Origin of the sequence: Streptomyces sp. NPDC004266, from assembly GCF_042874095.1 — a bacterium.
Lineage (GTDB): Bacteria > Actinomycetota > Actinomycetes > Streptomycetales > Streptomycetaceae > Streptomyces.
This window is the reverse complement of the sequence record NZ_JBIAMM010000017.1, coordinates 12,923-126,932: the sequence shown is the minus strand read 5'-3', so window position 1 is coordinate 126,932 and position 114,010 is coordinate 12,923. Positions and strand designations below refer to the sequence as shown.

At 71.3% G+C, this 114,010-nt stretch carries 98 protein-coding genes and 8 pseudogenes (1 of these 106 only partly in view); 67 read left to right on the top strand and 39 right to left on the bottom strand.

The window, feature by feature from the left end; genetic code table 11:
• From ACFYUZ_RS32735 to ACFYUZ_RS32715, 5 genes are all read left to right on the top strand, one after another.
• Window positions 1-141: the 3' portion of an antitoxin gene (locus ACFYUZ_RS32735; RefSeq protein ID WP_389315393.1), read on the top strand. It extends 54 nt beyond the left edge of the window; only the last 141 of its 195 coding nucleotides appear in the window; the start codon falls outside the window, past its left edge; its stop codon occupies window positions 139-141.
• Between the two features lie 69 nt (window positions 142-210).
• Window positions 211-438 (top strand): hypothetical protein, encoded by a 228-nt coding sequence (locus tag ACFYUZ_RS32730; RefSeq protein ID WP_389315391.1) that lies wholly within the window; start codon window positions 211-213, stop codon window positions 436-438.
• Between the two features lie 15 nt (window positions 439-453).
• The gene (locus tag ACFYUZ_RS32725; RefSeq protein ID WP_389315389.1) at window positions 454-822 is read left to right on the top strand and encodes a fic family toxin-antitoxin system, toxin component; all 369 of its coding nucleotides are present in this window, start codon (window positions 454-456) and stop codon (window positions 820-822) included.
• 300 nt (window positions 823-1,122) lie between these two features.
• On the top strand, window positions 1,123-1,308 hold the full coding sequence (locus ACFYUZ_RS32720; RefSeq protein ID WP_389315387.1) for a hypothetical protein: 186 nt from the start codon (window positions 1,123-1,125) through the stop codon (window positions 1,306-1,308).
• A 69-nt stretch (window positions 1,309-1,377) separates the two neighbouring features.
• On the top strand, window positions 1,378-1,503 hold the full coding sequence (locus ACFYUZ_RS32715; protein ID WP_389315385.1) for a hypothetical protein: 126 nt from the start codon (window positions 1,378-1,380) through the stop codon (window positions 1,501-1,503).
• A 14-nt stretch (window positions 1,504-1,517) separates the two neighbouring features.
• Here the strand turns inward: ACFYUZ_RS32715 and ACFYUZ_RS32710 are convergent, their stop codons facing one another.
• Both ACFYUZ_RS32710 and ACFYUZ_RS32705 read right to left on the bottom strand, forming a co-directional pair.
• Window positions 1,518-2,141, bottom strand: coding sequence for an HAD family hydrolase (locus tag ACFYUZ_RS32710; protein WP_389315383.1), 624 nt, complete (start codon window positions 2,139-2,141; stop codon window positions 1,518-1,520).
• Window positions 2,142-2,221: 80 nt separating this feature from the next.
• A complete protein-coding gene (locus ACFYUZ_RS32705) occupies window positions 2,222-3,448 on the bottom strand; it encodes an MFS transporter (protein ID WP_389315381.1) in 1,227 nt (408 codons plus the stop codon).
• 70 nt (window positions 3,449-3,518) lie between these two features.
• Here ACFYUZ_RS32705 and ACFYUZ_RS32700 point away from each other — a divergent pair, with 70 nt between their 5' ends.
• Window positions 3,519-4,280 carry a DeoR/GlpR family DNA-binding transcription regulator gene (locus ACFYUZ_RS32700; RefSeq protein ID WP_389315380.1) on the top strand — a complete coding sequence of 254 codons (762 nt, stop codon included), beginning with the start codon at window positions 3,519-3,521 and terminating at the stop codon, window positions 4,278-4,280.
• A gap of 170 nt (window positions 4,281-4,450) precedes the next feature.
• Window positions 4,451-5,266, top strand: a complete 816-nt coding sequence (locus ACFYUZ_RS32695; protein WP_389315378.1) for a hypothetical protein — start codon at window positions 4,451-4,453, stop codon at window positions 5,264-5,266.
• A gap of 71 nt (window positions 5,267-5,337) precedes the next feature.
• On the opposite strand, the pseudogene ACFYUZ_RS32690 reads toward ACFYUZ_RS32695, so the two are convergent.
• Window positions 5,338-5,523 (bottom strand): annotated as a pseudogene (locus ACFYUZ_RS32690) (transposase); the annotation flags it as partial.
• A gap of 97 nt (window positions 5,524-5,620) precedes the next feature.
• Window positions 5,621-6,214, bottom strand: coding sequence for a TetR family transcriptional regulator (locus tag ACFYUZ_RS32685; protein ID WP_389315376.1), 594 nt, complete (start codon window positions 6,212-6,214; stop codon window positions 5,621-5,623).
• Between the two features lie 72 nt (window positions 6,215-6,286).
• On the opposite strand from ACFYUZ_RS32685, the gene ACFYUZ_RS32680 reads away from it, so the two are divergent.
• Window positions 6,287-6,856, top strand: coding sequence for a GNAT family N-acetyltransferase (locus ACFYUZ_RS32680; RefSeq protein WP_389315374.1), 570 nt, complete (start codon window positions 6,287-6,289; stop codon window positions 6,854-6,856).
• A 73-nt stretch (window positions 6,857-6,929) separates the two neighbouring features.
• On the opposite strand, the gene ACFYUZ_RS32675 is transcribed toward ACFYUZ_RS32680, so the two are convergent.
• The 5 genes and pseudogenes from ACFYUZ_RS32675 to ACFYUZ_RS32655 form a co-directional block, all read right to left on the bottom strand.
• On the bottom strand, window positions 6,930-7,451 hold the full coding sequence (locus tag ACFYUZ_RS32675; protein ID WP_389315372.1) for a hypothetical protein: 522 nt from the start codon (window positions 7,449-7,451) through the stop codon (window positions 6,930-6,932).
• 286 nt (window positions 7,452-7,737) lie between these two features.
• Entirely contained in the window at window positions 7,738-8,085 is a 348-nt protein-coding gene (locus ACFYUZ_RS32670; RefSeq protein ID WP_389315370.1) for a VOC family protein, read from the bottom strand.
• A 236-nt stretch (window positions 8,086-8,321) separates the two neighbouring features.
• Window positions 8,322-9,407, bottom strand: a complete 1,086-nt coding sequence (locus tag ACFYUZ_RS32665) for a tyrosine-protein phosphatase (RefSeq protein ID WP_389315368.1) — start codon at window positions 9,405-9,407, stop codon at window positions 8,322-8,324.
• Window positions 9,408-9,537: 130 nt separating this feature from the next.
• Window positions 9,538-10,041: pseudogene (locus tag ACFYUZ_RS32660) on the bottom strand (transposase); the annotation flags it as partial.
• Window positions 10,042-10,436: 395 nt separating this feature from the next.
• Window positions 10,437-11,162 (bottom strand): SDR family NAD(P)-dependent oxidoreductase, encoded by a 726-nt coding sequence (locus tag ACFYUZ_RS32655; protein ID WP_389315366.1) that lies wholly within the window; start codon window positions 11,160-11,162, stop codon window positions 10,437-10,439.
• A 105-nt stretch (window positions 11,163-11,267) separates the two neighbouring features.
• Here ACFYUZ_RS32655 and ACFYUZ_RS32650 point away from each other — a divergent pair, with 105 nt between their 5' ends.
• The 8 genes from ACFYUZ_RS32650 to ACFYUZ_RS32615 all read left to right on the top strand — a co-directional run bounded on the left by ACFYUZ_RS32650 (window position 11,268) and on the right by ACFYUZ_RS32615 (window position 19,235).
• On the top strand, window positions 11,268-12,107 hold the full coding sequence (locus ACFYUZ_RS32650) for a LysR family transcriptional regulator (RefSeq protein WP_389315364.1): 840 nt from the start codon (window positions 11,268-11,270) through the stop codon (window positions 12,105-12,107).
• A gap of 970 nt (window positions 12,108-13,077) precedes the next feature.
• Window positions 13,078-13,416, top strand: coding sequence for a hypothetical protein (locus ACFYUZ_RS32645; protein ID WP_389315362.1), 339 nt, complete (start codon window positions 13,078-13,080; stop codon window positions 13,414-13,416).
• A gap of 596 nt (window positions 13,417-14,012) precedes the next feature.
• Window positions 14,013-15,179, top strand: a complete 1,167-nt coding sequence (locus ACFYUZ_RS32640; RefSeq protein WP_389315360.1) for an ATP-binding protein — start codon at window positions 14,013-14,015, stop codon at window positions 15,177-15,179.
• Window positions 15,176-15,577: a roadblock/LC7 domain-containing protein gene (locus tag ACFYUZ_RS32635; protein ID WP_033207336.1), complete on the top strand. Its 402-nt coding sequence runs from the start codon at window positions 15,176-15,178 to the stop codon at window positions 15,575-15,577. The genes ACFYUZ_RS32640 and ACFYUZ_RS32635 overlap by 4 nt, the downstream gene beginning before the upstream one ends.
• Window positions 15,574-15,951 carry a DUF742 domain-containing protein gene (locus ACFYUZ_RS32630; protein WP_389315357.1) on the top strand — a complete coding sequence of 126 codons (378 nt, stop codon included), beginning with the start codon at window positions 15,574-15,576 and terminating at the stop codon, window positions 15,949-15,951. Before ACFYUZ_RS32635 ends, ACFYUZ_RS32630 begins: the two co-directional genes overlap by 4 nt.
• A complete protein-coding gene (locus tag ACFYUZ_RS32625) occupies window positions 15,926-16,528 on the top strand; it encodes an ATP/GTP-binding protein (RefSeq protein WP_369142203.1) in 603 nt (200 codons plus the stop codon). The genes ACFYUZ_RS32630 and ACFYUZ_RS32625 overlap by 26 nt, the downstream gene beginning before the upstream one ends.
• Before the next feature lie 5 nt (window positions 16,529-16,533).
• A complete protein-coding gene (locus tag ACFYUZ_RS32620) occupies window positions 16,534-17,895 on the top strand; it encodes a cytochrome P450 (RefSeq protein WP_389315355.1) in 1,362 nt (453 codons plus the stop codon).
• 224 nt (window positions 17,896-18,119) lie between these two features.
• A complete protein-coding gene (locus ACFYUZ_RS32615) occupies window positions 18,120-19,235 on the top strand; it encodes a tryptophan dimethylallyltransferase family protein (RefSeq protein WP_389315353.1) in 1,116 nt (371 codons plus the stop codon).
• 81 nt (window positions 19,236-19,316) lie between these two features.
• On the opposite strand, the gene ACFYUZ_RS32610 is transcribed toward ACFYUZ_RS32615, so the two are convergent.
• The 4 genes from ACFYUZ_RS32610 to ACFYUZ_RS32595 form a co-directional block, all read right to left on the bottom strand.
• A complete protein-coding gene (locus ACFYUZ_RS32610; protein WP_389315351.1) occupies window positions 19,317-20,621 on the bottom strand; it encodes a flavin-containing monooxygenase in 1,305 nt (434 codons plus the stop codon).
• 693 nt (window positions 20,622-21,314) lie between these two features.
• Window positions 21,315-22,565 carry a PP2C family protein-serine/threonine phosphatase gene (locus tag ACFYUZ_RS32605; protein ID WP_389315349.1) on the bottom strand — a complete coding sequence of 417 codons (1,251 nt, stop codon included), beginning with the start codon at window positions 22,563-22,565 and terminating at the stop codon, window positions 21,315-21,317.
• A 662-nt stretch (window positions 22,566-23,227) separates the two neighbouring features.
• Complete coding sequence (locus ACFYUZ_RS32600; protein ID WP_389315347.1) at window positions 23,228-25,312, bottom strand: HAD-IIB family hydrolase; 2,085 nt, start codon at window positions 25,310-25,312, stop codon at window positions 23,228-23,230.
• 107 nt (window positions 25,313-25,419) lie between these two features.
• Window positions 25,420-25,731 carry a hypothetical protein gene (locus ACFYUZ_RS32595; protein ID WP_389315345.1) on the bottom strand — a complete coding sequence of 104 codons (312 nt, stop codon included), beginning with the start codon at window positions 25,729-25,731 and terminating at the stop codon, window positions 25,420-25,422.
• A 949-nt stretch (window positions 25,732-26,680) separates the two neighbouring features.
• On the opposite strand from ACFYUZ_RS32595, the pseudogene ACFYUZ_RS32590 reads away from it, so the two are divergent.
• Window positions 26,681-27,198, top strand: a pseudogene (locus ACFYUZ_RS32590) (transposase); the annotation flags it as partial.
• Here the strand turns inward: ACFYUZ_RS32590 and ACFYUZ_RS32585 are convergent.
• From ACFYUZ_RS32585 to ACFYUZ_RS32575, 3 genes and pseudogenes are all read right to left on the bottom strand, one after another.
• Window positions 27,161-27,573: pseudogene (locus ACFYUZ_RS32585) on the bottom strand (transposase family protein). The pseudogenes ACFYUZ_RS32590 and ACFYUZ_RS32585 sit on opposite strands and share 38 nt — an antisense overlap.
• A gap of 501 nt (window positions 27,574-28,074) precedes the next feature.
• The gene (locus tag ACFYUZ_RS32580) at window positions 28,075-29,361 is read right to left on the bottom strand and encodes a phytase (RefSeq protein ID WP_389315343.1); all 1,287 of its coding nucleotides are present in this window, start codon (window positions 29,359-29,361) and stop codon (window positions 28,075-28,077) included.
• 171 nt (window positions 29,362-29,532) lie between these two features.
• A complete protein-coding gene (locus ACFYUZ_RS32575) occupies window positions 29,533-31,704 on the bottom strand; it encodes a M4 family metallopeptidase (RefSeq protein WP_389315341.1) in 2,172 nt (723 codons plus the stop codon).
• 179 nt (window positions 31,705-31,883) lie between these two features.
• Here ACFYUZ_RS32575 and ACFYUZ_RS32570 point away from each other — a divergent pair, with 179 nt between their 5' ends.
• Complete coding sequence (locus ACFYUZ_RS32570) at window positions 31,884-34,619, top strand: LuxR C-terminal-related transcriptional regulator (protein WP_389315339.1); 2,736 nt, start codon at window positions 31,884-31,886, stop codon at window positions 34,617-34,619.
• Window positions 34,620-35,182: 563 nt separating this feature from the next.
• On the opposite strand, the gene ACFYUZ_RS32565 is transcribed toward ACFYUZ_RS32570, so the two are convergent.
• The 4 genes from ACFYUZ_RS32565 to ACFYUZ_RS32550 form a co-directional block, all read right to left on the bottom strand.
• Window positions 35,183-35,629, bottom strand: coding sequence for an Lrp/AsnC family transcriptional regulator (locus tag ACFYUZ_RS32565; protein ID WP_389315337.1), 447 nt, complete (start codon window positions 35,627-35,629; stop codon window positions 35,183-35,185).
• A 709-nt stretch (window positions 35,630-36,338) separates the two neighbouring features.
• Entirely contained in the window at window positions 36,339-36,674 is a 336-nt protein-coding gene (locus ACFYUZ_RS32560; RefSeq protein ID WP_389315336.1) for an SCO4225 family membrane protein, read from the bottom strand.
• Between the two features lie 90 nt (window positions 36,675-36,764).
• On the bottom strand, window positions 36,765-37,076 hold the full coding sequence (locus ACFYUZ_RS32555; protein WP_389315335.1) for a hypothetical protein: 312 nt from the start codon (window positions 37,074-37,076) through the stop codon (window positions 36,765-36,767).
• A 286-nt stretch (window positions 37,077-37,362) separates the two neighbouring features.
• Window positions 37,363-37,752 (bottom strand): hypothetical protein, encoded by a 390-nt coding sequence (locus ACFYUZ_RS32550; protein WP_389315334.1) that lies wholly within the window; start codon window positions 37,750-37,752, stop codon window positions 37,363-37,365.
• 73 nt (window positions 37,753-37,825) lie between these two features.
• Between ACFYUZ_RS32550 and ACFYUZ_RS32545 the strand changes: the two genes are divergently transcribed.
• Window positions 37,826-38,137, top strand: coding sequence for a hypothetical protein (locus tag ACFYUZ_RS32545; protein ID WP_389315332.1), 312 nt, complete (start codon window positions 37,826-37,828; stop codon window positions 38,135-38,137).
• A gap of 690 nt (window positions 38,138-38,827) precedes the next feature.
• Here ACFYUZ_RS32545 and ACFYUZ_RS32540 read toward each other — a convergent pair.
• On the bottom strand, window positions 38,828-39,193 hold the full coding sequence (locus ACFYUZ_RS32540; RefSeq protein ID WP_389315330.1) for a hypothetical protein: 366 nt from the start codon (window positions 39,191-39,193) through the stop codon (window positions 38,828-38,830).
• A gap of 172 nt (window positions 39,194-39,365) precedes the next feature.
• Between ACFYUZ_RS32540 and ACFYUZ_RS32535 the strand changes: the two genes are divergently transcribed.
• From ACFYUZ_RS32535 to ACFYUZ_RS32510, 6 genes are all read left to right on the top strand, one after another.
• The gene (locus ACFYUZ_RS32535) at window positions 39,366-39,647 is read left to right on the top strand and encodes a hypothetical protein (protein ID WP_389315328.1); all 282 of its coding nucleotides are present in this window, start codon (window positions 39,366-39,368) and stop codon (window positions 39,645-39,647) included.
• A gap of 173 nt (window positions 39,648-39,820) precedes the next feature.
• Window positions 39,821-40,330: an FG-GAP repeat domain-containing protein gene (locus tag ACFYUZ_RS32530; protein WP_389315326.1), complete on the top strand. Its 510-nt coding sequence runs from the start codon at window positions 39,821-39,823 to the stop codon at window positions 40,328-40,330.
• A 431-nt stretch (window positions 40,331-40,761) separates the two neighbouring features.
• A complete protein-coding gene (locus tag ACFYUZ_RS32525; protein ID WP_389315324.1) occupies window positions 40,762-40,938 on the top strand; it encodes a hypothetical protein in 177 nt (58 codons plus the stop codon).
• 108 nt (window positions 40,939-41,046) lie between these two features.
• Window positions 41,047-41,520, top strand: coding sequence for an ATP-binding protein (locus ACFYUZ_RS32520; RefSeq protein ID WP_389315322.1), 474 nt, complete (start codon window positions 41,047-41,049; stop codon window positions 41,518-41,520).
• 525 nt (window positions 41,521-42,045) lie between these two features.
• Window positions 42,046-42,768: a hypothetical protein gene (locus tag ACFYUZ_RS32515; RefSeq protein ID WP_389315320.1), complete on the top strand. Its 723-nt coding sequence runs from the start codon at window positions 42,046-42,048 to the stop codon at window positions 42,766-42,768.
• Window positions 42,758-43,393: a Fic family protein gene (locus ACFYUZ_RS32510; RefSeq protein WP_389315318.1), complete on the top strand. Its 636-nt coding sequence runs from the start codon at window positions 42,758-42,760 to the stop codon at window positions 43,391-43,393. Before ACFYUZ_RS32515 ends, ACFYUZ_RS32510 begins: the two co-directional genes overlap by 11 nt.
• Window positions 43,394-43,876: 483 nt before the next feature.
• Here the strand turns inward: ACFYUZ_RS32510 and ACFYUZ_RS32505 are convergent, their stop codons facing one another.
• Window positions 43,877-44,209: a helix-turn-helix transcriptional regulator gene (locus ACFYUZ_RS32505; protein ID WP_389315317.1), complete on the bottom strand. Its 333-nt coding sequence runs from the start codon at window positions 44,207-44,209 to the stop codon at window positions 43,877-43,879.
• 113 nt (window positions 44,210-44,322) lie between these two features.
• On the opposite strand from ACFYUZ_RS32505, the gene ACFYUZ_RS32500 reads away from it, so the two are divergent.
• Together ACFYUZ_RS32500 and ACFYUZ_RS32495 are read left to right on the top strand one after the other, a co-directional pair.
• Window positions 44,323-44,733 (top strand): STAS domain-containing protein, encoded by a 411-nt coding sequence (locus ACFYUZ_RS32500; RefSeq protein ID WP_389315315.1) that lies wholly within the window; start codon window positions 44,323-44,325, stop codon window positions 44,731-44,733.
• Window positions 44,734-44,956: 223 nt separating this feature from the next.
• Window positions 44,957-45,127, top strand: a complete 171-nt coding sequence (locus ACFYUZ_RS32495) for a hypothetical protein (RefSeq protein WP_389315314.1) — start codon at window positions 44,957-44,959, stop codon at window positions 45,125-45,127.
• Window positions 45,128-45,332: 205 nt separating this feature from the next.
• Here the strand turns inward: ACFYUZ_RS32495 and ACFYUZ_RS32490 are convergent, their stop codons facing one another.
• Window positions 45,333-45,947, bottom strand: a complete 615-nt coding sequence (locus ACFYUZ_RS32490) for a TIGR03086 family metal-binding protein (protein WP_389315312.1) — start codon at window positions 45,945-45,947, stop codon at window positions 45,333-45,335.
• Window positions 45,948-46,009: 62 nt separating this feature from the next.
• Here ACFYUZ_RS32490 and ACFYUZ_RS32485 point away from each other — a divergent pair, with 62 nt between their 5' ends.
• Entirely contained in the window at window positions 46,010-46,966 is a 957-nt protein-coding gene (locus ACFYUZ_RS32485) for a helix-turn-helix transcriptional regulator (protein ID WP_389315310.1), read from the top strand.
• 77 nt (window positions 46,967-47,043) lie between these two features.
• Here ACFYUZ_RS32485 and ACFYUZ_RS32480 read toward each other — a convergent pair whose 3' ends face one another.
• Window positions 47,044-49,119, bottom strand: coding sequence for a M4 family metallopeptidase (locus ACFYUZ_RS32480; RefSeq protein WP_389315308.1), 2,076 nt, complete (start codon window positions 49,117-49,119; stop codon window positions 47,044-47,046).
• A 282-nt stretch (window positions 49,120-49,401) separates the two neighbouring features.
• On the opposite strand from ACFYUZ_RS32480, the gene ACFYUZ_RS32475 reads away from it, so the two are divergent.
• The 16 genes from ACFYUZ_RS32475 to ACFYUZ_RS32400 all read left to right on the top strand — a co-directional run bounded on the left by ACFYUZ_RS32475 (window position 49,402) and on the right by ACFYUZ_RS32400 (window position 69,470).
• Entirely contained in the window at window positions 49,402-50,403 is a 1,002-nt protein-coding gene (locus tag ACFYUZ_RS32475; RefSeq protein WP_389315306.1) for a hypothetical protein, read from the top strand.
• 455 nt (window positions 50,404-50,858) lie between these two features.
• Window positions 50,859-52,040: an ROK family protein gene (locus ACFYUZ_RS32470; protein ID WP_389315304.1), complete on the top strand. Its 1,182-nt coding sequence runs from the start codon at window positions 50,859-50,861 to the stop codon at window positions 52,038-52,040.
• A gap of 333 nt (window positions 52,041-52,373) precedes the next feature.
• A complete protein-coding gene (locus tag ACFYUZ_RS32465; protein ID WP_389315302.1) occupies window positions 52,374-53,900 on the top strand; it encodes a sugar ABC transporter ATP-binding protein in 1,527 nt (508 codons plus the stop codon).
• Window positions 53,897-54,931 carry an ABC transporter permease gene (locus ACFYUZ_RS32460; protein WP_389315300.1) on the top strand — a complete coding sequence of 345 codons (1,035 nt, stop codon included), beginning with the start codon at window positions 53,897-53,899 and terminating at the stop codon, window positions 54,929-54,931. Before ACFYUZ_RS32465 ends, ACFYUZ_RS32460 begins: the two co-directional genes overlap by 4 nt.
• Window positions 54,932-55,014: 83 nt before the next feature.
• On the top strand, window positions 55,015-56,058 hold the full coding sequence (locus ACFYUZ_RS32455; protein WP_389315298.1) for a substrate-binding domain-containing protein: 1,044 nt from the start codon (window positions 55,015-55,017) through the stop codon (window positions 56,056-56,058).
• Between the two features lie 77 nt (window positions 56,059-56,135).
• On the top strand, window positions 56,136-57,368 hold the full coding sequence (locus ACFYUZ_RS32450; protein WP_389315296.1) for a Gfo/Idh/MocA family protein: 1,233 nt from the start codon (window positions 56,136-56,138) through the stop codon (window positions 57,366-57,368).
• A 30-nt stretch (window positions 57,369-57,398) separates the two neighbouring features.
• Complete coding sequence (locus tag ACFYUZ_RS32445) at window positions 57,399-58,406, top strand: sugar phosphate isomerase/epimerase family protein (protein WP_389315294.1); 1,008 nt, start codon at window positions 57,399-57,401, stop codon at window positions 58,404-58,406.
• Between the two features lie 400 nt (window positions 58,407-58,806).
• Window positions 58,807-59,925, top strand: a complete 1,119-nt coding sequence (locus ACFYUZ_RS32440) for an inositol-3-phosphate synthase (RefSeq protein WP_389315292.1) — start codon at window positions 58,807-58,809, stop codon at window positions 59,923-59,925.
• 77 nt (window positions 59,926-60,002) lie between these two features.
• Window positions 60,003-61,070: an SCO3242 family prenyltransferase gene (locus ACFYUZ_RS32435; RefSeq protein WP_389315290.1), complete on the top strand. Its 1,068-nt coding sequence runs from the start codon at window positions 60,003-60,005 to the stop codon at window positions 61,068-61,070.
• Window positions 61,067-61,945, top strand: coding sequence for a sugar phosphate isomerase/epimerase family protein (locus ACFYUZ_RS32430; RefSeq protein ID WP_389315288.1), 879 nt, complete (start codon window positions 61,067-61,069; stop codon window positions 61,943-61,945). The genes ACFYUZ_RS32435 and ACFYUZ_RS32430 overlap by 4 nt, the downstream gene beginning before the upstream one ends.
• Window positions 61,939-62,583: an EboA domain-containing protein gene (locus tag ACFYUZ_RS32425; protein ID WP_389315286.1), complete on the top strand. Its 645-nt coding sequence runs from the start codon at window positions 61,939-61,941 to the stop codon at window positions 62,581-62,583. The genes ACFYUZ_RS32430 and ACFYUZ_RS32425 overlap by 7 nt, the downstream gene beginning before the upstream one ends.
• Window positions 62,583-63,431, top strand: a complete 849-nt coding sequence (locus ACFYUZ_RS32420) for a TatD family hydrolase (RefSeq protein ID WP_389315284.1) — start codon at window positions 62,583-62,585, stop codon at window positions 63,429-63,431. The genes ACFYUZ_RS32425 and ACFYUZ_RS32420 overlap by 1 nt, the downstream gene beginning before the upstream one ends.
• Before the next feature lie 10 nt (window positions 63,432-63,441).
• Window positions 63,442-64,611, top strand: coding sequence for a metabolite traffic protein EboE (gene eboE, locus ACFYUZ_RS32415; RefSeq protein WP_389315282.1), 1,170 nt, complete (start codon window positions 63,442-63,444; stop codon window positions 64,609-64,611).
• Entirely contained in the window at window positions 64,608-66,011 is a 1,404-nt protein-coding gene (locus ACFYUZ_RS32410) for an alkaline phosphatase family protein (protein ID WP_389315280.1), read from the top strand. The genes eboE and ACFYUZ_RS32410 overlap by 4 nt, the downstream gene beginning before the upstream one ends.
• A 124-nt stretch (window positions 66,012-66,135) precedes the next feature.
• Window positions 66,136-67,296, top strand: coding sequence for a sugar phosphate isomerase/epimerase family protein (locus tag ACFYUZ_RS32405; protein ID WP_389315278.1), 1,161 nt, complete (start codon window positions 66,136-66,138; stop codon window positions 67,294-67,296).
• A gap of 41 nt (window positions 67,297-67,337) precedes the next feature.
• Window positions 67,338-69,470, top strand: coding sequence for a PQQ-dependent sugar dehydrogenase (locus ACFYUZ_RS32400; protein WP_389315276.1), 2,133 nt, complete (start codon window positions 67,338-67,340; stop codon window positions 69,468-69,470).
• A gap of 242 nt (window positions 69,471-69,712) precedes the next feature.
• On the opposite strand, the gene ACFYUZ_RS32395 is transcribed toward ACFYUZ_RS32400, so the two are convergent.
• The gene (locus tag ACFYUZ_RS32395; RefSeq protein ID WP_389315274.1) at window positions 69,713-70,144 is read right to left on the bottom strand and encodes a protein-tyrosine phosphatase family protein; all 432 of its coding nucleotides are present in this window, start codon (window positions 70,142-70,144) and stop codon (window positions 69,713-69,715) included.
• A 247-nt stretch (window positions 70,145-70,391) separates the two neighbouring features.
• On the opposite strand from ACFYUZ_RS32395, the gene ACFYUZ_RS32390 reads away from it, so the two are divergent.
• The 7 genes from ACFYUZ_RS32390 (at window position 70,392) to ACFYUZ_RS32360 (ending at window position 84,654) form a co-directional block, all read left to right on the top strand.
• A complete protein-coding gene (locus tag ACFYUZ_RS32390; RefSeq protein WP_376583660.1) occupies window positions 70,392-71,399 on the top strand; it encodes a LacI family DNA-binding transcriptional regulator in 1,008 nt (335 codons plus the stop codon).
• Window positions 71,400-71,603: 204 nt separating this feature from the next.
• Complete coding sequence (locus ACFYUZ_RS32385; RefSeq protein ID WP_389315505.1) at window positions 71,604-74,942, top strand: CARDB domain-containing protein; 3,339 nt, start codon at window positions 71,604-71,606, stop codon at window positions 74,940-74,942.
• 201 nt (window positions 74,943-75,143) lie between these two features.
• Window positions 75,144-79,430 carry a discoidin domain-containing protein gene (locus ACFYUZ_RS32380; RefSeq protein WP_389315272.1) on the top strand — a complete coding sequence of 1,429 codons (4,287 nt, stop codon included), beginning with the start codon at window positions 75,144-75,146 and terminating at the stop codon, window positions 79,428-79,430.
• 209 nt (window positions 79,431-79,639) lie between these two features.
• Window positions 79,640-81,058, top strand: a complete 1,419-nt coding sequence (locus ACFYUZ_RS32375) for an ABC transporter substrate-binding protein (protein ID WP_389315270.1) — start codon at window positions 79,640-79,642, stop codon at window positions 81,056-81,058.
• Between the two features lie 83 nt (window positions 81,059-81,141).
• The gene (locus tag ACFYUZ_RS32370) at window positions 81,142-82,104 is read left to right on the top strand and encodes a carbohydrate ABC transporter permease (protein ID WP_389315268.1); all 963 of its coding nucleotides are present in this window, start codon (window positions 81,142-81,144) and stop codon (window positions 82,102-82,104) included.
• A 16-nt stretch (window positions 82,105-82,120) separates the two neighbouring features.
• Window positions 82,121-82,996 (top strand): carbohydrate ABC transporter permease, encoded by an 876-nt coding sequence (locus ACFYUZ_RS32365; RefSeq protein ID WP_389315266.1) that lies wholly within the window; start codon window positions 82,121-82,123, stop codon window positions 82,994-82,996.
• A 53-nt stretch (window positions 82,997-83,049) separates the two neighbouring features.
• Entirely contained in the window at window positions 83,050-84,654 is a 1,605-nt protein-coding gene (locus ACFYUZ_RS32360; protein ID WP_389315264.1) for a glycoside hydrolase family 13 protein, read from the top strand.
• Window positions 84,655-84,912: 258 nt separating this feature from the next.
• Here ACFYUZ_RS32360 and ACFYUZ_RS32355 read toward each other — a convergent pair whose 3' ends face one another.
• Both ACFYUZ_RS32355 and ACFYUZ_RS32350 read right to left on the bottom strand, forming a co-directional pair.
• Entirely contained in the window at window positions 84,913-87,327 is a 2,415-nt protein-coding gene (locus ACFYUZ_RS32355; RefSeq protein WP_389315263.1) for an ABC transporter substrate-binding protein, read from the bottom strand.
• A gap of 351 nt (window positions 87,328-87,678) precedes the next feature.
• Entirely contained in the window at window positions 87,679-88,314 is a 636-nt protein-coding gene (locus tag ACFYUZ_RS32350; RefSeq protein ID WP_389315261.1) for a TetR/AcrR family transcriptional regulator, read from the bottom strand.
• A 71-nt stretch (window positions 88,315-88,385) separates the two neighbouring features.
• Here ACFYUZ_RS32350 and ACFYUZ_RS32345 point away from each other — a divergent pair, with 71 nt between their 5' ends.
• The 3 genes and pseudogenes from ACFYUZ_RS32345 to ACFYUZ_RS32335 all read left to right on the top strand — a co-directional run.
• On the top strand, window positions 88,386-89,990 hold the full coding sequence (locus tag ACFYUZ_RS32345) for an FAD-binding oxidoreductase (RefSeq protein WP_389315260.1): 1,605 nt from the start codon (window positions 88,386-88,388) through the stop codon (window positions 89,988-89,990).
• 239 nt (window positions 89,991-90,229) lie between these two features.
• The gene (locus tag ACFYUZ_RS32340) at window positions 90,230-91,171 is read left to right on the top strand and encodes an SMP-30/gluconolactonase/LRE family protein (protein WP_389315258.1); all 942 of its coding nucleotides are present in this window, start codon (window positions 90,230-90,232) and stop codon (window positions 91,169-91,171) included.
• Between the two features lie 67 nt (window positions 91,172-91,238).
• Window positions 91,239-91,501: pseudogene (locus ACFYUZ_RS32335) on the top strand (IS5/IS1182 family transposase); the annotation flags it as partial.
• 174 nt (window positions 91,502-91,675) lie between these two features.
• On the opposite strand, the gene ACFYUZ_RS32330 reads toward ACFYUZ_RS32335, so the two are convergent.
• Complete coding sequence (locus ACFYUZ_RS32330) at window positions 91,676-92,794, bottom strand: protein kinase (protein WP_389315256.1); 1,119 nt, start codon at window positions 92,792-92,794, stop codon at window positions 91,676-91,678.
• 293 nt (window positions 92,795-93,087) lie between these two features.
• Between ACFYUZ_RS32330 and ACFYUZ_RS32325 the strand changes: the two genes are divergently transcribed.
• From ACFYUZ_RS32325 to ACFYUZ_RS32315, 3 genes are all read left to right on the top strand, one after another.
• Entirely contained in the window at window positions 93,088-93,309 is a 222-nt protein-coding gene (locus ACFYUZ_RS32325) for a DUF6458 family protein (RefSeq protein WP_389315254.1), read from the top strand.
• 115 nt (window positions 93,310-93,424) lie between these two features.
• Entirely contained in the window at window positions 93,425-93,799 is a 375-nt protein-coding gene (locus ACFYUZ_RS32320; protein ID WP_389315252.1) for a PRC-barrel domain containing protein, read from the top strand.
• 199 nt (window positions 93,800-93,998) lie between these two features.
• A complete protein-coding gene (locus ACFYUZ_RS32315) occupies window positions 93,999-94,451 on the top strand; it encodes an SRPBCC family protein (protein ID WP_389315250.1) in 453 nt (150 codons plus the stop codon).
• A gap of 285 nt (window positions 94,452-94,736) precedes the next feature.
• Here the strand turns inward: ACFYUZ_RS32315 and ACFYUZ_RS32310 are convergent, their stop codons facing one another.
• Window positions 94,737-95,021: a cupin domain-containing protein gene (locus ACFYUZ_RS32310; RefSeq protein ID WP_389315248.1), complete on the bottom strand. Its 285-nt coding sequence runs from the start codon at window positions 95,019-95,021 to the stop codon at window positions 94,737-94,739.
• 477 nt (window positions 95,022-95,498) lie between these two features.
• Between ACFYUZ_RS32310 and ACFYUZ_RS32305 the strand changes: the two genes are divergently transcribed.
• Complete coding sequence (locus tag ACFYUZ_RS32305; protein WP_389315246.1) at window positions 95,499-96,056, top strand: DUF6328 family protein; 558 nt, start codon at window positions 95,499-95,501, stop codon at window positions 96,054-96,056.
• Between the two features lie 499 nt (window positions 96,057-96,555).
• Here the strand turns inward: ACFYUZ_RS32305 and ACFYUZ_RS32300 are convergent, their stop codons facing one another.
• Entirely contained in the window at window positions 96,556-97,236 is a 681-nt protein-coding gene (locus tag ACFYUZ_RS32300) for a DUF4230 domain-containing protein (protein WP_389315244.1), read from the bottom strand.
• A gap of 308 nt (window positions 97,237-97,544) precedes the next feature.
• On the opposite strand from ACFYUZ_RS32300, the gene ACFYUZ_RS32295 reads away from it, so the two are divergent.
• Window positions 97,545-98,093 (top strand): VanZ family protein, encoded by a 549-nt coding sequence (locus ACFYUZ_RS32295; protein ID WP_389315242.1) that lies wholly within the window; start codon window positions 97,545-97,547, stop codon window positions 98,091-98,093.
• A gap of 101 nt (window positions 98,094-98,194) precedes the next feature.
• A complete protein-coding gene (locus ACFYUZ_RS32290) occupies window positions 98,195-98,470 on the top strand; it encodes a hypothetical protein (RefSeq protein ID WP_389315240.1) in 276 nt (91 codons plus the stop codon).
• A 474-nt stretch (window positions 98,471-98,944) separates the two neighbouring features.
• Here ACFYUZ_RS32290 and ACFYUZ_RS32285 read toward each other — a convergent pair whose 3' ends face one another.
• Complete coding sequence (locus tag ACFYUZ_RS32285; RefSeq protein WP_389315238.1) at window positions 98,945-100,171, bottom strand: serine hydrolase domain-containing protein; 1,227 nt, start codon at window positions 100,169-100,171, stop codon at window positions 98,945-98,947.
• Window positions 100,172-100,343: 172 nt separating this feature from the next.
• Here ACFYUZ_RS32285 and ACFYUZ_RS32280 point away from each other — a divergent pair, with 172 nt between their 5' ends.
• Window positions 100,344-101,129, top strand: a complete 786-nt coding sequence (locus ACFYUZ_RS32280) for a MerR family transcriptional regulator (protein WP_389315236.1) — start codon at window positions 100,344-100,346, stop codon at window positions 101,127-101,129.
• Between the two features lie 79 nt (window positions 101,130-101,208).
• Here ACFYUZ_RS32280 and ACFYUZ_RS32275 read toward each other — a convergent pair whose 3' ends face one another.
• Complete coding sequence (locus ACFYUZ_RS32275; protein WP_389315234.1) at window positions 101,209-102,090, bottom strand: PhzF family phenazine biosynthesis isomerase; 882 nt, start codon at window positions 102,088-102,090, stop codon at window positions 101,209-101,211.
• Between the two features lie 95 nt (window positions 102,091-102,185).
• On the opposite strand from ACFYUZ_RS32275, the gene ACFYUZ_RS32270 reads away from it, so the two are divergent.
• The gene (locus ACFYUZ_RS32270; protein ID WP_389315232.1) at window positions 102,186-103,094 is read left to right on the top strand and encodes a LysR family transcriptional regulator; all 909 of its coding nucleotides are present in this window, start codon (window positions 102,186-102,188) and stop codon (window positions 103,092-103,094) included.
• Window positions 103,095-103,284: 190 nt separating this feature from the next.
• On the opposite strand, the gene ACFYUZ_RS32265 is transcribed toward ACFYUZ_RS32270, so the two are convergent.
• Window positions 103,285-103,509: a helicase associated domain-containing protein gene (locus tag ACFYUZ_RS32265; RefSeq protein WP_389315230.1), complete on the bottom strand. Its 225-nt coding sequence runs from the start codon at window positions 103,507-103,509 to the stop codon at window positions 103,285-103,287.
• A 469-nt stretch (window positions 103,510-103,978) separates the two neighbouring features.
• Window positions 103,979-104,242 (bottom strand): helicase associated domain-containing protein, encoded by a 264-nt coding sequence (locus ACFYUZ_RS32260; RefSeq protein ID WP_389315228.1) that lies wholly within the window; start codon window positions 104,240-104,242, stop codon window positions 103,979-103,981.
• 1,078 nt (window positions 104,243-105,320) lie between these two features.
• On the opposite strand from ACFYUZ_RS32260, the pseudogene dnaB reads away from it, so the two are divergent.
• The 3 genes and pseudogenes from dnaB to ACFYUZ_RS32245 all read left to right on the top strand — a co-directional run.
• A pseudogene (gene dnaB / locus ACFYUZ_RS32255) lies at window positions 105,321-106,628 on the top strand (replicative DNA helicase); the annotation flags it as partial.
• 320 nt (window positions 106,629-106,948) lie between these two features.
• Window positions 106,949-107,425 (top strand): hypothetical protein, encoded by a 477-nt coding sequence (locus tag ACFYUZ_RS32250; RefSeq protein ID WP_389315226.1) that lies wholly within the window; start codon window positions 106,949-106,951, stop codon window positions 107,423-107,425.
• A gap of 515 nt (window positions 107,426-107,940) precedes the next feature.
• A complete protein-coding gene (locus ACFYUZ_RS32245; protein WP_389315224.1) occupies window positions 107,941-108,744 on the top strand; it encodes a CPBP family intramembrane glutamic endopeptidase in 804 nt (267 codons plus the stop codon).
• A 10-nt stretch (window positions 108,745-108,754) separates the two neighbouring features.
• Here the strand turns inward: ACFYUZ_RS32245 and ACFYUZ_RS32240 are convergent.
• Window positions 108,755-108,991 (bottom strand): annotated as a pseudogene (locus tag ACFYUZ_RS32240) (IS5/IS1182 family transposase); the annotation flags it as partial.
• An 83-nt stretch (window positions 108,992-109,074) separates the two neighbouring features.
• On the opposite strand from ACFYUZ_RS32240, the gene ACFYUZ_RS32235 reads away from it, so the two are divergent.
• Entirely contained in the window at window positions 109,075-109,353 is a 279-nt protein-coding gene (locus tag ACFYUZ_RS32235; RefSeq protein ID WP_389315513.1) for a hypothetical protein, read from the top strand.
• Window positions 109,354-109,471: 118 nt separating this feature from the next.
• Here ACFYUZ_RS32235 and ACFYUZ_RS32230 read toward each other — a convergent pair.
• Window positions 109,472-109,785 (bottom strand): annotated as a pseudogene (locus ACFYUZ_RS32230) (glutaminase); the annotation flags it as partial.
• Between the two features lie 659 nt (window positions 109,786-110,444).
• On the opposite strand from ACFYUZ_RS32230, the gene ACFYUZ_RS32225 reads away from it, so the two are divergent.
• Window positions 110,445-110,657: a hypothetical protein gene (locus ACFYUZ_RS32225; protein WP_389315222.1), complete on the top strand. Its 213-nt coding sequence runs from the start codon at window positions 110,445-110,447 to the stop codon at window positions 110,655-110,657.
• A 377-nt stretch (window positions 110,658-111,034) separates the two neighbouring features.
• On the opposite strand, the gene ACFYUZ_RS32220 is transcribed toward ACFYUZ_RS32225, so the two are convergent.
• The 3 genes from ACFYUZ_RS32220 to ACFYUZ_RS32210 form a co-directional block, all read right to left on the bottom strand.
• Window positions 111,035-111,364, bottom strand: coding sequence for a hypothetical protein (locus ACFYUZ_RS32220; RefSeq protein WP_389315220.1), 330 nt, complete (start codon window positions 111,362-111,364; stop codon window positions 111,035-111,037).
• A 91-nt stretch (window positions 111,365-111,455) separates the two neighbouring features.
• Window positions 111,456-111,764 (bottom strand): hypothetical protein, encoded by a 309-nt coding sequence (locus ACFYUZ_RS32215; RefSeq protein WP_389315219.1) that lies wholly within the window; start codon window positions 111,762-111,764, stop codon window positions 111,456-111,458.
• 88 nt (window positions 111,765-111,852) lie between these two features.
• On the bottom strand, window positions 111,853-113,541 hold the full coding sequence (locus ACFYUZ_RS32210) for a serine/threonine-protein kinase (RefSeq protein WP_389315217.1): 1,689 nt from the start codon (window positions 113,539-113,541) through the stop codon (window positions 111,853-111,855).
• Window positions 113,542-114,010 lie beyond the last annotated feature (469 nt).

The following is a 114,010-nucleotide window of genomic DNA, read 5'->3' as shown; positions in this document are numbered from 1 at the left end:
CGGCAGGGAGTCGAAAAGGCCGGCGACGCCTTCGACCAGAAGACGCAGAACAAGTACCAGAGCCAGGTCGACACGGCCCAGCAGAAGCTCAACGAGCAGCTGGGGTCCGACAGGCCCCAGGACAACCCCCCGCAGGGCTGAGGGCCTGCGCCCTGCGGGAAAATCCGCGAGGGCTGCCCCGCAGGACCGAAGCCCGCTACCGTGGTCGGCATGGCACGGGAACTCCGCATCGAGATCAGCGACGAGGCGTACGAGGCGCTCCAGCAAGCCGCCGCCGCCAAGCACGTGGCCGCCGAGGACTACGCCGGCCAGGTCCTGCACGCCGACCTCGCCCGGGCCCGATTCCTCGACGGCGCCCGCCTGGCCGTCGCCGAGCACGGTGACGCCTTCGCCGCCCGCTACGGCCGCCCCGGCGCCGGCAGCACCGAAGCAGCCTGACCTGGAGACCGCCACGTGATCCTTCAGGTCGACCTGGCCTGGCTTCTCGACATCGCCCAGAACGAGATTCCCGGCGACCCGGAGATCACGGACTGGGGCTCACTCGAAGCCGCCCGCGCCCGCCATGCCTTCCGCGTCATGGACACCCCCGTCTACGAGCGGCCCCACCATCGCGCCGCGGCCCTTCTCCACCAGCTCCTCCGCGTCCCCGCCCTGGAACACTCCAACGAGCTGTTCGCCCTGGCCGTCGCCGCCGGCTACCTCCACGCCTCCGGACACTCGCTCAGCCTCACCAGCCAGGACGCCATCGCCCTCGTCGAGCAGGTCCGCGCCGGCACCATCGACGTACGGCAGATCGCCGCCGCGCTGAAGACGTACTCCTGACCCCGACGCACGCCCCGAGGTTCTGCTCACCGCTTCCACGGGCCAAGACGGTACGCACTGCCTCCTGATCACCTGCACGACCGCCGGGCTCGACGTCCGGGCGGCGGGCACCGCCGAGGAACCGCATGCCGGCCTCGGTGCGGACGGGGTGCTGATCAGCCAGGACGTCGGCGGGGGCTACCTCTGCCGTACGCAGGACGGCGTCGTCGACGTCGTCATCGAGGCCGGCGAGACTCTCCCCGAAGGGTGGGTGCTCGTCGGCTATCCCCGGGATTCGTCGACGAGAAGCGGATTCTGGTCGTGGCGGCCGAGGAACGTGTGGGCGTCAAGCAGGAGGGCACGCACCTCCTGCTTGACGCCCACACGTTCGGGCTCCTCGCGGAACTCGACTACCGGGAGACACCGGGGGTCTCCGCCGTACCGCTCGGCGACGGCACGTGGCTCACCCACGACGGAGAGACGGTACTGCGCGGGGCCACCGTCTGATCCGGTGACGGTCGGCTCGGGTGGTGTCCGGGGCATCGCCGGCGGCCTTTCCCACCGGCACGCGTGCCCATGGCTCGTGTCGAGGGTCTCAACGAGGGGTGGTACGACGCCGAGGGCCAGGACCAGTGGTCGCGGGGGAGCGACCCGGAGGCCACCGAGGCCGTCCCGGCTCTGCTCACCGGTTTCGACAGCTGAGGGAGCGATGGCGGTCACGCGGCGCGCGGCGGCAGCCAGGTGTCGACGGCCGTTGTCAGTTCATGGAGTTGGGTGAAGAGGTGTGCCTTCATGCCGATGGCCTGGGCTGCGTGCACGTTCTCCTCGCGGTCGTCGATGAACAGGAAGTCGGCCGGTGCGGCCCGCAGGGCGGTGACGCAGTGGTGGAACGCCGCTGGGTCCGGCTTCGCGGTCTCGATCTTTCCGGAGAAGGCGACGTGGTCGAGGTTCCGCAGCCAGGGCTGCGCGGCGAGGAAGGCGTCCGCGTGGTCGGACGGGATGTTGGACAGCAGGGCGACCTCGGCACGGTCCCGCAGGCCCTGTGCGTAGGCGACCATGCGCTTGTCGACCCGGGACCAGCTGTCGATGTCGGCGAGCCGCAGTTCTTCGATCGTGTCGGTGTCGACGGGACGTGCCAGCCGTCGCAGGACGGTGGTCCAGTACGAGGCCGCCGTCTGCTGGGCGGCGTCGTAGGGCGGGCGGCAGGCCCAGTAGGCGTCGGTGAAGGCGTCGGCGGGTGCGCCGCAGAGGGTGGCCATCTGCTCCAGGGCGCCGGGGCGCTGGTGGCAGGCGATGACTCCGAAGAGGTCGAACAGGACGATGCGTCGGTCGGTGGACATGGCGGTGGCGCTTCCTGATCGGGGCGGTTTCGAGGGCGGGGCCTGCGCGGCGCGGTGTCAGGGTCGTGCCGCGCAGGCGGTCAGTGGCGGCTGGACGCCGGCTCGGGTTCCGGCTCGGGCGTGGCGCCGGAGCCGGGGCGCAGGACGCCGGCGGCCAGGGCGGTGGTCGCGGAGAGCAGGGTCAGCAGCAGGAAGGTGTGGTTCAGTGCGGTGAGGTGGGTCAGCCAGCCGATGACGGCGGGTCCGGCGAGCATGCCGAGGTAGCCGAGCCCGGCGACCCGGGAGACGTTCGCGCCCGCCGCGGCGGGGTCGGCGTGTCCGGCCGCGCTGAACAGCTGGGGGATGCAGCCCGACAGGCCCAGGCCGAACAGGGCCCAGCCCACGAACGCGGCCCATGGGGACGGGGCGAACGCGGCGATCGTGATCCCGACGGCTGCCGTGGCCGAGCCGTAGCGCAGGACGGCCATCGACCCGAACCGCCCGGCGACCCGGTCCGCGAGCAAGCGGCCGGTGGTCATCGCCGCGGCGAACGTGCCGTATCCGAAGGCGGCGGTGCTTGCCGGAGCGCCGAGGACGTCCTTGAGGTGCAGGGTGCTCCAATCGTTGGCGGCTCCCTCGCACAGCATCGTCGTCAACGCCAGCGCGGCCAGGATCCAGATCCGCCCGGCGGTACGGCGCCGCTCGGCGGCCGGAGCCCGCTCGGCAGGTGTGGCGGTGGCAGTGACCGGCGTGCCGGGCAGCAGGCTGCGGGCCGAGGCCAGTGCGATCACGATGCCAAGCGCGGCGGAGGCGCCGAGCGTGGCGGCCGGGCTCATGCCGGCGCCGGCGGCGCCCGCCGCGGCGAGGGCGGCGATGACGCCGCCGACGGAGAAGGTGGCGTGGAAGGCCGACATGACGGGCCGGCCGTAGGCCTTCTCCACGTGAACGGCGTGGGCGTTCATGCTCACGTCCAGGCAGCCGTTGCAGAAGCCGAAGAGCAGCAGGGCCCCCGCCAACGTCCATGGATCTCGGGCCAGGCCGGGCAGCAACAGGGTGGCGCTGGCCAGGACACCGGTGGCGGGGACCACGAGGCGCGGTCCGAGGCGGTCGGTCAGGGGGCCGGCCACCTGCATGCCCGCGAAGGCCCCGAGCCCGAGCAGCACCAGCAGGCTCCCGAGGGTGGCGTGGCTGATGCCGACCCGTGCCTCGACGGCGGGGATGTGCACGACCCAGGTGCCTATCAGGGTCCCGGCCAGGACGAAGTAGAGGAAGGTCGCCGCGCGGGCGGCTCGAAGGGGAGGCTTCACGCCCTCCACCGTAACGAACATTTATGATGTTTGAAAGTAGACTGTTCGAACATGGTTAATGTTCATTCCGAGGTGGTGTTCAATCGCAGGTATGAGCAATGCAGACCGTCACTCCGTGATCGCCCAGGCCGTCAGGGAGGCGGGCCACGTCACCGTCCAGGACCTCGCCGCGCTGACCGGCGCATCGGAGATGACCATCCGGCGTGATCTCGACGTCCTCGCCGGTCAGGGCGTCCTCGAACGCGTCCGCGGCGGCGCGCGGACCCTGCTGCTGCGGGGCGAGGAGCCGCCGTTCGCGCTGCGCGCCCGCGAGGCCGTCGACGCCAAGCGCCGGATCGCCGCCGAGGTCTCCTCGCTCATCGCCGACGGCGAGAGCGTCCTGCTGGACAGCGGCACCACCTGCCTGGAGGTCGCCCGCCTTCTGCGCGAGCGGCCCGTCACCGTCATGCCCCTGTCCCTCCAGGCCGTCCACGTCCTCAGCGACCCCCCGGGCCGAGCCGCGCTGATGGTGCCCGGCGGCCGCCCCCGCGCCGCCGAAGGGGCCCTGACCGGCCCCCTCACCCTCGCCTCCCTGGCCGCGCTGCGCTTCGACACCGCGGTCATCGGCTGCTGCGGCCTGAGCGCCGCCGAGGGCCTGACCGCGTACGACCTCGACGACGCCGCGGTGAAGAAGGCGGGCATCGCCTCAGCCCGCCGCGTCGTCGTCGCCGCGGACGGCGGCAAACTCGGCCGCACCGCCTACGCTCACGTCGGCCCCGCCACGCTCCTGCACACCCTCGTCACCGACACCACCGCGCCCGCCGACGAGGTCGCCGCACTCGAAGGTTCCGGAACCGTCGTCAAAGCCGTCTGACGAAACCGCCGACTCGCCCAGGCCGCCGCCGTGCGGGCCGTACTCGGCCCGACACCACAGCCTGCTCTTCAAGGCCGGGCCGGGCCAGGGGCGACATGTGGCAGCGGGTCACCCACCGCCCCGAGCGAATCCGATGGATCCGACAGCCTTCTGGCGACAAGACTGCACCGGTGAACACCCTGCCACCGCCGCCCGACCCGCTCCTCCTGCCGGTACGGGACCCGCGCGCCCGCGACCTCGTTCTCGACTACGCGGACATGCACGCCCTGGTCGCCGACCTGGTTCTGCCAGGCGACGCGTCGATGTACGCCATGAGCGCCATGGAAACCTCCCGCGAGCTCATCCGGCACTCCTTCTACCGGTACGAGTTCGCCACCGTCGCCGTCACGCATTCCCTGTTCGCCCTGGAGCACGTCCTTGCCGAGCGTCTGGCCACGGACGAACCGCTCCACGTCCTCATCCAGCGGGCCGCCGACGCAGGGCTCATCACAGCCGGACTCGCCGCCGAACTCGACCGCGGCCGACTGCTACGCGACAAGCTCACGCAGGGCGTCGAGTCAAGTGCGGCCCTCCGCCCGCTCCGTGCCGTCGCAATGGTGCGTGCCGTCTTCGATGCCGTCTCCCTGCTCCTTCGCCCACCGCCCGCGACAGAGGCGACAGCCGCCGACGCGGGCGGACCACAGCCCGAAGGCGGACTCGCCCGACTGTGGGAGGAGCACCTGGGCGCACTGTTCCCCGACGGCTTCCGCGGCGTGGACTTCGACGGCGTGGACCTGGTCCTCCTGGACGCCGACGTCGCCGGCCTCGTGCAGAGGGAGCTGAACGGCGGACTCGACGACGATGGCATCGCCTGCCTCTGGAACTGCATCGCCGACCTCGACAAGATCGTGCCCCTGATCAACGAGGAGTACTGCGCCTCCTACTTCACGAAGCTTCGGGCCATGGCCCAGGTCGCAGCAGCGCCCCACCTCCCCGCCGCGACCTGACCACCGGGGTTTGAAACAGACTCGGTGTCTCCCGCGACCTCGTCAGGCTCAGGCTCGGTCCCGTTCGACGTACGGCCCGGACATGACAGGTGAACGCGGAGGTTCCGAAACCCCCGCCGGACTCGGGCCGGAGTGAGCCGGCCGGGCTCCGTCGGTCGCTCGCAGGGCCGACGGAGGTCCTGGGCAAGAGGACGGGCCAGGCGAAGCCGGGTAGGGGCGACGACGACCGGCCACGTCCAGCGGTCTGCGGACTCGGGAGCGGCCCTGTCGCGGCGGAGGGCCTGATCGAGATGCTCGGCCCCGGCGGGGAGACGCGCGTCCGTGGGGTGAGACCGGAGGGGAGTGAGCCGGGCGTCAATCGAGTCCGTTGTCGTCCTGCAGCAGGGCGAGCTGGTGCACGACGGCCTCGGTGAGCCGCTTCTCGTCGTTCGTGGCGAGGAGGTCGAGCAGGGCGCCTCGCAGTACGGCCAGGGCCAGGGTGCGGCGGGTGGCGCCGTCCTCGCTGTCGCGTTCGGCCGGCGGCTGGAAGCCGGCCAGGACGCCGAGCCAGTCCTCCACCGTCGCACGGGCGAATCCGGCCCAGGCCCCGTCGGGCTGGACGAGGGAGCGCGTGTACGCCTCGGCCCACAGGCGCAGCAAGGGCCTGTGCTCCTTCGCGGCGAGCCACGCCCAGACCCGTTCGACGGCCGGCGCGAGTCCGGCGGGGCCGTCGGTCTGCCCGGCCTGATCCAGGAGGGCCAGCTCGTCGGCGCGGGCGCGCGCCAGCAGGGCCCGCAGCAGGCCGTCCTTGCTCTCGAAAAGGAAGAGCAGGACCCGCGGGCTGGAGCCGATGGCCTCGGCCAGGGGGCGCAGGGACAGGTCGGTCAGACCGTGGGCGAGTGCGTACCGGTAGGCCGCTTCCAGCAGCTCGTTCTGGCGGGCGGAGGGGGTTGGCGCTTCCTGGGGCATGCGGCTAGCCTAACTGAAACGACTGTTTCAGTGATGTGGACGGAACGATCACGGGGGCCAGGAGAGCAGCTCATGCCGCAGCAAGACCGGAAGCAAGCCGTCATACGCCGCGCCGACCGCCCCGGCGACCTGGGATGGGTGGTGATGGCCCACGGCGAGGCGTACGCCCGGCAGTTCGGCTGGAACACCGACTTCGAGGTCCTGGTCGCCAAGATCGTGGCCGACTACGGAGCCGCACACGACCCGGCCCGTGAAGCGGGCTGGATCGCCGAGGCCGACGGCCGGCGCGTGGGGTGCGTCTTTCTCGTCGCGGGCGACCAGCCCAAGGTGGCCAGGCTGCGGATCCTGCTCGTCACCCCGGAGGGCAGGGGCCTTCGGCTGGGGACGCGCCTGGTCGAGGAGTGCCTCGCCTTCGCCCGCGAGGCGGGCTACGAGCAGGTGACGCTGTGGACCAACGACGTGCTGACGGCAGCGCGCAGGATCTACCAGGGCTTCGGCTTCACCCTCACCGATGAGGAGCGTCACCGCAGCTTCGGACACGACCTCGTCGGCCAGAACTGGACTCTCGACCTCCACGCCACCGCGGCCAACCCTGCCCACGCCGCAGAGGTCGCCCCGACGGCGCCCTCGGCGGACGCCTGAACCGACACCTGAACCGACACCTGAGCTGGTACCCCCGCTGCTGCCGTCAAAGGGTGGCTGTGACCCTCGGCCGTCACGCGGTGGGATCCACGTTCCACGCCGCGGGCAGATCACTGCCGCAGAAGACGCAGACGAAGTCGCCCTCACGCACGATGTTGTGCTCCTGGCAGTCGGTACACCTCCGGAACACCACCTCGTGCGTGAAGCCGGAGGGCCGCCGGAGTCCCACAGCGTCCAGGGCCCGGGCGACCTCCGCCCAGGAGGCGACGTCCGGACAGTACCCGGTGGACTGGTTGCTGACCTCGCTCACGGTCCACCGGCCCGCCTCACGCATGAAGCTGATCTCACCGGCTCCCAGAACCATGTCTCCGCCGGCACAGGCCACGCGCTCGCTTCGTCGCGGCGCCAGCCGAAGCGCAGCATCCATACCGACCACGAAGGTGAACGGTTCGGCCGGTTCCGCCGCCGATTGCTCCGCGATCCAGCCACTGAAGTCAGCAGCCGAGCCGATCCGGCGCCCGCCGCCACCCGGCCGGACCGCAGCCTTCAGCTCGACCGGTCCGACATACCGGTAACCCTGCCCCCGCCCACTCACGTCGACGAACCTAGAGCACTTCCGGCATGCGTCCCAGCCGTCGAGCGGCGGCAAAAGCCCATGTCGACAGAGATCGCCGCGGGGCGGCGAGGGGACTCCCCGCAGTGCGAGGTCGTCCTGGGCAGTGGTCGAACACGGCATCGATCGCCTCAAAAGACGCCGCGCTGTGGCCACACGCTACGACGAACTCGCGGTCCGGTACGAGGCAACCGTCCTCGTGGCGGCACTCGACGCGTAGCTGTGACCAGCACGTTCACCCACGTTCACCAGGGACGCGGGAGGGCGGTCAGCGGTGACCCAGCACGTTGACCACCCGTCCGCTGGGGTCACGGACGAAGAACCGCCGCACGCCCCACTCCTCGTCCTGCAAGGGGTGAATGATCTCCACCCCTCTCGCCCGCATGACCGCGTAAGCCGCATCCACGTCGTCCACCTCGACACTCATGTCGGGGGCGACGGGCGCGGTCTTGTCGCTGCTCATGACGCTGATCTGCGCTGCCGGGCTGGACGGGGACGCGAGCGTCATGATCCAGCCGTGGTTCATGACCTCCTCGAAGCCCAGCAGGCCGTAGAACTCCCGGCTCTCCTGCGCGGCCTCCGACTGGATGTTGGGCACGACACGGCGAACGGCCATCGACGACTCCAAACGAGAACGAAGGTGTCCCTGTCTTCCTCAGAAGTTACGACACGTCCACCGCCGCAGGCACTTTCGATGCGCGTCGCGTCCTACCGTGTACGAGCTCGTCAGGGAGCCCCATCAGCCCAGCTGGTGACTGCCCTTCGGGGGCCGTGGCGGGTGTTCTTGTCGTGCCTGCCGAGCGAGTGGGCTCGACCGCACAGGGGCGATGGACGGCTCGGGACCCTTGCCGTTCAGCCTATGAGGAGGTCCTTCTTGAGGCGCTTCAGTTCGTGGCGGCCGATGCCGAGGCCGTCGATCAGGTAGCGGTCGAAGGTGCCGTACTTCGCCTCGACCTCGTCGTAGCCGGAGTTGAGGTATTCGGGGCGGACGTCGAGCAGCGGTTTGTAGACGGCGGCCTGCTGCGGCGGGAGGTGGCCGAGGACGGCGTCGTTGCCGGCCTTGCGGTAGGTGTTGCTGGCCAGGTAGTCGGCCATGACGGTGTCCCGAGGCACGCCGAGCGCGGTGAGCAGGGCGGCGTTGGACCAGCCGGTGCGGTCCTTGCCGGCCGTGCAGTGGAAGAGCACGGCGCGTGCGTCGTCCTCGCGGATGCCGTCGAAGACCTGGGTGTAGGCCTTCTTGCCGCCGTCGCCACTGACCATCGCCTTCTCGGCATCGATCATCATCTGTTCGGCCTCGGCCGGGGTCCTGGGCATGGTCTGGAAGGCGCCGGAGCCCGCGAAGACATCCGCGACGACGTAGTCGGCGCCGGCCGGGACGTTGTCGGGGGCCTTGGCGCGTTCGTCCTGCATGCGCAGGTCGAAGACGGTTCTGATGCGCAGCCGCTGGAGCTTGGCCTGGTCCCCGGGGGTGAGCTTGTCGAGGGCGTCCGAGCGGTAGACCTCGCCCATCCTGACCCACTGGCCGTCGGAAGTGCGGTAACCGCCCGCGTCACGGAGGTTGACGGTTCCGGAGAGCTGGACGAGGCGGTCGGCGAGGCGCAGGCCCTGGCCGCGGTCGGCCTCGAACCAGAACCACTGGCGGTCGGCGGCGGGCAGACCGGTGACCACGGCACGGCCGCTGGCACCGCCTCTGGCGACGACCCTGCCGTGGGCACGGATCTCGACTCGCCGGACGTGCTCCGCCTTCCAGGCGAGGGCGAAGGAACCGTCGGCCTCGGCCGTAACGGTCGCCTCGGTGAAGGGAACGGCCTGGCCGGAGTGGCGCTGTCCGGGGTTCCGCGGCTGGTCCCACCCGACGGCGGTGGCGGCCGGCGCGAGGGGCACGCCGAGGACGAGAGCGGAGGCGACGACGGTCGCGGACAGAGTTGCCTTGTTCATGGCCGTGAGACTGGGCGGCCCGGGCGAACGTCGCATGAACGCGGTATGGCTGGATGACGCCCCACAGAGGGCAGATGGCAAAACATGCCACCTATGCACAACATGCAGAGAGGAGGCTGGACGCACCCAGCTAGACCGTGTCCTCTGCGGTGAGGCGGACGAGCCGTTCGTAGCGGCAGATGGCTGCGGCGAGGCCGAGGAGGGGCAGGTAGTTGCGGGGGGTGGCGCTCATAGCGGTGGTTGAGCCGGCGGGAGCCGGTGAGCCAGGACATGGTCCGCTCGCTCACCCACAGGCGACGTCCGAGTCGTTCGGGCGACTTGATGCCCTTGCGGGCGATGCGGAGGCCGATGCGTTTCCCGCGGAGGCATTTCCGCAGTTCGGCCAGGTCATAAGCCTTGTCGGCATACAAACGCTGGGACTTGAAGCGACGGCCGCGGTAGGGGTGTGTCTCGTGGGGAGGCCCGTGATCATGGGTGTTGGTGTCCGGCTGTCGTGGGTGCGGGCGGCCGAGAGGCCGACGAGGAGGGCAGTCCGTTCGCGGCCGACAGGAGGCGCATCCTGGAGCCCGCTCTGCCCCGGTCCACGGGGCTCGGGGCTCGGGCCGGTGTGCTCGCCCCCTTTTTTCGCCCGGATGCTCGGCGACCGCGTCCCGCACGTCGTCCCGGACCCCATCGTGATCCCACGCGCCTTGTGACAGGAACGACCGCATCGCCGCCGGGAAGGCGTCCTCGGCCTGCTCGGCGATCGTCCAGCAATTCTGACGCGGCAGTTCGGCAAACAGCCCGCGCACCATCCGCTCGGCGGTACGACGGGGCTCGATCCGGCCGCCCCGGCCGGCCGCCCGCTCCATCGCCTCCCTGAACAACTTCTCGGCCCCGTCAGGGTCTGAAGTGTGGCCGACAGCCACCGCAGAACTCTTCGCCGACGTCATGAACCGCGATGAACAACGGTGGCCGTCCCGTCCCGCCAGCCCCTCCCACCACACCAGCAACGAACATCAGCTGGACCACTGGGGGCCGGTGAGCCTGTCACCAGGGCACTGTTCCACCGTCGTCGAAGAATCCGCCGGTCGGTCCGTCGTCGGGCAGGGTCGCGAGGCGAATCGCGATCGCCGCACCCTGGTGGGGAGTGCGGACGCCCTGGAAGCCGTTGAGGTCGGTGGCGGTGAAGCCGGGACAGCCGGAGTTGACCAGGATGTCGGTGTCGCTCAGTTCCTTGGCATATTGGACGGTGACGGCGTTGAGGAAGGTCTTGGACGCCAAGTACGCAACGGGAATCGGGCCCATGTCGATGCCGGGCGTGGTCTGCAGGACGAGCGAGCCGACACTGCTGGACATGTTCACGATCCGCGGCGATGCCGAGCCGCGCAGCATGGGCAGCATCGCGTTGGTGACGCGGATGACCCCGATCACGTTGGTTTCCACGACGGCTCGTACGGTCGCGGGATCGACCGTGGTGGGCGTCTGCGGCATACCGCCGGTGATCGCGGCGTTGTTGACCAGGACGTCGAGCCCTCCGGCGCGGTCTGCGATCAGCTCGGCCGCGGCGGCCACACTCGCGTCGTCCGCCACGTCGAGCGGAACGCCGAACGCGTCGGTCCCGGCTGCGCGCAGCTTCTCCACCGCGGTGTCGCGGCGCTGTTGATCCCGTGCGCCCACGCCGATTCGCCAGCCGAGGGAGCCCAGGCCCGCCGCGATCTCGTATCCGATTCCTTTGTTCGCACCGGTCACCAGCGCGATCGTCTGTTCACTCATGTCATCAAGCGTGGTGCGGACTCCAGTGGGACGTCCAAGACCGACTGGGTGGGCGGCGATACCGCACGGATATCGGCCGTGGTGAGCGCCGGATACGATGACGCGGTGGAGACGCGGGAGCTGCGCTATTTCGTCGCCGTCGCGGAGGAGTTGCACTTCGGGCGGGCGGCGCAGCGGCTCGCCATGGCACAACCACCGCTGTCGCGGGCGATCCAGCAGCTCGAGAGGCGGCTCGGAGTGGTTCTGCTGCACCGCACCGCTCGCGCGGTCGCCTTGACCGAGGCGGGGTCGGTACTTCTGCGGGAGGCGCGGGCCGCACTCGACGCGGTCGAAGCCGCCGAGCGCCGCACCCGCCGCGCAGCTGTCGGAACGCCCGGCGTGGTGCTGGCCACGAAAGCCGGAGCGTCCAGCGAACTGTTGTCGAAGCTGCTGGACGCCTACGCCGCCGAGCCCGGCGCGGTCGCCGTCGAGGTGATGCTGTGCGGGCCCGGCGAGCAGGAAAGACTGCTGCGCGACGGGCGTGCCGACGTTGCTCTGCTCCAGCGGCCCTTCGACACGACGGCCGGACTCGACACCGAGGACCTGCACACCGAACAGCAGGTCGTGGTCCTGCCCGCGGGGCACACCTTGGCCGACCGACCCCATGTGTCGATGGCCGAGGTGACCACCCTGGCGGACCTGCCCCTGCCACGCTGGCCTCGACGGGACGGGGGCTATCCGGACGGACCTGGCCCGCAGGTGCGCGACCACACCCAGCTGTTCCAGCTGATCGCGCTCGGACGGGCCTGCGCGGTCGTGCCCGAGTCCCTCCGAGCCCATCTGCGCGAGGATCACGCGACGGTGCCGGTGCCGGACGCGCCGGCTGTCACGACCGTCATCGCCTGGCCACCACACAGCAGATCCCAAGCCGTCGCCGACCTCGTCCGCACCGCGACACGCCTCTAAGGGCTGTCCCGCACAAGGACGTGAGCTGGGGGTTTGCCTGACGGTACGGTCGCCGCGTGGAGTCGAAGAGGGGGAGCGAGTGCCCGTTGCACGGGGTCGGTGTGCGTCCTGACCACCTTGCCGGACGCCGTCTTGAGCGAGTTCGCCTCGTGGCACCTGTACGACTCAGAGGCTCCGTCCGGCCCGTTGGACGTGTGGCTGATCGACAGCGAAGCGGTTGCCACGCGCATCACGACCGGTTCGGACTGGTGCTTGATCGTGGAGACGTCGGAGCCTTTCGCGGGATACGACACGGCCAAGTCAGGCCGCGTCGAGGTGGCGCCGATCAGCGGTGAGACCCCGTTCACGGATCACCTCGGCGAGACGATGCTGGCCGTCAGCGATCGCTCCAACGTCCCCCCCCACATCGCCCGACAGGCGACAGGTGTGGCTCCAGCCGCACCCACTCCGCGTTCGTCGGATCGCCCCGCCCCATGCCGAGCGCGACAACCCACCGGCTCGCCAGTCACATGATCCGCCGGACAGGCCCTGACGGGGGAGGGCATGAGGCAGCAGCGGGCAGCGCTCCCCGACGGATGCCAGGCCGGCCACGACAGCATCGCCCGTGTCCTCGACCTTCCATCGAAGGTCACCACCGCGACATCAGCAGGGGCATGCCGCGCATCGCTTGCCAGGTCCTACGCGACCTGCTCAGGAGGTGACGTGCCGTCCCTCATGCTCCGACGTGGCGGTCCACCTGCATCGCCGGTTGCCTCAGCGCCCCTGCGAGCGGAGACGCACTCGTTGGGCACGGTGGCGGAGGAATCGACGAGATGTGTGCCCCCTCCCTCCCACGGGCCGGTCAGGTCATCGCTTTTGTGACGAGATGCGGCAGAGGGCCATTCGGGTGGGATACCCGGTACACCGCAACTGTCTCCATTTCCGCTGCAGTCGTCATGTGCAGTGGCCCGACGACCAAGGAGGCATTCTCGTGACTGATGTTCAGGCTTTCACTACGGGTACCGCTGCACTGCTGGACCTTGATCCGTACCGCTTCCCCGCCGCACTCGTCGACGATGTGCCGGAGCGGACCGCGAGCGTCGGCGGCCGCGTGGAGTCCGGCGACTGCCTTCTGTCCGCGTCCGAGCCGACGGGCCGCCCGTCTGCACCCCTCAAGCCGGTCGACCGTCGCCGTCTGGAGCTGCAGGCGACTCTCACCACCGCGGGTATCGCACCCCTGCCAGGCGACCTGGACGCCATCGAGGCTCTGTGTCAGCTGACCGACACCACCCACGCCGCCCTCCGGCGGTGGATCAGTCACGCCATGTGACCCGCGCCGCACCGGCTGTGCTGTGGGGAACGGGCCCAGGTCCGTTGAGGAGGGCGGGCGGAAGTCGAAGTCAGGGCGAGCTGCCACATGCGGGGGAGGTGGCGGCGCCGGCCAGGTCGTGGCGGCGGCCGACTGAATCCCCTACGTTCCGCCTCCCCGCCCGTACCGCTTCCGGTACGGAAGACGCGGGTTCTCCCTCGGCCGGTCGGCCTGGGCGTCGGCCGAGCGGCGCGGTGCGCAGTGAGTCCCCTCCAGGCCGTTCGAGAATGGCGGGATGCTGTCGGAAGCGTCCGCCGATGCCTGTGACCTGGGGCGACGCCCCTCCTCTGGTGGATTTCCGGCCGACCGGCCCGGCTCCATGGCCGGGAGGTCATCCCGTACCGTCCGACTTGTCTGGTCAGCCTGTCTATTGACGAGCAGTCACTTAATCGCACAGTGATACGATCTCGGCGCAAGCGGGGCGGGCGGATGAGCGCAGAACGACACCTCCGACTTCCGGAGGGGTTCCGCGCGGGCGTCCCGATGCGGGCGGTTCGCCGGGGCACCGCATTGACGGGAATCCAGTCACTGGCCGTCGGCCGCCTGAAGAGAGTCTTATGACGGAATACATACAGAACCCGATGCTGTGGGCTCTGTTGGTCCTCGTTCTCGCCGCCATCGCCGTCATCGTCCGCCAACGCAAGGCGGCCCAGGCTTTGAAGCAGCAGATCGACGGGCTCCGGAGCCATTACTCCGACCTGGAGAACCACTACACGCAGTCTGTCGAGGCGGCGCAGGAACAGGCCGAGGAGGCGACGAAAACAGTCCTGAAGTCCGCGATGCGGACACTTCAGGGTCTCGCCGCCGAACAGCAGCTGGTCGTCTCACGGCTGCAGAGCAAGTACGGCGAGTCGGCCATGCTCCAGGACCTGCTCGAGATCGACCACACCAACTCGCAGTTCGGCCGACGCGCGCAGTCCATCGCCGTGCTGTGTGACGGCTGGCTCGGCCGCCACCGCGACGTGGCGTCCGTGTACGACGTGATCCGCAGCGCCCAGGGCCGGATCCGGCACTTCCGTCGCGTGGAGATCCTCTCGCGCGTCGACTTCGGCCTCACCAGCCGGGTCGTCGAACCGGTGGCGCTGGCGCTCGCCGAGCTCCTCGACAACGCCACCAGCTACTCCAGCCCGGACACCGTCGTCGAGATCAACACCCGCACCGTTCCCAAGGGCGTGTGCATCGTCGTCGACGACGCGGGCGTCGGCATGAGCGACGAGGAACGGGTCCGCGCCGAGCGGCTGCTCTCCAGCAACCGCGTCACCGGCGTCTCCGGACTCGGCAACCCGCCGCAGTTCGGCTTCGCGGTGATCGGCGTGCTGTCCGAGCGCTTCGGCTTCGAGGTGTCCGTGGACTCGTCCTCGCCCTACGGCGGCGTCCGTGCGGTCGTCCTGCTGCCGCACGAGCTGCTCACCAGCGTGCCGGTGCAGAAGTCCACGGCGCCGCCCGTGATCACTCCCGGCGTACCGGGCCCAGGGGGGCCCGAAGCCGTGCTCGCGACGTCCTCGACCGCCGACGGCCTGCCGAAGCGGCGCCGCAAGCGGCCGATGGCCATCGTGCCCAGCAGTACGCCCGCGCAGGCTCCGAGCCGCTCCGACGCCGAAGCAGCGGCGATCATGGGTGCCTTCCAACGAGGCACGGAGTCCGGCCGGGCCGCCTTCCCGGAGGCGCCGGACCGCACGAGCGGTACGTCTCGTGCAAGCAGCGAAGGACATGAGGTCTCGTGAACGACGATCTGTCATGGATGCTCGACAGCGCCCTGGAGATTCCCGGCGCGTTGCACGCGGTCCTGATATCCGCCGACGGCCTGCTGATGGCCAGGTCGAACGGCTACGGCAAGGACAACGCCGACCGTGTCGCGGCCGCGATGAGCGGTGTGCAGTCGCTGAGCCGCTCGCTCGCCTTCTTCTGCGAGGACCCGAGTGCGCGGTGGCGGCAGACCCTGGTCGAGTTCGACGGCGGCTGGGTCTTCCTGATCTCCGCCGGTGAGGGTGCCTACCTCGGTCTCTCCGCGTCCCCGGACGTCGACATGGCGGACATCACCTTCCGGATGCAGCAGCTCGTGGGCCAGCTCGGCAAGGTACTCATGACGCCGCCGCGCGAGAACCTCGGCACGCACTCATGACGGGACGCGAGGAGTGGGAGCCTGAGGCCGCCGAGCTGGTTCGACCGTACGTCATCACCAAGGGACGCGGCCTGCCCGACGAGGAGCAGCTCTCCCTGATCACGCTGGTGACGGTGGCGCCGGAGGAGGGCCAGCGGCCCACCCGGCTCTCCCCCGAGGAGCAGCGGCTGATCGACATCTGCTCCGCCGGCTACCTGTCGGTCGCCGAGATCGCCGGCCACACCCGGCTGCCGCTCGGCGTGGTGAAGATCCTCCTCGCCACCCTGGCCGAGGGCGGCTACCTCGTCACCCGTTCGCCGGTACGCCGGGCGGCCCTCGCCGACCGGGAGATCCTGGAGGAGGTGCTGAATGGTCTCCGCGCCAAGTTTGGGTGAGCAGGACTACGTACGCGACGGCGCTTCGCAGATCCCGGTGAAGATCCTCGTCGTCGGGCACTTCGCGGTGGGCAAGACCACGTTCATCGGCTCGATCTCGGAGATCGAGCCGCTGACCACCGAGGAGCGGATGACGCAGGCCGCCGAGCACGTCGACGACCTCAAAGGCGTCCGGAGCAAGACCACCACCACGGTGGCCATGGACTTCGGTCGGCTGACCATCAGCGACCGCATCGTGCTGTACCTGTTCGGCACCCCCGGCCAGCAGCGGTTCGTGCAGATGTGGGAGGACCTCGCGCGCGGGGCCCTCGGCGCGCTGGTCCTCGTCGACCCCGAGCGGCTCGCGGACTCCTTCGGTGTCATCGACCTGATCGAGCAGTACGGGCTGGAATACGCCATCGCCGTCAACCACTTCGACGGCACGCCCTTGCGGGACGAAGCGGCGCTGCGCGAGGCGCTGGACCTGCTCGACGACACCCCCGTCGTCACCTGCGACGCGCGCGACGAGAAGTCGTCCGCCGGCGCACTCACCACCCTGGTCCGCTTCTTGCTGGACCGCACCCGACAGGAGCAGTAGCCGCCATGGACACCCAGACCCCCGCCCCGGTGCCCCCACCCGGCTGCCCCGCCCACGCCTCGGGCGCCCGGATCCCGCTGCACGGACCGGAGTTCGCCGCGGACCCGCAGGCGTACTACGCGTACATGCGCCACTACGGGCCCACCGCCCCCGTGGAGCTCGCCCCCGGGGTGGCCGCCACCCTCGTCACCGACTACGCCACAGCGCTCCAGCTGCTCCAGGACTCCGCGTCCTTCCGCAAGGACGCGCGTCTGTGGCGGGACTTCAACGAGGGCCGGGTCCCGCAGGACAGCCCCGTCGTGCCCCTCCTCGCCTACCGGCAGAACTGCATGTTCAGCGACGGCGGCGAGCACCTGCGGCTGCGTCAGGCGATCACGGACAGCATGGCCCGGATCGACTCGCAGCGGCTGGCCCGGAACACCGAGCGGATCTCGGACTACCTGATCTCCCAGTTCGGCTCCCGCGGGTCGGCCGACCTGCTCGGCGACTACGCCAAGCAGCTCCCGCTGTTCGTCTTCAACGAGCTCTTCGGCTGCCCGGCCGGCATCGGCGACCGGGTGCTCTTCGGCATCACGGGGATGTTCGACGGGGTGAACGCCGAGAAGGCGACCGCCGTGCTGTTCGGGGCCGTGCAGGAACTGGTCACGCTCAAGCGGAGCCGGCCGGGCGACGACGTCACGTCCTGGCTGATGCAGCACCACGCCAATCTGAGCGACGAGGAGATGGTCCACCAGCTGGCCCTGCTCCTCGGCGCGGGCGCCGAACCGCTGCGCAACCTCCTCGGCAACACCCTGCACCGGCTGCTCACCGACGACCGCTACGCCGACGGCGGCGGCCTGATCGACGAGGCGCTCGACGACACGCTGTGGGACAACCCGCCGATATCGAACTACGCGCCCCACTACCCGGCCAGGGACATGGAGTTCGCGGGTGAGAAGGTGCAGGCGGGGGACCTGATGCTGGTGAGCTTCGCCGCCGCCAACTCAAGCCCTGCCCTGGCGGCCGCCCGTACGACCGGCAGCAACCGGTCCCACCTGGCGTGGAGCGCGGGCCTGCACGGCTGCCCGTCCAAGGAGCCGGCCCGGCACATCACCGTCACGGCCATCGAGCACCTGCTCAACCGGCTGCCGGACGTCGAACTCGCCGTACCGGAGGACAGCCTGATCTGGCGTCCCGGCCCCTTCAACCGGGCCCTGGCCACGCTGCCGGCCAAGTTCACCCCCGTCCCGTCATCGGGACACGGCGGCCCGCGGCCCGACACGAGTGCCACCGCGTCCGGTGCGCAGTTCGGCGACCGGACCGGCGAGGAGGGCAAGGGAGAACGGAAGGGCCGCTGGAGCCAGTTCCTGTCCTGGCTCACGAGCTGATCCACAAGTCCTCCATAGTCTCCCTATCTCCGCATGACTATTCGATCGTGAGGGTAGTGATCGCCGCGGCACCAATGTTGCGTATGAGGTAGAGGAGATGTCGTGGACCACATATCCACCGACACCGCTATGGCAGAGCCACCGCCCTGTGTCGGTGCGCACCCGGATACCCGCCCTCGCCGGCGGGTATCTTCGTGCGTACCTGGATCTCTGGTGGGGTGCCGGTGACCGGCTTGCCGCTCGACATCCTTCCGGATCCGCGGTCCGGCACGCTCGGTTCCTTCACCCGGGCCCAGTTGGTACGCCTCTGCGACGTCGCGGGGCTCTCGCCGGCCGACACGGAGACGTACGCGCACACCCTGGTCGAGGCGCTGGGTCCGGCCGCCGGGCGGTCGCTGGCCCTGCCGCCCCCGACGCGGACCTTCCTCTCGGACGACCACACCCCCGTCGAGTACTCGCTCTCCTTCAGCCCGGGCCGGGCCCCGGCACTGCGTGTGCTGGTGGAGCCGGGCTGCGGCGCGGACACCCGGGCGGAGAACGGCCGGATCGGTCTGGACGTCGTCCGCGCGATGGGCCGACGCTGGGACTTCTCCACCGAGCGGCTCGACGAGATCGAGGACCTCTTCTTCCCGGACCGGCCGAAGGGTCCGCTGGCGCTGTGGATCGCACTGGAACTGCTGCCCGGCGGCGTGCCCAAGGTCAAGGTGTACCTGAATCCGGCCGCGTCCGGGGCGAAACGTTCCGCCAAGACCGTACGCAAGGCCCTGCGCCGACTCGGGCACAAAAAGGCCTACGCGGCGCTGCCGAAGGCCGACGGCCACCCCTTCCTCGCCCTGGATCTGGGCCACTGGGAGACGCCGCGGGTGAAGGTCTACACCCGGCACCTCGACCTGTCGGCCACCGAGGCGGGCAACCTGTCCCGTACGGGCTCCGGCCCGGGGCCGGCGGAGATCCAGGAGTTCTTCCGGGCCGCCGCCGCCACCGACGACCTCGACCGGCGGCCCGGCCTGTCCTGCCACTCCTTCACCGAGACGGAGACCGGCCGCCCCAGCGGCTTCACCCTCCACATCCCGGTTCGCGACTACGCCCGCGACGACAAAGAGGTCCTCGACCGAGCAGTGGACGTCCTGCGGAGCCACGGGATGGATCCCGCCCCGCTGGTCCGGTCGCTGCCCGCCCTCACCGCGAGACGGCCCAAGGACGGAGTGGGCCTCATCGCCTACCTCGCGCTCGCCCACCAGCAGGGCCATCCGCCCCGGGTGACCGCGTACCTCTCGTCGGAGGCCTACGCCGTCAGACCGCCGACGAAACTGCGGCACCGCGCAGCGGCGGTGGTCTAGCGATCCCCGACGACGGGGCTCCCGGCGAGGATTCGCCGGGAGCCCCGTCGTCGGAGTCGGTCACGGAGCCCGGCCGGGCCTTCAGACGGTCTGGAGTCCCCGCATCTCCCGGAGGTAGGGACCGACGTCGACCTGGATGGAGGAGCCGCCCGCCGCCGTGCCGTAACGCTCGGCGATGCCCTTCAGGTACGCGCCGATCTCCTCGCGCATGGCGTCCTCGTCCGGCAGGACGACCTCGCCGCCGATGATGCGCGCGACCCAGTGCGTCTGGCCCTCCACGAGCCGCGTGATCGCGCCCATCGGACGGACCAGGCCGACGAAGTACAGCCCGGGGCGGCCGGGAGCGACGACCCGCCGGTACAGCTCGACCGACCCGCCCGGCCCGGCCGGGCATCCCTCGGGCAGGAACGGGAAGTCCATCCCGTAGCCGGTGCAGTAGACGATCGCGTCGGCCTCCTCCGAAGTCCCGTCGGTGAAGACCACCCGCCTGCCGTCGAGGTGGTCGATCCCCGGCCTGGGGTGCACCGCGCCGTGGCGTATGCGGCTGAGGATCTCGTCCGAGATGGTCACGGGGGAGGAGAAGAGCGGGTGGTCCGGCTCGGGCAGGCCGTAGTCGGACAGTCTGCCCCGCGCGATCCGCAGGGCGTTCTCGGCGAAGTCGACCTGCTCGGGCAGGGACATGGCGGTGAACCACGGCACCTCGGCCATCTCGTCGACCGACATGCCGTAGAGCTGCTTGGGGACGATGTGCAGTCCCCGGCGCACCGAGAGCACGGTGCGTGCGGCATGCCGGGAGAGGTCCGTGGCGATGTCCACCGCCGACGCGCCGAGACCCACGACGACGACGCGCTGCCCGGCGAAGTCGGCCCCGTCCTGGTAGTCGACGGAATGCAGCATCCTGCCGGCGAACCCGTCGGAACCGGGCGGCGCGGGCTTCGGCAGCGTCGGCACCGTGTTGTGCCCCGAGGCGACGACGACATGAGCGAACCGCCGCGTCTCCAGGGCCCCGTCCGCCCCTCGGCTGACGACCGTCCACGCCGCGTCGTCACCCTCCTGCCGCACCGACACGACCTCGACGCCGAACTCGATGCGGTCCGACACCCCCGCCCATTCGGCGAACGACCGCAGATAGGCCGCGACCTCGCTGTGCCGCGGATAAAGGGGGTACGCGTCGGGCATCGGGAACTCGGTGTACCCCGTGAGCTGCTTCGCGGTGTTCAGATGCAGCGACTTGTAGCCGGGCCCGGGCTCACCGGCCCCCGGCTGCCGCCAGATCCCGCCGACATCGACCGCCCGCTCGAGACAGACGAAATCGATCCCCTTGACCGCCAGAGCGTGTGCGGCCGCCAGCCCCGACAGCCCCGCACCGATCACGCACACACTCAAGATTTCTCCCACAGAACGAACACTCTCCACTCGAACGATCTTTCACTTCCCATCCGCCCCCCGCCTCACACCCGCAACACCCCTGAGGAACCCGTCACACCCACCACTCCCCGCCGAGCAGCCCGGCGACCGTGGCGGGCTCGGGGCGCGACCGGTGCCTGCGGCCCGCAGAGGTCGGAGCGGAGTGAGGCCGCAGGGGACCTGGCCCCGCTGTACGGAAGCCCTCGCCATGGAGCCGGTCCCGGGCCTCTCACCGGCGGCGTCCGTGCGGTGCGGTGACACCTACGTCCGGCTCGCCGCCGGCATCCCGTACCACTCGGGCAGACGCGAGCACCACGGCATCGAGGAGGCCGACTGTGATCATCGTCCCCAGTCGTTCAGTGCGCGAGAAGTGACATACGTGGATGATGCAGATGACGAAATCGAGAGCGATTCTTTCTGCAAAGGTGAAGAAAATACACCGAATATTGAGGGACGGGGGCATCGCGCGCGTATTTTTTGGTGGTGATGACATAATCATGGGCGTGCGTCGAAAAGGTCAGAAGGGAATATCCTCTCCTTGTCGCTGGCGCACCTCTTCCGTATCGCAGCAGGGCCCCATTGGGCCATCAGGCTGTCCCCGTCATTCCGGGCGTACGCCGACCTACGGCGAGAAGCAGCTGGAAATTCCCACGTCTGGAACGATGCGCTCGCTCACAGGCGGACGATGACCAGGGCGATGTCGTCCCGGCCACCGCTGGAGACGCCGAGGCGTGCCAGGACGGTGTCGGCGACCTGCTCGGCGCCCAGGTGACCGCAGTCGCCGAGCACGTCGGTCAGGCGGCGCAGACTGACGTCGATGTCCTCGCCGCGCCGTTCGATCAGACCGTCGGTGTACAGCACGAGGGTGTCGCCGGGCTTGTAGGGCAGGCTGGCCTGGGGGCGGGGCACGTGCAGGGGGCGGGCGCCGAGCGGAGGATCGGTGGCTTGGTCGAGCAGCTCGCAGCCGCCGTCGGGGTGGGCGAGCACGGGCGGCGGGTGGCCGGCGCTGCTGTAGGTGATCAGGCGGCTGCGGGTGTCGACCATCGCTTTGACGGCGGTGGTGCCCAGGGCGCCCTCCACGGACCGCGCGTACAGGCCGAGAACCTCCAGGGCCTGGGCGGGGCGCTCCAGGGCGCGGATGGCGGCGGACAGGGCGCTGCGGAGCATGCCCATCACGGCCGCGGCTTCGAGGCCATGGCCGATGACGTCGCCGACCGAGACGGCGAGCCGGTCAGGGGGGATGTCGACGACGTCGTACCAGTCGCCGCACACGTTCAGGGAGCCGACAGCGGGTAGATAGCGCACCGCGACATCGCGGTGGTGGGCCAGGTCGGGGACATGGAGCATGGCTTCCTGCAAGGTGACGGCGACCTCACGCTCACGGGTGTGGGCCTGGCGCAGTTCCTCGTTGAGTCGCTGCAGCTCCCGCGCGCGGGCGTACAGCTCGGCTTCCAGGCTCTGGGAGGTCTCCAGGCGATCGCCCACCCGGAGGCCGGCGGGGTGGGCGGCCTGGTGGGCCTTGACGAACGCGGTGACGTCCTCGACCCGGTGGATGATGTAGACCACCCGCCCGTCAGGTCCGAGGACCGGGGTGTTCACCGGGGACCACCAGCGCTCCTCGAACACCCCTGGCCGGCCCATGACGGGGATGTCGTACCGCTGCAGCGCCATCGTGTCCGGCCTGCGGTCGGTCAGCACCCGGTGCAGGGAGGCCCCGAGGTTACGGACCCCGTCGGCCTCCGGATCGGCGGGGTTGTCCGGGAAGGCGGTGAAGACGTACTGGTCGAGCAGCTCCTCCCGGGTGCGCCCGGTGGTCTCCAGGTAGGCCCGGTTCACGTCGACGATCACGAGATCCGGGCCGAGCACCAGATAAGGGCTCGGCGTGGCGGCGAACAGTGCCGCGTGATCAACCCGTGATGCCACCGGTGGCACTCCCTTCCCGCCCCAACGGCCTCACCCCCAAACTACGGTCCGTCCTCCTGCCGCGCTTCTCGGCGCGAGGGGGAGGCGGCCGCAGGCCGGATCCGCCCTCGCTCGGCCGGCGACGTGAGCAGCACCTGGCTTGGTAGTGCTCGCCAGGGGGCTGCGGTGGCTGAATTCACCTGCGTAGAAGGGGTCCCCATAGGAGGAGGCGCCTTGGTGTGAACTTCGATGCCTTCCCTGAAGGCACGACCGCGGGCAAGGAGTTCAAGAGCGGCTGGGACAGGTTCCTCAAAACGCGGCACCGCCCAGACGGGTTCTGGGATCCTCGTGACGGTTACGGCTACCGCTGGTGCCAAAAGGCAGCTCCTCCGCTTTCGACTGGCGTGGTGGCACCGAATGGCGGGTTGCGCCAATTCGCCCAAGGCATCCGAAGGTCCTGATCATTTCGAGAGACCAGGATTTTGTGCTGCCAGGGCGGTCTCCGGTCGGTAGCCGAGGCGGAGGCAGGCGAGAGTGACCATGGCCTGGAAATGGACGGCTCGTTTGCCGTAGCGAGTAGGAGGCCGCACAGGGGCGGGTCCTGTTCGGGACCGGACTTCGCGAGGAGCCGGCGGTGTGCCGGGCCGCTTCCTGCCGCCCCACCACCGCGGCCTGGCGCTTGCTCAGGTCGTTGCGGGAGCGAGGGTGCGATCGGTCTGCAAAGGGGCCCTGGCACGGTGGATGGCGGCGATACAGGCGCGGGCCCACTGGTCGGGAGTCGGGATGTCGAGCAGGTCCTGCAGTCGGTCGATGTGCGCGGCGCGTTCGTGTACGGGCATGGTCAGGGCAGCGTGCAGGGTGGCGACGAGGTCTTGCGTGCTGAGGGGGTCGGTGAGCAGGGCCGCGGATCCTATGTGCTGGGCGACGCCCGCGTACCGGGACAGGACGAGTGTTCCGGGGCGCTCGGTGGCGTGGTGCGTCGTGATGTACTCCTGGGCGGTGAGGTTCATGCCATCGGCGAGTGAGGTCACCCAGAACACGTCGGCGGCCAGGTAGTGGTCGACGACCTCGGGGAATTCGAGGTTGTGGGGGATGTAGTCGATGGGCTGCCAGACGGGTGTGGCCCACCGGCGGTTGATGCGGTCGATGGCTCTTTCGAGTTCTTCGCGGGTGGTGTCGTAGGCCTCGATACCAGGTTCCGGAGGCGGGCATATCAGACGGTAGGACACCTTCCCCCGAAGCCGGGGCGCCTGTGTCAGGAGCGCGTCGAGGGCGTGGACCTTGTGGACGGGCGCTTTGGCGTAGTCGAGTCGCTCCACGGACAGAACGAGCTGACCGTCGCCACCGCTGGCCTGGCGTCGACGGACGAGGCGGGCCCTGGCCATGTCGGCGACGGCTCGTCGGTCGATGCCGAGGGGATGCACGCCCAGGCGAGGGGCCGGCCTGGAGACGGAGGTGAACAGCCTACGGAAGTTGTCGGCGCTGTCCGTGGTGTGGAAACCCGCCCAGTCCAGGTACGCGAGTGAGTCGATCAGTTGCTCGGCTGCCGGAATCCGACGGAAGACCTCGGGCGGGGGGAACGGCGTGTGGTGGAACAGTCCGATGGCCAGGTCGGGCCGCTGGGCTTTGAGAGCCGCCGCGACGAGCCACAGGTTGTAGTCGTGCAGCCAGACCGTGCCCCCCTGCGCCGCCAGGGAGCCGATGTGATGGGCGAAGGCGATGTTGACCCGCTCGTAGTCGGTCCAGTGATCGGGCAGATCGCGGATGAGGTCGGGCTGGGACATCAGGGCCGGCCAGAGTGTCTCCTTGCACACGCGGTGGAAATAGCCGGCCCATCGCTCGGGGCTCAGCGGCAGGAGGGAGAGCGGCACCCCTGCGGCCGTCGCGGCGGTGGCGGTCGGGGCCTTCTCCCCGGTGTGGGCTGCCGCCCACACGGCGTTCAGGCGCTCATCGGCGAGCGCGCTCCGCAAGGTCGGCAGGATCCCGTTCGGACTGCACGGCGAACGCCAGCCGCCGTCGATCCAGCGTACGGGGGGACGGTGATAGCCGACCGTCACCGGCCGGCGGTCCAGCCAGCCCAGACGTTCCATCCCCTCCAGGACGGCAGCGGCGCCCTCCCACACGGAGTGGTGTACTTCCTCCCTCACGGGAGCAGCGGCAGCCAAGGCCGTTTCGGCGTTCGCCACCACGACGGCGTGTGTGCCTCGGGAGAGCATCGAGAGGTCGTTGAGCGAGTCCCCCACCGCCAGCACCGCCTGCCGAGGCCATCCCATGCCGCGCCTGAGCAGCTCCAGCGCGTTTCCCTTGCTCGCCCCGGCCGGCAGCACGTCGAAGAACTGACCCGACGAGTAGGACCAGGAGCACCCCAAAGTCTTGACCGCATACCTCAGCGCGCCGGTGAGGCCCTCCGGATGCAGATGGAACGAGCACCGGCCTTCCTGCGCCACACCGTGCTGATACACAAGCTGCGGGAAGCCCGTCAGCCGCGCCCGCACGAGTCTCGCGCCTGGCCAGCCCTCCCGCAGCTGTTCCTCCAAGCCGTGGACGTGCAGCATCCGTGGGACGTCGATGACGCTCGCACCGACGTCCGCGATGATCCAGCGCGGCACCGGTATGAGGGGGTCGTCGCGCAGAAGCGCCTGAACGGAGGCAAGACTGCGTCCGGTGGCGAAGACGACCGTGATGTGTGGATGCCGTACCAGGGCGTCACGCAGACGGCGTCGTTCCTGCGGTTCGCCGCCCAGGAGTGTGCCGTCCAGGTCGGTCACCAGCACCCTGGCCGTTGAAACTGCTCGCCGGTCCATCGAGGTCTCCCTTCACCGTTCTCTGCCGCCCCACCGAGCGGAGCCGTGATGCGGCCTCGGTCTGGGGCGCTTCACCAAGCGGGATCGTGGGTGACCGGGTTGATGGGCAAGACCTCGTCACCTGCTTCCTGCGAGGGGACCGAGGCCTGCTGGAGGTCTCGGATGGCCTTTCCGAGCAGTGACTCGCGAAAGTCGTCGCTTTCCAGGAGTCGATCGACCAATCCGTCGGGAGCATTGCGTGCAGCTTCCACCAGGCGATCGGCGGCAGGCTCATGCGATGCCATCTGGACCTCCAGTTTCACGGAAGAGGAGCGCGAGCCGGCGTGTGCGTTCTCCGCTGAGCAACGCACACAGAACTCCGGTGCCGGCATCAGCAGGCCCATGTACTGCCGTCCTGCGGCTCGGCCCGCTGCGGTGTGCGATGAGCTGGATGGCGCGTCGAGGCAACTGCCTCGCACACCGACAGGTGGACGGCTTGCGATCCATCACCAGGCTGTGCTGCCCGGATGAGGGCCCGGAGGGGCGCCGTTGTGCGGAAGCCTCGCCGGATTCGGGGCGAGCCCATCGGACCTGCGGCTTCAGGGCTGCTCCTGACCTGCACCTACACCAGTCATGATCGCTCCCTCCTCCGTGGCGTGCGTGTTTCTGGCGGCTATTGGAGTGACAGACCGCGCTGATGGCAGCCGATGTCTCTTGCCCTCACCAGCCCGCACATGAGTGCATCAAGACGAAAACATGGACAAGGCGGAGGAGCGGTTGCCTCCCTGTGCCGACCGGTGGTTCTGGAGGCTCATCGAATGGGGCGCGGAGGGGGCCGGCCGTGAAGGGGGCATCCCGCCCGCTGATCGTTTCAGAATGAATCTGACCGAGCCGTCCAGTGGGCACTGGTGCAGCCGGGTTGGCACCTTGGCCCCTGGCCTTGTGCACGCGGCCTGAGCAAGGGAGGAGATCCGGGTCGGTCGTACGTACGAGCAGGAAGACTTCCCCGATGGGGGAAGGCGTTCTGCGACGCGGGCAGGCTCGCCTGCGTCGTGCTTGATGCGGTCACCGGTCCACGAGTCCTCCTGTCCGGCTTCCCGCTGGCGGGGAGTGACCCAGAGCAGGGCCGTCAGTTCCTGCTGGACCAGGCTGCGGACCATGAAACCGGGTGCTTCACACGCCTGACGGCTCGGTTCCCGGACTGATCTCGGGCTTCTTCTGCGTGTGCAGCGGGTCGAGGAAGCCCGCCTCACGCGTCCGCTCTTCGTGAAGGGGGGGAGCGGCTGGATTCGCAGTACTTCCGAGACCACCTCCTCCCGCCGGAGGTTGCATCCGGCTGAGCACGAGTGAGCCGTGGGCCCGGTGCTCGCGACCTCGGCCGGCAGGGTGTCCAAGGTGCGTACCGGTCTTGTCCCGGACGATCTGAGGGAGCAGGTGCCCCCACTGCTGCCGCCCACTCCCGAACGGCGCCGTCGCCACCCCGGGCGGCTACGCGTTCCCGACCGCGTGGCCCTCGCCGGCGTCACGTACGTACTGCGGACCGGTGTCGCGGGGCGCGATGTCCCTGCGGAGACCGTGAGCTGCTCCGGTGTGAGGGCCTGGCGCCGACTGAGGGACGGAACCGAGGCCGGCGTGGGCCGCGCCTGCAGGCCGCCCTGCCGACCGAGCTGCGTCACGCCGGCCTGCTGGACATGGACGACTGCTCGGTGGACGGATCACATGTCCGGGCCCGCCAAGGGGGATCATGTCGGCCTTCACCCGTCGACCGTGCCCGCCCTGGCTCGAAGCACCGTCCGATCGTCGACCGGCACGGAACCCCGCTCGCCGTCACCCTCACCGGCCCCAACCGGCGCGACGCCACCCGGCTCCTGACGTCATGCGGTTGGGGCCGCACCGGGGTCTGCGGAAGATCCGCCAGGACTTCAGGCGGGCGACGCCGCGCTCGACCGATGCCCGTGCCGCAGCCACGGCACGGTTGCGGGTCTTCTCGGTGGGTGTGAGTTCTTGCCGCGGTCTGCGTTTGATGCCGGTGGTCAGCCAGGCGCCGCCGCCCTGGTAGGCGAGATCGGCCACGAGTCGAGCAGGACGTGGTCGGGATCATGCTCGCGCAGGTACACCAGCGCCACCATCGCGCGCTGGGACGGACGGAGCTTGCACCGCCGATCGTCCTCACGGGTGACGATCAGCATGGTGACCCACTCCACGAGCGCATGCGGCAGGTCGAGTCCGGCAGGATGGATGACCAACGAGGCTCTCAAGCGACATGATCGAGACGTCAGACATCTCGATCAGCAGCAACTCGAGGAAGCTCAGTCTTGAGGTGGAAGACACCTCACCGCATACCGTGCACGAGCTCGTTGGCGGCGCCCTCGTGTGGCACGGCCGGCCGGAAGCGCACCGCCGCGTGCCGGGACCGGGGTCTTCAAGGATGCCGGCGGTGGATGCCCGCCCTCGCCGCCAGTGGCCAGGTGTGCTCCTGGGGCCGTGCCCCCTACGGGCGGCTGGGCGACAACCGCGCCGGCGGCACCCGCTGCGCTTCGACCGGGGGAGCAGTCGTGTGAGCTTCACCGAGGCAAGCCACGAGTCCGGTCTCTGGGGCAACGCGACCGCTCTCCTTCATGCTTCGCCACCGCCTCAGGGTCATGCCGCGAACGCCCTCGGTCCGAGGACGGCCGGCCCGTCTCTTCGAGGCGTGACGACGGTACGGGCGCACGGTGTGGTCACCGTGCGCCCGCGGCGTTCGTTCGTCAGTCGATGGCGTCGAGGACCTCGCCGAGGTCGACGAACTTGAAGCCGGTGGCCTCGCGGTCGCCGTCGCCGGGGGTCTCCTGGCCGTCCTGGACGACGAGCAGACCGTGGGGGTAGCGCGTGCCGAGCGGGAGGTTGAGGGCGGCGGCGCCGTCGCAGACCTCGGAGCCGTCGAGGGTGGCGGAGGCCGCGGCGATGCGGAAGACGTCCTCGTACTCGTTGTCCTCGTCGCGCTCGCGGTCGTAGGCGACGAAGGTGTCGTCGCCCTGGCTGGAGGCGAGCAGGTAGCCGTCGCCGCCCGGCTCGTCGACCAGCGTCAGGCCCTCGACGTCGGCCCTCAGGTGCGTGCCGCCGAAGCCGGGGTCGGCGCCGGGCGTGCACTCCTCGGTCTGCTCGTCGTACGTGCCCGGGACGCCGTACTCGCGGACCTTGTCGATCAGGGTCGGCGTGCCGGTCAGGCCCGCGTCGATGCGCCAGATGCCGACGTCCTCCTGCCCCGCGTACAGGGTGCCGTCCGCGGGGTCGACGACCATGCCCTCGACCTGCGGCAGTTCGCCCGGCTCGGCGCAGGGCGTCCAGGAGGCGCCGTTCGGCATCCGGAAGGAGGAGGGCAGGTCCAGGGTGCGGACCTGGCGGTAGTCGACGGTGCCGGCCGCGGTGGGGAGCAGCTCCAGCAGGGCGATCCGGGTGCGGTTGCGCCGGCTGACCAGGGCGTAGGAGCGGCCGGTGGTGCGGTCGGTCCAGGTGGCCAGGCCGTACGCGGTCTTCTGCTCGTTGATCTCGGCCTGGTCGGCGGAGAACACGGGTCGTGCTTCCGGGGCGGTGACGTCGGTGAGCGGGCCGCCGGGCTTGTCCCGGTCGATGCGGTAGATCCGCAGCCGGTCGTTGCCGCGGTCGCTGACCACCGCGACGTCCGCGCGCGCGCCGCCCAGGCGCAGTCCCTGCACCAGGTCGACGTTGTTGAAGCGGCCGGGCTTGTCGTCGGCGCCCGGCCCGGCCGGGGCGGGGATCGACTGCACCTGGTGCGCGTCCAGGTCGTAGGCCCGCAGGCCGCCCTGCTTGGCGGTGGCGATCACCAGGCTGCGGCCCGGGTCGGCGGGGTTGCGCCAGATCGCCGGGTCGTCCGCGTTGGCGTTGCCTCCGGCCTCGTCGTCGAACAGCGGCGCGGTCTCGGCCTTCGGCCGGACGCCGTCGATCCCGGAGGCCTGCGCCGGAAGGGCGAAGGAGGCCGCCAGTGCCGTGCAGAGAGCGAGCGTGGAGGCGCGAGACGCCAGACGTATCGTCATGTTTATTCCTTGTATGAGGGGTTTTGCCCTGACGGAAGACACTCGCGATTGTGGTTGTCATGTTCACGACTGGAAGGTGGACGGCGATTGAACACGTCACGAAGGCTCCTGCGGTCGGAGCACCCGAGCAGGGCGTCCGGCCGCAGGAGCACGGGTGGTGAGCGGGACCGGTCAGCCGATGGCGATGCCGTCGAGCAGGAAGACGGTGGACAGGTAGGTGTCTTCGGTGCCGGCGAACTCCAGCTTCACCGTCTGCCCCTTGTAGGCGGACAGGTCGACGGTCTTCTGCACGTATCCGGAGGAGGCGTTGGCGTTGGAGTAGGTGGCCAGCGTGGTGCCGTTGACGTTGACCTTGAGGGTGTCGTAGGCCGCGGAGCCGGACTCCTGGGTGGAGACCTTCAGCCAGAAGGTGAGCTTCGGGGTGCCGGTGGAGGGCACCGCGATGTTCGACTGGGACAGGGACTCGACGGCGTCGGCGCCGTAGCCCATCATCCAGGCGTACCAGGACCCGTCGCGCGCGGTCTGCAGAGTCGAGCTGGTGATGATGTCGTCGCTCTGGGTCCAGCCGCTGGTGCCCTGCTCGAAGCTGCCGTTGGCCAGCGCGTTGCCGCTGGGCGGCGTGGTCGGCGAGGGGGTGGGGGTGGTCGGCGAGGGGGTGGGGGTACCCGTGCCGGGGTCGGGCAGGGCGGTGCCGACGCTGACGGCGGCCCAGGCCTTGGAGACGAGGTACCGCTCCTGGGAGTTGGTGCCGTACAGGTCGGCGGCGGCCTGCAGGGTGGCGGTGCGGGCACCGGCGTAGTTGGTGGTGGAGGTCATGTAGGTGGACAGCGCCCGGTACCAGACCGCGGCGGCCTTGTCCTTGCCGATGCCGGTGAAGGTGTCGTTGTTGCAGGTGGTGCCGGTGTGCGAGCGTCCGCCGATGGTCTTCGCCCCGGTGCCCTCGGCGGCCAGGTAGAAGAAGTGGTTGCCGATGCCGGAGGAGAGGTGCACGTCCACCGAGCCGGCGCCGGAGTTCCAGCAGGACAGCGATCTGCCGTCGGCGGCCGGGCTGTCCATCCGGCGCATGTAACCGCCCGACATGTTGAGCTTCTCGCCGATGTAGTAGTCGCCCGGGTCGCCGGTGTTGTCGGCGGAGAACTCGACCATGGTGCCGAAGATGTCGCTGGTGGCCTCGTTCAGGCCGCCGGACTCGCCGGAGTAGGTGAGGTTGGCGGTGGCGGCGGTGACGCCGTGGCTCATCTCGTGCCCGGCGACGTCGAGCGCGGTGACCGGGGTGTTGCCGTTCTGCGAGGAGCCGTCGCCGAAGTACATGCAGAAGCAGTTGTCGTCGTAGAAGGCGTTGAGCAGCCCGGTGTCGACGTGGACGTAGGCGGGGGCGCCGCGGCCGTCGTTGCGGATGCCGGAGCGGTTGAAGGAGTTCTTGTAGTAGTCCCAGGTCTTCGCCAGGCCGTAGGAGGCGTCCACGGCGGCGCTCTCGCGGCTGGAGCTGGTGCCGTTCCCCCAGGAGTTGGTGGTCTTGGAGAAGGCCCGGGCGTTCTGCCTGGGGTTGGACTGCGGGCTGTTGTACGAGTCGTAGACGATCGTGCCGCCGTGCGCGGCGTCGGTGAGGGTGTAGCCGCTGCCGGACTGGGTGGTCTCGATGGAGACCTGCCCGACGGTGACGCCGTTGCCGGTGCCCGTGATGCTCTGGTGCAGCTCGTACTGGTCCAGCGGCGTGCCGCTGGTGGCGTCGACGATCACCGCCTCCCGCGAGGTCGGGCCGGTCTCGCCCTCGCCGGTGACGGTCGAACGGTAGGCGAGGACGGGAATCTTGCCGACCGCGTACACCACCAGGGTGCTGTCCTTGCTGCCGGCCTTCGCGTGCTTCACGTGCTTGGCGTGCTTCACGGCCTTGGCCGAGGCGTCGGCCGCCGTCAGCTTCGGCGTGGTGCCGGCAACCCGGATCGCGCCCTGGTGCGCCAGGTCCGAGCCGGTGATCGTGCCGTCCTCGGTGAGGTGCACCACCAGGTCGCCGCCGATGACCGGCAGGCCTCTGTAGGTGCGGTCGTAGCGCACGTGCCGGGTGCCGTCGGCGTCGATCAGCACGTCCTTGGCCACCAGGCGCTCGTCGGGGCCCAGGCCGAGCGCGCGGGCGGTCGCGGCCGCGTTCCGGCCGGCCGTGCGTATCGCCTCGCCGCGCGCGTCGGCCGTCATCGCCCGGAATCCGGCACCGGGGCGGGCGGCGGAGGCGCCGGCCGCCGCGGTGGGCTGGGGGGCCGCGCTGGACTGGGTGGCCACCACGGTCACGGAGCCCAGGGCGAGGGCTGCCGCGACACCGGCCGCCAGGGCGTTCTTGCGGTTCATCGCAATCCTTCCGCCGGGCCTTGTCGGGGAAACGCCGCAGAACGTCATCTGAGGTGCGGGGGGCGTTCAGCAGCGGTTGGCCCGGCTGTGGCCATGAGGCTAGGGACGCGGAGGGCGGCCGACATCAGGGCAACCCCTTGACCTGGACCGGGGAGGCCCGGCGGGCGCACCATGGCCCGATGCCAGACTCTGCGATGTGGATGAACGTGTCCCACGAGGGCGGTCCCGTGCTGCCGGTGGTGCCGGAAGACGTGCACGGCACCCGTCGGGTGGTTCTGTTCGGGCCGCCCGGAAGCGGCAAGACCACCGCGGCCGGGACCCTGGGGCGACGGCTGGGCCTGCCCGTCCTGCGGCTGGCCCCGCATCCGCAGGACGCCCGGATTCCCTGTGCCGGGCTGCTCGAACTCGCGATGGCCCTCCAAGCACTGCCCGCCGCACGGGAGCTGACGGCGGGACTCGACGAGGCCGCCGGCCGGCCGGGCTCCCCGGACGATGCCGGTTCGGCCCTGCGGCTGCGCCGGCAGACCGCCGCCCTGCTGCGGGAGGTACCGCCCATGACGCTGGTGGTGGACAACGCCCAGTGGCTGGACCCGGCCAGCGCGGCCGTCCTGGGCTGGGCCCTGCGCCTGACCCCGGACCTTCCCGTCATCGCGGCCGAGCGCACCTGGCGCCCGGGGGCCGCGGGTCACTGGTGCGGGGAGGACGCGTACGCGGTGCGCGTCCCGCCCCTGACGGCCCCTCAGGTCGCGACGCTGCTGTCCCCGTACCGGCTCGTCCCCCGCGAGGTCACGCGCGTCCACACCCACAGCGGCGGGAACCCCGCGCTGGCCCTGGCACTCGCCCAGGTTCGCGGCCACACCGCCGCCGGGCCGATCGCCGGGGACGCCGAGGACGACCCGGTCCTTCCTGCCCCGGCCCGCCAGTTGGTGGGCGAATGGCTGGGCACCGTGTCGGGGGAGGTCCAGGAACTGCTGACGTTCGCCGCACTCGACGACCGGCCCGACCTCGACCTGCTGGGCGAGCTCGCCGGCCCGGCAGCCGAAAGCCTCCTGGCCGAGGCCGAGGCGGCCGGACTCGTCGACCTCGGACAGCCCGGCGGAACGGTGCGGTTCACCGCCTCCGCGATCGGCACCGAACTCGTGGCCCGGCTGCCGGGCTACGCGCGCAGGCTCCTGCACGCCCGTCTGGCCGAGGCCAGCCACGACGGCGTCCGCCGCGACCGGCACACCGTGCTGGCGGCCGACGCCGCCGACCCTCGGTCGGCCCTCCGCGCCGCCCGCGCCGCCGTGCGCGCCCGGCAGCGCGGCGACCACGCGCTCGCGGCAGAGCTCTCCCTCCTCGCCGCCCAGCGCACCCCGCACGACGACAGCGACCTGCTCACCGAACGGGCCCTGACCGCCGTACGCGACGCCTCCCACTACGGCGACCTCTCCCGCGGCCGGGCCGCCGCCCGCCTCATCGTGGGCCACGACACCACCCCGGCCCAGCGCGTCGACGCCCTCGTCGCCCTGATCGACGCGAGCGGCCAGCACCTGCAGAGCGCGGACGAACTGTTCGCCGACGCACTCCACGCGGCGGCCGGACGATCCGACCTCACCGCGCAGATCCTCATCCGCCAGTCCATCTGGGCCAACGTCAACGAGGGCGATCCCCACCGGGCGTGCGCCCTGGCCGGCCGGGCCACCGCCCTCGCCGAGACCGCCGGCGACACCACCACCACCGTCATGGCCCTCACGATGCAGGCCCGCCTCCAACGCGTCCTCGGCCACCCCGACGCCGAGACCACGCTCAGCCGCGCCCTGTCCCTGCCACGCGCCGCCTCCATCCCGGTCAACGGCACACCCCAGCACCTCGCCGCCCGGCACGCCCTCTTCGACGACCGCCCCGAGGAGGCCCGCACCGCGCTGCTTCCCCTGCTCGTCGAAGCCGAGCGGACGGGAGACGCCGAGGCGACCGTGGACATCCTGCGCAGCCTCGCCGAGGCCGACCTCCGCGCCGGACGGTGCGCCAGGGCACTCGACCACGCCCACCGCGCCCAGGCGCTGACCGACGGGACCGCCCTGTCACCCGCACCGGCGTGCTACACCTCCGCCCTCGTCGAGGGCACCGCCGGGCGCACCGACCTCGCCCTCGTCCACGCACGCCGCGGAGTCGACACCGCCCGGCAGGAGGACAACAAGGTCTTCCTCTCCCGCAACCTCTTCGCCCTCGGACACCTCCTCCTGGTCACCGGCCGTCCGAAAGAAGCCCTGGAGGCCCTGGAGGAGGTCCGCGACCTGGAGGAACTCCAGCAGGTCCGCGACCCGTCCGTCCTGCGCTGGCATCCCGAACTCGCCGAGACCCTCGTCGCCCTCGGCCACCTCGACCGGGCACAGAGCCTGCTGGACGACACCCGCCGCACCGCGACCGGCCTCGGCAGGGACGCGGTCCTCCCTTCGCTCGAACGCACCCAGGCACTTCTGGACGCCGCCCGCGGCGACTACGGCACCGCGGCCCGGCGCCTCAACGACGCGGCCGACCGCCTCCACGACCTCCCCCTCGAACGCGGCAGGACCCTGCTGGCGCTCAGTCACACCGAACGACGCGGACGCCGACGCGCCAGCGCCCGCACCGCCGCGCAAAGCGCCACCGACCTCTTCACCGCCCACCAGGCACACCCCTGGGCCCAAACCGCCGCGCACACCCTCAGCCGACTGGAAGCCGCCCCCACGGACAACAACGCCCTCCCCCGCCTCACCTCCGCCGAACAACGCTGCGCCGAACTCGCCGCCGCCGGAGCGAGCAACCGCGACATCGCCACCACCCTCACCGTCAGCGTCAAGACGGTCGAAGCGACCCTCACCCGCGTCTACCGGAAACTCGGCCTGCACTCACGCTTCCAGCTCGCGCACACCGTCACACCAGCACGCGAGTGACCCGTCCGTACGGCTCCAGGAGCCGCCGGGTCCAGTCGCGTACCGGGCGACGACGTCCGGCCTGCACCACGGATCGTCAGAACTCTTGCCCGCCACTCCGTGACCGCACGTGTCGAGGGGATGGGAAGTGGGGACGGCCCGCAGCGACAGTTCCGAGGTCTGCCGTGGACCCGTCGGTGGCACAGACCCCGGGCACTGCATCACCGCCGCTCGGTCGCCTGCCGGGCCGGGCTGCGCATCTCGAAAACGATGCGGTGGAAGCGGCGGCGCGGGAGGGCGCGAGATCGTCAGTACCGACCGCGACGTCGACGTGGTTCCGTCGGCTCCCAGACACATACAGGAAGGGCCCCACCCGACCTGAGGTCCTCTCGCCTTTGTTCATCATCTGACGCTTCCGGTCGGCCGGCCCGTCCCTGAAGCCATGCCGACATCGACAGAGCCGGCCGGGTGACCTGCCACTCCGTCCCGGATCGAGGCGGGGGGACGGAACTCTGTTCGGCTGAACAAGCCTGCCGTCGGCAGGCGGATGGCCTCCGAGCCTCGGGCGTGATGCCGTTTCGGGGTTACGGGGTGCCGGCTTGCTCGGTCGCGCGGGTCCAGGTGTTCATGATGATGAAGGTCTTGGTGCCCTCCACCTTGCCGGTCCGGCGTACGGCGTTGATCACCTGCTGAAGATGGTTCACGTCCCGGACCCGGAGCTTGAGCAGGGCGTCGGAGGTGCCGGCGATGCTGTGGCTCTCCTCGATCTCCGGGATGCTCTCGGAGATGCCCTGGATCTCGTCGCTGTCGGTCGCGCCGAGCAGGCGGATCTCGATGAACGCCTGGAGCATGCCCGCCCGGCTGTCCTCGATGACCGCGGTGTAGCCGCGGATCACCCCCGCCCTCTCCATGCGCTCGATGCGGCGGGCGCACGGAGCCGCTGAGAGTCCCACGGCACGTGCGATCTCCGACACGGGCGCTCGCCCGTCCTTGCGGAGGATGTTCAGTATGTGGCGGTCGATCGTGTCCACGGCCAACTCCCCGAATCATGCGCGCCACGCACAAGTCGCGCGCTGAAAGCTCCCTTGCTCCTTACAGATCGAGTGAACCACGCTCAACACGTGCGTGATGATGCCCGGCCTGTCGCCTGGGGACCGCCGTCCTGTCATCGTCATGGCGTCCGGGTGATCCCCGGCAGGAGGCTCGCACCGGCCAACCCCTACGGCGCGGACTCCGACCAGGTGACAGGTGCGCGGGTATCCCCGGCACCCCGCGGCCGGCCCCACATCCTGGGGCCGGCCGCGTACCGCATCAGATCCACCAGCAGCGGTCATCGCGCAGGCCACACAAGAGCCGGCTTCGACGACACGATCATGAAGCTGTGCCGTTGAACCCGATCCGTGGCCCCGCCACGACGCGTGGCGAGCATCGGATCGGGGAGTCAGCGGTGTCGACTGCGCTCTTCGGGCCTCGTGCCACTGGCGCGGCCCGGCCACGCGAGCGGACAAGTTTGCCATCGCTTACCAGGCCGCACTTCACCTTGCCGCCGTGCTTGTCCGGGCCCTGCGGTAGCAGCTGCGGGGATGATTCACTTGCTGAACAGCTTGTAGAACTGCGGATCAGGAAGATCGCCCCCGCGCCAGCGGGGATGCTCCCTGCCCCATCAAGCAGGGCCTCGACACCGCCGCTTGCTTCCGGTGGCGCGGGCAGCGTGGCGCTTTGCGGGACGGGGGAGGGTTTTCACGTGGTGGTGCGAGCCTGCTGCGCCGAGTTTCCCCGGAGTCCTCGGTACGCGAGGCCGAGGAGGAAGGAGTGGAGCAGCGCGGAGAGGGTCAGCGCCGCGAGGAAGTACCCGGTCGCCAGGGCCGAGTCGCCGTTCGCGAAGTCGGGCAGGAGCAGGAGCATGCTGGTGGGCGCGGTGACCAGGAGGATCCAGACGGCCTCGAAGCCGGTGGCTGCGGTCGCCGGGGTGAACACCAGGGGGAGCGCCGCTGCGACCACCAGACCGAGGTAGACCAGCGAGGCGGGGTTGGCGAACGTGAGCCGGACGAGTGTGCGGGGGCGACTGCCTCGCATGATCGATTCCTCCTGGGCGGATCGGTTGCGCCGTGCCGACGACGGTTCCATCGTGCGGCGGGGCGGCCCCCGGCGCCTGAGTAGCGCTACTCAAACCGTTGTGGAGGCCTGTGCGTTGCGGGCCGGGTGGCTGATCGCGGCGACGGCCGCTGTGAGAGCGGCGACCGTGGTCGGGGCGCGTGCCGCCATCGGGCTTCGGTCGCACACGGCCTCGGCGGGCTCGTAGAAGGGCTTCTTCCTGGTCGGCGCGCCGTCGAGACGCGGCCGAATCGAGGAGGCGAGGGAGAGGCGGGAGAGGAGACGAGGGACGGGACGGCGCTGGAAGAGATACCGCGGGTGGGGCGGTGCGATGCCGGTACGGGGATCAGCTGTCGCGTGGACGACGACCTCGTAGTTGCGCATGTGAGGGGTGGATCAGTGGTGCACGACAGCGTGCTCGAAGGTCCCGTCCGGCATCGGCTGGAGTACGGCGGTGCCACGCCGCCCTTCTCCTTCATCCGACGAGATCTTGGACAACGAGATTCACGACTGTCGGGCGCCACTGCGCTCAAAGATCGCGCGGACAAGTCCTAGACGATCAGTTCCAAGGGATGCCTGCGGAGGGTGTGGGGCGGGCGGGGGCCGACGCCACCGCGAGACGGTCAGGTGGCGTGCCGCCGGTCCTGGTTGTCGAGGTGGCAGCGGGCGGTCAGGCCCCAGGGTCGACTTCGGGGTGCGTGAACCGTACGGGCTTGCCCAGCGACCGGGCGTAGGCGATTTCGGCTCGGGTGCTGTCTCCGATGTAGTCGCCGACTACGAGCACCTCATCACCGAGCCGGATCTTCGCCCGGTGCAGATCGTCGAGTCGCACCTTCAGCGCCTCGGCCTCGACAGGATCTGACCAAAGTGCGTGCGGCGTCTTCATGTCACAGCCCGGTTTGACGACGATCTTTCCGGCTTCGGTCTCCCGCACATCGGCCTCGGCCATCTCGGTCATGAAGCGCGTGGAGCCGCAGATCACGACGATACGCGGGAGGCCCAGCCGCTTCTTCGCGTCGGCGAGCCTCTCCTCGGGGGTGAGCGGTTGCGGGTACGACACCGGTTCCTCCTGGTGGTGTGGTCCAAGGGGTGCCTGCGGAGAGGAGAACGATGGGCCCCAAGATCGTTTTGTGATGAACGACGTGGACACCCTCGCGTCGGCACTTTATGGGACGACCGACGGCATCCTGAAGGATGCATTCCGACCTGGCGCCGTGGAGCCGTGGCGCCCGCCGGTCGGCATCACGCCCCGCCTGAGCGATGTCGAACTGCTCATCCTCGCCACGATGCAGGCCCTGCTCGGCTACACCTCCGAGGTCAGCCGAATACGGCTACTGCGCTGGCCCCAGCCGCTTCTTTTGGGGCCTGCGCCTACACCTGGTGTGCACCTATCAGGGCCTGCCCGTCGCCTTCGTCCTGACCGGGGCGAAGGCCGACGATCGTGAGACCCTCCTCGACCTCCTGGCCGCTGAATGCGAGCTTTGCGCGAGCGCCCCCGACAGGCGCTCACCTCGGCGACAAGAGCTGCTTCGGTTGTGGTTTCGAAGGCGAACTGCACCAGCATGGAGCCCAGTTGATGCGGCCGGCCCGTAAAGGTGAACGGGGACGGCCTGGCGCAGCTCTGTTCAAGCAGCTGCTGTAGGCCATCGAATGGGGCGGCCGCCGGGTCGTTCTCGGGGTCGAGTCGCTCCAGGAGCTGCAGATGTCTGATCGTCGCGTGGGCTTCGGTGAGGGGTCGGCGACGCTCTCCCGAACCCGGTGGTGGGGCTTGGCCGGCGTTGGGGCGGCCAGGACGGTGCCGTCGCCGGTGAGGAGCGGACGTCGCGACGCCCCGGGGTGAGAACCGCTCGTCGTAGGCCTTTCCAGACGCCGGGGCTGGGTCGGCGGGTACCGGGCCGGAGTCCGGCCCGGTACCCGAGAGGACGGGGGTGTGGATCACGGGGCCGGGGGCAAGCGGGTCTTGAGCGCTTGGGGGCGCTCTGGATATGCAGGACCTTCCGGACTTCCCCTCCGGACGGTCCTTGGGTGGAGGAACGGCCCGCACCGAGCTGGTGCGGGCCGTTCGGCGCGTGCCGGTGTGGCCGTCCGCGTCCACCGGAGTGGGTGCCGGTGATTCGTGTGGAGGGGGAGAAGGATCAGAAACGGCAGGGGTGCGTGGAGCCGCCGTTGCGCAGGTTCCCGTCGTAGACCCAGCCGCTGCCGCGGACGTACGACCAGGTGTTGCCGTAGCTGTTGGTGACGTAGCAGTTCACCGTGATCGCCGTCCCGGACGGCTTGGTGGAGACGGCGGTGCAGGCACCGTAGGGGCCGACCCGGACGGGCGCGCTGCCGGCGGCGTAGTCCGTGCTGCTGTACGGGTTCAGGTTGCTCGGCGGCGCGCCCTGGTACCACGGGCAGTCGGCGGCCGGGGCCACCGCCTCGGCCGGAGCGGCCACGACGGCCGGCGCGGCGAGCAACAGTGCCGCCAGGGTGATGCGGGCGGCGACGCGCGGTGCGGGCATGGGTGTGTCCCTTCGTCGGTCCATCGGTGGGGAGGGCTGCGATCCAGCGTCCGGTCGGGTCGGGCGCCGGGGCAAGGGACGGCCGCTGTCCCGGACGGACGCGGCCCTGTCCGGGACACGGGGGATGTCGTACGACGGTACGAGGCGGGATTTCGCTCCCTTCTGGAATCTGATGGACCAAGCCCGCGGCAGAGCCAGCGACTCTGCGGACGCCGACCGCCTCGCCGGCCTCCCAGTCGTCCAGGCGGCAGCCGCCGAAGCAATCGACCTTGAGGGAGAGCAAGCCCTGAACATCGCCTGGGACGCCCGCGAGACCGCAACCGGTACAGAACTCCCCGGCGACGGCTTCACCATCAACTACCTTGACTTCGATCCCGCCTGGGACTTCGACTGCGACGACCACAGCAAGGTCGCCGCCCGACTGCCCCGCATCGCGGCGCCTTACCCGGAGTGATCAGCCGGCCGGGGCCCCGAAGAGTCAGGCCCGCCATGCTCTTGGGCGACGTCCCGAGCCCTTCACGAAACTCCGGGCAGAGCCGATTCCACAGATCCTCATCAGCCGGGGGCACTGACAGGTCGGTCGCTTCGGCGGCCGGTGACCCGGCGCCCCGGCCCGGCCGTCACTCATTGCCGGCACTGGCCGATCGCTGCACTCCGCGTCCTCGTTCGAGCACATGCCGACTCTCCTGGGACACTCATGACGCCGAGAAGGGGGATGTCCCCAACGGGGACTACACCTGGACGATCACGGCGGAAACGCTTGACGGCATCCCGCTCGGCTCCCAAGCCTCCGGCCCCTTCAAGCTCGTCCGCCAGCCCGCCGCGCACGACCTCAACGTCAACGGCGCCTTCGGCCTTCTCCAGCAGGACTCCGCCGGCGGCCTGTGGCGCACCGACAGCACCTACTACGGCGGTGAGCTGGAGACGGACTCGTACCGTCATGAGTTCATCGGTCCCGGATGGCAGATCTGCAACAGGATCACCGGAGGCAGCGACCTGACGGGCGACGGCAGACCGGACGTCCTCGCCGCCGACAAGACCGGCGTTCTCTGGGGCCACCTGGGCAAGGGCGACGGCACGTTCGCCCCACGCACCCGCTTAGGCGGCGGCTGGAACGCCTACAGCCACGCTGCCTGAACGACGCCACTCCGCCGAACCGACAGAACAGCAGCTCGCCCTGACGGCGGACCAGAACCTGCGTACGGCCCAGCTGCGCCGTACCGTCGTCATGGACCCCGACAGGACGGGTGCCGCAGCCGGTCCCGCGTCCCCGCACGTGCGCGGGATCGGCCCCACAGCGCCGAAGAGCCGCCTCCGCCGAGCGGGCTAGACATGGCGGTGGCCTCGCAGCTACGCGCGGGGCCGCCTGGGTGGAGTCGGTCCGTCGGCGGCGATGTCGCTTCGAGACCAGGCCCCGGCGCCCGGGGTGCCGCGGAGGCCGTGGGATCCCGCGGAGACCGGCGGGAGCACGCTGCCGGAGGGCTCACCCACAGCGCAGGGTCAAGGCACATCATTGTGAGGCCCGACCGGCCCCAGGGCGACGGACCCCGGAGATCGAGCCGGTCCTGTTGGATCTGGCAGGTGTCGGCTTCGGCGACTCCGCACTCGTCCACGAGCTGACCGGTACACGGAGCCGGCCGGAACAGCACGTCCTCCTCGGCCCTCTCACCGGGCAGGCCGCCCGTCTGCTCGACCTCACCGGCACACGGCGCGCCCTCGGCATCGCTCCCGACGACGCGACCTGACCGGCACCGTCCCGCTTGCGGAACTCCGACGCCCCGCTGGGTGTGAGGATCCGATCGGGGGGTAGACGGGGCCGGGCACACAGGGGCACGTGGTGAAGGAGACCAGGAATGGGGCACCCGGCAGGCGTTGCGGACGGTCGGCCGCTGATGGCGGACATCGTCTCGGCATCCGGCCTCTTCGAGGGCGGCGAGGACATCGCCGTCGCCCGTGAACTGGCCCGTGCCTTCCTCGCCGACGTCCAGGCCGTGCACGGTCTGCCGGTGTCCGAGCGCGCGATGGGCGTGGTGGAGCTGGTGGTCAGCGAGCTGGTCACCAATGCCCGCAAGTACGCGCCCGGCCCGTGCCTGCTGACCCTGGAGGTGGTCGCCGGCGCGGTCGAGGTGACGGTGTGGGACAGCAATCCCGCCCTGCCGGCCGTCCTCGCGCCCGACCCGACCCGGATCGGGCAGCACGGGCTGGAGATCGTGATGGCGGTCGGCCGGAGCTTCGCCGTCCACCGTGAGCCGGTGGGCAAGCGCATCACCACGGCGATCGCCCTGGCCGACGAACCCGGCGACGCGGCCGCCGGTCACCCGCTGTGACTGTTGTTAACGGAATGCTGTTCGGTCGAGGGCTCCGCTGCCGGCGCTGGGTGCGGAGTTGTCATGACAGGGCCCTGCTGTGACGTGCGAGGACGTACGAGCCGTGGCGACACGGGATGCGGCCGGTTGTCGGTGAACGGTGCAGCTCATCGAGGCCGACACCAAGCCGGTCATCGCCGCGGCCCGGTCGGCGCTCGGCACCGCCGCGGACGCGAAGGCCTGGCGGGCATCCGGGCCTGACCGCCGTCTGCGAGGGCGTGCCGGTGCCGGCCGACGGCGCCTCCACCAATACCGAGCTCGTCGTCCTGCACCACAAACGCCCCGGACAGGCCCTGCTGCCCGGCGTGGGGGAGGGCAACGTGTCGGCACTCCGCAAAGTGCTCAGCCACGTACAAGTGAACGCGCCCAGCAGAGTGCCGTATCGGGCGGAGCACACGGCCAAGCAGTGTCGCGCTGTGCGCCCTGGCAGGAGAGGGATGGGCCAGAAACTCGCGTGCCGAGGCCACGAGCGTTTGGCATGATCGCTTGGCTGTCCCTGCCCGGTTCTGGAGGAACACCACGGCTGTCGACTACGAACTCGCTCCGGCCTGGCTGCCGTGGTCCGCCGTCGATCCCGCTCTCATCGCCTTCACCTGGGACGAAGCGGAGGCATCCGAGATCGCCACGATGATCGCTTCGATGGTGCCGCCTGACGATGCCGGGTGGGAGGAGAGACATCGCTTCACCACCGAGGTCACGGTGCTCCTGGCCGCCCGATACGGCCGATGGGCCTGCGGATGGCAGTGGGCGGTCGGCGAGGGTGGTGGCGGTGGCGTCGTCACCCACTGGTGCTGCTCCTCCCACTCCGTGGGCAGACCCGCGGCAACGGCCGCCAAAGTGGTCGCGTCGCTGCTGGAGTGGCGCGACTGGCTCGAGGAGTTGGCGGAGCGGTTCGAGCAGTTGGCTCCGCCCGACGGGACGGATGCCGGGGATCGCAGCCGGCACCTGGAACGGGCGGCTACCCGACTCGTGACCGTGGTCATGGACCGTACGGGTGCCGAATGCGGCTGGTACGGACTGTGCCACACGGTACTGACGTGGTTCCTCTCTTCCACGGGCATGGGGGCCGAAGAGGCAAAGAAAGCGGTCGACACCGCGATCGGCGGGCGGTTCAAGAGCTGGACCGTGCCGTCGCGGACCCTGATCGACACAGTGGGAGAGGAGCTCGCCGTGGATCTGACCGGAGTGCTGCCCTACCGTGAGCGCTGACGCCTTGGCCGCCTGGATCCAGGTCAGGAACCAGATCGACTGGACTTCCGCGGCCGGTGAGGTGCCGGCCCCGGTCGAGCCCGTCGTGGACGGCCTCACCGCCTGGTGCGGTGAGGGGGGCCGTTCCGCGGACCCCGCCCGAGGCCGCCGATTGCTCGCGGCGCTGGCGCAGTCGCGCACGGATGCTTCCCGCAGGCGCCCCCTCACCCGCATGCTTCTGACCGGATGGCAGCAGCTGGTCCTCGGCATGCCTGAGGTGCAGTTCCGGCAAGGCGACGCCTTCGCCAAGGGCGGCCGGGAACGCTACGCACTGACGCCACACACCGAGCGCGACTTCGAGCACTGTCTGCGCGACAGCGCCGACCCGCGAGTCCCCCTGGCCTCCCGCGCGGCCAGGGCCTACCTCGACGTGGCCTTCTTCCACCCCTTCCCGGACGGCAACGCCCGCCTCGCCATGCTCACCCTCGCCTACGTCCTGGAGCTGGAAGGGGTCCGACCGGACCAGGTCGGCCCCTTGCAGACCACGCGCTATGCGGACGACGACGCCGGGGCGGCGGACCTGGCCGCTCTGGTCTTCGTCCTCATCCGCTCGACCCATCGACGGGCCACCGGGTTCCCCCACTGAGGCGCCACCCTTCCTCTCCCGAGGGGAGCCCGTCCGCACGATTCGCGAACACTGCCTCTCCCGCGCCCCCGACGTCCCCGAGTCCGTGATCTTCGGCCAGGCCTGAGCGCGCCCCGCCCATCCCCAGCGCCATGACCGGGGGCCGGGGCGCTCTGCCGACCGGCACGCACGCGTTGGAGCCCCACGCACGGCGCCCGCGGAACTCCTGACGGCAGGACTCTTCGAGCTCGGCCGCCCGGTGACGGCGCGCCGTCACGGTCTCCGCGTGGGTTCCGTTGCGGGGGTCGCCGCCGTTCCTCCTGCCGGGGCGGGCTTTCCACTGCTGAGGTGATCGGTGATCTCGCTCGCCAGGACGGACTGCGACAACCGCATCGTCAGTCGCCGCAGTCCGCCTTCCCCGGTCGGCTGCAGGCCTTCGGTCCGGCCCCGTGGGACCGGCTCGTCCATCAGCCGGTCGTCCACCACCGCCGGCGGGCCGGGTCGTCAGTGGGGGACCGGTTGCTGGCCGGTGCGCTCGGACTCGTCCTGTACGAGCAGGGACAACAGGGAGGCCAGGGGGAGGCCGGCTTCGGCGGGGTGGCGCAGCACCTTGCCGGGCTCTATGCGGTACGTGTTCGTGCGGCCTTCTCGCGTGTGGGACAGGTAGCCGTCCTGTTCGAGGTCGACGATGATCCGCGAGACGGCACGCTCGGTGAGCCGGCAGCGGGCGGCGATGTCACGGATGCGGACGTTCGGATTGTCCGCGATGGCGGCCAGTACACGCGCGTGGTTCGTGATGAACGTCCATCCGGTGTGAGATTCAGGGGATCCAACCATGCCCCGGATTTTACGGGACCTCAGTTGCCGGAACGGAAATGCATGACATAGATTTCCTGTAACCGATGTCGCACCTTCCCTCTCCTGGAGGGACCACCGGAGGGAGTCCGAGAGTGCCCTGGAGCGAGGATGGGACCGTCGCGTCCGCACTCCTGACCGAGCCCAGCAGGAAGCTGGTGCCGGAGCAGAGCACCGGAGATGCGTCACGGCAGGACCTGGTGATCCAGTACGAGTGCTGCGGGGCGCAGGTCGTCGAGGCCTGCGGCGATTACGACATGAACTCCATCGGCCCCTTGGCCGACGCGCTGAAGACCGCGACCGAGACGCATCCGAAGGTGATCCTGGACGCCTCCAGGGTCACCTTCGCGGACTCGACCTTCCTGAATCTGGTGATCCTCATCCACCAGACGGGGAAGCTGCGCGTGGCGGCGCCGTCGGAGCGGGTCCGGCGGCTCTGCACGATCACCGGCGTGGACGGCGTTCTCCAGATCCGGGAAACGGTCGACGACGCCGTCGCCTCCTGAGCCCACGAGACAGCTGCCTCCTGAGCACACGAGACAGCTGCCTCCTGAGCCCACGAGACAGCGGCCAAGGCGGCGCGTTTCGGTCCGAGGCCCGCGCCCTGGCGGACCCCTGGCCGTGGAGGACGGCGTCGTCCCTGGGCACCCGGGTCTGCGCCCCACTCCAGCCCGGCCGCCCGGAGACGCTTCCCGGACCTCTTGTACGGTGCCTGCCAGGGGGGGCGCCATGCATGATCAGGACTGGGACGACGACAGCGAGTACAGGTCGGCCGTGAGACGCACGCGGATCACGATGGCCATCGCGTTGATCGTGACCCTGTCGGTGGTCGGGGTCGTAGCCGTCGCCGTCTTCGGCATATCGCTGTTCGTCGACCTCGCCGAGGCCCTCAGCCGGTAGCCGTCGGCACGGCGACGATACGGGTCGGCATCCTGGATCCCGCCCATCGCGCTGCGCCATGACGCCTGGCGGAGCTTCCGCCTCCATGGTCCGCGAGAAGGAACGCGACGTCGTGGCCGGCCGCCGGGGCGGGGCGCCGTCCTGCCCGAACGTGCAGGGAGGGCGACCCCGGCCATGGGGCCGCCCTGCCTGTTTCGGATGCTGATTACGGCTTGCGTCCGCACCACGCCACGAGGCGGTCGATGGCCGGCGCGTCCGCGTCGACGTCCACCGCGGCCCCGAACGGCGCCCCGTCACGCGGGCCGGCGGGCAACCCGCGCTTCATGGCGGCGTACGAGATCGCCACGAGTTCGGGGTCCCAGTCCGGGAGCTGTCCGGTCGCGGTGGCCAGGTCCCAGGTGTGCACGGTGAATTCCGAGGTCCAGACGGCCGCGGCGGCAGCACCCGGAAGGTCACCGAACGGCAGTGTCAGCGTCCGGCCCAGGATCGAGGGATCCGCCCACGCCGCCTCGACCTCACGCACCGCGGCGTCCCACGCCTCTTGCCACGCGGTGTCCGCGAGGTCGTCGACGACCGTGGGGAGACTCGTCACGTCACCGCCGCGCCCGGCGAGGGCGATCCGGCGCAGGACGGCGACGAGGTGCCAGGCCAGCCGCCGGATGCTGAACTCGGTGCAGGGCGTGGGCCCGTCGAACTGCTCGGGCCGGACTGCGGCGACGGTGTGTCCGGCCAGTGCGATCGCCTTCAGCAGGCCCTGGCGAGGGTCGCCGGTGAGGTCAGGGGTGACAGGGGAGCGTGGGGTGTTCTCGATGTGCGTCATGATCTCATCCTGGAACCCGAACAGGTCATCTCCTGGCCGCTTTCCGGAAGAGAATGCTCGGCATGAGAGCCGATCGCCTGGTGGCAACCCTGCTGTTCCTCCAAACGCGTACCCGTGTGACCGTGGCCGAGGTCGCCGCCGAACTCGAAGTGTCGCCGCGGACCGCACGCCGCGACCTGGAGGCCCTGTCCACCGCGGGCATCCCCGTCTACTCGCAGCGTGGCCGCGGCGGCGGCTGGTCGCTGGTCGGCGGCGCCCGTACGGACCTCACCGGGCTGACCGCCGAGGAGATCCGGGCACTGTTCCTGCTCGCGGGCCCTTCGTCGACCACACCCGAACTCCGCACGGCTTTGCGCAAGTTGGTACGTGCGCTGCCCGCACCCCTGCGTGCGGGCGCCGAGGCCGCGTCGCGGGCCGGCCTCACCGACGGCACGAACTGGTCGCGCGCCGACGTCACGGCCACCGGGCCGCACCTCGACGCGCTCCGGCGGGCCGTGGTGGACGGGATCCAGGTGCGGCTTGGGTACGCCGGGCCCGGCAAGCCCGTCGGCGTGCGAACCGTCCATCCGCTCGGGCTCGTGGCCAAGGCGGGTCACGACTACCTCGTCGCCGAGACGGAGCGGGGCTTGCGAACCTTCCGCCTCAGCCGGGTCGCCTCGGTCGAGGCGACCGGCGAGCCCGTCGTACGGCCGCCCGGCTTCGACCTTCCCACCGTCTGGCGCTCGTTCGCCGCGGGCTTGGAGGAGCGGCTGTACGCGGCGACGGTCCGGGCCCGGGCCGAGCCGGGTGCCATGGCGATCCTGGAGCGGCTGTTCGACGGGCGCCTGCACGTCGGTCCGACGCTCCCCGACGGGTGGACGGAGATACGGGTCGACGGGCCGACGCCGGAGGTCGTCGCGGCACAGCTGGCCGGGCTGGGGGCCCGCATCGAGGTGCTGGACCCGCCGGAGGCGAGGGAGCGGCTCGCACGTCTGGCGGTCGAGCTGGCCGGTGTCTACGGACCGCCGGGCTCTTCCTGAGCGAAAACGCGCGGTGGGCCCGGCCGGTTCTCACCGGCCGGGCCCACCGGACGCACCCGCGGAGCCTACGGCGGGGCTCAGCCGGTGGTGACCGCGGTGTCGTCGATCAGGAAGCCGGTGGCCAGGGACGAGTCCTCGGTACCAGTGAACTTGATCGTGACCGTCTTGCCCTTGAAGGCCGACAGGTCGAGGGTCCGCTGGGCGTAGCCGCCCGGCGTGGCGTTGGAGTACGTCGCCAGGGTGGTGGTGCTCGTGCCGGAGACGACCTGGGCCTTCAGCGTGTCGTACGGCGTGGTGCCCGACTCCTTGGTGTCGATCGCCAGGAAGAAGCTGAGCTTGGGCGCCGCGGCGGTGGCCGGGATGGTCACCGACTGGGACAGGGTGTCGGTGTGCGCGCTGCCGTACCCGTCCAGCCAGGCGTAGTACGAGCCGGAGTGCGCGGTGGCGCCGGTTTCGTTGGTGATCACGCCGGAGCTGGCGGTCCAGTTGACCGCACCGGACTCGAAGCCCGGGTTGGAGAGCAGGTTGGAGCCGCTCGGCGGCGTGGTGCCGCCGCCGCAGGTGGTGGAGGTCGGGACGACGGCCACGCCGCTCCACGCCTTCTCCACCGCGGCGCACTGGCTGCTGCTCGCGCCGTACAGGTCGATCGCGGCCTTGATGCTCGCGGTACGGGCCTCCGGGTAGGTGGTGCCCGAGGTCATGTACGTGGTGAGAGCGCGGTACCAGATCTTGCCCGCGGCGTCGTTGCCGATGCCGGTGACCGTGCCGCCGTCACAGGTCGGGCTGTTGCCCCAGCTGGAGGATCCGGAGCCGACCGCCAGCAGGTAGAAGAAGTGGTTGCCCACTCCGGAGGAGTAGTGCGGGTCGAGGTTCTTGGTGCCGGTGGTCCAGCAGCTCTGCGAGACGCCGTCCTTCTTCGGATCGTCCATGTACCGCAGCGGCGTGGAGCTGATCTTCTCGCCGATGAGGTAGTCGGGGGCGTCTGCCGAGCTGTTGGCGTTGAACTCCACCAGGGTGCCGAAGATGTCGCTGGTCGCCTCGTTCAGGCCGCCCGCGTCACCGAAGTAGTTCAGGTTGGCGGTGGCGGAGGTGACCCCGTGGCTCATCTCGTGGCCCGCGACGTCGAGCTCGGTGAACGGCTTGTCGCCGGGGGCGCCGTCACCGTAGATCATGCTGAAGCTGGTGTCGTCCCAGCCGGCGTTGGCGTAGTTGTTGCCGTAGTGCACGAAGGAGCGGGCGCCGACGCCGTCGTTCTTGATGCCGCTGCGGCCGTGCACGTTCTTGTAGTAGTCCCAGGTCGCCTGGATGCCGAAGTGGGCGTCGGCCGCGACGGTGGCGCGATCGCTGAGCGCGCCGTTGCCCCACACGTTGTCGGTGTCGGTGAACGCCTTGCCCCAGCCGGCCGGCGGACTGTCGTTGGTGGCGGTCAGGTTCTGCGCGTCCCGGGTCTCTCCGTTGCCGCGGGTGGCGTCCTTGAGCTGGTAGCCGCCGGAGATCGCGGTGGTGGTCAGCGGGACGTCACCCACCTGGTAGCCGTGACCGGTGCCTTCGGCGGTGTGGAAGGCGTTCCACGTCTGCCCGACCTGGCCGGTCAGGGCGTCCACCAGCACGTTGAAGTGGCTCGGTGACTGGTCGGGGGCCATGCCGTCGACGGTCACCTGCCACGCCAGCCGCGGGGTGCCGGAGAGCGCGTTCACCACCAGCTTGCTGGTCGTCCCGGCGCGCTTGCCCTGGAACTTCTTCTGCGCCAGGGCCTCCGCGTGCTCGGCGCTGACCTTGGGGGTCACCGGCAAGGAGAGGCTGTCCTTGAGGGTCAGCGTGCTCTCGCGGAACGCCCCGCTGGGCGCGGAGTGCACGATGACGTCACCGCCCAGCACGGGCAGGCCGCGGTATTCACGCGTCATGTGCACATGCCGGGTGCCGTCCTTGTCGACCAGCACCGAGGCGGACTCGAACGTGTCGTCCGAGCTCGCCCGAACCGCCGCGGGGTGGGCGGCGATCGAGTCGCGAGCGTCCTGGACGGCCTGGTTCTTGTCGGCCTTGGGCGGGTGCGGCCGAGCGGTGTCGGCAGCGGCGGCGGGGGATCCCACGCCGGTTATCAGCAGACCGCTGATGGTCAGCGAGATCGATGCGGCAAGAACGCTTCTCTTCATGGGCCGGGATCGTGGCCGCTGTCGGAAACCCGGGTCAATGAGCGCCAACTCTGTTTAATTGCGGGCATTGTGAAGAGGCCGGTGATCCACTCCTCCACCGGTCACGGCTCTGCCGCACCCCGAGCTTTGGTCAAAACTGTTCACAGAGTGTCTAACGTCTCGTCGATACCCCGCCGGGTCGTGGCTAGCCTGTGGCCCCGTTCCGTCCCCCCACAAAGAACGCTGTCACAGGCGGCGCCCCCTCCCCAGGCGCGCAATGGCGGTGCAGAAGGCGAGAGACTGGTGGACACCAGCGGCACCACACGGTTCGGGCAGACGATCCAGGCCCCACGGCCATGGGAGCTGAAGACCGCACCCCAGCGAGAACCGGCGATCGATCTCCTTGACGCGCTCCGCACCGGCCCCTTCGAAGCCGCCCTCGACTCCGCCGTGCGGGCCAGCGGGCTCAGCCTTGAACGGATCCAACACCGACTCGCCGAACGGGGCGTGGAGATCAGCGTCACCACGCTCAGCTACTGGCGGCGCGGCCGCAGCCGCCCCGAACGGCCGCAGTCCCGCCAAGCGGTGCGGCTCCTGGAAGAGTTGCTGGGCGTCCCCACCGACGGCCTGGTCTCGCTCCTGGGCCCGCGCCGCCCCCGGGGCCGCTGGGTCAACCGAGACTCCGAGGTGCTGGAGAGCGAGCGCCTGTGGCCGGAGTTCGTCAGCCTCCCCGGCCTGCTGGCCGAGCTGGACAGCACGGACGACGGCCTGCTCCGGGTCGCCGCTCACGACCACTACGAGCTCGACGCCCAAGGCACCGGGGCGCGACTGACCACCCGCCTGACGCTGAAAGCCGTCCGAGACCGGGTGGACCGCTGTGTGGTCATCCTCCACGGCGAGGACCCGGACGCAGCGCTGCCGGAGTTCACCGATGTGCGCAACGCCCGCCTCGGACGGCTGCGCTCGGACCGTAGCGTGCCCTTGGTGGTCGCCGAACTGTTCCTGGACCGCACGCTGTCCGAGGGCGAAACCACGCTGATCGGGTACACCCTGCGGTTCCCCGAGAGCGGACGCCGCGCCGAGGAGTGCGGACGGGGGTTCAACGCCCCCGCCCTCCTCTACACCCTGGAGGTCGCCTTTCACCCGGACGCCGTTCCGGTGCGCTGCCGACGCTGCTCCAGCGCCGTGGCCACCGGGGATCCGGTCTCCGCGGAATTGGTATGGATCAGCGCCTCCGGCCGGGCGCACGCGGTCTTCGAGAATCCCGGACCCGGCTTCCGGGCACTGCGCTGGGAGTGGCACTGAACGGCGGCGACGCCCGATACCGGAGCGACTGGAGAAGGGGAACGCGGAGCTGAAGCGGGCCGACGAGATCCTCAAGGCTGCGGCGTCTTCCTTCGCGGTCGAGCTCGGCCGGCCGCACACGCGCCCGTAGCGTTCATCGGTGAGCGCAAGGGCCGCTTCGGCGACGGGCCGATCTGCGGGCTCCTTGCCGAGCACCCCCGCGAGATCGCCCACTGATCCCCCCCGTACCCGCGGTGTGACGGCCCCCTTCTTCCGAAGGGGGCCGTTCCGTCGTCTCGGCGGAGGCGGCTCTTTGTCCCGGGAGTGGAAGAAGTCGTGCCTGTTTCCTGCTCAAGTAGTTCCCAGGCCGGCGGAGCACTGCTACGTTCCTCTCGAAAGCCCGACGGATCGGCCGCCGCAGACAGGCATTCGGGCCCCCAGCCGGAGGCGGGGGAGGGGAGGGATTCGTGAGACGGATGACCGCTCGACCCGCGAACGTGCACCAAGCGCGGCTGCTGCGCCTGTTGCGCGACGGAGGGCCCAACTCCCGTGCGCAGCTCGGCGACCTGGTGGATCTGTCCCGTTCCAAGCTGGCGGTCGAGGTGGACCGGCTGCTGGAGACGGGGCTGGTGGTCGCGGACGGCCTCGCCGCCTCACGCGGCGGACGCCGCTCGCACAACCTCCGGCTCGCCCCGGCGCTGCGCTTTCTCGGGGTCGACATCGGGGCCACCTCGATCGATGTCGCCGTCACCAACGCCGAGCTGGAGGTCCTGGGACACCTGAACCAGCCCGTGGACGTCCGCGAGGGGCCCGTCGCCGTCTTCGAGCGGGCGCTGGCCATGGCGGACAAGCTGAAGGCATCGGGGGTCGCGGAGGGTTTCGACGGCGCGGGCATCGGCGTGCCCGGTCCCGTCCGCTTCCCCGAGGGCGTGCCCGTCGCACCGCCGATCATGCCCGGCTGGGACGGCTTCCCCGTCCGCGAGGCCCTCAGCCAGGACCTCGGCTGCCCGGTGATGGTCGACAACGACGTGAACCTCATGGCGATGGGGGAGCAGCACGCGGGCGTCGCCCGCTCCGTCGGCGACTACCTCTGCGTCAAGATCGGTACCGGCATCGGCTGCGGCATCGTGATCGGCGGCCAGGTCTACCGCGGCACGACGGGCAGTGCCGGCGACATCGGACACATCCAGGTCCAGCCGGACGGACGGGCCTGCGCCTGCGGCAACCTGGGCTGTCTGGAAGCGCACTTCAGCGGTGCGGCGCTGGCCCGCGACGCGGAGGACGCGGCCCGCTCGGGGCGGTCGGCACACCTCGCCGCTCGGCTGGAGGAGGCCGGGGAGCTGACCGCCGCGGACGTCTCGGCGGCCGCGGCGGCGGGCGACACCGTGGCCCTGGAGCTGATCCGCGAGGGCGGACAGCGGCTGGGTCAGGTCATCGCCGGGCTCGTCAGCTTCTTCAACCCGGGGCTCGTCGTCATCGGCGGCGGTGTCACCGGGCTCGGCCACACCCTGCTGGCCAGCGTCCGTACCCAGGTCTACCGCCAGTCACTGCCGCTCGCGACCGGCAACCTCCCCATCGTGCTGGGCGAGTTGGGCCCCACCGCCGGAGTGATCGGCGCGGCCCGTCTCATCAGCGATCACGTCTTCTCACCGGCCTGACCCGGCCTGACCCCGCCCGGCCCCACCACTCCTTCGGCAGCGGTACGCCGCACGCCGAAGCACACACCACCGCACGACCCGGCATCACCGCGTCACCGCACAAGCAGCATCACCGCACCCCCGCACACCGCGCCCCCGACTCACCACACCACCACGCCCCCACACCACGCAACGGTCCCGTGGCTGTCAGCCATGCCCGCTCACCCCGCACGCGCCGGCACGTCCAAGGCCGCGGGGCCCTGAGCCCTTCGCCCGTTCCCTCCCGTCTCGCGCCGCTCACCGTGCCCCGCTTCGCCGTGCCCGCTCACGGCCACATCCGCCGAGGGGATCCCGATGGAATCACGCCCACCGCTGCTCACGATGAACCGCATCACCAAGTCGTTCCCCGGCGTCCGTGCCCTGGACGGCGTGGACCTCGAAGTCCACGCCGGCGAGGTCCACTGCCTCCTCGGCCAGAACGGTGCCGGCAAGTCGACCCTCATCAAGGTCCTCGCCGGAGCCCACCAGCCCGACGAGGGCGAGATCACCTGGGGCGGCGAGCCGGTCTCCCTGACCTCTCCGATCGCGGCCATGCGGCTGGGGATCGCCACCATCTACCAGGAGCTGGACCTGGTCGGCGGGTTGTCCGTCGCCGAGAACGTGTTCCTCGGGAACGAGCCGACCTCCGTCGGGTTCGTCGTGCGAGGCGCCCGGGCCCGCGCGGCCGCCGGGCGTCTCCTTGAGCGCCTCGGGCACCCGGAGATCGATCCGGCCCGGCTCGCCGGCGAGCTGTCCGCCGCCCAGCAGCAGATCGTCTCCATGGCCCGCGCGCTCTCCCACGAGGTGCGGCTGATCGTCATGGACGAGCCGTCCGCCGCGCTCGACCCCGACGAGGTCGACAACCTCTTCCGGATCGTCGCCGAGCTCACCGCCGACGGCGTCGCCGTCGTGTACATCTCCCACCGGCTGGAGGAGATCCGCCGCATCGGCGACCGGGTCACGGTCCTGAAGGACGGCCGCTCCGTCGCCGGCGGCCTGCCGGCGGACACCACCCCGACCCGCGACATCGTCGCCCTCATGACCGGCCGCGCCGTCGAGCACGTCTTCCCCGACCGCCCCCACGGAACCGGCGCCGCGGCTGCCCGGGACCCCGTCCTCAGGGTCGAGGGCCTCACCCGTGGTGGCGAGTTCGCCCCCCTCGACCTCGAACTGCGGCCCGGCGAGATCGTCGGCCTCGCCGGACTGGTCGGCTCCGGTCGCAGCGAGATCCTGGAGACGATCTACGGGGCGCGCACGCCCGACGCGGGCCGTGTCCTCGTCGACGGCGTCCCGCTGCGCCCGGGCAGCGTCCGCGCCGCCGTCCGGGCCGGGATCGGACTGGCCCCCGAGGAACGCAAGGCGCAGGCCCTGCTGATGCTGGAGTCCGTCGGCAGCAACGTCTCGGTCTCCACCCTCTCCCGCTACTCCCGGGCGGGCTGGCTCGACCGGCGTGCCGAGCGCGCCGCCGCGCACCGGGCGGTGCGCGAGCTGTCGCTGCGGCCCGACGACCCGGACGCGCCGATCAGGGTGCTGTCCGGCGGCAACCAGCAGAAGGCCGTGCTCGCGCGCTGGCTGCTGCGCGGCTGCAAGGTGCTGCTGCTGGACGAGCCGACCCGGGGCGTCGACATCGGCGCCCGGGCGGAGCTCTACGCGGTGATACGCCGGCTGGCCGGCGAAGGACTGGCGGTGCTGCTCGTCTCCAGCGAGGTTCCCGAGGTCCTCGGACTCGCCGACCGCGTGTTGGTGCTCCGCGAGGGCTCCGTCGTGCACACGGCGCAGGCCCGGGAGCTCGACGAGCACCGCGTACTCGATCTCGTGATGGAAGGGAACCCGACGCCATGACGCAGCCGGCCTCCGCCGCGCGGAAGGACGCGCCGATGTCCGCCCCCACCTCCGGCACCGGCGGGAAGGGGATCCGCCGACCGGCGCTGATGCGGTGGGACGTGCGCAGCATGTCGCTGCTCGGCGTCCTCCTCGCCCTCGTCGCCGTCGGCGGCATCACCCGGCCCGACTCCTTCCTCGCCACCAGCAACCTCCAACTCGTCCTGACCCAGGCGTCGGTCATCGGCGTCGTCACCGTCGGCATGACGTTCGTCATCACCAGTGGCGGCATCGACCTGTCGGTCGGTGCGATCGTGGCCCTCGCGTCCGTGTGGGCCACGACCGTGGCCACCCAGGAGTTCGGCTTCGCGGGCATCCTCTTCACGGCGGTGCTCGTCGGCGTCGGCTGCGGTCTCGTGAACGGGCTGCTGATCGCGTACGGCGGCATGGTGCCGTTCATCGCCACCCTGGCCATGCTGGCCTCCGCCCGGGGTCTCGCCCTCCAGATCACGGACGGCAGGACCCAGATGGTGAGCGTGACCGACGTCCTCGACCTCGGCGTCAAGGACGCCTACGTCCTCGGCGTCCCGCCGCTGGTCCTCGTCTTCGCCGCCGTGACCGTCGTCGGATGGCTGCTGCTCAACCGAACCACGTTCGGCCGCCGCACCGTCGCCGTCGGCGGCAACGCGGAAGCGGCCCGGCTCGCCGGCATCGACGTGCGTCGGCAGCGCCTGTACCTCTACCTGCTGTCCGGCCTGTGCTGCGGGATCGCCGCGTTCATGCTCATCGTCCTGGCCGGGTCCGGCCAGAACACCAACGGCAACCTGTACGAACTCGACGCCATCGCCGCCGCCATCATCGGCGGCACCCTCCTCAGCGGCGGACGCGGCACCATCGTCGGCTCCGTCCTCGGCGTCCTGATCTTCACGACCATCACCAACATCTTCGCCCTCAACAACCTGGAGACGGCGGTCCAGCAGATCGCCAAGGGCGCGATCATCGTGGCCGCCGTCCTCGTCCAGCGCCGCACCCTGCGCGGCGGCGACGCCTGACCCGCCTCCTCGCACTCCTCCGACCCGCCTCCTCGACCCGATCCGAGCCGCCCCGCCCCGCCCAGCCGAAGGGTTGATCCGCCATGTCCCGAACCGCCCCCAGCCGCAGAGGACTTCTGTTCGGCAGCGCCGCCGTCTCCGCCGGAGCCCTGCTGACCGCCTGCACCAGCAACGAGCCCAAGCAGCAGGAACAGCCGGCCGGCGGCACCCCGGCCGCAGACGACAAGCCCGGCAAGCCGGTCACCATCGGCTTCGCCGGACCCCAGGCCGACCACGGCTGGCTCAACGCCATCAACCAGAACGCCAAGTCCCGCGCCGCGAAGTACTCCGACGTCACCCTTGAGATCACCGAGGGCTCCAACGACACCGCCGCCCAGATCGGCCAGGTGCAGACCCTCATCAACAAGAAGGTCGACGTCCTCGTCATCCTGCCCGCCGACGGCAAGGCGCTCACCCAGATCGGTCTCCAGGCGATGCGGGCCGGCATCCCCGTCGTCAACCTGGACCGCGTCTTCGCCTCCCCGCAGGCGTACCGCTGCTGGATCGGCGGCGACAACTACGGCATGGGGCTCAACGCCGGCACGTACATCGGCGAGCAGCTCAAGAACAAGCCGAACGCCAAGGTCGTCGAACTCGCCGGCCTGGACAACCTCGAACTCACCCGGCAGCGCACCCAGGGCTTCGACGACGCCCTGAAGAACTACCCCAACATCACCAAGGTCGCCCGCCAGGCCGCCGACTTCACCGTCGAGTCCGGCCAGGCCAAGATGGCCCAGCTCCTCCAGGCGCAGCCCGCCTTCGACGCGCTGTGGAACCACGACGACGACCAGGGCGTCGGCGCGCTCCGCGCCATCGCGCAGGCCGGCCGTGACGACTTCCTGATGGTCGGCGGAGCCGGTGCCAAGTCCGCGATGGACGCCATCAAGGCCGGTACCGGCGTCCTCAAGGCCACCGTCCTCTACCCGCCGACCATGGCCGCGTCCGCCATCGACCTGGCCCGCGCGCTCGGCCAGGGCAAGGGCGTGGGCGGTCTGGCGGAGCTGGAGATCCCGTCCTCCCTGACGCTCTACTCCGCCGTCGTCACCAAGGAGAACGTCGACGACTACCTGCCCACCGGCTTCAACTGACCGGATCCGGGCTCCCGGGGGCGCCCGGCCTCGCAGCACACCGACGAGACAGTGACTCTCCGACCAGGAGGAACCGTATGGAACAGCGGGACAGCGACGCGACCGCGCCGCCCGGACTCGGCGTCGGCATGGTGGGGTACGCGTTCATGGGCGCCGCGCACTCACAGGGCTGGCGCAATGTGAGCCGTGTGTTCGACCTGCCGCTGCGGCCCGTCCTCGCGGCGATCGCGGGCCGGGACGCGGGGGCCGTCCGGGCCGCCGCCCGGCGGCACGGCTGGGCGGCGGCGGAGACGGACTGGCGTGCCCTGATCGCCCGGGACGACGTGCAGCTCGTCGACATCTGCACCCCGGGGGACAGCCATGCGGAGATCGCGATCGCGGCGCTGGAGGCCGGCAAGCACGTCCTGTGCGAGAAGCCGCTCGCGAACTCGGTGGCCGAGGCCGAGGCCATGGCCGGCGCCGCCGAGGCCGCCCGAGCCCGTGGCCAGGTGGCGATGGTCGGCTTCAACTACCGCCGCGTGCCCGCCCTTTCGTACGCCCGCCGCCTCATCGCCGAGGGCCGGCTCGGCACCCTGCGCCACGTCCGGGTGAGCTACCTCCAGGACTGGCTGGTCGATCCCGACTTCCCGCTGACCTGGCGGCTGGAGCGCGAGCACGCCGGGTCGGGGGCGCTGGGCGACCTCGGGGCGCACATCGTCGACCTCGCGCAGTACCTGGCGGGGGAGCCCGTCGTCGGGGTGTCCGCCCAGACGGAGACCTTCGTACGGGAACGGCCCCGGCTCGCCGCCGCGGCGGCCGGCCTGTCCGCGCCGTCCGGGCAGGCCGCCACCGGCGCCCCGCGCGGGCCGGTGACCGTCGACGACGCGGCCGTCTTCACCGGACGGCTCGCCTCGGGGGCGCTCGCCGCCTTCGAGGCGAGCCGGATGGCCTCCGGCCGCAAGAACCAGCTCCGGCTGGAGATCAACGGGGAGCGGGGCTCGCTCGCCTTCGACCTGGAGCGGCTCAACGAGCTCTCCTTCCACGACCACCGCGAGCCCGCCGCCACCGCGGGCTTCCGGCGGATCCTCGTCACCGAGGCCGAGCACCCGTATCTGGAGGCGTGGTGGCCGCCCGGCCACACCCTCGGCTACGAGCACACCTTCACCCACCAGGCCCGCGACCTGGTCGCCGCGATCGGCGCCGGCACCGACCCGTCGCCGTCCTTCGCCGACGGGCTGCGGGTGCAGCGGGTGCTCGCCGCGGTCGAGGAGAGCGCCCGGAAGAACGCCGTCTACACACCCGTCCAGGAAGTGCCGGCCGAGGTCCGCTAGAGGACCGCCCGCACACCGTTTGGAGGCTTCATGCCGCGTCCGTTCACGCTGTTCACCGGCCAGTGGGCCGACCTGCCGCTGGAGGAGGTCTGCCGGCTCGCCCGCGACTTCGGCTACGACGGCCTCGAACTCGCCTGCTGGGGCGACCACTTCGAGGTCGACAAGGCCCTCGCCGATCCGTCCTACCTGGCGGGCCGGCACGCCCTGCTCGACAAGTACGGCCTCACGTGCTGGGCGATCTCCAACCACCTGGTGGGCCAGGCGGTCTGCGACCAACCGATCGACGAGCGGCACCAGGGCATCCTGCCGGCCCGGATCTGGGGCGACGGCGAACCCGAGGCCGTGCGGCGACGGGCCGCCGCCGAGATGCGGGACACCGCGCGCGCCGCGGCCGCCTTCGGCGTCGACACCGTCGTCGGCTTCACCGGCTCCTCCATCTGGCACCTGGTGGCCATGTTCCCGCCCGTGCCGGAGCGCATGGTCGAGCGCGGGTACGAGGACTTCGCCGAGCGGTGGAACCCCGTCCTCGACGTCTTCGACGCCGAGGGGGTCCGCTTCGCCCACGAGGTCCACCCCGGGGAGATCGCCTACGACTACTGGACGACGCGCCGCGCCCTGGAAGCGGTGGACCACCGTCCGGCCTTCGGGCTCAACTTCGACCCCAGCCACTTCGTCTGGCAGGACCTCGACCCGGTCGGCTTCCTGTACGACTTCCGGGACCGGATCTACCACGTCGACTGCAAGGAGGCGCGCAAGCGCCTCGACGGGCGCAACGGCCGGCTCGGCTCCCACCTGCCGTGGGGCGACCCGGGGCGCGGCTGGGACTTCGTGTCCGCCGGGCACGGGGACGTGCCCTGGGAGGACGTCTTCCGCATGCTGCGGTCCATCGGCTACCAGGGACCCGTGTCCGTCGAGTGGGAGGACGCCGGGATGGACCGGCTCACCGGCGCGCCCGAGGCGCTGGCCCATCTGAAGCGGTTCGACTTCGACCCGCCGGCCGCCTCGTTCGACGCGGCGTTCTCCGGCGGCGACCGGTAGGACCTCCCGGTCAGGCCCGGTGGCGAGGGGCGCCACCGGGCGGTCCGGCCTGCCCGCGCACGGCTTTGTCCTGGTGCAGGAGAAAGTTCGACCGATCTGCCGCACAAGGGCTTTCCGTCGAGGACGAACGCGGCTACGGTCCCCTCACATCACCACCACGGCCCCTCGCTCCCCACCGCACAGCCGGCCCGGGAGCGACCACCCCGCCCCGCCCGAACCCGTCGGGATCCGGCCAGGGCCACGCCCCGCACAGTGCCCCCGCCCCGCCCCGCGTCCCCCGCACCTCACCGCCGGGCGGTCCACGCCGCCCGCCGCCCGCGCCGCCCGCACCGTAGAGGCGCCGCATCCCACCCCCAGCCCTCCACCCCACGCACCCAACGACCTGGCAAGGAGGCAGCCCGTGACTGACACCCACGCACGCACCGGAGTCTGGTTCGCCGGAGCACGCGGCTCCGTGGCCACCACGGCCGTCGCCGGATGCGCCGCCGTCCGCGCCGGACTCCACCCGGCGACCGGCATGGTCACCGAGACACCCGCGTTCGCCGGCACCGGACTGCCGTCCCTGGCCGCCCTCGTCTTCGGCGGCCACGACATCGCGTCCTGCCCGCTCCCCAAGCGCGCCGAGCAGCTCACCGGCGCCGGCGTGCTCCCGCACGGGCTCGCCGCCGCCGTCCACGCCGAACTCGCCGCCGCCGAAGAGGAGATACGCACCGGAGGCCCCCTCCCGGGCGACCCCCGCACCGACACCGAACTCATCGCCGACCTCGCCGCCGACCTCGTGTCCTTCCGCGGCCGCCACGCACTGGCACGCGTGGTCGTCGTCAACGTCTCCTGCACGGAGCCGCCGCCCGCGCCCGACGCCGAACGCCTGCCGCCCAGCTCCCTCTACGCCGCCGCGGCCCTGCGGGCCGGCTGCCCCTACGTCGACTTCACCCCGTCCACCGGGCTGCGCACCCCGGCCCTCTCGGCCGCCGCGACCGCCGCCGGACTGCCCCACGCGGGCCGCGACGGCAAGACCGGCCAGACGCTGCTGCGCTCCGTGCTCGCCCCGATGTTCCTCCAGCGGGCCCTGGACGTACGGGCCTGGTCCGGCACCAACCTGCTGGGCGGGGGAGACGGGGCGACACTGGCCGACCCCGCCGCCGCGGCGGCGAAGAACGCCGGCAAAGCACGCGTCCTCACGGAAACGCTCGGCCACCGGCCCGAGGGTCAGGTCCACATCGACGACGTCCCCGCGCTCGGCGACTGGAAGACGGCCTGGGACCACATCGCCTTCGAGGGCTTCCTCGGATCGCGGATGATCCTCCAGACCATCTGGCAGGGCTGCGACTCCGCACTCGCCGCACCCCTCGTCCTCGACCTGGCCCGCCTGGTCGCCCGCGCCCACGAAGCCGGGATCTCCGGGCCGCTCCCGGAGCTCGGCTTCTACTTCAAGGACCCGGACGGCGGGCCCGCCGGCCTCGCGGAACAGTTCGCCGAGCTGCTGGCCTTCGCCGACCGACTGCGGGAGGCGAAGTGACGCACCCCGGCCGCCCGGACCGCGCCGAGCGGAACGGGCCCGAGCCCGAAGGGGGATGCGGCCGTACGGTCGCACCCGTGTCCGGCCCCGAGCCTGCGCCCCCGTCCGGCCCCGCGCCGGCCGTCGGCTCCTTGCCGGTGCCGGCCCCCGCCCCCGAGCCCGCCCCCGCCCCCGCCCCAGGTGGCGGTCGGATCCGGTCCTGGGCCGAACTGCTGCGCCTCTCCGCGCTGTTCAGCGTGCCCGGGGACGCGCTTGCCGGCGCCGCGGCCGTCGGCCTGCGACCCGGCCGGGGGACGGCGTACGCGGTCGGCGCGTCGCTCTGCCTGTACGAGGCGGGCATGGCGCTCAACGACTGGGCCGACCGCGAGGAGGACGCCGTCGACCGCCCCCACCGCCCCCTGCCCTCCGGCCGGATCGCCCCGGCCGCGGCGCTGGGCGCGGCCGGCCTCCTGACCGCCGCCGGCCTCGCCCTCGCCTCCCGCGCCGGCCGCCCGGCCCTCGCCGTGGCCACTGCCCTGGCCGGCACGGTGTGGGCCTACGACCTCCGCCTCAAGCACACGCCCGCCGCCCCCGCCGTCATGGCCGCCGCCCGCGCCCTCGACCTCGTCCTGGGCGCGACGGCCACGGGCCCCGCACCGCGACGGACCGCCCCCGCGGTGCCCGTCCGCCCCGCCCCCGCCCCCGGCCCCGTCGCGTCCGCGCGACGCGGTGCGGCGGCTCGTACCGGACTCCGGGTCGCGGCGCCCGCCGGCGCGCTCGCCCTCCACACGTACACCGTCACCGCCGTGTCCCGGCACGAGGCGCGGGGTGGTTCGACGCTCGTCCCGCTCGGGGCCCTCGCCGCGACGTCCGCGCTCGGGACCGTCACCGCACTCGGGGCGCTCCGGACGCCGGGCGGCGCGGCGGCGCTCGTCCCGCTGCTGCCCGCCGCCGCGTACGTCGGCACCACCGCCGTGCCCCTGCTCCACGCCGCGCTCAACCCGTCCCCGTCCCTCACCCAGCGCGCCGTCGGAGGCGGGATCCGCGCCATGATCCCGCTCCAGGCCGCCCTCGCGGCCCGCGCCGGGGCGCCCGGCACCGGGCTCGCCCTGCTGGGGCTCGCCCCCCTCGCCCGTACCCTCGCGCGGAAGGTGAGCCCCACATGAGCGGCCGACAGCGACTCCGCCTCGGGTACGGAACCAACGGGCTGACCGACCTCCGGCTCGACGACGCCCTCGGGCTGCTCGCGGACCTGGGCTACGACGGTGTCGGGCTCACGCTCGACCACATGCACCTGGATCCGCTCGCGCCCGGCCTCGCCGCCCGCACCGCCCGGGTCACCCGCCGGCTGGACGCGCTCGGACTCACCGCGACCGTCGAGACGGGGGCGCGGTACGTGCTCGACCCGCGGCGCAAGCACGGCCCTTCGCTGCTCGACGCCGACCCGCCGGCCCGCGCCGCCCGGGTCCGCCTGCTGCTCACGGCGGTCCGCGTCGCGGCGGACCTCGGGGCGCACGCCGTGCACTGCTTCAGCGGCGTCACCCCGCCGGGCACCGACGACACCGCGGCCTGGCGGCGCCTGACGGAGGCGCTGGCGCCCGTGCTCGACGCCGCCGCCGACGCGGGCGTGCCGCTCGCGATCGAACCCGAGCCGGGACACCTCCTCGCCACGCTCGACGACTTCCACCGACTGCGCGCCGCACTCGGCGACCCCGCGCCCCTCGGCCTCACCCTCGACATCGGACACTGCCAGTGCCTGGAGGCGGCCCCGCCCGCCGCGTGCGTCCGCGCGGCGGCACCCTGGCTGCGGCACGTGCAGATCGAGGACATGCGGCGCGGCGTGCACGAGCACCTGCCGTTCGGCGAGGGCGAGATCGACTTCCCGCCCGTCCTCGACGCCCTCGCGGCCACCGGCTACCAGGGCCTCACCGTCGTCGAACTGCCCCGCCACTCGCACGCAGGCCCCCAACGGGCCGCGGAATCCATCGCGTTCCTGCGTGACGCGGCCGCGGCCGCCGCGAAGGGAGCGCCGGCATGCTGACACCACCACTGTCCCGGGCCCGCACGGACGTCACGGCCCGGCTGCCCGACGACCACGCCCGTGCCTGGTTCGCAGAAGCCCTCGCCGACGCCGCCCACGCGGCCTCGGCACCACAGGCACCGCCCGCGTCCCAGCCCGCGCATCCCGCCTGGCAGCTGCGCTTCGTCACCGCCGGCCGACACTGCGGCCAGGACGCCGCGGACGCCGTACGGGTCCTGCTGCTGATCGAGGCCCGGGCCGGTACGGAGACGCTGACCCGCCTCTACCGGGAGGGCAGCGCCGCCGAGCGCCGCGCGGTGCTGCACGCCCTCCCCTCCCTCGTCGACGGCCCGCAGGCCACGCCCCTCGTGGACGACGCCCTGCGCACGCACGACACCCGGCTGATCGCCGCCGCCGTCGGCCCCTACGCCGCAGCCCACCTGGCCCCGCACGCCTGGCGGCACGCCGTTCTGAAGTGCCTCTTCACCGGCGTCCCGCTGAGCGCCGTGGCGGACCTGGCGCGGCGGGCCGCCGGCGACGCGGAACTCGCCCGCATGCTCGCCGCCCACGCCGCCGAACGCACCGCGGCGGGCCGGGAGGTCCCCCGCGATCTCCGCCACGCCCTGACCCTGACCGGCGCACCGACCGAGGAGCCGTGATGCGCATCTTCGACCCCCACATCCACATGACGTCGCGCACCACCGACGACTACGAGGCGATGTACGCGGCGGGCGTCCGCGCCGTGGTCGAACCGGCCTTCTGGCTCGGCCAGCCGCGCACCTCTCCCGCCAGCTTCTTCGACTACTTCGACGCGCTGCTCGGTTGGGAGCCGTTCCGCGCCGCCCAGTACGGCATCGCCCACCACTGCACGATCGCGCTCAACCCCAAAGAGGCCAACGATCCCCGCTGCACGCCCGTCCTCGACGAACTGCCCCGCTACCTCGTGAAGGACTCCGTCGTCGCCGTCGGCGAGATCGGCTACGACGCGATGACCCCCGCCGAGGACACCGCGCTCGCCGCCCAGCTCCAGCTCGCCGCCGACCACGGCCTGCCCGCCCTCGTCCACACCCCGCACCGGGACAAGCTCGCCGGCCTCCACCGGACCCTCGACGTCGTCCGCGAGTCGGCCCTGCCCGTCGAGCGGACCCTCCTCGACCACCTCAACGAGACGACCGTCGCCGCCGCCGCGGACAGCGGATGCTGGCTCGGCTTCTCCGTCTACCCCGACACCAAGATGGACACGGACCGCATGGTGACCATCCTGCGGACCTTCGGCACCGAGAGGATCCTCGTCAACTCGGCCGCCGACTGGGGGAGGAGCGATCCGCTGAAGACCCGCGAGGTCGCCGACGCCATGCTCGCCGCCGGCTTCACCGACGACGACGTCGACCGGGTCCTGTGGCGCAACCCCGTCGCCTTCTACGGACTCAGCGGCCGGCTCCGGCTCGACGTCCCCGCCCCGGACGTCCTGCACGAGGGCAACTCCGTGCTGCGCGGCGGGGAGTGAGGAGGGACCCGTGCGCTTCCGCCACCCGGACGGCACCCTCGTCCACCTCTCCTACTGCACCAACGTCCACCCCGCCGAGACCCTCGACGGCGTCCTCGCCCAGCTCCGCGACCACTGCGAGCCGGTGCGCCGGCGCCTCGGCCGCGACCGGCTCGGCATCGGCCTCTGGCTCGCCAAGGACGCCGCCCACGCCCTGGTCGACGACCCGGTGGCGCTGCGCGGGCTCCGGACCGAACTGGACCGCCGCAGCCTCGAAGTCGTCACCCTCAACGGCTTTCCCTACGAGGGCTTCGGCGCCGGGGCGGTCAAGCACCGCGTCTACCGCCCCGACTGGACCGAGCCGGAGCGCCTCGCCCACACCACCGACCTCGCCCGCCTCCTCGCCGCCCTGCTCCCCGACGACGTCGCCGAGGGAAGCATCTCCACCCTGCCGCTCGCCTGGCACACCGGCTTCGACGAACGCGCCGCCGCCACCGCCCGAGCCGCCCTCACCACCCTGACGGAACGGCTCGACGCCTTGGAGGAGCTGACCGGCAAGTCCGTCCGCGTCGCCCTCGAACCCGAACCGGGCTGCGCGGTGGAGACCACCGCCGACGCCGTCGGACCGCTCACCGGCCTGCCCGGTGACCGCGTCGGCGTCTGCGTCGACACCTGCCACCTCGCGACCTCCTTCGAGGACCCGGCCACGGCGCTCGCCGCCCTCGCCGACGCCGGCATCCGCGTCCCCAAGGCCCAGCTCTCCACCGCCCTGCACGCCGAACACCCCCACCGGCCCGACGTACGCGCCGCGCTCGCCGCCTTCGCCGAACCGCGCTTCCTGCACCAGACCCGCACGGTCACCACCGCGGGACTCCGCGGCACCGACGACCTGCCCGAAGCGCTCGCGGGGGACGTCCTGCCCGACACGGCCCCCTGGCGCGCCCACTTCCACGTCCCCCTGCACGCCCCGCCCGCCCCGCCGCTCACCTCCACGCTCCCCGTCCTCAAGGACGCCCTGACGCTTCTGGTCGGCGGCGCCCACCCCCGCACCCACCACCTGGAGGTCGAGACGTACACCTGGCAGGCCCTCCCGCCCGGAGCGCGGCCCCGCACCCGCGGCCGCCTCGCCGACGGCATCGCCGCCGAACTCACCCTCGCCCGCGACCTGCTCACCGACCTCGGCCTGAAGGAACTCCCGTGACCGACGCGAAGCCCCCGGCCGACGGGCGCCCGACCCCCCTCCTCGTCCTCGACGTCGTCGGCCTCACCCCCCGGCTCCTCGACCACATGCCCCGCCTCCGCGCCCTCGCCGACTCCGGCTCGCGGGCGCCCCTGTCCACCGTGCTGCCCGCCGTCACCTGCGCCGCCCAGTCCACCTTCCTCACCGGCACCCCGCCCGCGGAGCACGGCATCGTCGGCAACGGCTGGTACTTCCGCGAACTCGGCGACGTCCTGCTGTGGCGCCAGCACAACGGCCTGGTCGCCGGTGACAAGATCTGGCACGCCGCCCGCCGCGCCCACCCCGGTTACACCGTCGCCAACATCTGCTGGTGGTACGCGATGGGCGCCGACACCGACATCACCGTCACCCCCCGTCCCGTCTACTACGCCGACGGACGCAAGGAACCCGACTGCTACACCCGCCCCCCGGCCCTCCACGACGAACTCACCGCGAAGTTCGGCACGTTCCCCCTCTTCCACTTCTGGGGGCCGGGAGCCTCCCTCGCCTCCAGCCGGTGGATCGCGGACGTCACCCGCCACATCATGCGCACCCGCCGCCCGGACCTGACGCTCTGCTACCTCCCGCATCTCGACTACGACCTCCAGCGGTACGGCCCCGACGACCCGCGTTCGCTCCGCGCGGCCGCCGAACTCGACGAGGTCATGGGGCCGTTGCTCGACGACGCTCGTGCCGAGGGCCGCACGGTCGTCGCCCTGTCCGAGTACGGGATCACCCGAGTCAGCCGCCCCGTCGACATCAACCGCGCCCTGCGGCGCGCCGGACTCCTCGACGTCCACACCCAGGACGGCATGGAGTACCTCGACCCGATGGCCTCCCGTGCCTTCGCCGTCGCCGACCACCAGCTCGCCCACGTCTACGTCCGCCGCCCCGAGGACCTCGCGGCCACCCGCGCCGCCCTCCAGAACCTGCCCGGCGTCGAGCGGCTCCTCGACGACGAGGGAAAGAAGGCACATGGCCTGGACCACCCCCGCTCCGGCGAGCTGGTCGCCGTCGCCGAACCCGACGCCTGGTTCACGTACTACTACTGGCTGGAGGACGCGCGCGCCCCCGACTTCGCCCGGCTCGTCGAGATCCACCGCAAGCCCGGCTACGACCCGGCCGAACTGTTCATGGACCCCCAGGACCCCTACGTACGGCTCAAGGCCGCGGCCGCCGTGGCCCGCAAGAAGGCCGGCCTGCGCTACCGCATGGCGGTCGTGCCCCTGGACCCCTCACCCGTCCGCGGCAGCCACGGCCGCCTGCCCGCGAGCGACGCGGACGGCCCGCTCATCCTCTGCTCGGCCCCCGGCGCCCTGCCCGGCCGCACCGCGGCCACCGAGGTGAAGCCGCTCCTCCTGCGGCTCGCCGGCCTCGCCTGACCCGAACCGCCACGCCCCGAACCGCCACGCCCCGAACCCGCGCGCCCTCTGCCGGCCGCTCGGCCCCGGGCTTCCGGCGCACAGGACGCACCCGTACCTCCGTCACAACGAAAGCGAGAACGCCGTGACCGTGTCCCCCGAAGAGACCACCGCCGGCGACGAGCTGCGCCGCGCGCTCGGTGTCAGCCGCCGCCGCTTCCTCAGCACCTGCACGGCCACCGCGGCCGTGGCGATCGCCGCCCCCGTCTTCGGCTCCTCGCCCGCCCTGGCGCAGACCGAGCCCGAGACGGCCGACGACCGCGGCCGCTCCGCCCTCGTCCCGCCGGACAAGCGCGGACTGATCCTCTACACCGTCCGGGACGCGGTGGCACGCGACCCGCTCGCCTCCGACCTGCCGTCCGGTTTCCGCGAGGTGTTCCGGCAGCTGGCGCGGTACGGCTACCGGCAGGTGGAGTTCGCCGGGTACCGCCAGCACGTCAACGCCCCCGGCGGCGCGGACCTCGGCACCGTCGAGGGCGCGCGGCTGATGCGCTCCTGGCTCGACGAGTACGGACTGCGCGCCCAGGGCAGCCACGGCTTCATCCCGAGCTCCTGGCCGCTCACCCCCGCCGACCTGGACGCGTTCCGCCGGGCCCTGGAGATCGCGAACATCCTCGGCATGGAGCACATGGGCACCGGCGGAGACCCCACCGGCAGCCCCTACCGCGCCGACTGGGACGTCGCCGCCGACAAGTGGAACACCCTGGGCGCCCTCGCCGCCCGGGAAGGGATCAAGCTCTACACCCACAACCACGACAGCGCCTACGACTTCCTCCTCGACGGCGGTCCGCTCGACGCCCAGGGCCGGCCGACCCGCAGCTCCGGCATCCGGAAGCTGGAGTACTTCCTGCAGGTCAGCGACCCCAGAAGCGTCTACCTGGAACTGGACGTCTTCTGGGCCCACGTGGCCCGGTACAAATTCCACACCTACACCGCCCACGACGGCTCCCGGCGCGAACAGATCTTCGACCCGGCCGGGCTCGTGGCCCGCCACACGCCCCGCTTCCCGCTCTTCCACGCCAAGGACGGCGTGATCAATCCGCAGAGCGGGATGGGCTACGACATGGTGCCGTTCGGCACCGGCGACATCGACTACCGGCGGTTCTTCACCCGGGTCGGGGCGAAGAACCGCCACCACCCGATGGTCGAACAGGACACCGCCCCGAGCGCCACCGACCCCGGGCAGTCGCTGGAGTACGCCCGCATCGGCTACGACAACCTCGCCGCCCTCCGCGCCCACCGCTGACCACGACGCACCGCCCCGAACCAGTAGCGAAGGAGCTCCGCGTGCACAACAGACGGACCGTCACCCTCCTGGGCACGGCGGCGCTGGCCGGCGCCATCGGGCTGCTGCCCCTGGCCCCCGTCCAGGCCACCACCGCACCGGGCGCGGCCCCACCGGCCGCGCCGGCCGCGTCGGCCTTCCAGAAGGTCACCCTCAACGACCGGCCGGGCGAGCCCATGGCCCTCGCCGTCCTGCCCGACCTGCGCGTCCTGCACACCGCGCGCACCGGCGAGATCCGCATCCACGACCCGAAGAGCGGCGTGAACTTCCTCGCCGCCGACATGAAGAAGAGCCCCGCCGGGCTCTACCAGCACGACGAGGAGGGCGTCCAGGGCATCGCCGTCGATCCCGACTTCGCCAGGAACCACTGGGTCTACCTCTACTACTCGCCCCGCCTCACCACCCCCATGGACGACCCGTCCACCCCCGGCGTCAACGAGGGCGACGCCCCGCAGACCGGCACGTCCGCGGACTTCGCCCCGTACGAGGGCTACACCCGGCTCTCCCGGTTCAAGCTCACGGGGAACAAGCTGGACTACGGCTCCGAGCAGAAGATCATCGACATCCCCGCCGACCGGGGCATCTGCTGCCACGTCGGCGGCAAGATCGACTTCGACCACCGGGGCAACCTGTTCCTGTCGACCGGTGACGACTCCAACCCCTTCTCCTCGGACGGCTACGCCCCGATCGACGACCGCCCCGACCGCAACCCCGTCTACGACGCCCGCCGCACCTCGGGCAACACCGACGACCTGCGCGGCAAGGTGCTGCGCATCAAGGTCAAGCGCCACGGCGGCTACGTGATCCCCGACGGCAACCTCTTCGCGCCCGGCACACCGAAGACCCGACCCGAGATCTACGCCATGGGCCTGCGCAACCCCTTCCGCTTCGGGGTGGACAAGCGGACCGGTGACGTCTACGTCGGCGACTACTCGCCCGACGCCCGAACCGCCCGCCCCGACAGGGGCCCCGCCGGGCAAGGCCGCTGGATGGTCATCGACCGCCCCGCCAACTACGGCTGGCCGTTCTGCGTGACCCGCGACCAGCCGTACCAGGACTACGACTTCGCCACCCAGAAGTCCACCGGAGCCTTCGACTGCTCCGCTCCGGTCAACGACTCCCGCCACAACACCGGCCTGACCGAGCTGCCGCCGGTCACGGACGCCGAGATCGTCTACGGCTACGACGCCTCCGCGGAGTTCCCGCAGCTCGGCACGGGCGGCATCGGCCCCATGGGCGGCCCGGCCTACCGGTACGACAAGCACAACACCGCCGAGAACCGCTGGCCCGCCTCCTTCGACGGCAAGCCGCTCTTCTACGAGTGGACCCGCGACCAGATGAAGGCCCTCACCCTCGGCAAGCGCAACGAGGTCCTCGCGATCGAGGACGCCGTTCCCACGATCCGGACGGACGGACCGATCGACGCCGAGTTCGGCCCCGACGGCGCGCTCTACGTCCTGGAGTACGGCACCGGCTACTTCGCGGAACTGCCCGAGGCCCAGCTCTCCCGCATCGACTACGTCCGAGGCAACCGCACGCCGGAACCCAAGGCCGCCGCGGACGTGGTCAACGGCGTCAATCCGCTGACGGTACGCTTCTCCGCCGCCGGCACGAAGGACGCCGACGGGGACGCGCTCCGCTACGCGTGGGACTTCGACGCCGACGGCACCGTGGACTCCACCCAGACGGACCCCACGCACACGTTCACGACGAACGGTGTCTTCGAAGCCACCCTGAAGGTCACCGACAGCACCAGGCGCTCGGCCTCCACCGCCGTCCAGGTCGTCGTCGGCAACAAGGCGCCGGTCGTCTCCCTCACCACCGACCCCGCTCCGCACGGGGGCACCGCCTTCCACTGGGGCGACACGGTCACCTGGAAGGTCGACATCACCGACGACCAGCCGGTCGACTGCTCGAAGGTCACCGTCTCGTTCATCCTCGGCCACGACTCCCACGGCCACCCGCTGTCGTCGAGCACCGGCTGCTCGGGCTCGTTCCGGACGTTCGTGGACGGCGGCCACGCCGGCTCGGGCAACCTGAAGGCCGTCTTCAACGCCTCGTACAAGGACACGCCCCCGGCGGGGCTGCCGTCCCTCTCGGGTAGCGCGGAGGTGGCCCTGACACCTGCCGACTGACACGCACCACGTCGGTGCGGGGCCCTCGGGGCGGACTCGCCACCCCGAGGGTCCTCACATGTGGGACGGACGGGCGCCGCGCCGGCGGAAGCGTCACAGGCCCAGGCCGAGGACCACGTACGAGGAGGAGTTCCAGGCGTCCCCCCACCTCGATCGCTCAACTGCAACAGTGGCCGGCACGCCACCCCGCCCCCGTACCGGTGCAGCCGTCGGTCATGCGGCCCCCGATGCGAAACGCGCGACTACGCGTCCTCGAAGCGCAGCACGAATCGTCGCTGCCAGGGGGTCTCCACAGCACGGGGGTGGTAGTGCTGACGGACGAACGCGACGGCTTGGTCCGGCGGAACTCCGTCAAGGACAGCCATGCATGCCAAGGCCGTTCCCGTCCGTCCTCGCCCGCCTCCGCACGCGACCTCGACGCGTTCGTTCCCCGCCCGTGTCAACGCTTCCCGCAACACATCCCGAGCCTGCCGGCGGTCCCTGGGGAGGCGGAAGTCAGGCCACCGCAACCATCGGGCCTCCCACTCGGTCGGTGGGGGCCGCTCACCGAGCAGGTAGACCGCGAAGGACGGCGTCGGCCCTGGGGGCAAGGGGTGACGCAAACCCCGGCCACGCACGAGCGCGCCCGAAGGAAACCGCAGGACCCCGTCCGTCGGGTTCCAGTGCTCACTCATGCGAGCACTCTATAGAGGGTCCATGCCCGGCAAGGAGGAATGTCGTACTCGTCGTCGGGTTCGGCCCCGTGATTCGGGAGGCGTGCTCCCTGGGCAAGCTCATGGACAGGACCGGGCGGATCAGGGCGAGGCGTGACAAGCCGGGAGAGGGGAAGGGGCCCGCCGCGGACTCCACCTCACTCCCGGTTTGCGCGAGAACTGCAACTGACTGTCATTCTCTTGCGATGTTTGCGCTAGTCTTGCGTTCATGACGCGACGACTTGCTCAGGTGGCGAAAAAGGTAGGGGTCAGCGAGGCGACGGTCAGCCGTGTCCTCAACGGCAAGCCCGGAGTCTCCGAGGCCACCCGGCAGTCGGTGCTCACCGCCCTCGACGTCCTCGGCTACGAGCGGCCCACCCAGCTCAGGGGCGAGCGCGCCCGGCTCGTCGGACTCGTGCTCCCCGAACTGCAGAACCCCATCTTCCCGGCCTTCGCCGAGGTCATCGGCGGCGCGCTCGCCCAGCAGGGGCTCACCCCCGTGCTGTGCACCCAGACCAAGGGCGGCGTCTCCGAGGCCGACTACGTGGACCTGCTCCTCCAGCAGCAGGTCTCCGGCGTCGTGTTCGCGGGAGGACTGTTCGCACAGGCCGACGCCCCCCACGACCACTACCACCAGCTCGCCGAGCGCAACATCCCGGTCGTCCTCATCAACGCCTCCATCGAGGGCCTCGACTTCCCCTGTGTCGCCTGCGACGACGCCGTCGCCGTCGAGCAGGCCTGGCGCCATCTGGCCTCCCTCGGCCACGAGAAGATCGGGCTGCTCCTGGGCCCCGCCGACCACGTGCCCTCCGGGCGCAAGCTGCAGGCCGCGCGCGCGGCGGCCGAGGCGGCCGGCACCCCGCTGCCCGACGAGCAGATCGTGCGCTCGATCTTCTCCCTCGAAGGAGGGCAGGCCGCCGCCAACGGCCTTCTGGAGCGGGGCGTCACCGGCATCGTCTGCGCCAGCGACCCGCTCGCCCTCGGGGCGATCCGGGCCGCCCGTCGCCGCGGGCTGCGCGTCCCCCAGGACGTCTCGGTCGTCGGCTTCGACGACTCCGCCTTCATGAACTGCACCGAGCCGCCCCTGTCGACCGTTCGGCAGCCCATCGAGGCGATGGGGCGGGCCGCCGTCGAGCTGCTCTGCTCCCAGATCCAGGGGGTCCACTCCCACCCGGGCGAGCTGCTCTTCGAGCCCGAGCTCGTGGTGCGCGGGTCCACCGCGCCGCCGGCCCGCTAGCGGGAGCACCGTACCGCTTCCTCCTCAAAGGCACCGTTTCCTGTCGTCCTCCGGGCGGCCGGGGAAGCGGTGCCTTCGTCATTTCCCTGTCCGTTCCGTTGACAGAGTCGTCATCCGGTAGAAACCTGTGCCACCAGAACACGCAAAACATTGACTAGATTGCTCAAAAGATTGCGAGTCACTGTGTACGGACGACGACTGGCGATGGGGCTGCTGATGGCGGCCCTGATCGCCCTCGGGCTGATGCCCGTCCCCGCGCAGGCCGCCGCCGCGGCGGACACCGACCTCGCGCGCGGCAGACCCGCCAGCGCCTCCGGCGCCCTCGGCGCCTACCCGGCGACCAACCTCACCGACGGCAGCCAGGCCAGCTACTGGGAAGGCCCGGCCGGCACCTTCCCGCAGTGGGCGCAGGTCGACCTCGGCGCGGCCGTCCGCGTCGACCGCGTCGTCCTCAAGCTGCCCACCGGCTGGGAAGCGCGCGACCAGAACCTCGCCGTCCTCGGCTCCACCGACGGCAGCGCCTTCACCACCCTGGCCGGCGCCCAGGCCCGCCGCTTCGACCCGGCCGCCGCGAACGCCGTCACGCTCACGCCGAACGGCAGTCAGGTCCGTTACGTACGCGTCCAGATCACCGCCAACACCGGCTGGAACGCCGCCCAGCTCTCCGCCGTCGAGGTCTACGGCGAGCCGGGCACCGGCGAGCCGCCCGCCGGCGGTACCGACCTGGCCCGGGGCAAGGCGGTCGAGGCGACCTCGGTCACCCAGAACTACCAGGCCGCGAACGCCAACGACGGCTCCGTCGCCACCTACTGGGAGTCGGCCGGCCTGCCCGCGAGCCTCACCGTGAAGCTCGGCGCGGACGCCGACGTCGAGGGCGTCGTGGTCAAGCTCGACCCCGACCAGGCGTGGGGCCCGCGCACCCAGTCCTTCGAGGTCCTGGGCCGCGCCGCGGGAGCCACCGCCTTCACCACCCTCAAGCCGCGGGCCGACTACGCCTTCAGCCCGTCCACCGGGCAGAACACGGTGACCGTGCCGGTCACCGGCCGCGTCGCCGACGTCCGGCTCGCCTTCCGGTCCAACACCGGCGCCCCCGGCGCCCAGATCGCCGAGCTCCAGGTCCTCGGCACCGCCGCCCCCGCCCCCGACCTCGTCGTCACCGACCTCACCTGGACCCCGGCCGCCCCCGTCGAGACCGACGCGGTCACCGTCCGGGCCACCGTCCGCAACGCGGGCACCGTCGCGGCCCCCGCCTCCACCGTCGACGTCAGCGTGGAGGGCGCCGTCGCGGGCGCCGCCCAGGCCGCCTCCCTCCCGGCCGGGGCCTCCACCACCGTCGACGTCCCCGTCGGCCGCCGCCCGGTCGGCGCCTACACCGTCTCCGCCGTCGCCGACCCGGCGAACGCGGTCGCGGAGCTGGACGACACCAACAACAGCCGCACCGCCGCCTCCCGGCTGACGGTCGGCCAGAGCCCGGGCCCCGACCTCATGGTCACCGGGATCACCACCAACCCCTCGGCCCCGGCCGTCGGCGCGCCGGTCTCCTTCACGGTCGCCGTGCTCAACCGCGGCACCACCGTCGTCCCCGCCGGCTCGGTCACCCGGCTCACCGCGGGGTCGGCCACCCTCCAGGGAACGGCCGGCGCCGTCGCCGCCGGCCAGACCGTGAACGTGCCGATCTCCGGCACCTGGACCGCCGCCTCCGGCGGGGCCGCCCTCACGGCGACCGCCGACGCCACCGGCACCGTCACCGAGACCGACGAGAACAACAACGTCTTCACCCGCTCGCTGGTCGTCGGGCGCGGCGCCGCCGTCCCGTACACCGAGTACGAGGCCGAGGACGCCCGCTACCAGGGCACCCTGCTCACCTCGGACCGGCTGCGCACCTTCGGGCACACCAACTTCGCGACCGAGTCCTCGGGCCGCAGGTCCGTGCGCCTCGACGCGAGCGGCCAGTTCGTCGAGTTCACCTCGGTCAACCAGGCCAACGCCCTGACCGTGCGCAACTCCATCCCGGACGCGGCGGCGGGCGGCGGCCAGGAGGCCACCCTCAGCCTCTACGCCGACGACGTGTTCGTCCGGAAGGTGACCCTCTCCTCCAAGCACAGCTGGCTGTACGGCACCACCGACGACCCGGAGGGCCTGACCAACCGACCCGGTGGCGACGCCCGCCGGCTCTTCGACGAGTCGCACACCCTGCTCACCCGTTCCTATCCGCCGGGCACCCGCTTCCGGCTCCAGCGCGACAGCGACGACCGCGCCGCGTACTACGTGGTCGACCTGATCGACCTGGAACAGGTGGCCCCGCCCGCGTCCCGGCCGGCCGGCTGCGTCTCCATCACCGAGTACGGGGCCGTGCCGAACGACGGGCTCGACGACACCGACGCGATCCAGCGCGCGGTCACCGCCGACCAGAAGGGCGAGATCTCCTGCGTCTGGATCCCGGCCGGACAGTGGCGGCAGGAGCAGAAGATCCTCACCGACGATCCGCTGAACCGGGGGCAGTACAACCAAGTCGGCATCCGCGACGTCACGATCCGCGGCGCGGGCATGTGGCACTCGCAGCTCTACACGCTGACCCCGCCGCAGAACGCGGGCGGCATCAACCACCCGCACGAGGGCAACTTCGGCTTCGACATCGACGCCAACACGCAGATCTCGGACATCGCCGTCTTCGGCTCGGGCACCATCCGCGGCGGTGACGGCAATGCCGAGGGCGGCGTCGGCCTCAACGGGCGCTTCGGCAGGGGCACGAAGATCACCAACGTCTGGATCGAACACGCCAACGTCGGCGTCTGGGTGGGCCGCGACTACTCCGACATCCCGGAGCTGTGGGGACCGGGCGACGGCCTGGAGTTCAGCGGCATGCGGATCCGCAACACGTACGCCGACGGCATCAACTTCGCCAACGGCACCCGCAACTCCACCGTGTACAACTCATCCTTCCGCAACACCGGTGACGACGCCCTGGCCGTCTGGGCCAGCAAGTACGTCAAGGACACCTCGGTGGACGTCGGCCACGACAACCACTTCCGCAACAACACGGTCCAGCTCCCGTGGCGGGCCAACGGCATCGCGGTCTACGGCGGCTACGGCAACACCATCGAGAACAACCTGATCTCCGACACCATGAACTACCCGGGGATCATGCTCGCCACCGACCACGACCCGCTGCCCTTCAGCGGCCGGACCCTGATCGCCGACAACGCGCTGCACCGCACCGGCGGGGCCTTCTGGAACGAGGACCAGGAGTTCGGCGCCATCACCCTCTTCGCGCAGGGGCAGGACATCCCGGGCGTCACCATCCGGGACACCGAGATCCTCGACTCGACGTACGACGGCATCCAGTTCAAGACGGGCGGCGGCGCCATGCCCGACGTCCGCGTCAGCAACGTACGGATCGACGGGACGGTCAACGGCTCCGGGATCCTCGCCATGAGCGGGGCCCGCGGCAGCGCCACCCTGACCGGGGTGACGTTCGCGAACACGGCCGAGGGCGACGTCCTCGTCGAACCCGGCTCGCAGTTCGTCGTGAACCGCGGCTGATCCGGGCCCCGGAACGGCGGTCCACCCCTGGTGGACCGCCGCTTCGGCATGCCTCCGCACGTCGCCCGATGCCTTCTCGATCCGGGGCGCACAAGCGGTAGACGGTCTCACGATCCTCTGGAACTCTCTGAGCGTCCCGCGCAAAGAATCGATATTCGAGCGCGATTTCTGGACGCATCTCCGAATGAGAACCGAGGAGCGATGAGGATCCGCAACTGGAGACCACGGTGCCTGAGCGCCGCGATCGCGACGAGCCTCCTGGCGCTGGGCGGTCCGCTGACGACCGCCCACGCGGCCGGCGGCCCGAACCTCGCCCTGGGCGACGCCGCCGCCGCGAGCAGCGCGCACGCCGAGTACGACGCCGCGAACATCACCGACGGCAACCAGGGCACGTACTGGCAGAGCTCCGGCTCCGCCCTCCCGCAGTGGGTGCAGGCCGACCTCGGCACCGCCACCCGCGTCGACGAGGTGGTGCTCCGGCTCCCGACCGGATGGGAGAGCCGCAACCAGACGCTCTCCGTGCAGGGCAGTGCCGACGGCACCTCCTTCACCACCCTGAAGACCTCGGCGACCTACGCCTTCACCCCGGGCGCCGGGAACACCGTCACCATCGCCTTCCCGGCCGCCCAGGCCCGCTTCGTCCGGGTCGACATCACCGCCAACAGCGGCTGGTCCGCCGCGCAGCTCTCCGAACTGGAGGTGCACGGCGCCGACGGCACCTCCCCGAACCTCGCCGCCGGCAAGACCCTCACCGCCAGCAGCAGCACCCAGACCTACACGCCGCCCAACGCCAACGACGGCAACCGCGCCACCTACTGGGAGAGCACCGGCGGCGCCTTCCCGCAGTGGCTCCAGGCCGACCTCGGCGCCGCCCTCCGGGTCGACCGGGTCGTCCTGCGGCTGCCCGACGGCTGGGGGAGCCGCAGCCAGACCCTGAAGGTCCAGGGCAGCACCGACGGCACCACCTTCACCGATCTGACCGCGGCCCAGGCGTACGTCTTCGACGCGGCGAGCGGACGCAGCGCGACCGTCGGCTTCGGGGCCACCACCACCCGGTACGTCCGCGTCCTCGTCACCGCCAACACCGTCCAGAACGCGGCCCAGTTCTCCGAGCTGGAGGTCTACGGGCCGACGAGCGGCGACACCCAGGCACCGACCGCCCCCGCGAACCTGGCCTACACCGAGCCCTCCCCGGGCCAGATCCGCCTCACCTGGAACGCGGCCACCGACGACACCGGCGTCACCGGCTACGACGTCTACGCCAACGGCGCCCTGCTGACCAGCGTCGCCGGGAACGTCACCACGTTCACCGACACCCGCCCGGCGAACCAGACGGTGTCCTACACGATCAGGGCGCGGGACGCGGCCGGCAACCAGTCCGGCGACTCCAACACGGTCACCCGGATCGGCGACGCCGGCGACACCCAGGCGCCGACGGCCCCCGCGAACCTGGCCTACACCGAGCCCTCCCCGGGCCAGATCCGCCTGACCTGGACGGCGTCCACCGACGACACGGGCGTCACCGGCTACGACGTGTACGCCGACAACGTCCTGCGCGGCAGCGTCGCCGGGAACGTCACCACGTACACCGACACCCAGCCCGCCTCCGCGACCGTCACCTACCAGGTGCGGGCCAAGGACGCGGCGGGCAACCGGTCCGGCGCGAGCAACGGCGTCACCCGCAACGGCAGCGGCGGCACCGGTTCCGACATGGCCGTCGGCAAGCCGATCTCCGCCTCCTCCACGGTCCACACCTTCGTCGCCGCCAACGCCAACGACAACAGCACCGCGACCTACTGGGAGGGCGCGGGCGGCAGCTACCCCAACACCCTCGCCGTCAAGCTCGGCGCCGACGCCGACCTCGACCGGCTCGTCCTGAAGCTGAACCCCGACACCGCCTGGGGCCCCCGCTCGCAGACGATCGAGGTCCTCGGCCGCGCCCAGGACGCCTCCGGCTTCACGAGCCTCGTCGCCGCGAAGAGCTACGCCTTCGACCCCGGCAGCGGCAACCAGGTGACGATCCCGCTCACGGCCCGGGTCGCCGACGTCCAGCTGAGGATCACCGCCAACACCGGCGCCCCGGCGGGCCAGATCGCCGAGTTCCAGGTCGTCGGCGTCGCCGCGCCCAATCCCGACCTGCGGGTCACCGGTCTGAGCGCCTCGCCCGCCTCTCCCGTCGAGTCGGACCCGGTCACGGTCAGCGCCACCGTCCGCAACGACGGCAGCGCCCCGGCTCCGGCCAGCAGCCTCGCCGTCCGCCTCGGCGGCACCAAGGTCGCCACGGCCGCGGTGGGCGCCCTCGCGGCCGGAGCCCAGACCACCGTCACGGCGGCGATCGGCGCCCGCGACGCCGGTTCGTACGAGCTGAGCGCGGTCGCCGACGAGGCGGACGCGGTCATCGAGCAGAACGAGTCCAACAACACCTTCACCAGCCCCACGGCCCTCGTCGTGCGGCCGGTGGACAGCTCCGACCAGGTCGTCTCCGCGGTCACCACCTCGCCGTCCAGCCCCTCCGCGGGCGACGCCGTCACCTTCGAGGTCGCGGTCCGCAACCAGGGCACGGTGGCCACCGCCGCCGGCGGCCACGCCGTCACGCTCACCGTCCTGAACCAGCAGGGCGCGGTGGTGAAGACGCTCAGCGGCGCCTCCGCCGGGGCGCTGGCCCCCGGGGCGCAGACGGAGGTGAGCCTCGGTCCCTGGACGGCGGCCAACGGCTCGTACACCGTCCGCACGGTCCTCGCCGACGACGCCAACGAGCTGCCGGTGAAGCGGCGGAACAACACCGCCACCCAGCCCCTCTTCGTCGGGCGCGGCGCGAACATGCCGTACGACACGTACGAGGCGGAGGACGGCACCGCCGGCGGCGGCGCGACCGTCGTCGGCCCCAACCGCACCGTCGGCGACATCGCGGGCGAGGCGTCCGGCCGCCGGGCGGTGAACCTGGACGCCACCGGCGAGTACGTCGAGTTCACCACCCGGGCGTCGACGAACACCCTGGTCACCCGGTTCTCGATCCCGGACGCCCCGGGCGGCGGCGGCATCGACTCCACGATCGACGTGTACGTCGACGGGGTGTTCAAGAAGGCACTGCCGCTCACCTCGAAGTACGCCTGGCTGTACGGCTCCGAGACCGCTCCCGGCAACTCCCCGGGTGCGGGCGGTCCCCGGCACATCTACGACGAGGCCCGTCTGATGCTCGGCGAGACCGTGCCGGCCGGCAGCCGGATCCGGCTCCAGAAGGACGCCGCGAACACCTCCACGTACGCCATCGACTTCATCGACCTGGAGCAGGTGGCCCCGGTGGCGAACCCCGACCCGGCCGCCTACGCGGTCCCGGCGGGCTTCACCCACCAGGACGTGCAGAACGCCCTCGACCGTGTCCGCATGGACACCACGGGCGCCCTGGTGGGCGTCTACCTGCCGCCGGGGGACTACCAGACGTCGAGCAAGTTCCAGGTGTACGGCAAGGCCGTGAAGGTGGTCGGCGCCGGGCCCTGGTACACGACGTTCCGCGCGCCCTCGACGCAGGACAACACGGACGTCGGCTTCCGGGCCGAGGCGACGGCGAAGGGCTCGCTCTTCAGGGGCTTCTCCTACTTCGGCAACTACACCTCGCGGATCGACGGCCCGGGCAAGGTCTTCGACTTCGCGAACGTGTCGGACATCGTCATCGACGACATCTGGAACGAGCACTTCGTCTGCCTGTACTGGGGCGCCAACACCGACCGGATCACGATCAGGAACTCCCGCATCCGGAACCTGTTCGCCGACGGCGTCAACATGACCAACGGGTCGACGGACAACCTGGTGACCAACAACGACGCCCGGGCGACCGGCGACGACAGCTTCGCGCTGTTCTCGGCGATCGACGCGGGGGGCGCCGACATGAAGAACAACGTCTACGAGAACCTGACCAGCACGCTCACCTGGCGTGCGGCGGGCGTGGCCGTCTACGGCGGCTACGACAACACCTTCCGCAACATCCGGATCGCCGACACCCTGGTCTACTCCGGCATCACCATCTCCTCGCTGGACTTCGGGTATCCGATGAACGGATTCGGAACCGGACCGACGACCTTCGAGAACATCTCGATCGAGCGGGCCGGCGGGCACTTCTGGGGCGCGCAGACCTTCCCGGGCATCTGGGTGTTCTCCGCCTCGAAGGTCTTCCAGGGGATCCGGGTCAACCACGTCGACATCGTCGATCCCACCTACAGCGGGGTGATGTTCCAGACGAACTACGCGGGCGGGCAGCCGCAGTTCCCGATCAAGGACACCGTCTTCACCGACGTCTCCGTCACGGGGGCGCGCAAGAGCGGTGACGCCTTCGACGCGAAGTCCGGCTTCGGCCTGTGGGCCAACGAGATGCCGGAGGCGGGCCAGGGCCCGGCGGTCGGCGAAGTGACGTTCAACGGCCTCCGGACCAGCGGAAACGCCGTGGACATCCGCAACACCACGTCCACCTTCAAGATCAACGTCAACCCGTAGCCGCACGGCGTCGGGCGAGGCCGGTGCGCACCGCTTCGGGCGGTGCGCACCGGCCTCTCGCGCATGCGGGGTTGCGCTTCACTGTCGAGCATTTACGAAATCAGCGCGATATCTTGCGTTCACTTGTCGTCGGTGGTTGAGTGTGGCGCACCCCACCCACGCACCCGAGTTGGGGTGACCTCCACGCCCAGGCCCGAAGGGGACCACTCATGAGAAGTGCCCGGCTCCGCCGTACCCGCCGACCCGCCGCCGTCGCCCTCGTCTCCGCCCTCACGCTCACCGCGCTCGCCGCCTGCGGCACGAGCAGCAGCAGCGACAACGGCACCGGCGGAGACGGCGCGAGCGGGTCCTCCGACCCCTCCGCGCCGCTCGACCCCAAGACCAAGGTCACGCTCACCATCGACTGCATGCCGCCGGCCGCCAAGGCGGCCGAGCTCAGGGAATGGAAGGCGGACGTCGCCGAGTTCAACAAGACGTACCCGAACGTCACCATCGAGGGCCGCTCCACCCCCGGCCAGTGCCTGGAGCCCCCGCGCTTCACCGCGATGCTCAAGGCCAAGTCGCAGCCGGACGTCTTCTACGCCTACTTCACCGACCTGCCGCAGGTCCTCTCCGAGGACGGCGCCGCCGACATCAGCGCCTACGTCAACGACAAGAGCGTCCCGCTCCTCAAGGACATCGACCCCGACGTCCTCGGCTCCCTCAAGCACGACGGCAAGCTGTACGGCCTGCCCACCAGCAACTACACGATGGGCCTGCTCGTCAACCGCAAGCTCTTCGAGGACGCCGGCCTCGACCCCGACAGCCCGCCGCGCACCTGGGAGGAGGTCCGGGCCGCCGCCAAGAAGATCGCGGCCCTCGGCGACGGCATCTCCGGCTTCGGCGAGTACAGCGCCGGCAACACCGGCGGCTGGCACTTCACCGCCCAGATGTACAGCCTCGGCGGGGACATCGTCGACGCCGGCGGCACCAAGGCCGCCTTCAACAACGACCTCGGCAAGCAGGTCGCGAAGAACCTCCACGCCATGCGCTGGGAGGACGACAGCATGGGCAAGACCCAGCTGCTCAAGTGGGGCGATCTCCAGAAGCAGATCGCCACCGACAAGCTCGGCATGTTCCTCGCCGCCCCCGACGACATCGCGTACATGGTCCAGCAGCTCGGCGCGAAGTACGAGAACTTCGGCATGGGGCCGATACCCGGCGGCCGGAACACCCTCGCCGGCGGCAACAACTACATGGTCAAAAAGGGCATCTCGCCCGACAAGATCAAGGCCGCCGTCGCCTGGCTCAACTTCAAGAACCTCACGGTCGGCAAGGGCCAGTTCGACTGGGCGCGCTCCAAGGCCGACGGCCTCCCGGTCGGCGTCCCGCAGCCCAACTTCTGGCTGAACTCCTCCAAGAGCACGGACGACGCCAACCGCGTCCGGAACGCGACCATGCCGGTCGCCAACTTCAAGTCCTTCATGGACAACCCGGTCCCCGGAAAGGCCGAGCCGCCGAAGGCCCAGGAGGTCTACAAGGTGCTCGACAACGTGATGTCCGGCCTCCTCACCAACAAGGACGCCGACGTCGACAAGCTCCTCGCCACCGCCGAGGCCCAGGTCAACCAGGTCCTGGCCAACCAGTGAGCCGCCGGGCGGCGGCGGAACTGCCCGGGCCGCCCCGCCCGCCAGCACCCTCAGCAGCGGCACCCCAGCACCAAGGAGCGACGATGCCGGCCCTTCGTACGATCCCGAGCAGGGCGGGAGCCGACCCCCTGCCCCCGCCGCCCCCCGAGGCGGAACCCCGCCCGGCCACCGGGCACTTCGCCAAGACCCTGCGGCGCAACCTGACCGCCCACGGCTTCCTCATCGGCGCCGTGCTCTGCTTCGCGGTCTTCTCCTGGTACCCGATGGTCCGCGAGTTCCTGCTCGCCTTCCAGAAGACCGAGAGCGGCCGCACCACCTGGGTCGGCCTCGACAACTTCCGTACCGTCGCCAACGACCCGGCGTTCTGGCAGGCCTGGGGCAACACCCTCCTCTACACCGCCCTCGCCCTCGTCCTGGGCTTCGCGGTCCCCTTCGTCGTCGCCCTCGTCATCAACGAGTTCCGCCACGCCCAGGGCTACCTCCGCCTCCTCGTCTACCTGCCGGTCATGCTGCCGCCGGTCGCCTCGGTCCTCCTCTTCAAGTACCTGTACGACCCCGGCTACGGACTCCTCAACGAGCTCTTCGGCTTCCTCGGCCTGCCCGAGCAGCAGTGGCTCCAGGACCCCGACATCTCCCTGCTCGCCGTCGTCATCGCCTCCACCTGGATGAACATGGGCGGCGCGACCCTGATCTACCTCGCCGCCCTCCAGTCCATCCCCGGCGAGCTGTACGAGGCCGCCGAACTCGACGGCGCCGGCCTCCTCCGCAAGATCTGGCACGTCACCGTCCCGCAGACCCGGCTCGTCCTCTCCCTGATGCTGCTCATGCAGGTCATCGCCACCATGCAGGTCTTCGTCGAGCCGTTCCTGCTCACCGGCGGCGCCGGACCCGAAGGGTCCACCACCACCGTCGTCCACCTCATCTACCAGTACGCCTTCAGCTTCAACGACTACGGCGCCGCGGCCGCCCTCGGCCTGCTCCTGCTCGTACTCCTCGCCGGGTTCTCGGCGGCGTACGTCAAGCTCAGCCGCGCCGAGGACGAGTAGGACCGGGGAGACACACATGTCCACACGCACGCTCATCGCACCCGCCACGCTCGCCCGGCCCGCCGGCAGGGCCACCTACCGGATCGGCCTCGGCCTCGTCCTCGTCGTCTTCACCCTGGTCTTCCTGGGCCCCCTCTACTGGCTGGCCTCCAGCGGCCTCAAGGACGCCCAGGAGGTCATCCAGACCCCGCCCACCCTGGTCCCCGGCACCTTCACCCCGGAGAACTACACCCGGGCCTGGGAGGTCATGGACCTCTCCACCCTCCTGTTCAACACCCTCTACTACGCGTTCGGCGCGCTCGCCTTCCAGCTCGTCCTGGACGTCGCCGCCGCCTACTCGCTCTCCAAACTGCGTCCCGTGCTCGGCAGGGCCGTGCTCGGCATGATGCTCGCCACCCTGATGATCCCGGCGACCGTCCTCGTCGTGCCCCAGTACCTCACCGTGCTCGACGTGCCGATCGTGGAACGCAACCTGCTGAACAGCCCCTGGGCGATCTGGCTGCCGTCCGTCACCAACGCCTTCAACATCTTCCTGCTGAAGCGGTTCTTCGACTCCATCCCCAAGGAACTCCTCGACGCCGCCTCCATCGACGGCGCCGGCCCCCTCCGGATCCTCCGGTCGATCGTCCTGCCGATCTCCCGGCCGATCCTCGGCGTCGTGTCGATCTTCGCGGTCGTCGGCGTCTGGAAGGACTTCCTCTGGCCGATGCTGACGCTCCCCGACCCCGGCAAGCAGACCCTCAACGTGGGCATCTACTCCCTCTCCAACGGGGTCCCCGTCAACGTCCTCATCGCCGCCCTCACCATCGCCGCGCTGCCGACACTCGTCGTCTTCCTGATCTTCCAGCGGAACATCATGAGCGGCCTCACCGCCGGCGGCCTCAAGGGCTGACCAGCCCCGCCCCCTCACCTCCACCGCACACCCCTGCCCGAAAGGACCCTCACGTGGCAGCCCCCAACCCGTCCCGCACCACCGACTGGTGGCGCGACGCCGTCATCTACCAGGTCTACCCGCGCAGCTTCGCCGACGGCGACGGCGACGGCACCGGGGACCTCGCGGGCGTCCGGGCGAGACTGCCCTACCTCGCCGAACTCGGCGTCGACGCCGTCTGGTTCACCCCCTGGTACGCCTCCCCGATGGTCGACGGCGGCTACGACGTCGCCGACTACCGCGCCATCGACCCCGCCTTCGGCACTCTCGACGAGGCCGAGAAGCTCATTGCCGAAGCGGCCGACCTCGGTCTCCGCGTCATCGTCGACATCGTCCCCAACCACGTCTCCGACCAGCACGCCTGGTTCCGGGCCGCGCTCGCCGCGGGTCCCGGCAGCCCCGAACGGGCCCGCTTCCACTTCCGCCCCGGCCGGGGGGCCGACGGAGAACTCCCGCCCAACGACTGGCCTTCCCAGTTCGCCGGCGACACCTGGACCCGGGTCCCCGACGGCGAGTGGTACCTGCACCTCTTCACCCCCGAACAGCCCGACCTGAACTGGTCGCACCCCGACGTCCGCCGCGAGCACGAGGACGTCCTCCGCTTCTGGTTCGAGCGCGGGGTCGCCGGCGTCCGCATCGACTCCGCCGCCCTGCTCACCAAGGACCCCGGCCTCCGCGACTTCGTCGAGGGCGTCGACCCCCACCCCTACATCGACCAGGACGAGATCCACGACGTCTACCGCTCCTGGCGCGCGATCGCCGACGAGTACGGCGGCGTCTTCGTCGGCGAGGTCTGGCTCCCCGACGCCGAGCGCTTCGCCCGCTACCTCCGCCCCGACGAGCTCCACACCGCCTTCAACTTCAACTTCCTCGCCTGCCCCTGGGAACCCGGGCGGCTCCGAGCCGCCATCGACGACACCCTCGCCGAACACGCCCCCGTACACGCCCCGGCCACCTGGGTGCTCTGCAACCACGACGTCACCCGCACCGCCACCCGCTACGGACGCGCCGACACCGCCTTCGACTTCGCCGCCAAGCGGTTCGGCATCCCCACCGACCTGGAGCTCGGCACCCGGCGCGCCCGCGCCGCCGCGCTCCTCACCCTCGCCCTTCCCGGCTCCGTCTACCTCTACCAGGGCGAGGAACTGGGCCTGCCCGAGGCCGACATCCCGCGCGACCGCATCCAGGACCCCATGCACTTCCGCTCCGGCGGCACCGACCCCGGCCGCGACGGCTGCCGGGTGCCCCTCCCCTGGGAGGCCGGGTCCCCGTCGTACGGCTTCGGCGCCGGTACGGAGCCGTGGCTGCCGCAGCCCGCCGACTGGGACCGCTACGCCGTCGACCGGCAGACCACCGAGCCCGACTCCATGCTCGCCCTCTACCGCACCGCCCTCGGACTGCGCCGCACCGTGCCCGGCTTCGGCGACGGACCGCTCACCTGGCTCCCTGCCGAGGACGGCGTGCTCGCCTTCACCCGCGCGCACGGCCTGACCTGCGTCGTCAACCTCTCCGGCGGCCCCGTCGCCCTCCCCGCCCACGGCGCGCTCCTCCTCGCCAGCGGCCCGCTCGACCCCGCCGGCGCCCTTCCCCCGGACACCGCCGCCTGGCTGCGCGCCTGAGCCACCCCCGCGACCCCGAGAGAAACGAGAACCCTGCACGGTCCGCTTCCAGACGCGCAGGACCGGCAGACGACGCACGGGAACCCCGCCCCGACGGAAGGCACCGAGGACGGCCGGGCGGGAGACGGGCCATCGGTCGGCGAGGCGATGCCGCATCGGTTCGTCGCGCGGGGACGCGCGTGCGTGAGCGGCATCGGGACGTCGGCCGGAACCCCTCGGACGGCGTGACCGCGCGCCGCGTGCCCGAGGGGCGTCCCGTCAGGGGGCGGAAGGTCCGGTTGTCCTGGCCTGCCAGCTCCCGCCGTCCACCCGGTACACCGTCAGCCGGCGGTTGACGGTGTCGCCGCCGTCGAAGGCGACGCGGCCGGTGACGCCGTCGAAGGCCAGCCGCTCGACGGCTCGTGGCAGTTCCGCCCTGATGCCGTCGGTGGAGGTGCCGCCCTCCGCCTTCACGACGGCCTTCACCGCTTCGATGAGGGCCCAGGTCGCGTCGTAGGAGTAGGGGCCGTACCAGCCGGGCGGCTGGGAGTAGCCCGCTTCGCCGTACCGGGTCAGGAAGTCGCGTCCTGCCGTCGACTCCGTCGCGGGTGCGCCGATCTGGGTCGCGAGGTCGCCGTCGGCCTGAGGGTTCCCTGCGAGGTACTGCTGGTCGAAGATGCCGTCGCCGCCCATCAGGGGGATGGTCACCCCCGCCTGCTTGAGCTGCCGGGACAACGGTGCCGCGGTGTCGTAGTAGCCGCCGAAGTAGACGGCTTCGGCGCCCGAGGACCGCACCCTGACGGCGAGGCCCGCGAAGGAGCGTTCCGCGGGATCCACCTGCTCGGTGCCGACGACGGTCCCCCCGAGCCTCTTCCACTCGGCCGTGAGGCCGGCGGTGAGGGCGGTGCCGTGGCTGCTCGCGTCGTCGACGACGTAGAGCTTGGTCGTCCCGGTCCCGCGCAGGTACCGGGCGGCGAAAGGCCCCTGGTCGACATCCGTGCCGATCGTCCGGAAGTAGGTGGAGTACGGACGGACGCGGTTGCCCGACGCCCAGTCGGGGCCCAGCGTCAGGGCCGGATCGGTGTTGCCCGGTGACACGTTGACGATGCCCGCGCGTGACAGCGCCGGCACCAGGGTGCGGGCGACGCCGGAGTTGAGCGGGCCGACCACCCCCACCAGTTTGTCGTCGGACACGAGCCGGGCGGCGTTGGCCGCGCCCTTGGCGGGGTCGGCTTCGTCGTCCACGGCCGTGATCTCGAAGGTCACACCGGGGACGTGTCCGGTTTCGTTGGCGGTCCTGACCGCCAGTTCGGCGGAGTTCCTGATACCGGCGCCCATCGAGGAGAATCCGCCGCTGAGGGGCGCGTCCACCCCGATCCTCACCGTGACAGAGGAGGCCGGCCCGCCGTCACCCGCCCGGCCGCCGTTCTGTGCGTGGTCGTCACGGGTGAGGGACCAGGTCAGGAGGGATCCCGCGGCGAGCACGGCGAGTGCCGTACCCAGGACCGCGGAGCGCCGGGTGAGGCCCCGCCCTCCCGCGGACGCCCCGTCCTCCCCCTCCGACCGAGCCGTCGCGCCGAGCGTGCGCCGCTGCTCGGCCGGGGTCACGACGACCGGCGGGGCCGTCGGCCGGTCCGGCACGGGGTGACGCGGGGGGCCCGCGTCGGCCCGGGAGGAGTCCGGCAGCGTGGGGGTCGCCACGGACGGTGTCGACGAGGGAGCCTGCTTCGGCATCGTCGGGGCGAAGGGGGGCTCCACCGCCACGTCCTGTGCCGGAGCCGCCGTCGCGTCGGGGCCGGGGGCCGGTCCGCTGTCCGGCTCGGATTCCCTTGCGGGACCGTGCCCGTGGGGCGCGTCGGGGCGGGGCGGGGCGGACATCAGTACGTCCCTGAGCATCTCAGCCGCTTCGGCGGCGCCCACGCGTTGCGCCGGGTCCTTGGTGAGGAGGGCGTCCAGCACGGGAGCGAGCGGACCGGCGTGGACCGGCGGCCGGTGCGGGCGGGTGAACACGGCCACGGCGAGAGCGTGGAGGCCCTCCGCCTCGAACGGGGGGTGCCCTTCGACGGCGTGGTACAGGGTGGCGCCGAGCGCCCACAGGTCGTTGGCCGGGGTCGGGCGCTTGCCGTCCAGCTGCTCCGGCGGCATGTACTGCGGCGTGCCGATGACGATCCCGCTGTGACTCAGCTTGGTCGTGGCGTCCGCGAGGTGGGCGATGCCGAAGTCGGTCAGGACGACACGGTCCTTGGCCAGGAGCACGTTGTCCGGCTTGATGTCGCGGTGGACGATCCGCGCCTCGTGCGCCGCGGTCAGCGCGTCGAGGACGGCGGCGCCGATCTCGGCCACGCGCCGTACGGGCAGCCGGCCATGGCTGTGGATCGCAGCGGCCAGGGACTGGCCACGGACCAGCTCCATGACGATGACCGGGGCGCCGTGGTGCTCCACGACGTCATGGACGGTGATGACCCCCGGATGGCTGAGAGTGACCGCCGCGCGTGCCTCGCCCGTGAACCGCCGGAGCAGCGCCTCACGGGCGTCGTCGTCCATGGCCGGTGGGAAGAGGATTTCCTTGACGGCGACTTCGCGTCCGAAGAGCTGCTGGTCAAGACCACGCCAGACCCGGCCCATGCCGCCTTGGCCGATGCGTTCGACCAGTTGGTACCGGCCGGCGATGAGTTCGTGGTTCTGCTCGGTCACGCGCACACTCTAGGTCCTGATGGGCCGATCAGGTGACGGAAAGACGGCTTGATCACGCCCCTTGCGGCGAAGTCGTGAAGGGCCGGCGGGAGGGGAGGGCCGAGCGGATCGGTGGGCGCGGTGTCGCACCCCAGGAGGGATTCGGTCCCCAGTTCGGAAGGTCCCCGGGGGCTCCCGTACGACGGCGGGGTGGCCGCTCTCCGTCATGGAGGCTCGACTGTCGGCCGTGAGGCCGGAGTGCTGCTGGACGGTCTTCGCTCCGGTCTCGGTGTCGGCGGCGAACCCGACGACTCCGTTCGCGAGGACCCGGAACGCGGGCTGCGACAGCAGAGGGGCGGTCGCCGGTCCGGCTCACGCGTCGTCGCCGGCGGCGAAGATGCCGTGGGCGGCCTCGGTGAGCCGGGCGCAGCGCCGGGTCATGGCCTCGGGCGACTGGTCGGGGTGGTTGATCCACCAGCGGACCAGGGCGGTGCACAGGCCGCGCCAGGCGTGTTTGAGGGCGTCGGCGTCCAGTGGGTCGGCGGTTCCGGCTGCGTGCAGGAGTTCGGCGGTGCCGGTCGCGGCGAGGTCGTCGATGGCGTCGCGGTAGTGCGCGGCGCGCCGGGCGGCGTCGCTGCCGGGCGGCAGTGTGGGGTCGTAGAGGACGAACCAGGCCGCGCGCTGCCCGTCGAGTGCGGTGAAGAGGGCGCTCAGGACGCGCAGGGGGGTGGGTGGCGCGTCGGTGTCGTGTCCGGCCATGGCGGCGCGGACGGCGTCCAGCAGCCGGTCGCCGATCGGGTCGAGGCAGGCGAGGTAGAGACCCTGCTTGCTGCCGAAGTACTGGTGCAGCAGCGGCTTGGTGACGCCGACCCGTACGGCGATGGCGGCCACGGTGGTCGCCTCGTAGCCATGGCGGCCGAACTCCTCGGTGGCCGCGGCCAGGATCTGTTGTTCGCGATCGGCTCTCGGCACGCCCTTGGTGCCGGCCTTGGAGGAGGGCGTTGTCATGGGAGTAGATATTACCTTAAGGTAATTTACCACTGGGTAAGTTTTATCGGACCCCCACCGGGAGCACTCTCATGTCTGCGACCCCCTCCGTGTCCCGCTCCGCCCGCACCCGTTCCTGGTGGGGGTGGGGCTATGCCGACGCCCACCCCGACGACGCCGAATGCACTGCGATGGGGGCCCTGCTTCCGTGCACCCTGACCCGCCCGCTGCCGATACCCCGCATCGCCGACCTGCCCATCGCCCGGCCCGCCGTGACGCCCCCGTCCTCCCTGGCGCACCTGGTCACCGGCGAGCCGCGGGTGCGCGCCGCCCACGCCATGGGCAAGGCCTACCGCGACGTCATCCGGGCCCTTCGCGCCCGCCCCGGCCGGATCCCCGACCTCGTCGCCTGCCCCACCGGCGACCGGGAGGTGGCCGACCTGCTGGACTGGGCCGGCGAGCACGGCGTGGCCGTCATCCCCTTCGGCGGCGGCTCCTCGGTGGTCGGCGGCGTGGAGTGCCGCGGCGATGCCCACCGCGCCGTGCTCTCGCTCGACCTGACCTCGATGGACCGCGTTCTGGAGATCGACACGGCCGGCCGCTCGGCCCGCATCCAGGCAGGAGCCCTCGGCCCCGTGCTGGAAGGGCAGCTGCGGCCCCACGGCCTGACCCTGCGCCACTTCCCGCAGAGCTTCGAGTTCTCCACCCTCGGCGGCTGGCTGGCCACCCGGGCCGGCGGCCACTACGCCACCGTCCACACCCACATCGACGACTTCGTGCAGGCCCTGCGGGTGATCACCCCCGCCGGATCCGGTACCTCCTGGCGCCTGCCCGCCTCCGGCGCCGGCCCGTCGCCCGACCGGCTCTTCCTCGGATCCGAGGGCGCGCTCGGCGTCATCACCGAGGCATGGATGCGCTTGCAGGAACGCCCCCGCCACAAAGCCTCCGCGTCCGTGACATTCACCGACTTCCACCGCGCGCTGGACGCCGTGCGCGCCATCGCCCAGTCCGACCTCGCCCCGGCCAACTGCCGCCTGCTCGACGCCGGCGAAGCCTTCCTCTCCGGCGCTTCCCGGGACGGCTCCTCCGTCCTGGTCCTGGGTTTCGAATCCGCCACCGGACCCGTCGACGACCGCCTCGCGAGCGCGGTGGACCTGGCCCGCGCCCACAGCGGCCGGGCCGAGACGCCCCCGGCGGACCGTGACACCTCGGCCGGCTCGGCGGTGAGCGCCTGGCGCTCGGCCTTCCTGCGCATGCCCTACCTGCGTGACGGCCTGGCCCGCATGGGCGCCGTCGTCGAGACCTTCGAGACCGCCGCCACCTGGGACAAGATCCCCGTCTTGATCGACGCCGTCCGTACCGAGGTCGGCGCCGCCGCCCTGAAGATCACAGGACACCCGGCCACCGTCAACTGCCGCCTGACCCACGTCTACCCCGACGGGGCCGCCCCCTACTTCACCGTGGCCGCCGCCGGCCGACCCGGCGACGAGGTCGAGGTCTGGGACGACATCAAGGCCGTCGCCGTTGAGATCCTGCACCGCCATCGCGCCACGATCACGCACCACCACGCCGTCGGCCGTGACCACCGCCCCGGCTACGACCTCCAGCGACCGGAGCCCTTCGCGCTGGCACTGCGCGCTGCCAAGGACGCCCTGGACCCCTGCCGCGTCCTGAACCCCGGCGTCCTGCTCGACTGACGAGACCGGCCGGAAGGACGGCGGTGAAGCCGTGCCGCCACGTGTGCTCCACCTCCGCGGTACGGGGTCCCCGCGAGGGCGGCCGGTGCCCGGCGCCAGTTCGCCGTCGTGCATCCGTCCGGGGCATCGGAGTGGCCCGGGGGAGTGCGGACGGCGTGGTTCCCGTATCTTCCGGCGCCGCTTCCTATGGTCGGCGCAGGTACGGCGGCGGGCCGGCCGCTCAGACCCGATGGGGAGTCATGGTGCGTACGACGGCCGGGCCCGGAACGGTGACGTCCGTGCCCTCGAAGGGGCGTGCCACGCGCCGGTGGCCCCGCCGGCTCGTTGCCGCGGTGGGCCTCGTGGCGCTGTGCGCGCTGCCCACGACGATGGCGGGAGCGACGCCGGCGCAGGACGGCCGGACCTCCGCGCATGCGCTCCTGTACGTGTCCGACTACGGCGACAACCGGGTTGTCGCCCTGCCCACGAGGGGCGGCGACCAGACAGCCGTGCCCTTCGAGGGTCTCGTACGGCCGACGGGCATGGTCTGGGACGCGTCGGGCCGCCTCTACGTGTCGGACACCGGCAACAACCGCGTGGTCGTGAGGGCGGCGCGCGGCGGTGGCCAGTCCACCGTCCCCGTCGACGGCTTGTCGCGCCCCCTGGGGCTCGCCCTCGACCGGGCCGGGAACCTCTACGTCGCCGACAGCTTCAACGACCGGGTCGTGAAGGTGTCCGTGGCGAGCGGTACCCAGGCGACCGTACCGACCACGGGGCTGCTGCACCCCTGGGGACTGGCGCTGGACGCCGCCGGGAACCTGTACGTCTCCGACTTCGTCAACGACCGGGTCGTCAAGGTGGCCGGTGACGGGAGCGGCCAGTCCACGGTCCCCACCGTCGGCCTCTCCCAGCCGACCGGCCTGGCGCTCAGCGCCACGGGGGACCTCTACATCGCCGACAGCGGCAACAACCGTGTGGTCAAGATCGCTGAGGGCGGCGGCCAGGCCACCGTCCCCGTCGCCGGTCTCAGCGGCCCGCTCGGCCTCGCGCTCGACGGCTGCGGCGGCCTGTACATCGCCGACGGCTTCAACAACAGGGTGGTCCGTGTCCAGGAGACGGGCGGTGGCCAGACCACCCTCCCGGCCACCGGCCTGAACACGCCGACGGGCCTCGCCTTCCCCTCGATGGGCAACCGCCCCTGAAACACCACGATCCGGCGCCTCCGGGCCGTGCGCAGGAGCGGGCCCGGCGCGACGACAGGTCGCCGACGGGGTGGACCGTCCCACCGTCACCCGCGCGGTCGGTGAGGTGCGCCGGCTTCTGGCGGGCGGGGGTTCGCAGCCCCGGACAGGCCCGGCGTGCGGCTGCGGACCCCGGAGGACGCCTTCACCTACGCCCAGGCCGAAGGTGTCCGGCTGCGGCTGGACGCCACCGACGTCCAGGTACGCCGACCGGCCGCGGGCCGGGGAGGCCGTAGGGCATTCGTGTCGGGCGAGAAGAAACAGAACACGATCAAGGCCGCCGTCATCGCCCGTCATCACAACGGATCACCGTCGAACTTCGGCGCTCCCGAACTGGAGACCCTGGCCGCTTCGTACGGCCATGCCCTCACCTGAAGGAGACCGGGTGCAGCGGCAGCGGGGGGCATGGGGGCCTGCATGCCGGCTTTCTGATGCCTCACCAGGAAATCGTCAGCGGGTCGATCGTCAGCGGGTCGGACGGGGATCGTCCGCGCGTGGTGCGAGGGGTGCCGGTGCGATCGTCCGGGCACCGTCCGCCGTCCCCGGCCGAGGCGCTGCCGCCTCCCCGGCGGGGGCGCCGCCCAAGGAACCGGTCAGCGTGAGCCCGAGGGTGACCAGGGTCGCCGCCACGGCCCGCGCGCCGGCCGGGCGACCTGAACGGCCGGCGCCGGGGGAGCGGCCGGACGTGCGTGCGCCGACCGGTCCGGAAGGGCCTTCGGAGACGGGACGGGCCGCCCGCCCGCCCCGGGAGGCGCACCCGGGGGCAGCCGGGGAGGTGCGTCCGGCCCTCCGCAGGTCGGTGAGGACACGGGCGCAGGCGGCCGCGTCGGGCCGGGCCTCGGGGGCCCGGGCGGTCATGGCCGTCAGCAGGGCCGCGAGCTCCGCCGGAAGGCCCGGCGGAAGCACCGGAGGGCGCTCCAGGTGCCCCAGCGCCGCCTCCAGCGGAGCTCCCCCGTACTCCGCCTCGCCCTTCAGCGCTTCGAGGAGCACCAGGCCGAGGCTGTAGACATCGGCTTCGGGCCCCGCGTTCCGGCCCATGGCCTGTTCGGGTGCCATGTAGGAGGCGGTCCCGATGAGCGTGCCGGGGCCCTCGGGCACGGAGGTCGCGGACCCGTCGAAGCAGCGGGAGATGCCGAAGTCCGTCAGGTGCGGGGCGTCCGTACGGTCCAGGAGGATGTTCGACGGTTTGACGTCGCGATGGACGACCCCATGGGCGTGCACATGGACGAGAGCCGAGGCCAGCACCGTCCCCATCCGGCAGACCTCGGCGTGCGTGAGGACCGTCCGGGCCACGCGCCGCCGCAGGGTCGTCCCCCGGACGAGCTGCATCACCAGATAGGGCCGGCCTTCGTCGTGGCCGGTGTCGTAGAGCGTCACCAGGCCGGGATGCTGCATGCGCGCCAGGAGCCGGGCCTCCTCGCCGCACCGCGCCCCGGCCCGACGGGCGTCCTCCGGGCGGAACACCTTCACCGCCACCGGGCGCCGCAGCCGCAGATCCAGCGCTTCGTACACGTCGGCCGAGCCGCCGCGGCCCAGCAGCCGGTCGAGCCGGTAGCGGCCGGCGACGGCGTGGGCCGTCAGCATGAGATCCGGATGGAAGGGCCTCGCGCGGACCTGCATCGGTGCTCCCCGGGGTGTGGTCGGCCGTCTGCCGACGGGACGATCGGCGGGTGTGCCACCCGCCGGTGCGCGGACGGGCTCGCGGCTGACGCGTGCCCCGTCGGTCCATGAACATCCCCCGGCAGGAAGGGAAGGGGGCGAGGACGCCTGCCCGCACGGGCGGGAAGGGCGGATTCCGGCCGAGCGCGGGGGAGCGGCATGCTCCCTTGAGTCCCGGGTACGCGGACGCTGTCCAACCCGCATGGGAGGGAGCAACCATGGGTCTGGGACTGTTCATCATCATGATCGCCGTCGGCGCCATCCTCACCTTCGCGTCCGACTGGGAGGTCGAAGCGGTCGACCTCGATCTGGTCGGCCTGATCCTGATGGCGGTCGGCTTCCTCGGAACCGCCGTCTACACGAGCGTTCTTCGCCGCCGCCGGATGGTGGTCCCGCCCGTGGCGCCCACGGCCACCGACGACCGGCGTGACCTGCTCTGAGGCGGCCCGCACGTTCGGTGCCGCGACGCACACGACGCACACGACGCACACGACGCACACGACGCACACGACGCACACGACGCACACGACGCACAGCGACAGAGGAGTGACAGCGATGACCGACCGTCTCTGGTCCTACAGCACGGAGTCCGGCCACCTGGCGGGCACCGACCTCACTGGATGGCGGGTCGAGGCGTCCGACGGGCACATCGGCAAGGTGGACAAGCACTCCGACGAGGTGGACGACGCCTATCTGGTCGTGGACACGGGAGTCTGGATCTTCGGCAAGGAGGTGCTGATCCCGGCGAGCACGGTGACCCGCGTCGACCTGGAGGAGCACACGATCCACCTCGCCCTGTCCAAGGAGCAGGTGAAGGACGCGCCCGAGTTCGTCTCCGACAAGCACCTCGCCGACCGGCAGTACCGTGAGGAGATCAGCCAGTACTACCGCACCGGCGGTCCCTTCTCGGGTGGCACGGGCGCCATCTGACAAGCCGCGGCCGGTTTCCCCTCAGGGCCGTCCCCGCCGGTGAGGCGTGCCCGGTGGAGCAAGGCCTGAGGCCTTCAGGCGATACGGGAAGCGTTCGGTTCCTGACGAAAAGGTGTGATCCGTCCAGGACGGGTCATGCGAATCATGGCGATCCATCCCCGAGGGGGAGGGAAGTCCCGTCTACGAGAAAGGTGTTGGCATGTCGAAGGTGGAAGAGTCCGTCGAGGTCGAGGTTCCGGTCCGCGCGGCATACGACCAGTGGACCCAGTTCGAGACGTTTCCGCGCTTCATGGACGGCGTGGAGCGGATCGAGCAGCGTACGGACACGCTCACCCACTGGACCACGGAGATCGGTGGCGTGCGTCGCGAGTTCGACGCCGTCATCACCGAGCAGATCCCGGACGAACGGGTCGCTTGGACGACCGTCGAGGGCGAGGCGCGACAGGCCGGCGTCGTCACGTTCCACCGCCTCGACGAGACCCGGACGAAGGTCATGCTCCAGATGGACTTCGCCCCCGAGGGGCTGACGGAGCAGGTCGGCGACAAGCTCGGGTTCGTCAAGCGCAAGGTGACCGGCGACCTCAAGCGGTTCAAGTCGTTCATCGAAGAGCGAGGCGGCCAGGAGACGGGCGCCTGGCGCGGCTCGGTCTGAGGACCAGGTAGCCGGGCGAGGGCCCGACACGCGGGCGAGGGCCCGCGGCCGCAGGGCCTGAAGCGTTCAGCGGCACACGACGGCGTGGGCCGGACGAATTCCCGTCCGGCCCACGCCGTCGTGTGCCACCCCGCACAGGGTTTCCTCCGGCGCGGGGTGGCCGCCCGTTCGCGAAGGGGCACGCGCGATCCGGCCGGTCGGTGGACACGACAGGCGCCGGCCGCGGGCCCAGGCGGTGTGGGAAGCGGGGCAGCGCGGAGAAGAGGGTTCGCCGCCCTGACCGGGCTACTTCAGCTCGATCTCGACGAAGGCCAGCGGAGCGGTGCCGGCGTTGACGACTTCGTGCTCCCCGCCCGCCGGGCGTGCGTAGGACTCACCCGCCTTCAGCTCCGAGACGGTGACCGCCCCGTCGGGGGTGATCACACGGGTCCGTCCGTCGGTGACGGGGACGACGACGTAGTCGTACGCGTGCACGTGGAGGCCCGTGGACTGGCCGGGCTCGAAGTCCCAGCGGGTGACGCGGACCCGGTCGTCCTCGTGCTGTGTGTTCGCGCGGGCCGTGGTGGTCATCGGTCGCTCTTTTCGCCGTCGTCGGTTCCGGGCGCCGCGGCGGGCCGGGCAGCGCTCCGAGCGGCAGGTTATCCGTCTGCCGCCCCCTGACGGGGGAAGACCCGGCCCTGACCCCGGACCGGGTCTTCTGTCGGCCGCCAGGCAGAGCGCATGAGCCAAGGCGGCCCCTGCGACGGCGAAAGAGGGGGCATGGGTTCCTGTCACCGGGGCACACGGGTGCTGAGCGATGGGACGCGCTCACTCCGCACGATCCGTGGTTCCCCTCGCGTGAGGGCGTCGGCACCCGTGTGCGGTCCGCACGCACGCCGCCCCTCCGCGGCAGGACGGGCCGACCGACCGGCCGCCGTACGTCGGCGTTCGGGGCCGTGTTTCCTGCCGAACCGCGGCGCACCGCGCGAGAACCCGTTCTCCGCGCCGGGCGAGCATCGCCGGAGAGCGCGGGCCCGCTCCTGTCCCACACTCCCGAGGAGGATCTTCATGGACGGACGAAACGGCGTTGCCACGCCGAAGGACGAGCAGGACGAGGCGCGGCGCGGAGGGAACGCCGGGGAGCCGGGCACCGGCGCGGACGGGCGGGGTGAGACCGAGGAGGAGCGCGCGGACCGGCGATGGCAGGAGCTCCTCCAGGAGATAAGGGTCGCCCAGACCGGCGTCCAGATCCTCCTCGGCTTCCTCCTCACCGTGGTGTTCACTCCGCTCTTCCACGAGCTGCAGCAGGCCGACAAGACGATCTACCTGGTCACCGTCGTCCTCGGCTCGCTGGCGACGGGTGCGCTGATCGGCCCTGTCTCCTTCCACCGGATCGTGTCCGGACGGAGGGTCAAGCCCCAGGCCGTCGTCTGGGCCTCCCGGCTCACCTTCACCGGCATCGTGCTCCTCCTCGCGACGCTGACGTCCGCGCTGTTCCTCATCCTGAGGGTGGCGACGCACGACCCGTACGTGCCCTGGCTGGTCTCCGGTGTCCTCGTCTGGTACCTGGTCTGCTGGTTCGCCCTGCCCCTGTGGGTCCGCACGCATCACACGAGCGGAAACTGATTCCCACGCTCGCAAGGGCCGAGGCCGGCCTCCCGCGCACAGCGGTGGAGGCCGGCCTCGGCCCGTGCGAGCGTGCCGCTCACGGGCCCGGCCCCGGTGACGGCCGACCACGGCCGCTCACCGGGACCCCCTCCGTACACCGCCGCGGGCCAGGCGAGATGCTCCACCACGCCATCACCACCCCGACACCGAACACCAGGATCAGCACGACCGGCACGACGGAATCCTTCCAAGTCCAGGGCCATGTTCGAGGATCCGACTGACCGTGAACACGACGACGAAACACGTTTCTCCGCCATGAACCCGAAGAGTCGAGGCGCGGAGGGGGGGGAGGTGCCGGGGCTGCTCCCTACCCCTCCCTGCGCCGGGAACGTCCGTGCAGGAGCCGCGTACGGGGGAGGTCGAGAGGATCTTCCAGAACACCTCCGGAGCGGTCCGCGTGCCCGCCGCTCCCGCGCTGATCGGCGCGTCCCCAGGGCGTGACCCGCGCGGATCCCGCTCATGAGTAGGTGACCGTCACCCGCTCGAAGCCGAGGCCGCGCAGAAGTCTCTGAAGCATCTCGGTCGTGTTCCGCTCCGCCCGGGACGTCAGGCCGGACTCACGGGCGGCGTCGCTGATCCGCTGGGCGGCGAGGACGTTGACGGCCTGCTCGCTCGCGGGGTTGTCCGAGAAGAGGTCGCCCAGCCGGTCGAGCAGACCACGCTGCTTGGACACGGCGTACGAGCGCTCGGGATCGAGCGCGGGAGCGGCCAGCCTGGCGTGCGGCAGGCGCAGGGTGGCCTCGGTCCGATCCGCGTCGACGGTCACGGAGTCGTCCCCGAGACGGCCCAGTTCGACGTAGGCGCCGACACTGCCGTTCGCCACGTAGAGGGTGCGGGTGCCGCGGATCGAGTCCGGCAGGAACCGCGCGTCGTGCTCCAGGTCGACCACCACCTGGTAGGTCCCCGCCGCGCCCTCGTACCGGCTCAGGTCCTGGACGGACTTCAGGACGGCGGGACCGGAGCGGTCCCTCACCTGCGTCCCGAAGACGTCCAGCCCGGGGATCCCGAGGAACTGGCCGATCAGCATGAGGGCGACGGCGAGCACGAGCAGAACGACGGTGACGAGACGCCACCTTCCTTCGGAGCGCCTTCGTGTCCGGTGGGGCGGCGAGGGTCTGTTCTCGGTGTCTTCTCCCATGGTCGCCTGGTGCCCGCATCGGCGCCGCTCATCCCCAACTTGGCTCGCTCTGTGGCGAGTTGATGCCCCTGTGGAAGGTGTGTCAGACGGGTGCTCTCCCATGGGCCGTACGGCATACAGCCCTCTCGTCGCGGGTACGCGGGGCCCGTCCGCACACGGTCGTCCAGAGGAGGAAGAGGCGCATGATCGATTGGAGAGCGTCATGGAGACGGGCCGGAGGGACGGGAGGCAAGACGGCGGCGGCACCCGTCGAGACGGATCCGGAGGGGGTCGGGCGGAGGGGAGAGGCGGGAGGAGCGGCGGGGACGATGCCGGGCCGGCCGGGGGCGAGAGCGCCGGAGGCAAGGACGACGGCCCCGGCCCGACGGGGCCCGGGGCGGTTCGTACGGACGCTGGTCACCCTGACGGCCTTCGCGGGCATGGTGGCGTTCGCCGTGGTCCTGGCCAGACTCACCCTGGAGGCCTCGCCGGCATCCGAACCCCTGACCCACAGCAACCTGACACCTGGCCGGTCGATCGAGAACTACCTCAACCAGCCCGGGTTCGTGGAGACCGTCAAGCAGGTCGGGGGGAACATCGCACTCGGCGTCCCCTTCGGGATCCTGCTGCCGCTGCTGTCCCGCAGGACCCGCGGACTCCTCAGGGTCGTGCTCGTCACCGCCGCCACCATGCTGCTCGTGGAACTGGTGCAGGGCGCGCTCGTCACAGGACGTGCCTTCGACATCGACGACGTCCTCCTCAACACGACGGGAGCGCTCCTCGGCTACGCGCTCGTCGGACGGCGGCTGGGGCGCGCCGTACGCCCCCGCACCCGCCCCCGCTGGTGGAAGCGACGCCCGGGCGACTCGTCGGCCTGACGCCGTGACGGGGAAGCGGGGAACCGGGGCGGTCGGCGTGTGTCGGCGCTCAGGCGTGGTGCCTGATGGTCCTTCGGATCCAGTCGGCGTAGGCCGGTGCGTTGGTGGAGAGGCCCGGCCGGGCCGAGCACGCGACCCCCGGGACGCCGGGGCCCGAGGCGACCCCGACGAGCTCCCACAGCAGGTCCTGGAAGGGCGGCTGTCTCGGCGCACCCGCAACCGAGGCCCGCACCAGTGCCAAGTCCCTCAACGCCCCGGACACCTCCGCCCGGACCTGGCTCAAGGCGGAGCGCGAGTTCGTCGGCTGGGCCGACTTCACCGGTCAGGAAGACACGGGCCGTCTGTACTCGTGCGGGCGGCGGGCGAGGTATCCATGAAGGGGTTCTCCTTCGTGGTCGTAGCCATGGGGGCTCCTCTTCGAGGTGGGTGTGGGCGTGCCGGCCGGTCGACGTTGCGATCCGCACCGTGAACCGGCGTAAAGCCAACCGCGCGGGCACGGCAGACTCCCGCTCCACAGGCGCCATTCCATGGACGCCGGGGGTCGGGACATGCCGAACGGCCCGCACCATCACCCGGTGGTACGGGCCGTTCGGCAACCCAAGAGCCTGTCGGAAGGGGGAAGGGGACTACCGGCAGACTCTGTCTATCCGGAGCGGTCCCATGCGCTCCACCCCCGCATGCCCCTGAATCCGACACCCGCATCCCGCATTTTCGGGAGGGGACGGTCGGTCAGGTTGTGCCCGGTCCTCGTCGGTGGGCCCGAGCAGCCCCGTCGAGCGAAGGCCTCGGCCGGCGTGTCCGCCCCGGCCTTCTGCGGACCCGCCCGGTCCGCTCCGGTGCTGGGGACCTTGTCAGTCGAGGGCCCGGTAGAGCGTGGTCCAGAAGTCGGCCATGGCCCGCGGCGAATCCGGGGTGGACAGTCCGACCTGGGTGAGCAGGATGCCGGTGAGCTGGTGGGTCGGGTCCGCGTAGGCGGTGGTGCCGGTGCCGCCGAACCAGCCGAACCGGCCGACGGGAGCGTAGTCGTCGCGGCTGGTGCCCACCGACATGCCGAACCCCCAGCCACCGGCCGCACCTTGGCCGGACGACAGGTGGGCGACGCCGTCGAACATCGCTCCCCGGGCCTTCATCTGCTCCGGGGAGAGGCGGTTGGTGGTCATCAGCTCGACGGCGGCCCGGGACAGGATGCGCTCGCCGTCGTGCACTCCGTGGTTCAGCAGCATGCGGAAGTAGGCGTGGTAGTCGTCGGCGGTGGAGGCCAGTCCGCCGCCCGCGCCCTGGAACACGGGAGGGGCGCTGAACGATCCCCCTGCCGCCTGGTCCCAGACGGCGAACTCGCCCGTCTGCGGGTCGGGCCCGTACAGGGGCGGCAGCCGGTCGATCCGGTCGGCGGGCACGTGGAAGCCGGTGTCCTTCATACCCAGCGGATCGAGGATCCGTTCGCGCAAGAACGCCTCCAGCGGCTGTCCGGCGACCCGGGAGACGAGCACGCCGGTCACCTCGTTGCTGAGGTCGTACTGCCAGCGCACACCCGGCTGGTACTGCAGCGGGAGTTCGCCCAGCCGGCGCATCCACTCGTCCTGGTGGGGCGCCGGACCGGAGGCCACGCTGTAGTCGAGGCGTTCGAAGGTCGCGGCCCTGATCGGCGAGGTCATCGACTCGAAGTCGGTGCCGAGCCCGAAGGTGGAGGTCAGCAGGTCCCGTACGGTGATCGGCCGCCGCGCCGGAACGGTGTCGTCCAGCGGGCCGTCGGGCCGACTGAGCACCTGCCGGTCGGCGAGTTCGGGCAGCCACGGGTCCACGGGGTCGTCCAGTCGCAGCCGGCACTCGTCGAGCAGGACCATCGCCGCCGCCATGGTGACCGGCTTGGACGTGGACGCCATCCGGAAGATGGTGTCCCGGCGCATCGGCGGGCCGCCGTCGTGCCGCATCGTGCCGATCGCCTCGACGTGCGTCCGCCCGCCGCGGCCGACGAGGGCGACCAGACCGGGTATCTTTCCGGACTCCACGTGCCTTTCCAGCACCTCGCGCAGCCGGCGCAGTCCCGCCTCGGTGAAGCCGCTGTCGTTCGTTGCCATGGCGTGTCTCCTGTTCACGGTGTCATTTCCCACGGCCGCTCACCGGTGGCCGCGCGGCCCTCCGAAGGGCCGTGGCAAGAGGCTGCACCCTTGACCCAGGGTCAAGGTCAAGGGCGGACCCGGGCGCGTTATCCTCGCCCCGCGACGACCAGCGACACGGAGGAGCGTCAGGGTGACGGCGGACGGGCTCGGGCTCACGATCGGTCAGGCGGCGGCGTACGCGGGCGTCACGATCAAGACCGTGCGGCACTACCACCGGCTCGGCCTGGTCGCCGAGCCGGAACGCGACGCCTCCGGCTACCGCCGCTACCGCTCGGACGAGTTGTTCCGTCTGGTCCAGGTCCGCACCCTGGCCGCGGCCGGGGTGCCGCTGGCCGAGATCGGCGACCTCCTCGACGCCGGTCCCGAGGCCTTCGCCGCCATCCTGGAGGAGGTCCACCGCGAGCTCACCGCCCGGATCGAGGACCTGACCGCGCGCCGCGACAGGCTGCACCGCCTCGACCACGGCGACCGCGCCCTGCTGCCCGACCGGGCCTGCGCGATCCTGGAAACACTGGCCGGACTCGGCTTCGACCCCGCCTATGTGACCGGTCAGCGAGAAGCCCTCGTACTGACTCGAGCACTGGTCCCGGAGATCTTCGACGGCTTCATGACCTGGCTCGAACAATCGCTCGCCGACCCCGAGACCGTCGAGCTGACCAAGCGCGGCTGGGAGGCGAGGAGCTGGGATCCGGACGATCCGCGGATCGGGGAACTGGCCCGCGAACTGGCCGGCAGACTACTGGCCCGACGCGAACTGCTGTCGATGCCGCCCGGGTTCGAAGAGCGATCCGACACCGCCGCCCGCTACGGGATGGTCAACCACCACATGGAGGACCGGGCGCCGTCCATAGCCCGGCTGAACGCTCTGGTCGAGACGGAACTGCGCGCCGCCGGCATCGCCGTGCCCCACCGCTGACCGATCCTTTCGGAATGGGTCCGACCGGTGGGGCCCGTCTCGAGCGTGTGCGGCGTCCTCGGCGCGCTCAGGGTCCTCCTCAGCTGGTGCTCGTGCTCGCACCCGTGATCGGCACCGCCTGCCCGCTCACCCGCACCCGCGGGTGAGCGGTGGAGGCTTCGACCCGGAGCAGGCTGGGTCGGCCGAGGTCCTCCCCCTGGCGGACGGTGAGGACCCCGGTGGGCGGGAGGGCGTCAAGGGTGCGCAGGTAGCCGCCGAGGGCGGCGGCCGCGGCACCGGTGGCCGGATCCTCGACGACGCCGCCGACCGGGAAGGGGTCGCGGGCGTGGAAGAGTTCCCGGGTCTCGCGCCAGACCAGCTGGAGCGTGGTCCAGCCGTGACGGTGCATGACCTCGGCCAGGGCGTCGAAGTCGTAGTCGAGGGCCGCGAGGCGCTCGCGGGTGGCCGAGGCCAGGACCAGGTGCTCGTTCCCCCCGAAGGCGACGTGCGGCGGCAGCGCGGGGTCGAGGTCTTCCGGGGACCAGCGCAGAGCCGCGAGGGAGGCGTTCACCTCCTCGTCGCTCGCCGGCCGAGAGCGGGTGGGGACGCTGGTGAGCGTCGCCGTCACGGGCCCTTCGGGCCCGGCGGAGGTGTCCAGGGCGATCTCACCCACCGGCGTGTCGAAGACGAACGGGCCGGGGCCGATCCGTTCGGCCAGGGCCACCGCGGTGGCGACGGTGGCGTGGCCGCAGAAGGCGACCTCGGCGAGCGGGCTGAAGTAGCGCAGCCGGAACCGGCGTGCCGTGTCGTCGGCGGCCGTGACGAACGCGGTTTCCGAGTAGCCGACTTCGGCGGCGATGGCGAGCATGGCGGCCTCGTCCAGCGCGGCCGCGTCCATGACGACGCCGGCCGGGTTGCCCCCGGCGGGGTCGGTGGTGAAGGCGGCGTAGCGCAGGATTTCGGGGCGTGTCCTCAGGTTCATGCCCCCTACTGTGGCACCGCGCAGACATCCCTACAAACGATGGATTTCGATCCGATCCATCGAATTACCCGATGGAATTGGTTAGGTTCGACAGCATGGACACCCGACTGCTGCGCACCTTCGCCGCCGTTGCCCGGACCGAGAACCTGACCGCCGCCGCGGAGCGGCTGCACCTGGCCCAGTCCACCGTCACCGCCCAGGTGCAGGCATTGGAGAAGGAGCTCGACCTGCGCCTCTTCGACAGGCTGCCGCGCGGAGTGGTGCTCACCAGTGCCGGGCGTGAGGCGCTGGTACAGGTCGAAGCGGTGCTGGAGGCCGAGTCCCGGCTGCGAGCGGTCGCCGCCTCGGCAGGTGGCGCGGACGGTCGGGTGACCGGGCGCGTGGTGGTCGCGGCCGGCGAGACACTGGTGTCCGCACGGCTGCCGGGAGTCATCGCCGCGCTGCGGCGCAGCCACCCAGGGATCGAGGTGGACCTGCGCACGATGGGGACCGCCACCGCGGTCGCCGCGCTTCGCACCGGCGAGCTGGACGTGGCGCTTCTCCTGGAGGACGAGACGGCTTTCCGCGACATCTCGTGCACGCCGCTGGCCCGTGAGCCGCTGGTGCTCGTCTGCTCTCCCGAGCATCCCCTCGCCCGCAACGCCGCTGATGCGCCCGCCGACTGGGCGGAGCTGGCCCGCCAGGACTACTTCCTGCACGAACAGGGCTGCTCGTACAGCGACCGCTTCGTCGACCGGCTGCTCACCGAGGCCGGAGGCACACAGCCCCGGATCACGCGCTTCGGCAGTCTGGAGGCCGCCCGGTCCTGTGTCGCCGCGGGCCTCGGCCTCAGCCTGCTGGCCCGCGCCAACATCGCGGACGCGCTCGCAGCGGGCCGTCTGGCACAGGTCCCCGGACCGCGGTTCCCTGACGTCGCCGTCCAGCTGGCCCGTCACCGCCGGCGCTGGATCTCCCCCGCGACGGCGGCACTCACCGCCGAACTGCCGCACCACTTCCCGCAGTGAACGCGCTCGCCCCGGCGGACAGCGGGCCCGGCCGACGGTCCGCCCGGCGACGTCCGCGGTCGGCCGGCCGCTTCGCATCTCTTCACCCCGCCTCCCGGACCGCCCGGTCACCCAGGCGCCGCCACGGCCGCAGGTGGTCCGAGGAAGCAGCCGGCGCCGAGCGCCACGACCATGGCGACGACCACACCCCTCACGCCCACCTCATCCCGATCGCAGGCAGCTGCTCGATCCGCTCCGGCGCCGGCGACGCCGCCCGGGAGCGCTGGCTGCCGACCCACGCACCGAGCTTGAGCAACACCTCCCGCTGTTCCTGGCCCTCGCCGTCGCCGTCGAAGACGACGGTTTCGACGTGCTTCCTCGGCACGGTCGGATGGCCCTCGCACTCGTAGAACTGGTGGACGGCGCCGTAACGCATCGCCCCCTTCTGCGCCTGACTCACCCGGGCCTTCGGCCTGTCCTCCTCGGCGGCCGGGGTGATCCCGAGGACGTGCTCTCACATCCACGGCTGCACACCGGTCAGCTGGGCGAACCCGAGCCGCTGCGCCCGCCCCCCACCGCCCCAGGTCCTCGCCCTGGTGTACGACATCCCCGGCCGCTACCGGCGGCATTCCGCCCTCGTCCAGGTCCTGGCGCACGAGGCGGAACGCCCTTTGCCAGGCGACGGGCCAGACCGGATACCACGGCGGGTCGATCTCCTCCAGCTGCTCGCGTCGCTCCGCCGACAGTGTCCCGGCCCATGACTCCACGGTCAGTCCTGCGACCCGGCGCTGCTCCAGCTCGGCCGCGCGCCGGGCAGCGGCCCGTGCGTTCATCAGCCGGATCCCCACCGCGGTTCCCTGGAGCACCGCGTCCAGCGGCGCCAAGAGGTGCCCGTTCTCGGTGGCTCACCCCCGCGCCGCGGTCAGACCCTCTTCCCAGGCGACCTCATAGGGGGACCAGACCATGCCGAGCCTTTCCATCCGCCGGGCGCGCAGGCCGCTCATCTGCCCCGCCCTGCACGCCCGTCGCTGCTCCGCGACCCACTGCCCGAGGGGGTGGGCGCCCTCCTCGTGCCCGTAGGGCACCCGGGCGTGGCCCTCGCGTTCGGCGTGCTGTCTGAGCTTTGCCCAGCCGCGTGCCCCGTCCTGACGGGAGGGGAACAAGGCCAAGGCCGGCTTACCGCTGATTGCGCGCCGGAGGCCGGTGCGTGGTGGCGGATGCCGAGGAGCCCCGGCCGTATGGGGCCGGGGCTCCTCGTGGGTCCGCACCCCACCACCGGTGCGGGCCGGGTGTTCACCATGCCGGGCTCTGTGGGCGGGGGAGGCCCCAGGCCCGGCAAGAGAGCGGGTCCCATCCGCTCCACCTCCGTGTGCCCTGGATGCCGGCCGTCACACACCCCCTGCCGTTCTTGAGAAAGCCTGGTGTGAGAAGTGACTTTGCGGGCAGACGGACGTCAGCGCCGCCGTCTGCGGATATCCCCCCGAGTCGTGGACGGCGGCGACGACTGGCGCACACACTGCCTGCGGTCCCCCCTCCCGCAGGCAGCGGCGCATCAGAGGCATAGGAAGCACGGGAGGCCACGGTCTGGAGCACGCCCGCCGGTAAGGGCGTCTCACGCCATGAGGTCGCTGACCAGATGCAGGCGGGCCGGGTGAAGGCTTTCGTGAATTCGGCTGAGCCGCGTGTGCGGTAGAACTGCAGCTCACAGAGTCTGCTCCCCGCGCCCGCGGGGATGGCCCCGAATCCGTCCGCGTCGCCGCGATCCTGCGGGCCCGCGCCGCCGCGCCGAACGCGCCGGGCGGCCGGCGCCGACCACCGCTCCCGCGCTGCGTCAGGCCGGATGAAGCGCTGTAAATGCCCGAAATGCGCGAAGCTTGCCACTTGCCTCCTGCACCGCCACCACGGTGATGTCCCTGACAGCCGCTGGCCGTCCAGCCGTGCGTCTCTCTGTGTCGACCGGTTGGTGAAGACAGAAGGGACTGCGGCGATCGGGCGCCGGCTTCCTCTCACAGCGCACCGCGCGGTCGTGGGCTTTGGACGATTGACTCCGTCCGTGAGCAGGGAACCACAGCGTACGGCTGTTTCCCGGGTGTCGCCCATGGTGGGAAGGACCAGGCTGGCCCATCGATCTGACGAATCAGCGAGACACCATGACGGTGTTCGGGTCGGCGTTTTACCGTGTGACTGCGATCAAGGAATGCGTCATGGACGGTGGGGGAGACGATGGGCACTCACAGGGACGGCATGCCCGTAGATCTCGCCGCTGAGCGTGCTGTCCTCGGGGCGATGATGCTGTCGAAGGACTCCATCGCAGACGTTGCGACGACGCTGGTGCCGGACGATTTCCACGACCCTGGTCATCGGCTGCTGTACTCAGTTCTTCTTGACCTCTTCAGCGCCGGGGCCCCCGCCGATCCCACTGCGGTCGAAGCCGAGCTGGTCAAGCGGAAACAACTGGAGACCGTCAGCCGTGACGTCGTCCACGACCTGGTCCACGCATCCGGCGCCCGCAAGGATCCCAACGCAGCGGCGCAGCGGGTCATTGACGCGGCAGCCCTCAGGGCGACCGTCGAGGCGGCCCGCAAGGCTGAACGCCTCGTGACGGATGCAGACATCGACGACGCCGACGAGGTCCTGGAGGCGGCCCAGAGCGCCTTCTTCAAGGCCACGAGCCGTCAGTACCCCTCCGACAGTGCCCTGCCTCTGGGCGACATCATGGAAGGCGCACTCGACGACATCGAAGCCATCGGCAGCCGGTCAGGAACACTGCCCGGCATCCCTACCGGGTTCACCGATCTCGACGCCCTGACCGGCGGTCTCATGCCCGGGCACCTGATCGTCATCGCCGCTCGTCCTGCCATGGGGAAATCCACCCTGGCCATGGACTTCCTGCGCAGCGCCTCCATCAAGCACCACACGCCCAGCGTGCTCTTCAGCCTGCAGTCGGGCCGCAACGAGATCGCCATGCGGATCCTGTCCGCCGAAGCGCGCGTCGCCCTCCACTACATGCGCAGCGGCACGATGGGGGACGAGGACTGGCACCGGCTCGCCAAGCGGATGCCCGAGGTCGTCTCTGCCCCGCTCTACATCCAGGACGCCGGGTCTGGGACCCTTCTCGATCTGCGAGCCCAGTGCCGCCGGCTGCGTGTGCGCAACGGTGTAGGCCTGGTCGTCGTCGACTCCTTGCAGGCCCTCGACTACGGCACCCGCCGCTTCAGCTCCCGCTACGAGGAAGTTTCCGAGATCGCCCGCGGCCTCAAGGCCTTGGCCAAGGAACTGGAGATCCCCGTCATCGCCGTGTCCGATCTCACCCGTGGTCCCGAGCAACGCACCGACAAGAAACCCATGATCAGCGACCTGCGCGACTCCGGCACTCTGGAAGAGATGGCCGACCTTGTCGTCCTTCTCCACCGCGAGGACGCCTACGAGAAGCTCTCGCCCAGGGCAGGCGAAGCCGATTTCATCGTCGCCAAGCACCGCCAGGGCCCCACCGCAACGATCACCGTGGCCTTCCAGGGCCACTACTCCCGGTTCGTCGACATGGCCCAGACCTGAAAGGAGAAGCCCCAGTGCTTGAGAATCTCGGCCGGTACGACGGCGCACACAGTGACTACTGCAAGGCTCACCTGTGCTGCCGCTGCCAACAGCGGTCCTGGACGACCCGCCTGGGCGACGAGCGCCTGTGTGGCCTGTGCGCGTCGTGCTGCATGGAATGCGGCCGGGCGCCGGCGCCCCACCTCGAAGGGCTGAACAACGGGGTCTGCGCGGAATGCCAGGGCAGGTGCGCACGCTGCGGCAACAGGGTTCCGGAGACGGGCCCCTGCCCGTGCCGGACGTGGCGGAAGGGACCGGGAGGCGATCCGGTCGGCTTCGTCATGCAGGGCTTCCCCCAGCCCCTGCTCCAGGCCCTCGGCCACCGGTTCCCGCGGAACCTGCCCGACATCCTCTTCGCCGAACTCAACCACCGGACCCCGGCACAGCTCCTCGCCCGCGTCGAGCGGCGCTGGCACACCCGTTGGTCCCACGCCATCCACGAACGCGATGAGGACAACCGGCGGCGCTGGGCACCCCAGGAGATCGCCGAGTTCCTCGTCGGCCGCGGCCCCTGCCAGAACCCCGCCTGCGAGGACGGGTACCTCATCCACGACGACACCCCCTGCGGCTACTGCCAGCAGCCCGAGCACCGCTTCGTGCCCGGCACAGCAGAGGTCACCTCCACCAGCGAGCACGCCCGCAAGACCGCCGCCGAAATCCGCCAGACACTCATCGCCCACCGGACCGACCGGAAGAAGAAGCCAAGCATCCGCGTGGGGGCAGCCCCATGGCCGCTTCCGCCTCAGAAGGATCGGTAGCCCTGCTCGGCTCTGTGTGCTCGCCGGTGCTGTCTGCGAAGCGAGTGCACTGCGTGGGTGCACTGCGCAGCCCGCGCCGGTGCCGGGGCCGCCGAGCGGCGGCGGGCACGGCCAGTCGATCTCCAGTTCCCCGTGTTTGCCTGGACGGTCGACTGAGCCGCGTAGTACACGCGAGAGATTTCATGGCTGGGAGAGGAGTGACAGACTTCGGGGACAGTGATCCGTGCATGCGTAGTGTGAGAAAGCAGACGATGTCCGATCCGATACCAGGGCCTCCGCACCGCCCCCACGATTCTTGGGCACCCCCGCCGGGGGATGGGGTGCCCCCTCCACAGCCATGGCCCGCTCCACCGGTCGGGTGGGGCCTGCAGGGTCCCACGCCGCCAGCCCGTGCGCTTGGACCGACGACCGCACCGCCAGGGGCCGCTTACCACGAGCAAGGGCGCAACGGGCGCCAGCGTGCTGGGGCGCGAACCGGGGAGTTCTTCCTCGCCCTTGCACTGATGGTGACCGGGATGATCTTTGTGTTCATCGGCTCTGCCGTCGCCGGCACGCTGCTGGGACTGGAATGGGCTCCAGACGACAGCGAGGCATTCTTCGCCGACCCGCTGCTCGACAATGCCGTCCTGCTGGTGGGCCTCGCCTTGTGGACTCCGGCCGTGCTCCTTGCCGTCCGTGTGTGCGGGAAACGGCCTGCCGGCACCCTCGCGTCCGTCACCGGACGGCTGCGGTGGGGGTGGCTGGGATGGTGCTTCGGGCTGGCTGCGGTCGTGCTCGTTGTCCAGAACCTCGTGCTGATCGTTTGGGAACTGTTCCAGGAGAGCTCTGAGACCGTAACCGGGGAGATGCCCGGCTGGTCCGAACTTCTGCTGAGTCTGTTGGTGCTGTGGGCGCTCGTTCCCTTCCAGGCTGCTGCCGAGGAGTTCGTTTTCCGCGGCTGGCTGGTCCAGCTGTTCGGCGGGTTTCTTCGCTCGCCATGGCCCGGGGTGGCGGTGGCTTCGCTGCTGTTCGCCTTGGCCCACGGCTTCGGGCAGATGTCAGGGTTCCTGCTGCTGTGCTACTCGGCGGCCTGGTGGGGCTGGCTCACCGTCCGTACGGGTGGTTTGGAGGCGGTCATCGCCGTTCATACGGTGAACAACTTGATCGCCTTCTCGCTCTCTGCGGTTTTTGGAGAGCTGGCCGATGAGAGCACCGCTGCGGATGCACCCTGGCAAGCTCTCGCGGCCGAGCTGCTGTTCGCTCCGGCGTTCTGCCTGATAGCCGCTCGACTCGCCGACCGACGTGGAATTCCCACTCGTACACCGAGCCCGACAGCCTGACCGTGGTCTACCGGTGCTGTCCGAGCCGCTGAGAGCTCTCGACGCCTCTGCAGGCGATGCGGTGTCGGATGCCTCAGCCGAAGAGCCATCGTCGCGGGTGGCGGCAGCCGTAGCCCTTGTCGGTAGGGAGCTTGCCGGGCTTGCGTTGACGTCGGCCGCGGTGTGAATGGGCCGACGGTATGCCCTGGACCAGCGGGGTGAGGGCCTGGCTGTCATGGAGGTTGGCGCCGGAGCTCCCGACAGAGAGTCAGGTTGGTCCGCGCCGTGGGCGCAGCGCCTGCCCGAGCTCGCCGCCCGCCCGCTGGACGGCGAGAACCTGGAGGTGACCGCGTGGGCGCCGCACCGGAGGTGTCCGGCGTCGACCTCGCCGCCAGGCACTCCTCACTGCCAGGCCTCCTCGCCGCCCGCGAGGCGGCCAAGGCGCGGAAGACCGAGACCCGGCAGAAGCCGAAGCGGCGGACCACCGTCGTCGCCCGCCGCCTGGGCCTGCCCATCGAGGACGGCCCTGCCTCGGCCCCCGTCCAGCCGAGCACAGTGCCGGGCCCGCACACCGGACGCCGGCCCCGCCATCAGCGCCGTCTCGGTCCCGGCTTCCAGGGCATCCGCTGACTCCCACGAGAGCAAGGGATCGCCTGGCCGCACTCGCCGGAAAGCCGTCGTGACAGGCGTCGAGCCAGAGGCGAACAGGCGACTGGCGGATGCGAACCAGACGGTCCAAAGGCGCCCGCCGAACCAGGGAGTCGAAGGGGTTGCCCGAAGGCTCGCGGCCCACGCCTTGCCAGATCCGTTCACCGTCCAGCGAGAGGACCAGGGCCAGGGCGAAGACCTTGGTGAGGGACTGCGTCGAGAAGGGCTGCTGCCAGTCGTCGACGCCGTAGAACGTTCCGTCCGGTTCGGCGACAGCCAAGCGAAGCGCCGGGGGTCGGCACCGGCGAGCAGGGGGATGCAGTCGGCGGGACTGCCGCGTTCGCCGAGCGCGGCGGTCTCTTTCTCGATGCGGTCCAGTACGGAGCCGAAGCGTCTGGTTCCGACTGTGGTCACTGTGCCCGTCCGAACGCGGTGGGGCTGTCGGGCATGGGGTGTTCCTCAAGGACGTGCGTGGGCGGAGCGGAGGAGGACCGCGGGGCACGGCGCTCGGTCCGGCGCCGGAGGACCGCACCGGCGCCCCCGTCGCGGCAGCGGGTGACCGGCCTCAGGTCGTTCGGGCTCCGCGCGCTCGTCGTCTCTGCCCACGCAAGCGTGCTGGAGTTCTCCTCCGCCGTGAGAACGGCGGCGAGGGGGACCAGCTCCTCCGGGCGTGCACGTCCCCTTTCCTGCTCTGCTTGCGACGGCTCCGAACCTCATTCTGAAATGAACAGTAAGTTTCCCCGGTGCCTCCCAGACGTTGTTGCCGGTATGGGGCTGGTGGACCGGCCAGGACCCGGCATCGAGAAGCAGGCGAACCAGGCAGCGGAGGCGGCATGCGAGCTCGCGGACGCCACGGCCGGGTACGGATGGAACGCGGCGGCCGCCGACGACTTCCTGGTCGCGATCGACACTCTGGCCGCCGCCCTCGCCCGAATCGACCCGGAAGTTCCTGAGGCCCAGGCACCGAGGCGGATCCCGAGTCGCCGACGACCGCGCCGTCACCACAGCGTCGGCGGTGGAGGCGGGCGGCGTGAGCTGCGTGTCCTGCCGCGGCCGGCTTCGTTGAGCACGGCATGACGATCTTCAGCCGCCGCGTACTCGCCTCCACCACTGTCGCCGCCCTCGCCGTCCTCACCTCGGCCGGGGCGGCGTCGGCCGACAGCGTCGGTAACAACCTTCCCGGGCTCGGACTGCTGTCCCAGAGCTTCGGAAACGGCGACCAGCAGGACAACGCCGCCGACACCCTGCCCACCCACAACGCCCTCAACAACGTCACCCTCCCTTGATCGAAGCCGTCCCTGCGCCCTTTCCAGCTGCCATGGGGTGCGCGCATGCGGAGGGTCATGTGCGCTTCCGGCATGTGTGGCGGTGGTCTCGGATGAAGAGGGGGAAGAGGGGGATGGCGGCGCCGACGTGTGTGTCGAGGGACCAGCCGCAGGGACAGACAGCTCGGTAGCGCCAGTGCCGGATGCCGCGGTAGCCGTAGATGCGGATCTTCAACGCGCTCCTTTCTTCAGTCAGCCGTGGGCGACGGCGAGGGTGACGAGGAACGCCCCGTCGGCGTCCCAAGCGGGCGTACTGCCAGCCGCCCGGGCAGGTGGCCACGTACTGCCACCTGCCCCGGAACTCGTCGTCGACGACGCGGGCCTTCATACGGGCCCTCCTACGAGATGGATTCGACGCCGCAGGCCACGCCGTCGCGGCGGCATACTCCTTCGCCTGGAGCATGCGGAAGCCGCAGTCCTCGCCCCGCGGGACGGGCTCGACCAGGCCGTGGTGGTTCCCTCGCGAGGGGCTCGGCGACCGGATGATGCTTGCTGCCGCCGCCTCTCAGCTCGGCGATGAACGACGGAAACACGACGACATCCGTGGGCACCCGGATCGTCACCGTCCGGGCCGGCCGGTCGATGCCGAACGGCTGCTTCCCGTCCCGTCCCTTCACCGGCACCAGCGCGGTGCCGTACTTCTCCAGGCCGGACCGTATGAGCGCCATCGTCTTCTCCGCGAGCGGTCGGGTGCGGTCGCCGATCCGAGGCGCTCCCATCGACCAGCCGATGATGTCGGAGGGGGCCCGACCGGAGGGTTCACCTCGACGCCGCAGCGGGGGCAGCAGTACACGGACTTCGGCCGTACTTGCCGACGGTGTTGCCGTTCTTCCACGTCTGCCGGGCGTCGACCAGCCCGCAGTCTGCGCGGACGGCCCGCGGTGACGTCCACCGCTCGATGTCGGGGCAGCGGGGGCCGTTCGGGTGGAACAGGCAGAACCAGCGGTCGCGGCACTGGTCGGCCACCGGCCCGGCCTGCTCGGCAAACGCGGCGCTCAGGAACGTCTCGTAGGAGACGATCTGGCGGCCGACGGCCCCGGAGGCGCCGGTGACCAGGATCGTCTGCACACCGGTACGCCTGTCTGTGTCTGTGTCTGTGCCATGCTCCGCTCGTAGGAGCCTTTGCGGGCAGCTGCGACCCGCAAAGGCGGTGACCTCAGGACGCGGGCAGGGTCGACACGACTTTGCCGGAGGCATCGGCAGCGAGATAGCCGCTGGCCTGGTAGTCGTTGCTGAGGTAGAAGCGCAGTGTCGGACGGTCGTCGTTGAAGGTCCAGCGGTCGACGACGACGTAGCGCATCGTGGGATCGTCCACCTTGAGGTCGCGTTCGCCGCGCTTCATCAGCGCGGGGAGACTGTCCCAGGGCATCGTGGACACGTCGAAGGGCTGCTCGTCGGCGTCGTCGGCACTGATGGTGCCGCCGGGACCGGTCTTCCTGGCCACGCCGGCCCGGTACTCGTACGCGTCGTAGGTCTTCGCGCCGGGCCGGGTCGGGATGTTCGCCAGGGCGTACTCCTCGTAGACCGTCAGGTCCTTGATCGTCGTGGTGCCGCTCGCCCGACGGAACTCCGCGATGACGGCACGGACGTTGGCGGTGGTGAGGAGGCTGCCGCGGACCGCGGGCGCGGGGGCGGAGGCGGACGAAACCGTGCCCGTGCCCGAGCCCTGGCCGGGGGTGCGTACGGCGCCGCTAGGGGAGGCTCCGCCCTTCGCCCCGGAGGTCCCGCCGCTGCCGTTGTCGCCGTCGGGGAACAGATTCACGACGCCGATCACCGCGGCAGCCGCCAGCGCGAGGCCGACGGCGACGCCTGCGGCGGGCTTGCGCGGGCTCGAGGGCGCGGAAGTGGGCAGCGTCGGCGGGCCGAAGCCCGCGCCCGGCGCAGGGGGCGGGCCGTAGGCAGGGTGCGGGTACGGCGCGGGCGCTTGCGCGTACGGGCCGGGGGTGGCAGGGACGGTGACGGGGGCAGAAGGAACAGTGACGGGAGCAGGAGCCACGGCCGCGCCGCCCTCCGCCTCCGCCAACAGCCGGTCCAGAAGCGCCCCGTCCGGCCGCTGCGCCGGATCGCGGACGAGGAGCCGGGTCAGTACGGGACCCAGTGCGCCGGACCGCACCGGCGCGGGGATGGGGTCGTCGAGCACCGCGACCACGGTCGCGAGGCCGGTGGCGCGGCGCAGCGGGTGGTGCCCCTCGGCCGCCACGTACAGGAGCATGCCGAGCGACCACAGGTCGGAGGCCGGGTTGCCCTCCTCGCCGCGGACCCGCTCGGGGGCGATGAACTCCGGCGAGCCGATCAGGTCGCCGGTGGAAGTGAGCCGGGAGGTGGCGCCGTCGAACGCGGCGATGCCGAAATCGGTGAGCACGGCCCCGCCATCGTGGCGGAGCAGGACGTTGGCGGGTTTGACGTCGCGGTGCTGGATGCCGGCGGTGTGCGCGGCGCGCAGAGCGGAGAGGACCTGGCGGCCGAGGGCGAGCACCTCGGGGACGGGCATCGGGCCCGCGGCGAGCCGGTCGTACACGGAGCTGCCCTCGACGAGCTCCATCACGATCCACGGATGCGAGCCGTCCTGCGGCTCGACGATGTGGTGGATCGTCACGACGTGCGGGTTCGACAGCCGGGCCAGGGCGCGGGCTTCGCGGACGGCGCGTTCGCGCAGCTGCGCGGCGAATCCGGGGTTCGCCTCCTCGACGGCGGGGTCGGACGGGCGGACCTCCTTGAGGGCCACGTCGCGGTCGAGGGCGACGTCGCGGGCGCGCCAGACGGTGCCCATGCCGCCGCTGCCGAGTCGGGAGATCAGTCGGAAGCGCCCGTCGACCAGGGGTCTTCGGTCATCATTCGTGCTCATGAGCGGTCATCGTAGGCGGTTTCGGGTGGCAGACCGGAGCGAGCCCGGCCTGTCACCCGGCACGGGCTGCGGCAAGGAGGCTACTGGGCCATCTCGTACGCGCCGGAGAGCACCTCCACGCGCTGCGAACACTCCGTGTCGACGGCCGGGCAGCGGACCGCGCCGAGCGCCCACTGCTGCTGCGCCTCGGTCCCGGAGTCCCTTCCGCGAAGCTCAACGGCGCGCGCGGATTAAGGAGCGTTTCGTCCCGGCAGGGCTGTGTGATAACTCGGGCGACGAAGCCGCTTGGATCAGGTGATCGCGCGTGTGACGATCGGGTCGTGTGGGCCTGTAGGGCCTGCGGTTGCACGCGGGATCCTCCGCAGAGGCGAGGAGGGGTGCCGGGAATGGTCGCGGGGAGCGCTTCCCGGCGATCCTCCCGACCGTCGACCCGGCCGAGATGTACTCCACCTACTACCCGCGCGCCAAC

Coding starts and splice junctions, on each gene's coding strand:
- ACFYUZ_RS32330 (WP_389315256.1), bottom strand. CDS start 92,794: ATGCTGACGGCCCACGCCGTCGCCGGCCGCTACCGGCTCGACCGGCTG.
- ACFYUZ_RS32625 (WP_369142203.1), top strand. CDS start 15,926: ATGGTCTCCGCGCCAAGTTTGGGTGAGCAGGACTACGTACGCGACGGC.
- ACFYUZ_RS32535 (WP_389315328.1), top strand. CDS start 39,366: ATGGACCAAGCCCGCGGCAGAGCCAGCGACTCTGCGGACGCCGACCGC.
- ACFYUZ_RS32685 (WP_389315376.1), bottom strand. CDS start 6,214: ATGCCCCAGGAAGCGCCAACCCCCTCCGCCCGCCAGAACGAGCTGCTG.
- ACFYUZ_RS32710 (WP_389315383.1), bottom strand. CDS start 2,141: ATGTCCACCGACCGACGCATCGTCCTGTTCGACCTCTTCGGAGTCATC.
- ACFYUZ_RS32680 (WP_389315374.1), top strand. CDS start 6,287: ATGCCGCAGCAAGACCGGAAGCAAGCCGTCATACGCCGCGCCGACCGC.
- ACFYUZ_RS32345 (WP_389315260.1), top strand. CDS start 88,386: ATGTCTGCGACCCCCTCCGTGTCCCGCTCCGCCCGCACCCGTTCCTGG.
- ACFYUZ_RS32220 (WP_389315220.1), bottom strand. CDS start 111,364: ATGGCGCTCATACGGTCCGGCCTGGAGAAGTACGGCACCGCGCTGGTG.
- ACFYUZ_RS32225 (WP_389315222.1), top strand. CDS start 110,445: ATGACGATCTTCAGCCGCCGCGTACTCGCCTCCACCACTGTCGCCGCC.
- ACFYUZ_RS32630 (WP_389315357.1), top strand. CDS start 15,574: ATGACGGGACGCGAGGAGTGGGAGCCTGAGGCCGCCGAGCTGGTTCGA.
- ACFYUZ_RS32570 (WP_389315339.1), top strand. CDS start 31,884: ATGCCAGACTCTGCGATGTGGATGAACGTGTCCCACGAGGGCGGTCCC.
- ACFYUZ_RS32430 (WP_389315288.1), top strand. CDS start 61,067: ATGAGCGGCCGACAGCGACTCCGCCTCGGGTACGGAACCAACGGGCTG.
- ACFYUZ_RS32560 (WP_389315336.1), bottom strand. CDS start 36,674: ATGCGAGGCAGTCGCCCCCGCACACTCGTCCGGCTCACGTTCGCCAAC.
- ACFYUZ_RS32620 (WP_389315355.1), top strand. CDS start 16,534: ATGGACACCCAGACCCCCGCCCCGGTGCCCCCACCCGGCTGCCCCGCC.
- ACFYUZ_RS32420 (WP_389315284.1), top strand. CDS start 62,583: ATGCGCATCTTCGACCCCCACATCCACATGACGTCGCGCACCACCGAC.
- ACFYUZ_RS32520 (WP_389315322.1), top strand. CDS start 41,047: ATGGGGCACCCGGCAGGCGTTGCGGACGGTCGGCCGCTGATGGCGGAC.
- ACFYUZ_RS32375 (WP_389315270.1), top strand. CDS start 79,640: ATGAGAAGTGCCCGGCTCCGCCGTACCCGCCGACCCGCCGCCGTCGCC.
- ACFYUZ_RS32380 (WP_389315272.1), top strand. CDS start 75,144: ATGAGGATCCGCAACTGGAGACCACGGTGCCTGAGCGCCGCGATCGCG.
- ACFYUZ_RS32425 (WP_389315286.1), top strand. CDS start 61,939: ATGCTGACACCACCACTGTCCCGGGCCCGCACGGACGTCACGGCCCGG.
- ACFYUZ_RS32505 (WP_389315317.1), bottom strand. CDS start 44,209: ATGGTTGGATCCCCTGAATCTCACACCGGATGGACGTTCATCACGAAC.
- ACFYUZ_RS32470 (WP_389315304.1), top strand. CDS start 50,859: ATGACCGCTCGACCCGCGAACGTGCACCAAGCGCGGCTGCTGCGCCTG.
- ACFYUZ_RS32295 (WP_389315242.1), top strand. CDS start 97,545: ATGCCGGGCCGGCCGGGGGCGAGAGCGCCGGAGGCAAGGACGACGGCC.
- ACFYUZ_RS32315 (WP_389315250.1), top strand. CDS start 93,999: ATGTCGAAGGTGGAAGAGTCCGTCGAGGTCGAGGTTCCGGTCCGCGCG.
- ACFYUZ_RS32665 (WP_389315368.1), bottom strand. CDS start 9,407: ATGAACAAGGCAACTCTGTCCGCGACCGTCGTCGCCTCCGCTCTCGTC.
- ACFYUZ_RS32390 (WP_376583660.1), top strand. CDS start 70,392: ATGACGCGACGACTTGCTCAGGTGGCGAAAAAGGTAGGGGTCAGCGAG.
- ACFYUZ_RS32385 (WP_389315505.1), top strand. CDS start 71,604: ATGGGGCTGCTGATGGCGGCCCTGATCGCCCTCGGGCTGATGCCCGTC.
- ACFYUZ_RS32640 (WP_389315360.1), top strand. CDS start 14,013: ATGACGGAATACATACAGAACCCGATGCTGTGGGCTCTGTTGGTCCTC.
- ACFYUZ_RS32340 (WP_389315258.1), top strand. CDS start 90,230: ATGGTGCGTACGACGGCCGGGCCCGGAACGGTGACGTCCGTGCCCTCG.
- ACFYUZ_RS32310 (WP_389315248.1), bottom strand. CDS start 95,021: ATGACCACCACGGCCCGCGCGAACACACAGCACGAGGACGACCGGGTC.
- ACFYUZ_RS32595 (WP_389315345.1), bottom strand. CDS start 25,731: ATGGGCCTGCTGATGCCGGCACCGGAGTTCTGTGTGCGTTGCTCAGCG.
- ACFYUZ_RS32480 (WP_389315308.1), bottom strand. CDS start 49,119: ATGAAGAGAAGCGTTCTTGCCGCATCGATCTCGCTGACCATCAGCGGT.
- ACFYUZ_RS32485 (WP_389315310.1), top strand. CDS start 46,010: ATGAGAGCCGATCGCCTGGTGGCAACCCTGCTGTTCCTCCAAACGCGT.
- ACFYUZ_RS32300 (WP_389315244.1), bottom strand. CDS start 97,236: ATGGGAGAAGACACCGAGAACAGACCCTCGCCGCCCCACCGGACACGA.
- ACFYUZ_RS32540 (WP_389315330.1), bottom strand. CDS start 39,193: ATGCCCGCACCGCGCGTCGCCGCCCGCATCACCCTGGCGGCACTGTTG.
- ACFYUZ_RS32700 (WP_389315380.1), top strand. CDS start 3,519: ATGAGCAATGCAGACCGTCACTCCGTGATCGCCCAGGCCGTCAGGGAG.
- ACFYUZ_RS32495 (WP_389315314.1), top strand. CDS start 44,957: ATGCATGATCAGGACTGGGACGACGACAGCGAGTACAGGTCGGCCGTG.
- ACFYUZ_RS32320 (WP_389315252.1), top strand. CDS start 93,425: ATGACCGACCGTCTCTGGTCCTACAGCACGGAGTCCGGCCACCTGGCG.
- ACFYUZ_RS32445 (WP_389315294.1), top strand. CDS start 57,399: ATGCCGCGTCCGTTCACGCTGTTCACCGGCCAGTGGGCCGACCTGCCG.
- ACFYUZ_RS32555 (WP_389315335.1), bottom strand. CDS start 37,076: ATGCGCAACTACGAGGTCGTCGTCCACGCGACAGCTGATCCCCGTACC.
- ACFYUZ_RS32575 (WP_389315341.1), bottom strand. CDS start 31,704: ATGAACCGCAAGAACGCCCTGGCGGCCGGTGTCGCGGCAGCCCTCGCC.
- ACFYUZ_RS32455 (WP_389315298.1), top strand. CDS start 55,015: ATGTCCCGAACCGCCCCCAGCCGCAGAGGACTTCTGTTCGGCAGCGCC.
- ACFYUZ_RS32245 (WP_389315224.1), top strand. CDS start 107,941: ATGATCTTTGTGTTCATCGGCTCTGCCGTCGCCGGCACGCTGCTGGGA.
- ACFYUZ_RS32305 (WP_389315246.1), top strand. CDS start 95,499: ATGGACGGACGAAACGGCGTTGCCACGCCGAAGGACGAGCAGGACGAG.
- ACFYUZ_RS32265 (WP_389315230.1), bottom strand. CDS start 103,509: ATGCGTTACGGCGCCGTCCACCAGTTCTACGAGTGCGAGGGCCATCCG.
- ACFYUZ_RS32270 (WP_389315232.1), top strand. CDS start 102,186: ATGGACACCCGACTGCTGCGCACCTTCGCCGCCGTTGCCCGGACCGAG.
- ACFYUZ_RS32325 (WP_389315254.1), top strand. CDS start 93,088: ATGGGTCTGGGACTGTTCATCATCATGATCGCCGTCGGCGCCATCCTC.
- ACFYUZ_RS32365 (WP_389315266.1), top strand. CDS start 82,121: ATGTCCACACGCACGCTCATCGCACCCGCCACGCTCGCCCGGCCCGCC.
- ACFYUZ_RS32460 (WP_389315300.1), top strand. CDS start 53,897: ATGACGCAGCCGGCCTCCGCCGCGCGGAAGGACGCGCCGATGTCCGCC.
- ACFYUZ_RS32490 (WP_389315312.1), bottom strand. CDS start 45,947: ATGACGCACATCGAGAACACCCCACGCTCCCCTGTCACCCCTGACCTC.
- ACFYUZ_RS32730 (WP_389315391.1), top strand. CDS start 211: ATGGCACGGGAACTCCGCATCGAGATCAGCGACGAGGCGTACGAGGCG.
- ACFYUZ_RS32705 (WP_389315381.1), bottom strand. CDS start 3,448: ATGTTCGTTACGGTGGAGGGCGTGAAGCCTCCCCTTCGAGCCGCCCGC.
- ACFYUZ_RS32395 (WP_389315274.1), bottom strand. CDS start 70,144: ATGAGTGAGCACTGGAACCCGACGGACGGGGTCCTGCGGTTTCCTTCG.
- ACFYUZ_RS32655 (WP_389315366.1), bottom strand. CDS start 11,162: ATGAGTGAACAGACGATCGCGCTGGTGACCGGTGCGAACAAAGGAATC.
- ACFYUZ_RS32350 (WP_389315261.1), bottom strand. CDS start 88,314: ATGACAACGCCCTCCTCCAAGGCCGGCACCAAGGGCGTGCCGAGAGCC.
- ACFYUZ_RS32370 (WP_389315268.1), top strand. CDS start 81,142: ATGCCGGCCCTTCGTACGATCCCGAGCAGGGCGGGAGCCGACCCCCTG.
- ACFYUZ_RS32580 (WP_389315343.1), bottom strand. CDS start 29,361: ATGACGATACGTCTGGCGTCTCGCGCCTCCACGCTCGCTCTCTGCACG.
- ACFYUZ_RS32715 (WP_389315385.1), top strand. CDS start 1,378: ATGGCTCGTGTCGAGGGTCTCAACGAGGGGTGGTACGACGCCGAGGGC.
- ACFYUZ_RS32670 (WP_389315370.1), bottom strand. CDS start 8,085: ATGGCCGTTCGCCGTGTCGTGCCCAACATCCAGTCGGAGGCCGCGCAG.
- ACFYUZ_RS32275 (WP_389315234.1), bottom strand. CDS start 102,090: ATGAACCTGAGGACACGCCCCGAAATCCTGCGCTACGCCGCCTTCACC.
- ACFYUZ_RS32545 (WP_389315332.1), top strand. CDS start 37,826: ATGAACGACGTGGACACCCTCGCGTCGGCACTTTATGGGACGACCGAC.
- ACFYUZ_RS32210 (WP_389315217.1), bottom strand. CDS start 113,541: ATGAGCACGAATGATGACCGAAGACCCCTGGTCGACGGGCGCTTCCGA.
- ACFYUZ_RS32465 (WP_389315302.1), top strand. CDS start 52,374: ATGGAATCACGCCCACCGCTGCTCACGATGAACCGCATCACCAAGTCG.
- ACFYUZ_RS32250 (WP_389315226.1), top strand. CDS start 106,949: ATGCAGGGCTTCCCCCAGCCCCTGCTCCAGGCCCTCGGCCACCGGTTC.
- ACFYUZ_RS32450 (WP_389315296.1), top strand. CDS start 56,136: ATGGAACAGCGGGACAGCGACGCGACCGCGCCGCCCGGACTCGGCGTC.
- ACFYUZ_RS32285 (WP_389315238.1), bottom strand. CDS start 100,171: ATGGCAACGAACGACAGCGGCTTCACCGAGGCGGGACTGCGCCGGCTG.